Raw genomic sequence first — 115,343 nt, 5'->3', positions numbered from 1 at the left:
TTCAGGTAAATGAAGTTATCTGTAAACAATTTAGTGAATCAACCCTTGCTCTTGTAACCGGACTCAGTCCTATTTTAGGGTATGACCTGGCATCCAAAATCGGAATGGAAGCCGATGAAAAGGATGTTACGATTAAACAGGTACTGCAGGAAAAAAATATGCTGACACCGGAGATGGAGGCAGCACTTGATCCGGACAAATTTATTTAGCGGAGTTCATGCTTTGATTATTTTCACTTCCGTATAAACAGTATTCACGTTTTCCACGCTACCACCGTGACGTAATAACGTTCCTTCCTTATAATAAAAGAAAGATTTAAAGGGAGGAATAACCAAATGGCAAAATCCAAAGCTAAAAAAATACGGCAAAAACTAATGCGGGAAGGCAGACTAAACCCGGAAATCAATCGAAGCCCTATGCAAAACTTGATATGCGCACAGGAAAACCAAAACGAATAAAGACTACTTATATCGGAACAAACATAAAAAGAGTCATTGTCCAGGAAAGTGGAAAAATGATTCTTTTTTTACTTTACCGGAATTCTTTCATTGTGTACCTATGGAGGATGAAGTTATAATCTAAATGGAAATACATCTTGGTGTACGGGGGAATACATATGAATCAAGTAATAAGACAACTGTATGAACAGGACCTCCCTATCGTGGAAGGAATGCAGACGGGAATTGAAGACGATTATGTCATTCGCATATTCGAACGGCTTGCTTCTCCTCCCAATCGCCTGTTTGGCTTATTTGTGGATAACCAGCTTGTCAGTATGGCCGGTTATACTATTTACGCTAAGCATTATGCGATGGTTGGCCGTCTGAGAAGTGATATCCGGTTTAAAGGGAATGGTTACTCCACTAAACTGACTTCTCATGTTTTTAAAGAAGCGAGTAAAGAAAAGAACATAGTATGGGTGGGTGCAAACACACAAGAGCATAATATTCCTGCACAGCGAGTATTGGAAAAAAATCGATTGGATCAACATATTTATCTACATGGAGCTGTCACAGAAGACACTTCCATCATGGAAACAGGCGCTGAACCGTGGCAGCGCATTACGAGCCTGGAACGAAAAAAGAAATGGCTTGAGGAAACGTATATTAAATCGGGCCAGCCCTTCCCATTTGAATGCTATTATCCTTTCCCGGGGTCAAGATATCTTTTCCATGATAAAGACATAGCACAATGGAATTTTTATGAAAATGAGGACCGATCACGATTTCTAATTACAAAAACGGATCAAAAGAAACATCATTATTTGCATGCTGTTTATCCATGGGATGATATTACTTCCCAAAAAGGGCTGTGGGAAACCATCTCCCGAGATTACAGGGATTTTGCTGCACAAAATGAGGAAGAAACTTATATTTGGATGGACCTGACAAAAGAGGAAGCTAAACAGCTGCCAGCCGGTCATGCATTTGAGCTTCCGGATCCATGGATATTGTTCGGAACAAAAACGAAAGCCTGGGGAAATCTCCCTGTTGGTGAAATTCAGGAAAGTTTATAAAATTCATTGATAAAAAGAGATGAGAATCAGATGGGCAAACAGCACAAAACCCATATGAAACGGTAAACTTCATCGGACAACAGCCGCTTCGGGCGATTGGATTTTCTATGTGGCAGGGGCAGCTCCCTGTCATGTAGGCTTTTAAAATTAATCTATATTACTTTTCGGAGATGTGCAGTCTTTCAGGCTTCCCGTAGTATTCAGTGCGCAACGATAAGCATTAGGTATTCACTATGATCAAACCAAAATTTCACTCTGAAAGGGTTCTGATAACACTTCTATGTGACCGTTCAAACCTAAATCTCACTCATAAGGGCTCTGATAATGCTTCTATGTGACCGTTCAAACCAATATTTCACTCTGAAGGGCTCTGATAATGCTTCTATGTGACCGTTCAAACCAATATTTCACTCTGAAGGGCTCTGATAATGCTTCTATGTGACCGTTCAAACCTAAATCTCACTCATAAGGGCTCTGATAATGCTTCTATGTGACCGTTCAAACCAATATTTCACTCTGAAGGGCTCTGATAATGCTTCTATGTGACCGTTCAAACCTAAATCTCACTCTGAAGGGCTCTGATAATGCTTCTATGTGACCGATCAAAACTAAATCCCACTCATAAGGGCTCTGATAATGCTTCTATGTGACCGATCAAACAAAAACCACACTCTGAAGGGCTCTGATAACGCTTCTATGTGACCGATTAAACCTAAATCCCACTCATAAGGGCTCTGATAATGCTTCTATGTGACCGTTCAAACCAATATTTCACTCTGAAGGGTTCTGATAACACTTCTATGTGACCGATTAAACCTAAATCCCACTCATAAGGGCTCTGATAACACTTCTATGTGACCGTTCAAACCTAAATCTCACTCATAAGGGCTCTGATAATGCTTCTATGTGACCGTTCAAACCTAAATCCCACTATGAAGGGCTCTGATAATGCTTCTATGTGACCGTTCAAACCAATATTTCACTCTGAAGGGTTCTGATAACACTTCTATGTGACCGTTCAAACCTAAATCCCACTCATAAGGGCTCTGATAATGCTTCTATGTGACCGTTCAAACCAATTTTTCACTCTGAAGGGCTCTGATAACACTTCTATGTGACCGTTCAAACCAAAATCCCACTCATAAGGGTTCTGATAACACTTCTATGTGACCGTTCAAACCAATATTTCACTCTGAAGGGCTCTGATAATGCTTCTATGTGACCGTTCAAACCAATTTTTCACTCTGAAGGGCTCTGATAACGCTTCTATGTGACCGTTCAAACCTAAATCTCACTCATAAGGGCTCTGATAATGCTTCTATGTGACAGATCAAACAAAAACCACACTCTGAAGGGCTCTCATAATACTATTTTACTCCATCACAAAAAAATCGAAAAAGAGCTCAATCCACATTGGATCAAGCTCTTCCATATCATATATTAATATCCAGCAACTTTTTTCGTCGCATACACTTCCATTACATTATACAATGCACTGCGCTCTTCATCATTTAATGGGATCAGCGGCAACCGTACTCCGCCAACTGATACGCCAATCCGGTTAAGCGCTTCTTTTACTGCGGTTGGATTTGGTGCTGAAAACAGTACCTTCATCATTGGCAGCAACTGTCGGTGCAACGCTGCCGCATGAACAACATCTCCACGCTGAAATGCAGTTGTCATTTCTTTCATTTCATTACCAATAACGTGAGATGCAACGGACACGATCCCTGTTCCGCCAATAGACATGATTGGCAATGTTCCACTATCGTCTCCACTGTAAACGGTAAAATCATCGGATGTTTTACTGATGATTTCCGCTGCAGCATCAAGGTCACCACTTGCTTCTTTGACAGAAACGATATTGTCTATCTCAGATAGTCTGATAATTGTTTCCGGCTCCAGGTTCACGACACTTCTGCCGGGAATATTATAAAGCATCACAGGCAATGAAGTATTATCCGCAATTGTTTTAAAATGCTGATACATCCCTTCCTGTGAAGGTTTGTTATAGTATGGTGTAACAAGCATAACACCATCTACACCGCAAACTTCCGCTTCTCTGGTAAGTTCCGCGGATTCCTTTGTATTATTTGAACCTGTCCCTGCAATTACCGGCACGCGTTTATTGACTGCCTTGACAACAAAATTAAATAATTGCAGTTTTTCTTCATGGGTTAACGTAGGTGATTCACCGGTTGTCCCGCCAACCACGATGCCATCTGAACCATTGGCAATCAGATGATTTACCAAATTTTCCGCAGCGCTGAGATCCAATTCACCATTCCTGTCGAATGGCGTTACCATTGCTGTTAATACACTCCCGAAATTCATTAATCTCACACCCTATTCCTCATATTTTGTTGGTGTGGAGAGCCAAAATAAAAACAACAACGAAAGGCCGCTGTTGCTTAAAGAACAAATTTGTTCTCAGCATGATAGCCCTCCATATAGTCTCCTATATGACAATTCTGCATCTATTAAATAACAGAATCAGCTTCCGGATAATGAGCATCCATCCACTTCGGCAAGTCCCCCTTTCCCCATGATTCAACGGAGCTCATTCTCCTCTTCACAGGTACTGATGGTCTTTGCAACCTCTACCCTTACTTTAAAAAAATTTAAAATAAGATTTATGAACTTGTTATCTACACTGTATCAGAAATAAACAACACAAACAAGCTTTTCTTCCTATTTTCTTTACAAAGATTTCCCCCGCCTGTAAAAATCATCCATTTCCTCTTCAGGCACCAACCCACCACCTGTTGCCCATGCAATATGTGTTGCATTTCCTGTATTTATTTGATTCCTCTCCATATAATCAGAATCGGTAATCTTAAAAGGACCAAGCAATCCTGCTGCAGCAGAAGGTTCAAGGTAGGTTTTTTCACTGTCTGCCAGCATTGATAGTAATGTGAATAATATTGGATCTTCAAAAGTATAGATGCCGCTTACCAATTGTTCGCTGATGCCACTGGCGAAAGTGGAAGGTCTGCCGACAGCAAGTCCATCTGCTTCTGTTCTATTATCCAGGCCAATATCCTGTACACTTATCTTATCTTTTTCCCCGGTTACAAGCCCGGTTAATACAGACGGAGATTGAACAGGTTCTACATAAAAAGCATGGACATGATCCCCAAACACCTGCTTCAAACCAAAAGTAATGCCACCAGGCGCACCACCGACACCACAGGGCAGATAAACAAACAGCGGTTGCTCCTCATTCACTTGTATTCCTTCCCGTTCAAATTGGTGCTTTAAACGTAATGCGGCAGTACTGTAACCGAGAAACAAATGTTGAGAGCTTTCATCGTCCACAAAATATCCCTTTGCATCAGCCAATGTTTCCTTTCTCCCTGTATTGATCGCCTTACTGAAATCTCCTTCAAATTCATATACGTTTGCCCCTTTTTTACGAAGCAAATCTTTTTTCCACTGTTTGGCATCATGTGACATGTACACTGATACCGTAAACCCAAGCTTGGCACTCATGATGCCGATACTTAAGCCCAGATTCCCCGTTGATCCGACCCCAATTCTATACTGAGAAAAAAACTTTTTAAATTCAGGACTGGAAAATGCTTCATAATTTTCCTGTCTTGTAATTAAACCGGCGTCCAATGCCAATTTTTCCGCATAGTACAATACTTCATAAAAGCCGCCTCTTGCTTTAATGGAACCGGCGATGGATAATTCATTATCACATTTAAGAAATAGTCTTCCATCAAACTTTGATTTAAATTTGCTTTCCAACATTGCTTTCATTTCCGGTATTTCTTTTAAAGGTGACTCAATCACCCCGTCTGCTTCCTTCGTTTCCGGAAACTCCTTCATTAAAAAAGGCGCAAATCTTTTCCATAACTTTTCTGCTTCATGGATATCGTCCATACTGAGAGACGACTCGAGTGCATCCACTGATTTTTTGTCCTGGTTTTGCCAAAGAACTGGTGTCTTGTTCATTACAGATTGTAGAATCGGAAATTGCTCCTGATAATTCTCCAGCTTATCCTGTGAAAAAATAATAACGCCTCCCTGTCTATCATTGGCTTAATTAAGTTTACCCGCATTAGCTTTCATGTATTCTTATCGGCATGCTGCTTATTTTCCTGTTTTTGCGCTTTTAATTCTTTTACCCTCACAAATCGCTCCAATTTATCAAGTTCATAAAATAACTCAATAATGCTGCTTGCAATTGGAAATACAACCATCCATTTATCAAATTCGGAACCCTGCAGCTCATCAATCAAATTATTAATTGTGATTTGCATCGCAGCTTTTGTTTCTTTCTGAAGGTCTTTATCCAGGACGATTTTATCTTCAAATAACATTAAAATATTTTCACTGTAATTACTTATTTCATTAACCAGCTTTTTAATCAGAAAAATCTTATTCCCTGAGCTTTCCTCTATGTTTCCAAAATTTTTCTCCACTTGCCTGATCAGTTCTTTTTTCTTAATAAGCACCTGAATCATATGCTTATAAATAACAATGTTTCTGTAAAAACGGATTCGGTTGCGAATAAAAATATTGTTTCTTTCATCATAGATAATTTCAAAATAATCCTTGGCATCATCAATCATGTCTTCCATTTCTTTGTCTTCCGCTTTTACCTGAGGTACACTCATGGTGTTATTTGTACTGACACGCAGGAGAAAATTTGTTTTCTCGCTTGCTTCCTTAATCATTTTGAATAAATTCTTGTCGTGATTAGGCGGGAACACAACCACATTAATAATAAAGGCGGAAAGTACGCCAATCGCAACCAGGGATAAACGCTGGATGACATACATTAATGTGAGCCCCTCTCCCGTTCCAATCATCATGACTACTACAGTTAATGTCGTCAGGCTGACCGTTTTGGTTAACCCCAGACGCACGTTGATCGCAATAGCAAGTACAACCATTGCCCCTACGGACAACGGGTGGGACCCCAGCAGGAAGTACCCTGCCAGCGCGAACGCTAACCCGATACTGTTTGCAATAACAACTTCCTTAATATACGTATAGGACCGCATGATGGAAGGACGCAAGGCAATCACTGCAGCAATTGCCGCAACAATTTCAAGATCCAAATTCAGCATACCGGTGATAATTAATGTTAATGCGACAGCAAGACCTGTTTTTACCATACGCGGCCCAATATTAAATTCCATTTATAGCACCTCTTGGAGGAAAATTATATACCCGGTTAAATAGTATACTTTCCCCGTATTTTAAACGATATTATATATAGTTTCTGCTTCAAATATAGCATCTTTTCTTTTGAACAGATTCACAAGCAAAAAAATGCTATAATTATTTAGAAACAGGGTAGAAGTAATATGATTCATTTATTTGCTCTGCTCATCTATGTATATAATAAGACATAAAGATTAGTCAATCCATTAATACGGATATAAAAACAAAGAAAAATTAAAGCATAGAACAAATCTGCCGGGAGGAGGGGCTACTTATTTTTGAAAAAAGAATCAGGCATTTACAGCGCTACCGGGATATCATTAAAGCTTTATCACGGTACGGGTTTGGCTATTTTGCCATGGAACTGGGGCTGCATGAAATTCTCTCCTTGCCGAGAAGGATTTTTTTTAAAGAGGAAAAAGAGATTAAACAAAAAACGACGGGAGAACGTATTCGTCTATTTATGGAAGAACTCGGCCCCACCTTTGTAAAACTTGGACAGTTTGCAAGTACAAGACCCGATGTATTACCGAAGGACATCATTATCGAGCTTGAAAAGCTGCAAAGCAATGTAGGTCCCTTCCCTTCCAATGAAGCAAAAGAAATTTTGGAAGAAGAACTTGAACAACCTGTGGAAAACCTGTTCTCAGAGTTTCAGGAAGACCCGATTGCCGCTGCCTCCATCGGTCAAGTCCATTATGCCGTGTTAAAGACGGGGGAACCGGTAGCAGTTAAAATTCAACGGCCCAATATCCAGGAAAATGTCAAAACGGACCTGGAAATATTAAGGGATATTGCCGGAATTGCGGAAAGGCGTTTGGAAATTGCTGCCCGTTATAATATTGGGGAAATCATTGATGAATTTGCAAGATCACTGAAAGCAGAATTAAATTATTTAAACGAAGGCAGAAATGCCGATAAAATAAAGGAACAATTTGACAGTGACCCTTATATTCATGTGCCGGAAGTTTTTTGGGATTATACTACAGGGCATATTCTTACAACCGAATTTATTACCGGTACCAAATTGGATAACATCGAAAAGCTTAAAAGAGATGGACATGACCCGAGTCTGGTTGCAGAACATGTCGTGAAAGCCATGTTTCATCAGATATTTATGGAAGGTTTCTTCCACGGTGACCCACATCCAGGCAACATTATGGTTTTGCCAGGAGAAAGAACGGTTTTTATAGATTTCGGCTCTGTTGGAAGACTTACTTCGGAAATGAAAGACAGTCTTTCCATGTTTGTCATTGCTTTAAGAAGGCAGCATAATGACGGTATAATTAAAGCGATCAACCGGATGGGTATGATCCCTGAAGATATCAATATAAATCAATTAAACAAAGATGTGGAAAAACTGAGAGATAAATATTATGACGTTCCTTTAAGCCATGTAAGTCTCGGAGATGCCATCAATGATTTATTCACAGTTGCTTATCAGCACCAAATTCGCATTCCCGCTGACCTTACTCTCCTCGGTAAAGCGCTGCTGACAATGGAAGGTATGGTAGAAAGATTGGATCCGGAGCTAAGTATTATTAAGATGGCCGAACCTTTTGGCAAACAGCTGCTAAGGGAGAGATACCAGCCAAAAAGGATTGCAGAAAATCTTTTAAATGAGCTATTCGAATATCGTGAGCTTCTAAAGGATTTGCCAAAAGATATTCAAGATATAAAATCAGTTGTTAAAAAAGGCAAGATTCGCATGGAAGTTTCTGTACCAAAATTGGAAGAATCCCTTAAAAAAGTGGACAGAATCAGCAACCGGCTTGCCTTTAGCATTGTATTACTCGCCTTCAGCATCATCATGACAGGCTTGATTATCGGTTCCGCCATCGTAAGCCAGGTAAGCCCGATCTGGAACATACCAGTCATCGAAATCGGTTTTATTGTTGCCGCCGGAATGTTCATATGGATTCTGTACGCCATTTTCCGCTCCGGAAGATTTTGAAACAAAGGGACGGTTCTTTTATTAGAGCCGTCCCTTTTATTCTTAAAAAAACAGACTGAATGAACTTTAAAAATTCCTTTCCTCCAAGAATCCAATCATAATAATTTCATTGTTGGACAAAATAATTTTATAAGTTTGGCTCCTCAGCTGAACTTAAGGGCAAAATCCATTACTATTTCCATCATGGAAAGGAAGGTTATAGGTATGAGCAGAAACATTATAAAAATTTTCATCGGTGTTGTTATTTTTACCGGTTCCCTGATTTGGGCATGGACCCCGGGACAAGCCCAGCAGGAAGATATTCCCGAACTGGAAGATGGAGACGAATACGAGGAAAGAATACAAAACCCAGTCTCCAATGTTATTTTGCAGCAGCGGTATCCTGATATCCTTGTGCTCAGTGGAGCTGCGACGGAAAATAATGTCTCTCTTACATTTGATGATGGACCGGATCCAAGGTTTACCCCGCAGATTCTGGAACTGCTGGCAGAGCATGACATTCAAGCTACCTTCTTTGTTACCGGAGCCAGAGCGGAAGCTTACCCGGAACTATTGCAGCAGATGGTTGACGAAGGTCATATTGTGGGTAATCATACTTATGGACATCCAAATCTGGTAGAAGCTACCGAAATGGATATTTTGGAAACTGAAGTACTGCGTACAGAAGAAATTATTAATTCTGTAATAGGGTACCGGCCAAAGCTTTTCCGAGCACCATATGGATTTTTGTATGATGAATTGTTGGTAAAATTGGGTGAGATGGATTATACCGTTACAGGTTGGTCCGTGGACTCCCTTGACTGGCGGGAAGACCCTCCCGAGGATATAGCTTACAACGTCATCAGCAATATTCACCCGGGTGCCATCATTCTTATGCATGATGGAGCCGATGAAACAGGTGATAGAACAAATACAATTGAAGCTCTAAGACAAATTATCCCTTATCTGAAGGAACAGGGATTGAACTTTGAAACCGTACCGGAAATGTTGGGTATCCCGTATCAAAAATAATGCTGTGATCACTAAATGCCTTTCCAGGCAAGTGGAATACCTTCTCGACATTGCTCAATTGTTCACAATTTATCTACAGACTTCTATTTCCTTTTCCATTACAATAAAAGTGGGATTAAAAATATGGAATTGGAGTGGTCTTCCATGGCAAATACTACATTTAAAGCTACTGCAAAATTGCAAGAAGGTGTACAAGTGAAGGTAAAGGCGAGGAATTTTGAAGTGATCATTGATGAACCGAAGAATCTGGGCGGAACGGATACCGGGATGAACCCCGTCGAACTGCTTTTAAGTGCACTTGGATCCTGCCAAGCAATCGTCGCAGCTGTTTATGCCGAAAAATTCGAAATTGAATTTGACGATTTTTGGGTAGAACTGGAAGGTGATCTTGATCCTGATGGCTTCTTGGGAAATCCGGAGATTAAAAAAGGGTATAGTGAAATCCGTTATAATATTCATATCGACACCGATGCACCAAAAGAGAAGGTGGAAGAGTTTGTAGCATTTATTGAAAAGACCTGCCCCGTTGGAGATACAATTGCCAGCAATACACCAATGAAATTAAACAAAATAATTACAAGACAATAGTACAACAATCTGACAATTGTTAAAACGGGTAATTATTCTAACCGATAATAAAAATGAGATAAAGGAGCTACTCCCCCTTTATCTCATTTTATTTACTTAGGATTAATCACGATCTCCACACGGCGATTCCTTTCCTGTCCTTCTTCATTTTTATTGGTAGCAATAGGGTCCGTTTCACCGTAACCTTCTATAGTCGCATTTAGATTGGATACATCGCCATTTTCCTGTAAATATGCCCACACAGCATCCGCGCGCTCTTGTGAGAGTTCCAGATTATAATCCGGATCACCAACATTATCGGTATGACCGTTTATTTCTATTTGTGTCTCTGCTTCCAAGCTCTGCAGGTCTTCCAACAGCTCATCAAGAACCTCTATTGCATCCTCTTTAAGTTCGCTCTCGTCAAAGTCGAATAATAGATCATCAGGCATGTTTATTTTTACTTCCTCATCATCTACAGTTAATCCGACATCTTCAGGCGGCTCAAAGTCAGGTGCTTCCACTTCCATAATCAGTTCCACATATTTTTCACCTTCATCCTCGACAACAAGATCACCCTCAAACTGCTCTCCATTTTCCCCATACACATCAACTACATCATCCCAACTGTTCCTCCCGGGTTCCACACGAATTGGCATATACATTCCTTGATGCAATTTATGGTAAGGGACGCGCAGTTCAAATGTGCCGTCAGGATTTACCCTTGTAAATCCGAAAGAGAATGCATCTATAATACCCGAGGCCTTCCGTAAGTTTCCTCCAACTTGCGTACCCTCCAAAAGATTACTTTTTCCAGTAAAATACAGATATCGATGGTCACTATCCACATCAGCCTCCATCCATATTTCCGTCTCCCCGTAATCATCAGGTTTTTCACTCCAATCAGGTATCTCAATTGGTATGGTGTAAGGCATTTGCAGGTCGACATCAATATAAAACTCTGCTTTCACTGTAAATTCTCCATGCGTATCCGTCACATACACTTGAGGACCGGTTACCTTTTCCAGATTTTCACCATAATGTTCTTTTGTCTGATCATTTCCGGTGTTTAAAGATAGCTTTACAGTTGTGCTTTGACTAATGCCATCAAATATAAAGGAGAATGTGCCATCGTCTTCAATAGTTGCTGCATCTTGAAATGTAATTGAAGCAAAACCGCCATCTGTTACTCCGCTGGAAAAAATCCTGGATCCCGGAAGCAAATTACTATTTCCTTCTATTATAATCTGATCCTCATCCACCATAACTTCTCCCGTAAGCTGTACTTCCAAATCACCAAGCTCATCCAAAGGGGAATTTGTTTCTTCAACTTCCTCCTCAGCTTGCTTAGTTTTATTTTCATCTATTTCATTAATCTCTTCCGCTGAAGCCTCATCCCCATCTTCTTCAATGACAACACTTTCATCCTCCGAACAAGCAGCCAAAACAAACATAACAGCAGCAAGTACAAGTGATTTCCCCGACACAGCTTTCCCCCATCTCACTTACTCTTACCTCCTCTAGATTACCATCAAGTAATATATGATTTTACAAAATCTATGAAACTTCTGATATCTTTATAAATTTTATCCGGCTTTTCTGTGAATGCAGGTGCCTGATAGTCCGGCAGCCATTGAACACCTACAGTCATGACACCTGCTCCCCTGCCAGCTTTAATATCCGCATCACTGTCTCCAATATAAATCGATTCCTCCGGCTTCACCTGGAGTAATTCCATTGCTGTATGTATTCCTTCCGGGTGTGGTTTTGGATTTTTCACTTCATCCCCTGCAATAGTCACATCAAAATATGAAGCAAGATGAAGCATATCCAGAGATATATCCAAACTTTTTCTCCCTTTCCCTGTGACTACACCAAGCTTAAAATTGTTTTCCTGTAATAAAGCCAGTAATGCCTGCATTTCCTGGTTTTCTTTCACTAGCTCAGCGTGACTGTCTGCATACACCCGATAAAAGGTATCCAATACCTTTTCTTTATCTTTATAACGTAACCTGTCCTGAATAATCCCGACTTCCGAAGGTCCAAACATCGCCTTCACATCTTCATCCGTCAGATCCTCACCATCAAATTGCTTGAATACAGTTCGAAAAGAATGATAGATTGTCGGCAGCGTATCCGCAACGGTCCCATCAAAATCAAATATAACTGCTTTCATGCAAATTCATCCTCCTTTTATAACGATTGATTTCCCCTCTCCCATAACCTTTCTACGTGACCTGACTTCAATAGAAAAACATCCGGGTTGCTTAGTTTTTTCCATTCTGCAAAGCCAAACCGCTTATCATAATAATGTAGTAATAAAGACATGATGTTTCCATGTGTGACAATGAGGGTGTTCTCAAAGCCTGCGGCTGCATCTTCAACAGCCCTTATGATTCGTTTCATCGCTTCTTTGCTGGATTCACCCCCCGGATAGGCCAATTCAAAGTCTATGTAAGTCGCCTGCAGCTTATCCAGCCAATCAGGCATATTTCCCGTACTGAGCAGCCGTTCCGATAAACGGCTATCCTCTTCAATTACCAATTTCTTTTCCTCAGCAACCGGTTCAATTGATTGGATCGCCCGCTGAAAAGGGCTGGAAACAATCCGATCTGTTTTTATATCCCTGAAAAAACCAGCAAGCTCCTTTGCCTGCAGTAATCCTTTGTCCGTCAAGGCTGCTTCCGGAGATTGCCCTTCTGCCTGACAATGCCTGACGATATAAATATTTTTTTCCATCAACCAACCTCCTCCCGGTATAATTGATGCTCTTGTATATAATTATAACAACTTTCCGGCAGTAGGTATCTCGGCTCACCGCCACGGGAAAATTCCTCCCTAATATAAGTCGAGCTGATCTCCATGGCAAGACCTTTATCCAACAAATGGAATCTGCCGTCATCATAATTTCGAAGCAATGGAGACTTTGCAATAGTACCGAGCATATCCACTTGATCCCTTGCCATGACAATAAACTGATTGGAACGGATCAGCTGTTCTGCCAGCATCCATTTTCCCTCTGCAATATCCTGGAGGAGATCCGCTCCCATAATAAAGAAAAGTTCCGCTTCCGGCAAAACTGCTTTGAAATGCTCCATAGTATAATAGGAATAGTGCTTTCCCGGCTGTGCAGAAAACTCATACGTATCCACTAAGAATTTGGGGTTGTCCCTTATTGCCAACCGCACCATTTCCTCCCGATGTTTTTCTTCCGTTGCCAGACGCTTATCCCTTCTTTTATCAGAAGATGGCAGGAAAATAATATAATCCAGTCTTTTACGGTGAGCGACAGTAGAGGCTGTCCATAAATGTACATTTGTAATTGGATCAAAAGAAGAACCGTAAACGCCGACCTTTGCCCCTTTACGAAGCAATGAATGAAAACTTTTTCCCGGGTTTAAGTCCCGGAAATATTCCATCGTCTCCTCACTCATCACCGACCATCTCCTTCACCTTGCTTCTAACAAAGTGAATATAATCCATTTTATTATTCCACGTTTTTTCACTCAAATCCACCGGATATTCTTCCGGATTAACGGTCCGCTTGTACTCTTCCCACAATAAGTTTAATTGTTGGTTTGCATAGGTCTGCATATCTGCAAGCTCAGGACTTTCATAGACCAGCTTACCGTCCCTGTAAATGTCATGGTGCAGGTTCACTGCTTCAAAGTTGGTGACGAACTTGCTGATATACGTATGAATCGGATGGAACATTTTCAGCCTTTCTTCCTTATCCGGCTGTTCATCCTCGAGTGTAATATAATCGCCTTCCGACTTACCGTTTACCTGATTAATAATACGGTACACTTTTTTCAGCCCTGGAGTGGTTACTTTTTCCGGATTGCTGGATAGTTTAATCGTATCTTCCATTTCCCCTTTTTCATTCTCTATCGCCGCCAACTTATAGACGGCTCCGAGCGCAGGCTGATCATAAGCTGTAATGAGCTTTGTGCCGATACCCCACACATCAATTTGTGCACCTTGTGCTTTTAAACTCATGATCGTTGATTCATCCAAATCGCTCGATGCATATATTTTAGCTTCAGTAAACCCTGCTTCATCCAGCATTTTTCTCGCTTCTTTTGACAAAAATGCCAAATCCCCGCTATCCAGCCGTACACCAAGGAAATTAATTTCATCTCCAAATTCCTTTGCAACCGCAATCGCGTTGGGCATACCTGTTTTTAACGTATCATAAGTATCTACAAGAAAAACACAATCTTTATGGCTTTTCGCATATCTTCTGAATGCCTGTTTTTCCCGTCTGTACGCCTGAATCATCGAATGAGCATGGGTGCCGGCCGGTGGTATTCCAAATAACTTGGCGGCCCTTACATTACTTGTCGCATCGAAACCGCCAATATAGGCTGCCCGCGCTCCCCATAGCGCCGCGTCCATTTCCTGCGCCCGTCTTGTTCCAAATTCCATTACTGTCTGATCCTTTACGATCTGTTTAATCCTCGAAGCCTTCGTAGCAATCAATGTTTGGTAATTGACTATATTAAGAAGTGCTGTTTCCAGCAATTGCGCTTCAGCCAGGTTTGCTTCCACCCGAAGCATGGGCACGTTTTCAAAAACGATTTCTCCTTCCCGTAACGCCCGTATGTTTCCGGAAAACTCCAATGTCCGGAGATACTCAATAAATGCCTCCTCATAACCCAATTCTTCTTTTAAATAGGTTAAATCGGTTTCACTAAAACGGAGACCCTGAACATATTCAATGACTTTTTCCAATCCGGCAAACACAGCATAGCCGTTACCAAACGGTTTTTTTCTGAAATACAAATCAAAAACCGCCCGCCGGTTGTGAATCCCATCATCCCAATATGTTTTTGCCATATTAATCTGATATAAATCCGTATGTAAGGCAAAACTGTCATCATTAAAACGCATGATCAAACCTCCCTCTATATAATTAAAATATCTTCAAAATGCTCTTGTTTTCTTAGAATTTCATAAACATCCACTTTGGAATGTGTTGGAGCTAATCCTTTATAACACGGAATACAGAATATTCTTACTGGGGTATATCCATCCTATCAGCCAAATTGTGAACATTTGGTGCTTAAATGGTATGACCATGCTTCATTCTCCACGCTTCTTATGGTCGCTTACCCTCCCATGTATCACGGGATGTTATCCACACATTCCCTCGTCCTGCGTATCCACAAGGTGGAGGTCGGATATGCTCCTTAGCTGGGTCATATGCCCGAATGGTTTAAATAAGCTCCGACTCTGCATTGTTGGTGTTTGTTTAATTCCAGAATTCCAAGTGCATTTATCCATCCATTTTGTTCATAAAGCTTAAGCAGCCTGTAATGATTCTATTTGAGGTAAACCTTTTAGTAACTTGCTTCCATCAAATTCACATTGTTTCTTGCCTATGGTGAACATAACGCGTATTAATTTCCCGCATAACGCAATAAGTGATTGCTGTTTCTTTAACGGATTATTGGGGCGGGTAGTGTAATACCTGTGCAGTGCCTTAAACGTCGGGTTACTTGCCACTAGGGGGCGTACAGCCAGATACAGGGCTTTTCGCAACTTTTTTCTGCCACGTTTTGTGATTTTCGTTTGTCCTTTCAATCTCCCGGAGCTGTGTTCCCGTAACGTTAAGCCCGCCATGTTTACCAATTGTTGTGGGTGATCATACTTGGTGAGATCCCCTACTTCAGAAAAGAACGTGGCAACGGTTATGGCACCAAGCCCCTTAATATTTATCAATTCCTCAGCACCCGGTATATCTTTCAATAGCTCTGTGATTTCCTCATCCAACTCTGTTAACTGATTTTGATACAGCTCATACTGGTCTAAAAGGCTGTGTAGTTCTTTTCTTGCGAACCTGAGCCCAATTTCAATGCCAATGCTCTTCTGTGCTTTCTTGACTAATTTCCTTGCCCGTTCTATACCCATGCCGCGTTTGATAACGGTTTTCCACGCTGCCAGCACTTCTTCCGGAGTCATTTGACGGATTTCATAAGGGAACGGGAACTCGCGCAGTGTGAATAACGCTGTCTTACCGGACCAGTCTTTAAAGACGTCATCAAATTCCGGAAAGTACCGCTGAATATGATTCTGAACGCGACCTTCGATGATCATCAGCTGCTTGATGAGTTGATCTCTTAATTTGATCCCTTCCCGTAATTCGGCATAAATGCCGTCGAGAAGATTTGGTACGGAGTATCTCCCATCTTTCACAAGCTGTGCAATAACGCGCGCATCTTTGGTGTCATTTTTCGTTGGTGAGTTGTCATCAAGTTCTTTGGACTTCTTAACGTGCATTGGATTTACCACCACAAAGCGAATGTCTTTGGCTTTTAGATAGTAAGCCAAACCAAGCCAAAAGTGTCCGGTTGGTTCTGCGCCAACAATCACTTCGCTTTTGTTGTTTTTCTCCTGCAATCTGGAAATCCAGTCTAAAAGCTGTTGAAAGCCATGTATGCGATTGTCAAAGACCAATTTCTTACCCAATTCCACGCCCCGATCATCCTGGGCACGTGCCACATGTTGATCCATGGCAATATCGATTCCTACTATCAATGTGGATGGTGTGATTTGCGCTAATTTAAGATTTTGATTATAATTCATTACGAGTCCTCCTTGGTATTTATTTAATTTCGGGGTCAATACATTGACACCCTGTACTATACCAAGAGGGCTCATTTTTGTTCAAACCTCAAATTTCTTCATTACAGGAATGCTCCTTAAGACTTGTATCATCACAAATTACTGTTATTATACATTATTCCTCCCTATTGCAACACCGTTACGGTTTTGCTGCTGCATTTCCCTAAAATAATACAAACTAAGCAAAAACCTGAACGGTCTACTATCATTTCCCAAAACAATTCAAACAATATCCCAAAAGTACTCTATTTCAGGAGCTCCTTCTCTCGTACAAAATTAATAAAGCCACTGCTTAGCAAAGGGTTGATGTGCTAAGCAGTGGCTTTATGCTCTATTTTCCCATAGGAAATAATATTTTCCAATATAAATGACCGGACGTGCTTTCTGTAATAGCAAAAAGCGAGCAAGCTTTTATCTTCGAAGCGGATGACCTTAATAACACGCTGGGTCAAAACCCCATTCCCGTCCAAGTAATAGATCATAACCTTTTCTTTATTTTCTATCGATTTAATAAAAAATGTGTACATCATACCCCTCCTGATGAAGAATGTTCGATCTAATTATACAAGAACAAGTGTTCTTAATCAACTAATAATAAATTATTGAATATGGAACGTCAGCCAAACTGACACTCTACATTAAATTAAGAAGAAAAAGCCGTCACATGTGAGAGAGGTAACAAAACTGTAATACTTGTTAAATAACAACCTAATTTTACTTTTCAACCCAGGATATGCCAGTTTTTTCTTTGTGTAAAAAATTTCCTCACCTACAATAAATCCAAGTAGTTCATAGGTGTATATTCCCTTCTCCCGAATTACCATTTTTTAGTTAATGCAGGATTATATTACATTTATTAATCTATTAACTAAGAAATATTGGGGAGGTTATCAAATTGAATAAATTACTGCTGACAACAATGCTTGCATTGAGCTTAGTCATATTTCCAACAAGTGCAGATGCTGCTTCCTATACCGTACAGCAAGGTGATACTTTTCCTTCCATTGCTAAAGAACATGGTGTATCACTTAAAAATCTGCAAATTGCCAACAAACGCACAGGTAACCATTTAGAAGCAGGGGAATCCATTAATATTCCAAATTCCCTTACCCATCAGGAAAAGGAATTAATGGCAAAAATGGTGCATGCAGAAGCAAAGGGTGAACCATATGCAGGAAAAGTCGCTGTAGCTACCGTTATTTTAAATCGTGTCGACTCTCCTGATTTTCCCGATACGGTAAGTGGTGTTATTTATGAAAAAGTAGCAGGACATTATGCCTTTACACCTGTACAGAATGGAACTTTATATGAAGGTTATGCAGATGAGGATATGAAAGCTGTTGAGGAAGCGGAGGCGTTTCGAGGGCAAGGAAACGGGTCCTTGTATTTCTATAACCCGGACAAAGTAGACAGTGACTGGGTTCTTACGCGCGACACCATCTTAAAAATCGGCGGTCACCGCTTTGCAAAATAAACTAATCAGTTAAACGAGTTTCTGTACAGTAAAAGACAAACATTGAAAAGCAGGAATTCATTTCTGTTAATAAAAAAGCTGAAACCCTAATACTATGGTGGGTTTCAGCTTATTTCTATTTAATGGATATTGGTGATGGCACGCATAGGATCATAAGGCGTTAAATCAATTTGCATCTCTTTTTCCATGGCGAGAGATGCAGCCAGCGAACCTGCATAAGGTCCCATCGTGAGTCCCGACGCACCGAGCCCATTTGCGAGAATTAAATTTCTATACGGCTTTACAAAGCCGAGTAAGGGCGCCATATCCGGTCCCATCGGGCGAAAACCTACCCTGATTTCTTCTACGGTCCCATTTTTCAGATCGGGAGAAACGGTTAACGCTTCATTAATCACTTCGGCCATCCCGCCGGCTGTAATTCGGTAATCAAAACCCGAACCCTTTTCCCGCGTTGCTCCCACCACTACTCTTGAATCGTCAAAAGCAAGCATATAATGTCCTTTTTGCGGTACCAGCAATGGCCAATCAGATGTATCTGTACCCGGTAATGTGAGATGAACAATTTGTCCCCGTTGCGGCATCACTTTTAATTGCAGACCCAGCCCATGCAATAATGCTGGCGCCCAGGCACCTCCTGTCGCGATAACGGAATCGGCATAAAAGGTTTCTCCGTTCACGTTAACACCTTTTATGCTATCCCCATCTCTAATCAATTCAGCTTCTCCTTCAATGAGAGTGGCACCATTTTTTTCAGCGGCACGCTTTAAAGCATCTCTGAGCAGACGGCCATCCACCCGGGCACCACCGGAAACATATACTGCTTCAAAATCCGGATTTAACGGAGGGTATAATTCCTTTGCCTCCGGCCCGCTCAGCCTCTGAAAAGTCCCCATCTCCGGCGCTTCCTTATATTTTTCTTCCAGGTTATACATCATTCTGTCCATTTCTTCCGGATTCAAACTGACACCCAGCGCACCTACTTTTTTATACCCTGTCTCGTTTTCCCCATCTTCTTTTAACTGTGCGATCAATTCCGGATAATATTTTGCTCCCATTCTGGCCATCCGGTACCAGTCCTGATTGTTTGTTTTCGACATCCACGGACAAACAATACCTGCTCCCGCGTCTGTTGCATTTCCTTTATGATGTTTATCCACCAGCACAACGTCCATATTTTGTTTAACGAGATGATAGGCAGCACTGGCGCCAACAATCCCACTCCCAATGATCACTACTTTCATGAAGTCACATCCTTTTTCTATCTATCTATATTGTTTTTTCTGCACAATGATATATATTCTTGTATATCCCATTTAGAGGACCAAAGGTATCAACAGCTTCTCTTACGAATTCAGATAAGATCCGATTTAAAAATATGAAAGCGTCCAAACAATTACAGATAACCCGAATACAATAATTCTATAATAAGTGTCTATACTGCTACAAATGTTATGGAGGTAAAGTTATGTCTAAACAATTAATGTCAGAATTAGATAGATATAAGATCAATCATACCGCTTCAGGAATACTGTTGGTTGGTGCTATCCTGCTTCTTATTGGCTTAGGCCTTTCATTTCTCGTAACCAAAGATGAACTTGCCGAAAAATTGACGGAATTCAGTAACCAAAATATAGGACCTGCAGGGGTTCTATAGTATACAATAGTTTTACCATTAAAAGAAAAGTAATGATCATGTGTATGGAATTGGTATTGATTTTATTCGACCGGGCGATCATCGGGGCAAAATAAACATCATTCCTATTCCCAACTGCATGTGTTCTTTCTTATCTCCATCAAAAAAGGGATGGCCCCCCATCCTTTTTCCTTGTTTATTCGATAAATATGCAGGTGCCTCCTTCTTGTTTACCAAATAAGTTCGCTTGTAACTTTACATCCAAAAATCACTTTCTTCCCAGAAACCAGGAAAGGAGAGGAAAGGGAAGTAAAACAATTAAAATGCATACCATTTAATCCCCCTGCTGGCATACATATTTTCCTGATTTTGGTTCCTTTATTAATCATCTTAGCCTCATTATTGTTTGTCGTCCCTTTGTTTCAAAGAAACGAAGAATAACACACCATCTAAATGAATAAAAGAGTGTTTTCTGAATGGGACCGGCCCTGGCAGACAGATCTTGAGGGTAACAGGCAAAAGCTGAAAGCGACTCTAATTCAGCTTTATAATAATCAGCTAATGACGACTACTTCATACCCCATCTTGTTGTATTACAAAATTATCTTATAGAAGCATTACGCTTCAGGTTGATTAGTAATAAAATCAGGGGTACAGGAAATAACACGATTGTATACACGTAAACAATAATCGTATTTTCCACACGTAAATGATTTACGTTCAAATATATGACAAATACCAAAACTATGATTGTAAAAAGAGTATAAACGAACCGTTTGTATTTTTTAGAAGCGGAAGTTGTACTTAATTCATATGCCAACCGGAAGTATAGGCAGCAGCGGATATATGTACCAAAACCATTTAATATCATGCCGTAAACATCAAACCGGTCCAGAAAGCCCAAATTAATAATCCGCACAATTTCCTGAGCAGGGTATAACATATTTTCAGCTTGGCCCAGCCCGAAGATTGTAATAACACCCGTTGTTGTAGATAACATCATTAGGGCATTTATTAAGATTCCTATGGACCATAACAGAAACAGGCCTCTCTCTTTTGAATTCTCGAGAGGCAGGAATAAAAGAAAAATTAACTCCACCCATATACTGATAATGATTAACGTTCCTATTAAAACAGGACTCCAACCAAATTCCATTATGGGTTTCAAATTGGCCCATTCCTTTAGCTGGGAATCCAAAAGTGTAATCGTGTTCCCCGTCGTCATTGCTATAAAGGCCAACACACCGGCAGTTAAAGCTATTGGCTTAATCCCCTTGAGAGAACCGTATAATAAGAAAATCAAAAACCAGATAATGAGAACTACTGGAGGTGTGTCAGGGAGAAACAAAATATGGACAAAATCAATAAAAGTGGAAAAGGAGACAATCGTTATAAACAGAAAATAACATATAAATATAAATATCAATGTCTTCCCTAATTTTTTCCCGAGGATTCCTGTAAAAATTTCCTTTACATTTTTATCTTTATATTTCACTTTAATAAAATAAATGGAAAGCGCATATATGAATGCAAAAGGAAGGGACAAGAATATAGATATCCATGCATCCCTTCCGGCTACATCGATCATTAAAGGCAGAATGACAACATGCCCTAGAATAGGCAACGTCAATATTATTAAAAATAGCGTTTCCCATTTTGAAAGCATGCAAATTCTCCTTCTAGTTTAAAAATGGAAATGGATTATTTTCCGGCTTTTTACGAGGCTCGTTTATACTTTTATTTATCAACCCCTGGTGGTATATATCGGCTGTTATATGGAAATCAACGGTCGCATTTGGAAATATTTCTTCATGGTAAACGTGTTTAATCTCCCGCCATTCCTCCGGATATTTTCTATAGGTTTCCTTGCCAATATTCGTAATATCTGTTTGCAATTCCTGAAGTTTTTCCAATGTGTCACGTAATTTTCTCTCCACCTCTTCTTCCACCAGGTTTTCAGCTTCTTGTATAAAATCCTCTGTAATTTCCTTAGGATTTTCCATTATATTATCTCCTAATTCCCCAACGAGCTTCAATGTCAGGTCCACATGCAAATCTTCTCCTCTAAGCGTTGGATAAACTAGAAGATTACTGTCCTTTACTTCCATTGAAATGATTTCTCTTTCTTCTATCATGGAAATGGGGACCACTCCACCTTCTGCCTTATTCAGTAAAACAGTCAGTGCTTCCGTCTCATCAGTGGTTAAATCCCCAACCATTCTTCCATCATTAATAACAGCTGTTCCATCAATGGAAGTGATCGGACCTGAAACATTATCATTCATGCTGATTATTGGAATATAAGCTGTATTAAGCTCTTCTTCATTCAAGTTAATGAAATCGTATAATCGGACAGGAATAAACTCAGCAGTATACCTGGATTGTTCCAAGCCGGAAACAATCTCATCGGAAGAAAGATTTTCATAAAGCGTAGGTGTGCTGAAAACCTCCTCTATATCGTCCCTTGTAATAAATATATAGCTATTCAATCGATTCATTTGATCGCGCCGAATTATATCGAAAATGGGTGCAAATTTTTCTTTTGCCAAATCTTCGCCGACAAGCCACAGCCTGTTATGCCCAAAGTATAATCTTCTCTTTGCATAGCGGATTAATTCCCTGGCTCCATCCAATGGTGTTTCCGTATCTATTTGCAGCACAAGGTTCTCATTGGATTGAAATGTACCCTCTTCTTGTTTGGTAGGTTTAACAATTTCAACATACGCATCCAATAATTTGGTATCACCATTTAAATCAATCCCGGTTCCATGTACGAGTGCCCTTTCATCTATTTCCGAACTGTTCCAGCAGCCGGATAAAAATATGAAAATGAAAAGTAGTGAAAAAATGGTACATACTCTCATTAATTATCCTCCGTATCCGGTATAGATTCCATGCTTTTCGGCTTCTGATTCGGTATACTCTCCGGACGTCTTCTTAAGAGTCTTGCAGGTAGACGGATGAAAGTATCCTTCCAGTCTCTAAAGTAAAATGGAGAAAAAGGAGCCATGTAAGAAACACCAAAAGAAGTCAGGGAAACCATATGGGTTAGTATTCCTAACGAAACCATTATAATTCCAAAAGTACCAAATAAACTGGCTGCTATAATCAATATGACTCGTAACAGAGAAACCACATCAGCAATAGGCGTAATAATAAAAGAAGCTATATAGGATAAAGAAACGACTACAATGGTTGGTGCACCTATCAAACCAGCACTAACAGCCACTTCTCCAAGAATTAAAGCCCCGACAATACTTAACGCGGAGCCAACCGATTCAGGAAGTCTTACCCCCGCCTCCCGTACAATTTCATATAAAAGTATGGCAATTAACAATTCCATGACCAACGGAAACGGCACCAATTCCCGGGCTTGAATAATGGGAACGATCAAATCGGAGGGGATTAGGTTTTTTTCAAAGTTTAAAGCAGTTAAGTACAATCCAGGTGCATAGATACAAATAAAAAAAGCGATAAATCGTGTTAGTCTTAGTAAAGAACTGTAATATGGCCTTGATACATAGTCTTCATGGGTAGTGAAGCTTTCCAAAAACAAATTAGGACCAAAGAGGACGATCGGACTGCCATTTGTTAGTATAATAACCCTTCCTTCTGTCAAGAGTGCAGCTGTCCTATCCGGTCTTTCCGTATTTCCAACGGTAGGGAAAATGGAGTAAGGGTGATCTTCAATTAATTGCTCTATCTCCCCTTCATTGTGAATTGCGTCCAGTTCAATTTCCTCCAACTTATCTCTTGTTTTCTTCACTATGCCAGGGTCCGCTATTCCTTTTATATAACCCAGTTTGACGTCTGTTTTGGTTATTTTTCCGATTTCAAAACTTTCAAATCGAAGGTTCTGGTCCACCACTCTTCGCCTGATGAGCGTCACATTTACCGAGTTGTTTTCAATAAAACCTTCATGCGCCGCACGTACAGCTTTCTCATTGGCCGGCTCTTCAATTGCCCTGTTTTCAAATCCCTCAGCCTGAATTAATAAACCTTTATTATGACCATTGACCAGAATAAGGATCTTCGCTTGTAATACCTGGTCAAGTGCCTCATGCAAATCATTTGTCACCTCGATTTTTTTCACCTGCATCTCGTTCTGTAGCTGATCCAGGTTGGTATTAGGTTTTTCATTCAAGACGGTTTGCTGCAAAGGTTTTAGTATATTATCCCGTTTTACATCTTCATCAACCAGTCCGTCAACAGCCACCAGCAACGCGTCTATTTTCTGGTGTTCTTTCACTGTTAAATTAAATTTTGTATACATAATATCATCGCTGTTACCGAGCTTTGTTTTTACAGTCTGCTCATTATTCTTCACACTGGCAGAAATAGGGTGGATATTCTTTTTGGAGGCTTGTTGAACCTTTCTATTAGGTATCATCTTTTTTAGCATTTGGCTGATTTTTCTTGATGGATTCAATTTGCGTTCCTCCAGTTGGCATCTTTTAGTTTTAGTATTGCTGCTATGTTTGAGTTTATACGAATAAACAAAGTGTACAGCGTGTTAAATTAATAATTCTGACGGAACCTTTTTAAAATCATCATAATTTAAAAAAATAATTAATACGATACTAATAGTTTGTTAAATTGAAATGAGGTGAGATTTTATCAGTTATCATAAACAGTATGAAGCGTATGTAAGGACAAATTTCTAAGCGCTTACAGATGCCTTACTGCCTCCTTTAAATCACTCGGGGTACGTGACTTCTAATGGTTTAGATCAATTACAGGTACATGAATACGTAATGGAAGGATTGAATCAATACATTACCATTCAACAGCAACTAAACCAATACCCTGTTCCCCTGGCTTATCCCACCGCGGTGATGTTGGATATTGCAGCAAATCAGCTTGTTAACTCCCATCAGGTGAAACCACTTGCACAATCACTGTTCACGGGTGGAGGTATGTTCTCGCAGCTTTCCCGTGAAAACCGGCTTCGTACATTGTCCGCACTGGAAAGCCTGGAAATCGATCTATACTTATTACCTCCCCCTTTTCAGAACAATGGCGGAATGGTCAAACATGTAACAGATGCCATAAATCGATTTTCCGTATTCGGTTTTTATTCAGAGTGGCCCGGTTATGGTTTGACAAGACTTTATCCACCAAATGATCGTCAGCTTGAATTCTTTCCACCTGGATGGCAACAGGCGGGATACCCGGGTGTCGCTTTGGGATATCGTGATTTTCGCGGATTTTTATTTACAATGGCGGAGGTGAAGATATGAAAACAAATCCGGATGTAATTGTAATTGGAGCAGGTGGCGGAGGGGCAGTTATAGCAAAAGAATTGGGAGACATGGGCCTGCGTGTATTGGTCCTGGAAGCTGGGCCATGGTACGGAAATAAAAATTGGCCTGAACCAAATGAATATGGAGGTAAGGCAAAAGAAAGCTCGGATCCTAATGATTTGGATGGCAGTCTTTACAGGAGGCATCTCACAAGACTTGAAAACGATATGAATGATTTTGTAACCGGAAAACTCCGCTGGGGACCTGCAGATCGCAGGAAAAGCCCGTGGTTTAGAAATGTTCCGGACCGAGCGGTGATATGGCAGAGTTCAGGCATCGGAGGAACTACCATACATTATTATTCCAACTCACCCCGTGCATTTCCAGAAGCAATAGATAACAAATGGCCAATAAGTTACAATGAGCTCATTCCTTATTATGAGAAAGTAGAAGCAACATTACCGGTTGAATTCGCACCAACAACAACGAAGGAAGCACTGTTTTATTACGGGGCGGAAAAGGCAGGTTTTAAGCAGAATAGAACATTGGATGTAACAACTGTCGGATACCGGCCACAGCCGAATGCCATCCTGCCACCGAATGAGAATTTAATGAATCCTGATTACTCCATGGAAGAAATAAGTCATATGGAAGGATGCACCCTAAGCGGCCACTGTGGTCAAGGTTGCCCGTATGGACCTTCGTATGAAAAGATGGCAAAACGTTCCACTAATGTCAGCTATGTACCATTGGCAATGAAGACAGGGAAAGTGTCATTTAGACCGAACACATTTGTTACAAAAGTTTTGACGGAATATGATACTTATGGAAGTTTGCAAGCTACAGGGGTTCAGATCAGGGATACATGGACAGGTGAAACGGAAGAACTACGCGCCAGGGTAGTTGTCATGGCAGCCGGTTGTATCGAAACTCCCCGCCTGTGGTTAAACTCTGCACTTCCTGATAACCCATGGGTTGGACGTGGTTTAACCAATCATTATTTAAATTCGGTGACGGGAACCTTTGATGAAGAAACTCTAATGAATATTGTTGGTAGTCCATCAACTAACCCATTTGCCGGACATACTTCAGCAGCCAGGCTTGACTATCCTGGTCTCGGTATGATTGAAACTTTAGGGGAAAGTCCCGGGCTATCGGCACAATCCTTATTCGGATTCAGCCAATACGGATATAACAGCCTTCAACCATCCGATTCACATTTATGGGAGCAGCGCGGCAGGCTTGCAGGCGATGAACTGGAAGAAGCCATGAAAAATTACGGTCGAACACTTACACTTCTCATTGTTACAGATGATGAGGTAAGTTATCAGAACAGGGTTGAGTTGGATCCCCATATTAAAGATGAGCATGGTAAGGTAGCTCGGGTGCACTATAAACCAACGGAATTATCGAGAAAAAGAAGAGACCAATTAACAAAAATTGCAACATCCATTTTACGGCAGGCAGGGGCAAAAGAAGTGCACAATAGTGACAACCCGCCAAACTATTATATCCATTTGCAGAGCACAATGCGGATGGGATTTGTCGTTGATACGAATTGTGAAGCATATCAGGTGAAACGCCTTTTTATTGCCGACAGCAGCGTTGATTATAATGCGCTGGGCGGACCTAATCCTACGAATACTACACAGGCACTTGCCACGAGGACAGCGGAATTGTTGGCGGAGAAATATTTCTAAAGAATAATGGTGTTAGATTCACTAAAACATACAAAAATAGCATGTGAGACCACATGGGTTTCACATGCTATTATTTTTAATTTTATCATTGTCTATCGTTTGCAATGGTTAATTTTTATATTGCTTTTATTCACAATAGAAAACAAGACACTGTCTTGCTTTAACATGATCTCCCCACCCCAACTCCTAAATAGCACTCTTTGAGACTGGTGAAAAGGCCGGTTTTCTTTGGGCTCCTTCTCGGGATCTCATTATGACTTCTGTAGATGATGAGAGCTGACATTTTTTCTATAGTGGCAGCTTATTTCTTGTTTGCCCACCCGATGACGTACCATTCACGCTCTCTATGGTACTTCATTTTCTGTTTCGCATCAGATGACGTACCATACACGCTCTCTATGGTATGTCATTTTCTGTTTCGCACCAGATGACGTACCATTCACGCTCTCTATGGTACTTCATTTTCTGTTTCGCATCAGATGACGTACCATACACACTCTCTATGGTACTTCATTTTCTGATCCCCACCAGATGACATACCATTCACGCTATCTATGGTACTTCATTTTCTGTTTCCCACCCGATGACGTACCATTCACGCTCTCTATGGTATGTCATTTTCTGATCCCCACCAGATGACATACCATTCACGCTCTCTATGGTACTTCATTTTCTGATCCCCACCCGATGACGTACCATACACACTCTCTATGGTATGTCATTTTCTGATCCCCACCAGATGACGTACCATTCACGCTCTCTATGGTATGTCATTTTCTGATCCCCACCAGATGACGTACCATTCACGCTCTCTATGGTACTTCATTTTCTGATCCCCACCAGATGACGTACCATTCACGCTCTCTATGGTATGTCATTTTCTGATCCCCACCAGATGACATACCATTTACGCTCTCCTTTAACTAAAGTATTTCATCGCTATCTTCTCAGCAGTACGTGTCGCCAGCGCCTGGGTGGTCAAAGTCGGATTCGGTCCGCCAATACCATTATAATGCAGACTATTATCCGCAATGTATAGTCGCTTCACCTGGTAAGCTTCACAATCAGAATCCGTAACATATCCCATCCGCATGGTAGATTCAATATGGGCGAATAAGCTGGATGGCCAATCTGTACGGATGATTTTTTTTGCTCCGGCTTTACGTAAAATATCAGCAGAGATTTTCGCCAATTCATTTCTCTTATACGCATCCTGCTTGCTGGGTTTATATTGAACAGCAGGGACCGGCCCATGCTCATCTTTGATATGAGGGTCTAATGTGACACCGTTCCATTTATGTGGCTGATCATCTGCAAAAATTAAAATACTTAATGTGTTCCGGTAATTTTGCATCCACTCCTGCAATTCATTTCCTGTCACCCTTCCCTGTATATCCCAATTAACATCCGGAGGAAGTATGTTGCGGGATGCCTCTCCACTCTGACTGAACCCAAAGGTTAAAGACGAAAACAACCCTGGGCTTACTCCTGAAGGCTGTATGACTCCCAAGCCAGGATAGTCCAATCGGGCGGCGGAAATTTGACCGACAAATGGATTGACGTTCGGCTGACCAAGTATTCTCATTAGATCTTTTTCATCAAATACCCCGGTTATCCAATCCCAATAATGGTTGGTGAGACCGCGTCCGACCCAGTCATTGTAGGGAAGTTCCGAATTAAGCCACAGGCGCGGGCTTTCGATACAGCCTGCTGCCATAACAATGACATTGGCAAATAATTCCCCGGTTTCTCCTGTCCACGTATCACTGAACTGTACGCCAAACGCTTCTTCTCCATCTGTGGTATGTTTTTCCGTTAAAATTTTTGTTGTGTATGTATTGGGGCGGATTTCTACATTTCCTGTTTTCAGAGCCATTGGAACATAGCTGACAAGGGTGGAACGTTTCGCCACCTTATCCACAGATGGACCATATGGACAGCCATTGCCACAGTGACCCGCTAATACACAACCTTCCATATGGCTTACTTCTTCCATAGAATAATTCGGATCCATTAAGCTTTCATTTGGATGTAATATGGCATTTGGCTGGGGACGATAACCGGGAGTTACAGGGTTTGCCGTATCAATTAATGACCAGCCGGCTTTTTCCACGCCGTAATAAAATAACTCCTCTTTGGGGGTGGAAGGGGCAGGCCGAACAGGCAATGTCGCCTCAGCTTTTTCATAGTAAGGAAGCAGTTCTCTATAGGAAATCGGCCAAACACCATCCACCGCTTGTATATATGCCCGTGGTGAGTTTGCCCAGTAATGCTGTGTTGTCCCTCCTACACCAGTGTTTTGCCATACCAATCCATTCTCCTGGAGACTCCGGTGCCAGCCAGGTCTGCGCCGATCTGCGGGCCCCCAGCGAAATCGCCCGGAAACGACATCATTCATATTATGCTCTTCTCTTGTAAAATGCTTCCTCAACAGATTAATATCCAAGTCGTCCGGGCTTGAACTGCTGATTGGACCGCGACACTGATGCGGCTCTTCCCACTGCTTGTTGCCATACCATGGACCAGCCTCAAGAACAAGCACCTTCATGCCCAATTCTCCCAGTTCCTTGGCAGCAACTCCGCCTCCAGCACCAGCACCAATAATGATTACATCTGCATCTGTACTTATTTTATTTCACCTCTTCTGAAAATTCATCTACAAGAAAACCACGAAATGCACGATAGCCGAGTGAAACGCCGGGGTAGCCCACCAATTCCCATGTGTAAGGAAACCTTTCAAGTACCCGTTCTTCCGGAGCTGCAAATTTGGTGGAACCGTACGCATGCCATTCCGAATAATATCCGAACTTCACCATTTGAAAAACATAGGTAATAACGTATTTGATCAGTTCGGCATTATTTTGAAATGGTTGAGGCAGTATTCCTAAATCGATTTGCAGGTTCTCCAATAAACGTACAGCTTCTATTCTGCCGCTATGGGAAAGGTTTGCAAATGCCCCTCTTCCAGATGGCGTTGAGATACCTTTCATTGCCAGGAGTTGTGCAGCAGCTATATCAAGCATTACAGCTGTGGGCGTTGATAAATCAACGGTTTCCACACTAAAATTTTCCTGGAATGCAATTTGATGATCCAATATCATCATAAGATATTCATCCATTTGTAAATCCACTGCTCCCATAGCTCCTCCGACTGAAGGAATCATTGTTTCGACAATCGCAGTATAGGTGGCCTTTGTTTGAGGAGAAGGTTGCTGAATTGTTGCTGACCACCCCAATTTAAAAGGGGCTTGATAAAGGTAATTTCGATTTTCTGTTACATGATCATCCTCAGTCTGCTGGCGATGATACATATCAAGTGTTTCTTGATACAATTCATTTGCTTGTCGATGGAAGGCTAACATAGTCTCATGATTTATTGGGTAGGGCTGTTGAATGAATGCTTCCAGATCCTGAATGAGGTTATGAAAACGCTGATCCCAGTGTTCAAGTTGCCCGGCTCCATTTCCCGATGAATCCAATCTCTTTGTAAATTGCTGTTGGGTGTACCTTGCCCAATCAATCAGATGCTGCAAGTAATTCAGATGATTCATTTGGTCTTCCCTCCTTGTTGAATTTATCCACTCCATTTTAATTACACAGTGAAAAGATCAGTTTTATCCCTTATAGACTATATGTAGAAAAAACAGCTCCTATGTTTGTTAACAAGCACTCTGCTCCCTTTCTGTCATATAGTTTTTTGAAATTAAAATGCTCCACATCCTTCATTCGCAATGAAAGAGTGAAGCATTTACTTATTTTCCAAACCGTTGGTCCCTAAACTTCCCTGTTCCAAAACCGTTGCTGTGCAATAGCCGAGACAAATTCTTTATTGAAATTGGGATTATTTGCAGCAAAGACGATACCTGCCGGAACGTTCATCTCCAGTGCCTGCCAATAATTCTCCGCCCCAGCTGCGATTCCAATCGGTTTATAGTGTTGGTATGCCTCCCTGATATATGCCAAAACATCCTGGTTGAAATTTCTCTGATCCTCCGCCTTCCCTCCAACAACATAAAGTGTGTCATACAAGACAGCGTCCGTAGTGATAAATGTCTCGTCAATTTCAATTTGACTGCCATCATCACCTTTAACTTTACCGAGTTTTTCACCTATAAAATCAAAGAAGACACCATGCTGCTTAAAGGTTTCAATGACATTTCTTACCTCACTGCCATGAAAACCATGGCCTATAAGGATACCTGATTTTAATGAAAAAGGAACCCGAGTTGTGTGTTCCTGACTCAACGCTGGTGACTTTTCAGAAACAGGGACATGCGTGCCGGCTGGCGGGTTTGCCCCTATATTGCCTGCTATTTCTGTCGCCATCTCCTTATCCACATGAACAAACATATCAACGACCTGCTGTCGAACGGAACGACTATCCACGCTTCCAACCTCATAGCTGAAGGCGTCAATAATATGTTGTTTCTCAATTGAAGACATACTATTCCAAAATAATCTCGCCTGCGAAAAGAAATCCTTAAAAGACGGGCTCCGTTCCTGAATAATTTTTCCGTCCACTTTTTCCTGATAATGCTCAAATCCACCTTCTTCCGGACTAGAGGTAGCCGGGGTATTATTTGCCAGTGAATTTTCATGATAGCTGACCTGATCTATATCAATCCGGTGCCTGCTGAAGCCGTCCCGCTGGTTATTATGGAATGGACAAACAGGACGATTAATCGGTAAATCATGGAAATTCGGCCCGCCAAGGCGGATTAATTGCGTATCAAGATAGGAAAATAACCTGCCTTGCAGGAGTGGGTCATTGGTGAAATCGATCCCCGGAACCACGCTTCCCGGATGAAAGGCTGCCTGTTCCGTTTCGGCAAAAACATTATCGACATTTCGATTTAACGTCATTTTGCCAATGACTTGAACAGGGACAATTTCCTCCGGCCAAATTTTCGTCGCATCCAGAATATCAAAATCAAACATAAATTCATCTGCCTCGTCAATGATTTGTACGCCCAACTCAAAAACCGGATAAGCTCCCGCCTCAATTGAATCCCATAAATCTCTTCGATTATAGTCTGGATCTTTTCCTCCAATCTTTTGCGCTTCATCCCACACTAAAGAATGAACGCCAAGTACTGGTTTCCAGTGGAACTTTACAAAATAGGCTTTCCCTTCTTCGTTGACGAACCGGAATGTATTCACTCCAAAGCCTTCCATCATGCGCCAGCTTCTTGGTATACCCCGATCTGACATAAGCCACATAACCATGTGGGCCGATTCCTGGTTATTTGCCACCCAATCCCAAAAAGTATCATGTGCGCCAGAGGCTTGCGGCATTTCATGATGCGGTTCGGGTTTAATGGCGTGGACCAAATCCACAAACTTTACTGCATCCTGCATGAAAAAAACCGGCATATTATTTCCAACTAAATCAAAGTTTCCTTCCTCTGTGTAAAATTTAGCTGCAAAACCACGAACATCTCTGGGCGTATCCAGCGATCCTCTATTTCCAACAACGGTGGAAAAACGAACAAATACAGGTGTTTTTGAACCTGGTTCCTGCAAGAATCCGGCTTTTGTATATTTTTTCATCGAATGATACAGTTCAAATTCCCCATGGGCAGCATAACCCCTTGCATGCACAACTCTTTCCGGGATGCGTTCATGATCAAAATGCATCATTTTTTCCCAGAAATGAAAGTCATTCATAATCGTCGGTCCGCGAATTCCGGCTTTCACGGAATCTTTATCATTGGATATTTTCAGCCCCTGATTGGTTGTCATTTTCTTTCCGGTATTTTTCACCCGATAGACTTCCAGCTGCTTATGTTTACTGTCGCCATTAATCTTTTTCCTGTTTTCTGATTTATCCATGTAATCACCACTTCTCATCATTTTTAACCCAATATATACATATGCGATGTGCCTATTTTTGGGATACATTTGGTTACTGGACTAAGATTGTTTCTGAAAATGGCTTCTTTAGAGTAATGTTGAATTTTTAGATGGATTTTAATGATAAAATGTCCATATAAGCCAAATTTTTTATAACAATTCTGATGACGAAAAGACTTTCTTTAGATTATTAATGAATACAATTAGATAATCAGATATACGAAAACAAAAAGACAGGGCTCTCCTTATCGGATAAACACCCTGCTCTGTTATTTTTTCTATTTTATTATTACCGGTTACTCCCCTACATCCTTTAACCAAGCACTGCGCGGTCATCTTCAAATTGTTCGCCCCGTGCCCGTTTAAATTGATGCAATAATTTTTCTATCGTTAACTCCTGCTTTTCTTTGCCTGAAACTTCAAGGATAATTTCCCCTTTATCCATCATAATCAGCCTGTTCCCAAGATCCAATGCCTGCTGCATATTATGGGTTACCATTAACGTGGTTAAGTCATACTTTTTCACAATATCATGGGTGAGATTTGTAATTAATTCTGCCCGTGACGGATCAAGGGCTGCCGTATGTTCATCCAACAGCAATATGTCAGGCTCGGTAAAGGTGGCCATCAATAAGGATAATGCCTGGCGTTCCCCGCCGGAAAGCAAGCCAACCTTTGCATTCAATCGATCTTCCAGACCTAAATTTAACGCGGATAAATGCTCTTTGAATAATTTTCTTCGTTTTGCTGTAACACCGGGCAGCAACCTTCTTTTCTTATTGCGGGAATAAGCCATCGCAAAATTTTCTTCAATCGTCATGGAAGGGGCTGTTCCTGCCATCGGGTCCTGAAAAACACGCCCGATAAAAGCAGAGCGTTTAAATTCCGGTAAATGAACCACTTGTTTGCCATTAATGAAAACATCCCCTACATCCGGCTTTAAATAACCGGAAACGACATTCATTAATGTGGATTTCCCAGCCCCATTACTGCCGATCACAGTAACAAAATCCCCTTTTTCCAATTCCAGATCAATGGATTGCAATGCCTTCTTTTCATCGGGAGTATCTTCGTTAAACGTGATGGAAATATCTTTTAATTGCAGCATACTATAACTCCTTCACCTTCAGATTGGCCAGTTCCGCCTGTTTTCTCGCGCGCCGTTTTTTCTCTTTACGGGAATGGATGACCTTAGGTGCAACCAACGCGGCAATAACAAGAATAGCCGTGATTAATTTCATATCGCCTGTTTCCAAAAAATCAACCCGAAGTGCCATGGTTACAACGATACGATAAATAATGGCTCCGCCGATGATAGCTAATGTTGCCCTTGCAATTGTTTTTGTGCCAAACAGGGATTCCCCGATGATGACGGAAGCAAGACCAATAATGATCAAACCGATTCCCATCCCCACATCTGCAAAGCCGCCATGTTGAGCGATCAGAGCACCGGATAACGCTACAAGCGCGTTGGAAATGCCAACACCAATAATGATCAATGTATCCGTGTTTGCGGAAAGGCTGCGGATCATCCGCTGATTGTCTCCTGTTGCTCTCAATGCAAGCCCGATATCTGTTTTTAAATAGTAATCCGTAAGCAATTTTATAATGAGTGTTACCACAATCATCACGAACAGGATTGCCCAAGTGCGGGGGACACTTTCCATTCCCATGGATGTTAATATTCCATTCATAAATGAATCAATACCTGTTGCCGCCCAAAACGATCCCAGCTGGTCAAACACCGTAGTTTCACTTAATAGCGGCAGAGTGGGCTGGCCCATGATTCTTAGATTAATAGAATATAACGCAATCATCATAAGTATCCCGGCCAATAATGCATTAATTTTCCCTTTTGTGTGTAAAACCCCGGTTAAACAACCTGCGATAAAACCTGCTGCAATGGCCATCATTGTTGCTATGACAGGAGATATGCCGTTGATAATGGAAATGGCCGCTACAGCCGCTCCGGTTACAAAACTGCCATCCACGGTCAAATCCGGGAATGCCAGGATACGGAAAGTTAAATAAACACCTAACGCCATAATGGCATAAATAATTCCTGACTCAAATGCTCCAAAAAGTGAAATAAGCATATGATCCTCCTATCTTCTCCAGTTGCAAAACAGGGCAAGCTTTTGCAGCCTGCCCCGAATCAAAGAATGTTTATGAAAAATACTTGGCATCTGCCACGGAAATCGTGATTGGCTTTCTATTCTTCCGGTTCCACAAATTCAGCCAATTCATCCCATTCGTCGTTCCATTCTACGTCTTGACTTTCTGCAGCATCTCTATTTATAAACAGTTGGATTTCCTCTGGATACTCCACAGGGAAGTCCTTCGTCGTCATTTCTCCCGTCAAAATCTCAGCAGCCATTTCGCCTGAACGATAACCAATGGAATAGTAATCTATCCCGAATGTGGCAAAACCGCCACGTCCAAGGGAATCAGGCTCCCCGACTAGTAGTGGAATACCTTGGGATTCAGCAACACCAACAACACTTTCCAACGCGGAAACGACCGTGTTATCCGTTACGATAAAAAACACATCTGCTGTTCCTACCAGGGACTCCGTCGCCTGCTGTACTTCTGAAGAGTTGGAAACAGTACTTTCGGAAATACTTAAGCTTGTTCCCTCTGCCGCTAGATGTACAGCTTCTACTTGAACAACCGAGTTTTGTTCTCCTGCATTATATACCAATCCAACATTTGCTCCTTCAAAATACGCATCAATAAATTCCACTGTCTTTTCGATCGATTCCGGATGCAGATCAAGCACACCGGTAATATTTTCTCCGGCCTCATCCATGGAATCAACAAGACCGGCCTCTACCGCATCCGTTACCGAAGTAAAGACGATCGGAATCTCATTTGTATTCTGTAATGCACCCAGTGCACTTGGTGTGGAATTGGCAAAGATTAAATCCACATTATCCGCTACAAAGTTACCTGCAATCGGGCCGACGTTATTTTGATCTCCCTGGGCACTTTGAAAATCGTAATCGACATCCAATCCGGCATCTTCCAATGCTGCCTGAAACCCGTTATACGCTTCATCCAGCGAAGGGTGTTCGACAATTTGCGTTGCCCCGACAGTATATGTTTCACCACCGGCTTCAGACGCTTCTGTTTCTCCTGATGCTCCATCTGTGTTTTCCTCTGCTCCACAAGCAGCCAGTGTGATTAAACCGAAGATAAATATAGAATATAAGACTTTCTTCATGACTTTTCCTCCCAGATTAATATAAAATATATAAATTTCGTATAATTATACCAATACCATACAAGATATACAACTTCTTTTTTGGCATTTTTGGCTATTTTATATGAAAACACTTCTAAAGCCCCTTGTTTTTGCCGACTAATATATCAATATATCTATTAATTTAAGTTTTCTTATAGCACTAAGGGGAATTAGATATATTTGCTCTTTATACAATTTATGTGCATATATTTAGTTTCAATTATTTATGCAATCTTTGCTCAAAAAGTTACCAGCCAGCGGCAATATATTTCATATTTCAGGAAATACAGCAGTGGAATGCAATTACTAAAAATCCAACTATATTCATATTTATGCAATTACCTGCATTCCTGATTCACGAAAAAATCCGGGGAGTGACAATTCTTTTCGGTAAAACGGGGAGCTTCTCCACCATAGTCACCAACTCTTGTCAATGGAACGAGCATTTTTGCACTGTCCCATGCCCCCACAAAAATCAGCTGCACTTTTCATTAACTGATTCATATGGTAGTAACATACGCCTATAAGGAGGTACTTCAATTGAATTACGACAACTATATCAAACAAAGCTTATATTACCGCATGCTCCCTGTTTACGAGTCTGATATCCCCTTTATTTATCAACTGATTTGTGAGATGAATCAGACCGAAACAGCACTCGATTCATTTCCCGGTTTAAATATGGAAAGACCGATCACCATTGTAGACAAGGAGCTGATGGTATGACCGAACCACCCTTTTTAACAGCTGCAGAGCTCGCCCCCTTAATTAAGTCAAGGCAGCTCTCTCCCGTCGAATTGACAGAGCAAATATTAAACCGCATCCATCACATAGATCCAACGATTAAATCTTATATTACTCCCCTCCCTGAACTTGCCCTCCAACATGCAAGAAAAGCGGAACGTGATATTATGCGAGGTTTATATAAAGGACCACTGCATGGTATCCCCATAGGTATTAAAGATAATAAATATACAGAGGGAATACGCACTACTGTTGGCTCAAAGCTTTTTGCAGATTTTATTCCTCAGCAAACTGCCACTTCCGCTCAAAAATTGCTGGACGCCGGAGGGATTATGCTTGGAAAACTGAACATGCATGAACTGGCAGCAGGATCTACTGGCACGAATCCCTATTTTGGCACGCAAAAGAACCCATGGAATATCCATTATATGCCTGGAGGGTCAAGTGGGGGAAGCAGTGCCGCTTTAGCAGCAGGGCTTGCCACATTGGCTACCGGAACAGATACATTTGGTTCCATTCGATTACCGGCAGCCATGACTGGTACGTATGGTTTAAAAGTAACTTATGGACTGATCAGTACAGATGGGGTTTTTCCAACATCGCCTTCCCTGGATACAGTAGGCCCCATGGCAAGATCAGTGGCGGACTTAGCTCTTATGCTTCAATACATGGCAGGTTATGACCCGAAAGATCCTGCCAGTCTGAAGACATCTGTACCGGATTACATGGAAGATTTAAATAAAGGAATAAAGAAGGTGAAAATTGGAATTCCTGCTCACTATATGGAAGGATTGGACAGGGATGTGGAAATTCTTTTTCAGCACGCGATAGAAACGTTAAAGAAATTAGGGGCAGAAGTGAAAGTAATAGAGATTCCGGATTTATCCATGTCCACATTTTCCGGTTATACAATTGTTACCGGTGAGGCAGCCAATGTCCACTATAAATGGCTGCAAACAATGCCAGAGGATTATTCTGCGGATATACGAACATTTTTCTTATCCGGAGCTTTAACTGATTCACCAAAGTACATTAAAGCACAGCAGGCAAGAAGAAAGATGGTGGAAGCATTTGACAATGCGTTTCAGGAAGTGGATATTATGCTCGGACCGACCATCCCCATTGTCACTCCTGCTTACGCGGAAAATTGGGTGGAACAGAACTTGGAGGTGGTAAAACGTTGCATGCCATTTACTGTACCAATCAATTTAATGGGAGTACCAAGTTTATCCGTCCCAATCGGATTATGTTCAAACGGACTCCCTGTCGGCATGCAATTCATAGGAAATCATCTCTCCGAAAAACAGTTATTACAAGTCGGAAGTGAATGGGAAAGCACCAACCCATTACATGTTACCATTTAAATCACAAGATGCCTGTCACCCCAACAAATTTCGACAAAATCCGGGGAGTGACAGGCACCATTCAAAATAAATTAGTTGTTACGGTTATTGTTTCGATTGTTGTTGCGGTTGTTATTCCGGTTGTTATTGCGATTGTTGTTGCGGTTGTTGTCATTGTCAAAATTGTTGTCATCCAGAAACTCATTTGCAAATTCAACATTATCCGCCTGGTTGCGATTGTTGTCATTGTTACGATTTCTGTTGTTGTTGTTCCGGTTGTTATTATTGTTAGCCATCTTTAACCCTCCTTGTTAAGTAATTTCCAAGTCAATCTCCAAACACAAAAAACGGAAAAATTCCAGCATTTCTCCATTTGATGTTGACTTAAATTTATTATGTCCATAAATTAATTTTCAACTCATTTTTATGTTGAAAGTCGGATTTTTTTGCTGTTTCACTTTAGTGTTACTTCAACTAATTAAAGTTTATTGATCAAAACCATTGTCAAAATAAAGTTTTGAGTGCAATTTTGTAAATAATTTGGAAGGTTTGCCACCTAACTATATTCAGTAAGAAATTGAACGTCCTCTGGCAACTATGATAAACAAAGAGTAACAATCTGCGTTAGGTCCACTGTATAAGAATTTTCACAGCGTACATTCTATATCATGTAAGAAAACTAACCTTATTGCAGGTGATATTGTGAGAATTTTGCTGATAGCCGGGAGTATTATTCTTCCTTTAATTATGTTCTATACTCAGAAACATTGGTTACGATTAAGGAGCATTTATAATTTTGCAGCGATCATAGCCGCACTTGTATTTGGAAATATTGCTTCATTATCGGTATATAAGGTCATTAAAGATAATACAGTTTTCATGACAGCCATCCATGGGGTGTTTTTAAACCCTTTTTTCTTAATTGCAGGCGCGTACTTGGGAATTTACATTCTTTATAGGCTTTTGCTCTTAAGCTTCGAAGAACAAATGGAGTAATCCGTAATGAAGTAACATGGAAAAAGGAGTGTGGTATGTAATGGAGACGTTTATTTTCTTTGCACTGGGGATTGGTTATATATGTCTGTTCATTTGGGTTCTCTTCCTTTCCCGGACACATGGGTTATTTAGTCTGACCAACGTTCTGCTGCTCGTTATTATTGGACTGATTTATGATAACTTCATCATTGCACTTGGCAGATATATTGGTGAAGGAAATACGCTGGAAAGTTTAAGTTATGTCCGATTTTGGTTACATGCGCTATTCACCCCTACCCTCATCCTTTTTGCCTGGAGTATTTGTTTCAAGTCTGATTTATCATGGGCAAAAAAAGCCTACTGGAAAGTTCTTGCATCCCTTATCACCGTCGGATTAATTTTGTATGAACTGATTACTTCAGTAAGGGGGCTTGAACTGGAGCCAAACTGGGAAAATGGCGTATTGACATACGATAGTGCTGGACAGGCAGCCGGCCCTTTTATGGTCATAGCTATCACCCTGGTTCTCGGTATTGTGAGCGTGATTTTCATCGTGAAGTTTCACTATTATTGGCTTTTTATCGGTATATTGCTGATGGTATTGGGAAGTATTTTAGGCATATGGCTCAAGTACTCCCCATTGATGAATATATTGGAATTTGTCCTCATTCTCTCCCTGGTTTTGACTAAGCGATTTGTTGGTGGCCTGGGACTGCGCTAAAATGCTCGTCCCATCGAAAAGCATTTGTCACTCCCCGAAATAACCCAAATTTTGTCGAATCTTTTTCAAACCTTTGAGTCAAATATTACAGAAAAACATATTATAAGGTTATCCCATCTTCCAAAAATGAAATTACTTTAAGAAATTATGGCTCTTTCTATGTTATCCTTCCTTCTTTTCAAAAATCTGATTCATGTCCAGATTCTTACTTCAGCACCATAAGAACGACATCAGCAACCTAAAAACACAAGGTTATCAAACCTGCAACACTTTGTTCATTCTCTGTTCATGAACATGTTCTATCTTTTACCTGAACATAATTTTTACAGGAGGATAACATGATGAACAAACAATTAAAACAGAGTAATTCATTAATTAGAGTTGCAGCCATTTTTGGCATCATTGGAGCAGGCCTGGGAGCACATATGGCTGGTGCCGGGTCCCTGCAATTCCGGCCTATTCACGCACATATTCTCGTTGCAGGGTTTCTTACACTGCTTGCATGGGGAATCTATTACCGTATGGTCAAAATCAGAGCGCCTCGTCTTGTTTCGGCCCATATATATACAGCAATTATTGGTTCCGTCGGTTTAACGGTCGGCATGTGGCTGGAGTTCATGGACCCACTTCCATTACCGGGTATTGTAAATCTCTTAACATATATTATTGGTGGAAGTATTCTGCTTATCAGCTTTGTGTTATTTTTTGCGACTACTTTCTTTATGGTGGATGAAAATAATGAAGCATAAAAGCCTCGTATGGGGAATCATTATTTTATGGCTGTTGGCGGCAGGTGCTGCCTCATTTATAGGCCCGCCTGCCAGTGAAGTTGTAACCACACCTCCCGATTCAGGCTTGCCGGAATCAGCCCCATCTATCGAGGCGGAACAGAAGGTAAAACAGGCTTTCCCGGACGAAAATGGTATTCCGCTTCTTGCAGTAGTGGAATCAGAAAAAAAATTAAAAGCTGAAATGGTCACAGACTATGCAAAAATAGTAGAATCTTCAGCAGAAGAATTTGAGCATGAGATAAAGGAGATCTTACCGCTTTCGCAGATCCCCGAAGAACATAGAGGAGAGTTTCAATCAGAAGATGCAGCTGTTTTTTTTATCCCGATGATGTTAAAAACAGAACTGGAGAACGGAGAAATAAATGAAGTAGTGGAAAATTTACAGGAATCCATAGCAAAAAGCGGGCTCCCCACTGAAATTAGCGTTTTTTTTACGGGCCCTGCAGGAATTTTGTCGGATACCATTTCGTTATTTTCACAAGCTGATCTTGTACTGCTTTTTTCAACGATTGGATTAATTTTCATTCTGCTGATCGTTATCTATCGTTCCCCGGTTTTGGCAGTAATTCCTCTTTTGGTGGCAGCCATCACTTATCAGATTGCGGATCGCTTAATCGGATTGGGCGGGGAAAAAGGCTGGTTTGTTGTCGAGAATCAAGCTTTGTCAATCATGATGGTTTTGCTTTTTGCCGTACTGACTGATTACGCATTATTAATTGTTGCTCGTTACCGGGAGGAACTGCAGACAACCAAGGAAATTATTCCTGCTATGATTCATGCTGTTCGGGGAGTATTTGAACCTATTGTATTTAGTGGAGGCACAATCATTATAGGTGTACTGACCCTTCTGGCTGCGGTGTATGCACCATACCATAACTTTGCCATCGTATTTGCAATTGCTGTGGCGGTGATGGTGCCTGCCGGTTTAACATTGCTGCCTGCATTGATTGTTGTTACTGGAAGAGCTGCGTTTTGGCCGTTAAAACAAAATACAAGTACGAAGCCATTACCAATTTGGCCAAAAATAGCTAAAACCGTAAATACACACCCGAGACGTATCATTACAGGTGTCTTGCTTTTATTCAGTCTCGGTATTATAAGCTTTTTTAACATGACCTATAATTATGACCTATTGGATTCTTTTCCGGATGATTTGACCTCCAAAGAAGGTTACGATGTGTTGTCTGATGCCTTTTCCCCCGGAGAGCTGGCACCAAATACCGTTTTAATTGAATCAGATACACCACTGGAAGAGGAATATATTTCGGCATTTGAAGGAAGCCTTAGTGAACGGGAGCAGGTTGATGAAGCCTTTCTGTTCGATATGAATGAAGATGAGACTATTGCCAATGTTCGAGTTCTATTAAAACAAAACCCTTATTCATCCGAGTCCTTGGATGAAACAGATCGATTAAGGGAAGAGATTGAAGATTATTGGCCTGGAGACGCTAATATCTATATAGCAGGAGAAGCAGCAAAGCATGCAGATATTCGGGGCCAAAATGAAACGGATACAGCGAATGTCATGATATTAATGACGATTGGGATTACGATTATTCTTGGGTTTCTGACCCGATCCGTTATTGCACCGCTGTTCATGATGGGGACCCTCCTCATTTCTTATGCTGCCTCGCTTGGTCTTGTGCGCTGCTTATTTACAGATGTCTTTAACGGAGGAGATATTAGCTACCGTATTCCGCTGTATACGTTTGTCTTTATGATTGCTTTAGGCGTGGATTATTCCATCATGCTGATTTCCCGTATAAAACAGGAAAAGAAAAACCATTCCCTTGAATCAGCAGTAAGTATTGGAATAGAAAAGACGGGTGGCGTCATTTCAGCTGCGGGTATTATTCTCGCAGGCACATTTGCCATATTGATCACCCAGCCGGTGATGGAACTTCGTCTCTTTGGCATTGCGATGGCACTGGGAATTCTTGTTGATACCTTTATTGTCAGACCATTTTTGTTGCCGGCCATCATATTGCTTTGTGGAAAATGGAGCTTCTGGCTGCCTTTTAGTAAGCGAGAAAACTAAGGACACTAATAAAACCAGTTCATTTCACAGTAAAAATGAACTGGTTTTATATAAAGCAAAGTAAGGAGTTGAGATACAAATATCTGTTATTTGCGGATTGAGACTACGGTACAGTGGTTTCACGTCCCGCCAAAAAGACTTTTCCAACTCTAATAGCCGGCCACTGTCAAGACTGGATGTAGTATAGTTTTCTTACTTTGGCAAGTAAACATTCACCCTTGTACCTTCTGTAGGTTCACTTTCAATCTCAATTCTGCCATGGTGCAGTTCCACAATCATCCGCACAATGGTTAACCCCAATCCTGACCCTTCCACCGACTGATTTCTCGAAGAATCCGCTCGGTAAAAGCGTTCAAATATACGCTCCTTTTGCAGTGACGAGATGCCGATGCCGGTATCTGAAAAGGTAACTTGGACATATGAATCAGTATCTATAATGGAAACGTCAATGCTTCCGCCGATTTGATTATACTTAATAGCATTGCTTAAGAGATTATCCCATACTTCATTCAGTAAGCCCTCATCTCCAGTATAGCAAACATCAGGTATGGAATAGGAAATCATAATTTCATTTTCATCCAGCTTCCATTGTTTATTGCGTATGATTTTCTTTAGCTGTCCGGAAAGATTAAACGCCTCTTTATTTATAATATCATTCTTATTCTTTAAAGATGAAAGCAAGAGGAGTTGATTTGTCAAATGGGAAAGCCGCTCTGTTTCTTCTTTAATAATAGACAGATATTTCAGGTTGGTACGTTGGTCCCGGTCTGCATGATGACTAATATTATTTTCCAAAAGATCCGTATATCCCTTTATATTTGAAAGTGGTGATTGAATATCATGAGAGACATTGTTCATAAAATCTTTTCTTATTTTTTCCACCTGCTGCAGCTTATCAGTCATCTTGTTAAAACTCGCAGCCAGTTCACCGAGTTCATCGTTTCTATCAATGTCCAGGTTTACTTCCAGGTTGCCATCTGCAATTGATCTTGTTCCGTTTGTGAGCGTTGTAATAGGTTTTACCAGGAATTTGGTAATAAAAATGACAAGCAATATACTAATGAAGATGGACAGTCCCAGTAACAAGGCAAATAATACTCGCAATTCGTTAAACAGCAACTTGATGTCGGGCCTGAGAAACATTGCATACCTGTTATCATCATAATTTAACGGAACACCTATGGTATTACTCAATTCATTGGCAAAGAATCCTGTAACAAACGTTTCCCTCGGGAAATTCTTCATACCGTGATAAATTTCATTATTCAGAACGGAAGAAACCGTTTCATCGGAAATCTCACTTTCCCGGAACTCGCTGCCAAAAAATTGGCCTTCACCCTGGTCGTCAACAATATATAACTGGTAGCCAATCGACCCAATATTGGATAGATATGTTTCTAAAGTAAGCTCTTGCTGAGATGAAATATAATTGGCGATTTCCAATGCAATATGCATGTTTTTTTCATCGTTTTCAGGTTTAATTACTTGATGATAGTAGGTGTTTGATATGAAAAATGCAATGAGTCCGCTAACGATTATGATCCCTATAGTAGTTAACACCAGCTTGCCATATAAAGATTTGATCATGTTGCCGCCTCCAGGGAATATCCAATTCCCCGCACTGTGTTTATCTTCACGGAACTGGAGGCACTATCCAGCCTTTGACGTAATCGCATAATATGAACATCCACCGTCCTGTCGTCTCCCTCAAATTCCATGCCCCAAACTTTCTCAATGATATGCCCTCTGGAAAACACCTGCTTTTCATGGTTTGCCAAAAAATACAACAGTTCAAATTCTTTTAAAGGCAGCATGAACGTTTTATTGTGAATATGCACTTCGTAACTATTCTTGTTTATTTTGAGATCTCCAATGTTAAGCTCCTCTATTGATTGTCTGTTGTATCTTCTCAATAATGCTCTAATACGAAAAAATAACTCCCTGGGTTCAAATGGTTTACTCAGATAATCATCTGTACCCGATAAAAAACCTTTTTCTTTATCTTCCAGTCTGTTTTTGGCAGTTAGTAGAAGAATCGGAATGTCATATTGTTCACGGATAATGGAGGTCAGCGTATAACCATCCATTCCAGGCATCATGACGTCCACCACGGCAAGATCAAAGTATTTATCATTCAACAGTTCCAGCGCCCGCTCCCCATTCAGAGACTTTCGGACTTTGTACCCTTCCCCTTCAAGATAATCCCCAACAAGATTGCACACGTTAACATCATCATCAACAATCAGAATTGCTGCCATATCTATTCACTCTTTCTAACATATTCTTTATTTAATATATCATCCCCGCATCTTCAAAAAAATAATTGATATAGCCATTAGAGGGAATACATGTAAAATAACAAAAAAACATGAACAAAAGATGAACAAAAAACAACACAGCACTTTACCACTTTAAAGCGGTGGGGGTCTGACCCCACTATTCTGTAAATTCTAATTTACTTAAATTTAATATTTATTTACTGTGGGTTAACGTTGGTTAAACAATAGGTTTGTACAATGTGGGTGTAGTAAAAATAAATTGTCTACAGGAGGGTTTTCATGAACAAATTTAAACCAAATCGACTGGTTCTTTTTTTATGTTTGTTATCTATTATTATAGTCATGGCAGCGTGCGGGTCGGAAGTCAGTGAAGCAGATCAAGCTGCAGATAACGAAGATACGGAAAATGAAAGTGAAACTTCAACCGAAGAAACGGAGGAAAATGCTGCTGATTGGCCTGAAGAGATCGTCATGGGTGTTGTACCTTCTGAAGATCAGACTTCTGTATCGCCGAGAGTTGAGCGTTTTGGAGAGGAGCTAAGTGCAGAATTGGGAATTGATGTAGATGTGTTTATGGGAACAAATTATAACGCAATTATTGAAGGATTGAACAATGAACATGTAGACATAGCATTCTTTGGACCTTTTGCATATATTTTGGCGAATGAGCGCAGCGGTGCTGAAGTATTTTCCATTGGTGCAGAAAGCGAAGATGATATTACATATCAAAGTGCCTTTATAGTACCTGCCAGTTCGGAAGCAGAAGAACTTGCTGACCTGGAAGATAAAGATTTTCTGTTTGTCGATCCTGCGTCCACTTCCGGCCACATTTTTCCCCGGTCAGCCATTATTGATGAAATAGGGATTACTAATGAAGAAGTAGACTCCTTCTTTGGCAATGTAAGCTTTTCGGGAAGCCATGATGCATCTATTCTGTCAGTTGTCAACGAAGATGTGGATGGGGCTGCAATAGCTACAGACGTAATGGATGCAATGCTTGCCCAGGGTCAGGTTGATGAGAATGACTTTAAAATCATTTCTGCCTCTGATGATATTCCCCGGGGGCCTGATGCTTATCGTGCGGAGCTTCCGGAAGACTTAAAAGAAGCAATCAGGGAATTCTACTTTTCCTATGAGGATGAACAGTTTTTTGAAGAAAGAGGAATCAGCGGTTTCTACCCTATTGAGGATGAGGCTTATGACGTTGTGCGTCAAACGGCGGAAAATTTAGAGATGAGCCCGGAAGAATTGTTAAATTAACAACAGAGGAGAATACAGTATGACAAAAGTATTTCTGGAAACAAGGGATTTATCCAAAGTGTACCCAGATGGAACAGAAGCACTAAAGAATATATCACTTTCATTTAAAAAAGGTGAATTGGTTTCCATTATTGGTCCGAGCGGTGCTGGAAAGAGTACATTCCTGCGATCCATTAACATTTTGAATCCTCCAACTTCCGGTGATGTCATATTTCAGGATGTAAATATCACAAAGGCCAAAGGCAAAAATTTAAGATTAATGCGCCGTCAAATTGGGATGATTTTTCAAGGGTTCAATCTTATAAATCGCTCCAGCACTGTTCATAACGTACTTCATGGAAGACTGGGGTATATGTCAACTTTAAAGGGAGGATTTGGAAGGTTTTCCAAAACAGATGTATTGGAAGCCTTTCGCATTTTGGAAAGGGTTGGCATGAGAGAACACGCATTTAAATGAGCGGATGAACTGAGCGGAGGCCAACAGCAGCGTGTAGGAATCGCCAGAGCCATTGCCCAAAAACCTTCCCTTATCCTGGCAGACGAGCCTATAGCCAGCCTTGACCCTGCTTCATCCGAAAAAGTGATAAAGTATTTGAAAAAAATCAGTGAAGAGGACGGCATCACTACTATTGTAAATTTACATCAGGTGGATTTTGCTAAGCAATTTGCAGATCGCATTGTCGGAATAAAAGCTGGAGAAGTGTTATTTGACGGTCAACCAGCAGAACTTTCCAAAGCAATGATTGAACACATTTATTCTCAGGAGGGGCAAAAATATGAACACTTCCGCTTACAGAGCGGAGAGCAATACGCTTAACCCTTACGAAGTACAATATAGAAAATTTAACCACAGAAACAGGAAATTAAGCCAAAACCACTTTATCATATGGGCCATTATCGCTGTTTTAGTGGTATGGTCCTGGATTGGCACAAATTTTAATATGATGGATCTCATTTCGGGTGCTGCGAATATATCCGTTTTTATATTTCAGGATATGCTCCCCCCTGATTTCACTACGATTGGATCATTTATTGGTCCTGCATTGGATACGTTATATATGAGTTATGTCGGGTTGATTTTTTCTGTTGTTTTTTCCCTGTTTTTTGGTTTTATGGCTGCACGAACTACGACCATTCATCCTGCAATTGCCATAACAAGCAGGTCATTTATCACATTTTTACGCTCCATTCCAGCGATGGTATGGGGGATCCTTCTCGTTGCTGCGATAGGGTTAGGACCATTGGCAGGTACGATAGCTTTAGGTTTATCGGGTATCGGGATACTTGGCAGAGCGTTTGCTGATTTGCTGGAAGAAATCGATTACCAACAGGTGGAAGCTGTTAGGTCAACCGGTGCAAGTTGGTTTCAAACTATTGGTCAAGGTGTTTGGCCCCAATTTAAACCAGGCTTTGTCTCGTGGTCATTATATAAAATGGATTTAAATATAAGAGAGGCAGCAGTTTTGGGAGTCGTAGGTGCAGGTGGCATTGGTTATGCGCTGGAAGGAAGCATTAGTTTGTTTCAATATCAGGAAGCAACAGTTGGGATTTTAATGATTTTTATACTCATTCTGCTTGTTGAATTTACAACAGCTTTCATACGGGAGAAGATCTTATGAATGACATGCGGCAACATAAAAATAAACTTAATAAATGGATTTTCGGCGGGTTGGCCGTTGTCTTCTTTTTGATCAGCCTGCTTCAATTGGAAATCGTCCCGGAAAAACTGTTGAACAGCTTTGCAAGAACACAAAACCTGCTGAACAACATGTTTCCGCCTGTGCTGGATGATCCCATTAATGTATGGGGTGCTGCTGTTGAGTCATTACAAATAGCTGTATTGGGAACTTTCTGGGGAATTATATTTTCCATCATTCTCGCTTTTTTCGCAGCCAAAAATCTGACGCCACACATATCAATCAGTTATGCAGTGAAAGCCTTTGCTGCGTTTGTAAGAGCCGTTCCTGCATTAATTTGGGCACTTCTGTTTATTATTGCTGTTGGACTTGGCCCTACACCGGGAATTCTTGCATTGGCTGTAAATAGTATCGGAATGCTGGTAAAAGTATATGCTGAATCGATGGAGGAAATCGATTCGGGGGTGATTGAAGCAATTAAATCTACGGGAGGCAGTCGGTTCCAAGTCATTATGCAAGGTGTCCTCCCATCCATCATGAGTATTTTTATTTCATGGTCTGTTTTTCGGTTCGATATCAACCTCCGCTATTCTGCTGTGCTCGGTGTTGTTGGTGCAGGCGGGATTGGATGGGAACTCGTCCGGGCTTCACGTATGATTGCTTACGATGAGATGCTGAGTATAACAATCGTCATGTTCCTAATGGTGTTGAGTGCAGAATATTTTACCCGATTTTTAAAACAGCGTGCAGAATGGGCCACCTTGAAAGCAAGCAAAATGTAATTAAACTGAAATCTGTTTTTGCACGGCATAACAAAGTATCAAAATGATCTCTAAAATAGTTCCGGTAATCGCTTTATGATGATCGGAACTATTTTTTTCCAGGTAATTTTTTCTATCCAATCGCTTTTAAGTAACAACACTATATGTTTCGACAATATTCGAGCAATTTCGGGGAGTGACAGCGTATAATGGTAAATAAGTCAATAGGTAATTTTACCGAAAAAAGGGTAAGTTTAACTAAAGCCCTTCATTTTCTTTGTTTTCTGAAAAGACTCATCCATCACAGAACTTTATAATAGAGCCCCTCTAGAACGTAAAAGGGATCTTGCTTTTTTATCCTGCAGAGGATACAACCTAGTGATATAAACTTAGATTTTCACGTATTATTCGTACTTGCAGGACAAGATCCATAACGCTGTCACACGAGGTCTGGAGCCTCAGGCACGTTGTTCAATGTAATCTAACGTCCTAGAGGAGCTCCATTTTCACTTCCTATAGCTTATAAAAACAAATGGCTTTAATCAGTTCATGCTTCGTGTTCTACTTAGTGAATAAAAACATCAAATAATATCATTCATGCCATGTATCCCACCATCCTTGACCTTGTTTGTGTCCGTGGTAGTGGTTTTGATGGCGGATGGTAGAAAAACAGCCTTTAGGGCTCCATCCGCATCAGCAGCGTACCACGGACATTCACTTCTAAGTTCCGCTGGCGGGGCCCCGCCCCCTTCCAGCGATCACTAAGAAGTGGCACGGCGGTCAAGGGCAAGCAGCTAAAGCTGTGGTTAAGATAGTGCTATTTTCCAGTGAATGGATCACTTTTGTCATAACTGGCTCACTGTCTATAATTACTTAATTTCCAGTTAGGCAGACTGATAGTCTATCGTTGCGGCAAATTTTTCGAAAAACAGCTTTGTATTAGCGCTGTGCAGCTTTTTGCTTATTTGATTGAGTAAAGTATAATCTTTATGATTTGTACGGTATAACGTCTGATGCTTAATCATGGAAAAGGCTAATCGAATCATCCGGTTTCCCAAAGCAATGTAAGCCTGTGGAGCGACTTTTCCGCGTTCAATGAGCTCTTTATATTTCTGTTTCATTTCCGGGTTATTACTGGCTAAAGACCGGCCGGCCTGATAAACAACATTTCGGAAAGGCTTCCTCCCCTGTTTGGAAACAGCGTAGTAAGAAGGTCTCCTATCCCCTGACTGCTTCACGACTGGGTTTGTCCCTGCCATTTTTATTAATTGTCCCGCATGATCGAAATCAGAAATATCCTCCATTTCCGCGTATAATTCAGCTCCAGTAACGACTCCAATACCCGGCACGCTAAGAAGGACCGCCCCCTCTGTCTGTACAAATAAATCCTCAATCTCTCTTTCCAGCTTTTTAATCTGTTTATTTAATAATTCCAGTTGATCCAGACGCTGATTAAGCAGGAATTGATCCGCCTGGACACATTCCTTTGGCTGTGAAATGGATTGATTGGCAAAATCAAGCAAGCATTGAATCGTATCATCTCGCAGTTTTAGATTTTCACGTACCGAAAGAGCACGTAAGCCTTTCACTCCAAGTTCCACGATATCGCTTGGATGTGGGCAATTTCTCATGATGTAAACCGACGACTTCCCAAATAAATCGGAAAAGGGCTTTTTCTGTTCTCGCTTGCCGTTTTCCCATACACTTTTCCCTTGAAATTCGCGGAATATATGGTCTAAATGGACACGTATTTGATTTTGTACAGATGAACGCTCTGCCACTAACTCACGTCTTGCACGAGTTAGCTTTTGCAGGTTATTCATCGTATCCGAGCTTAATTCATGCGTTGTGCCATGACCGTATATTATCGCTTGTACAATCGCCATTAAATCCAGGTTGTCTGTCTTGGATGAATTTAAAAGCATCTCCCGTACTTGTGCTGTGGTCGCTGCATTTATAACCCGAACCATATAACCCTCTTTATAACTGCGCCTCACCAGATCCTCATAATAATGCCCCGTTGTTTCAATGCCAATAACAACCTCTTTCATTTTATGTTTTTTCTTTTCACTCTCAACCAAATTCCTTACCTTCTCAAATCCAGTCCCGGATGCATCAAACTCAAATGGTTTTACCAGAATATCTCCATAAAATGTACAGATTGTGGCCTTATGCGTATACTTCGCTGCATCCACCGCTACGATTAATATCTTTTCTCCTCCTGTTTTTCGAATAAATTCTGCCCATCGACTTCCATTCTTACCTTGAATATGGTTCAATAATGTATGGACCATCATTTTCATCTCCTTTGAGTGATTAGTAATTGGAAGTTCTGTGATAGGTACTTCTATTTTACATTGAAAATGATGGTCTTTCTTCATTTATGAACTATTTACTATACTAGGCACCCCAAAAGTTGGTATACTATTATTAACTTTTATTTTCCGGGATGTAGCTCAGCTTGGTAGAGCACTAGCATGGGGTGCTAGGGGCCGCAGGTTCAAATCCTGTCATCCCGATCATGGGGTCTGACCCCCCAATTCTAAATGTTCGGAATGTTCGCTATTGCAGTGCCTGTCACTTCCCGGTTTTTGTCGAGTTTAGGGATGAATGGGTTTAGTAAAACTTTTATTAAGGGTTCCCTTGTAACTGTAAAGGTGTTAGGGCATAATTAAGCTGATAGCAACGTCGTCTCTAAAGGAATGAACATGTCCATGAACACCGATCGACAGATAACCAGAAGAAAGATTTTCCTCATCATTACTTTCTTCTTCCTTATATTAACCAGCTTTCGATTTAGCTGGATGATTTATCATCAAACGCCTGACCACCCTCAAGCCGAGCAAGGTGTAATTGATTTAACAGATTGGGAGTTTAGTGACAATCAGGTGATAACGCTTGATGGTGAATGGGAGTTTATCCCCAACCAATTTATAGAACCATACGAAGATGTCAGCAACGAAGAAAAAATTTTAATTTCTGTTCCCGATGATTGGAACAGTTATCAAGAAAATGAATCTGCCTACGGTTACGGGACATATCGGCTCAACATGCATCTTCCTAATGAAGAGCAACAACTTTATGGTCTCCGGATGACTAGTGTGAGGTCAGCCGGAGCCGTATTTATAGATGGAAATTTGATGGTTGAATCCGGGGCTCCTGCAACAATAGCTGAACAATCAGAAGGTGCACGTTTTCCTTTTTCTACGTTTTTCCACACTGAAACGAATGAATTGGCATTAACGGTACATGTCTCCAATTTTGAAATACCTTTTTGGGGAGGTATTAATGAATCTGTTCAAATAGGTACAGCAAATGCAATTTCAACAGAAAATAACAGATCCATTACATTGCAAATCGTTGTTGCTGTTATTTATTTATTACATAGTATGTACGCCTTTATAGTATATTTTCTCGGAAAGGGAAGATATCAAAAAGAAATTTTATTCTTTGGATTTATGCTGTTAGCGCATGGGGTTACTATTTTAATAGATGACGACGGTGCATTACAGCTGCCAATCGATTTAATCTGGTACTATAAATTATTGCTATTTTTATTTATTAGTACGCTGCTGGCTTTAGCCACTTTTGTTAAGTATTTATTTCGGGTAAAAACCAGGTTTTATGCTCTGATATTATACTTAGCCATTTTTTCAGTAGTCATTGGCTTAATATTGCCTTTTCATTATCTGGCCTATTTAGCAGTGCTTGTTATCATACTATATATATTGGCTATAACGTTTTTATTTATGGAAACGATAAAGGCAGTTCGAAATAATGACCCGGATGCCATTTTCATATTGTTATTCGTTACAAGTTATACTTCTAATGTAATTTGGGGTGCTTTAATCATATTGGGATTCGTGGACATTCCATATTACCCGTTTGATTTTCTCATTTCCATTATTATGATCGCCCTGCTTCTTTTCAATCGCCATATACGTATGGCGCAAATAAATGAACAGCAAACAAAAGAACTACAGGAAGCGGATAAGTCGAAGGATGAATTTTTGGCAAACACATCCCATGAATTGCGAAATCCATTACACGGGGTTATTAATATTGCGCAAACCATTTTAGATGATAAAGAAGAAAAATTGTCGGAGAAAAATAGGGATAACCTGAAGCTTTTGATAAATGTAGGTCAGCGAATGACATTTACACTGAATGATCTGCTTGATGTCACTCGCCTGCAGGAACATCGTATAAAGCTGAAAAAGGACAATATAGATCTCCGAACAGTGAGCCATGGTGTTTTGGATATGGTTCGCTTTATGGCGGATGGAAAAGAACTTCAGTTTAACCTTAATATTCCGCATGCTTTTCCAAATGTACATGCAGATGAAAACCGGCTCATTCAAATCCTGTTCAATCTGCTTCATAATGCGGTTAAATATACGAATAGCGGAACTATAACAATATCTGCGGATCATAACAATAAAATGGCTAAGGTGTATGTGCAGGATACCGGAGTTGGCATGAGTAAGGAAGTGCTCAACAAAATCTTTCAGCCTTATGAGCAGGAGGATTCAAGTATAACTTCCATAGGCGGCGGGCTAGGTTTAGGTCTGAGCATATGTAAGCAATTGGTTGAATTACATGGCGGGGAGATTATTGTGGATTCAATGAGTGGTAAGGGATCTACATTTTCTTTTACACTCCCGTTGATTGGAAGCTCTGCACATGAGGCAGAAAGGAAGTCAGAGGCCGCTGCTACCATTGATTCCGTACAGGAAGTCAATGTAGTAGATGAGGCTGAACATTCTAATAACCACTTTGGAATGAGAGGAAGCAAAGCAAAAATATTAATTGTGGATGATGACCCTGTAAATTTAAGAGTGCTAGAAACGATGCTGGCTTCAGGATATGAAGTCATTACTGCCTCAAGTGGTGAGCAGGCATTAGATTTGGTTAATGATGGAAGGTTGGATTTGATTATTTCTGATGTAATGATGCCATACATGTCAGGTTATGAGTTAACGAGCATAATCCGCAATCAATTCACAATTTCTGAATTACCTGTTTTGCTGCTTACGGCACGTAATCAGCTTGAGGATATTTATACCGGCTTCCATGCAGGTGCCAATGATTATATCGTCAAGCCGGTGGATGCATTGGAATTAAAAGTACGGGTTAGAGCTTTAACGAATTTAAGACAATCCATCCAGGAACAGCTTAGACTGGAAGCGGCCTGGCTGCAATCCCAAATCCAGCCGCACTTCTTATTCAATACATTAAATACGATTGCTTCACTCAGTGAAATTGACACAGACAGAATGACTATGCTGCTGAATGAATTTGGAAATTATTTAAGAAAAAGCTTTGATGCAAATAATACAGAGTCCCATGTACCGCTTGAGAATGAGCTGGATTTGATCAAATCCTATTTGTATATTGAACAGGAACGTTTCGGGGATCGATTACAAGTGAAATGGGAAATGGAAGAAAGTCTGGAGTTTTATATTCCACCTTTGACGGTTCAACCCCTTGTGGAAAATGCAGTCAGACACGGGGTGCTTAAACAGTTAAATGGAGGAACAATTACCATACGGATTACCGATCAGTATTCTCATTTTGAAATCGTGATTGTGGATGAAGGAGTAGGAATGGAACAAGAGAAGATTAGGGAAATACTTGATGAACAGCCAAAAAATGAAAATGGAATTGGTGTCGCCAATACAAATAAACGATTAAAAAAGCTGTATGGAAAAGGTTTAAAGATTGAAAGCGAACCCGGCAAAGGAACTACAGTCAAATTTGAAGTGCCGAAATGAGGGTGCCTGTCACCCCCCGAAAAAGCTCGAATTTTGTCGAACAAGTTCTAGAAGAAGCTGCCATGTACTTTAAGTGTACATGGCAGCTTTTGTCATTCATTCTTATTGCTAAAGTTCTAAAGTTTGTTATATTGCTTTTCGCTTACGATAGATCAGCGTGAGCGTTATTCCAATGGCTAATAAAGCCACCCCAATCAGGATCATATTGTACATATTTGTTGCTGTATCGGGCATTCGATCTCCGGTACCTGCTTCATCACCTGTAGTTGAAACTTCTTTTCCGGAATCAGCTGGTTTGTCAGTTGTTCCTGGTGTTGTTGTCTCTTCTTCAGGTATAAGCGTGTTGGTAATGTCATAACCTTCTACGGTTGATTCGTAACCTTCAACTTCATCCTCTGAGATAGAGTAAACTATCTCTTCTCCAGCTTCGTATCTTGGCAAGTTTGCGAAGGTATAAGCCCAATCGTCAGCTTCTGTTACTTCAATTGATTGAACGACTTCTCCATTCGCCAAAACATTGACTGTAATGGATTCTGGTCGAGTGTTGTGCTGGTTATCAGCATCATCCCATGTCTTTGTACCAGAGATTTCTATTTCTTCCGGTGTGTAGCTGTTTGTAATGATGATATTGCCATGATTTTCATCATTTATAGTTGTTTCATATTCCGGTAGATCTGTCAGTTCAACTACGGAGTATATAATGGCTTCTCCTGCAGCTTTTTCATCCAGTTCCGTCCAAGTGTGTGTCCAGTTATTTTCCTCTGTAAGCTCTACCGGATCACCTTGATGTTCACCGTCAGCAGTTAGTTGCACTTCTATGGTTTCTGGGCGAATACCATCTTGGTTGTTTGCATCATCCCAGTGTTTCGTTACAGTTACCGCTGTTTCACCTGGTGTGTATTGATTGGTAATATTAAATCCATTAATTGTTTGTGTGTAATCTTCTACTGTGTTTTCCGTAACTGTGTACGTAATCTCTTCACCAGCTTCGAATTTCGGTAGATTTGTAAAACTATATTCCCACTCATCTGCTTCAGTTACATCAGTGGAATCAATTTGGGTCCCATTTGCTAACAGATTCACTGTAATGTTTTCTGGACGATTACCGTCTTGGTTGTCTGCATCATCCCATGTTTTTGTACCGGATACTCCTATGGTTTCTGGTGTGTAACTATTTGTAATGATGATGTTTTCGTGATTTTCATCGTTTATATCTTGCTCGTATCCTTCTGGTACATTTATCTCTTTAACGGAGTACGTTATTGGTTCTCCCTCTGCGTTTAATGGCAAACCTTCCCAAGTGTACGTCCAATCCTCTTCTGCAAGGACTTCTACCGGGTCTTCAGTTGCATCACCATTTGCTAGTAATTGAACTTCAATTATGTCTGGACGAATACCATCTTGGTTATTTTCATCTTCCCAACCTTTTGTTACGGTTACTGTTGTTTCATCCGGTGTATAAGAGTTTGTCAATACAAATCCATTTTCATTTTCTTCAATAGAAGTAGAATAATGCGGAACAATGTTTTCCGTTACACTGTAGTTAATTTCTTCTCCATTTTCATATACAGGAAGATTGGTGAATGTATGCTCCCAATTACGAGCTTCATTTAATATTGTTCCTCCTACAATTGATCCATCTGCAAGAAGAATGACCATTACGTTATTTGGACGAACACGGTCTCTATCTTCATCATCATCCCACACTTTTTTAACCGGGATATCCGTTAGTTCTGGTGTGTAGTTATTTGTAATGATGATATTGCCGTGATCATTATCATTAACTCTTACTGTATATCCTTCAGGAACATTGGTTTCTTCCACCGTGTAGTTAATTGCTTCCCCATCTTCATTTAAATCTAATTCAGTCCACTGGTGCGTCCAGTTATCGGAAGCATCGATTTCTACTGGATCACCTATTGCTGTTCCATTTCGAATAAGCTGTACTGTGATAGAATCTGGACGGTTATTATCCTGGTTGTTTCCATCCTGCCAGGATTTTGTCACAGTTACTGATGTTTCTTCCGGTGTGTAGCTATTTGTGATAACAAATCCATTTTCATTTTCTGGATCTTGGTCAATGGAATCTGTATAGTTTGGTACGTTATTCTCAGTCACTCTATAGGTGATTTCTTCCCCATTTTCATAAACAGGAAGATTCGAGAATGTGTGTCGCCAGTCATTTTCATCATCCAAGACTGTTCTCCGTACAATTTCACCATTACCTAGTAGATTTACTGTTACATTATTCGGGCGAATTCCATCTTGATCATTTTCGTCATCCCATTCTTTGCTAACAGCAATTTCCGTAATTTCTGGTTCATAACTGTTTGTAATGATGATATTTCCATGGTTATTATTATTCACTCTTACCTTATAACCCTCTGGAACTTCAACTTCTTCTACTGTATACGTGATTGGCTCACCATCTTCATTCACAGGTAAATCTGACCATGTATTAGACCAATTCGATTGGTCTATGGTTACAGATTCGCCATATGGTTCACCGTTTGCTATTAGCTGCACTTCGATTTCAGTTGGACGGTTGCCATCTCGATTATTGTCATCTTCCCAGGATTTCGTCACTGTTACACTTGTTTCATCTGGTGTGTAGCTGTTTGTGATCGTATAAACCGGATCTTCTCCTGTTCCAGCCTCTTCAACAATTGTTGAATAATTTGGAACTGTATCTTCGGTGACAGTATAAGTGATTTCATGACCGTCCTGATATACTGGAAGTTCAGTGAATGTGTACTGCCAGTCATTATCTTCATTTAAAACAGTTTGATGTTTAATCTCTCCGTCAGCTAAAAGATTTACTGTTACGTTGTTTGGACGAACTCCGTCTTGATCATCCGCATCTTCCCAATTTTTGTTAACAGCTATATCTGTTGTTTCTGGAGTATAGGAGTTTGTGATCGTAATTTCACCATCGTCTCCAACTTCATTAGTTGAAGTATACCCTTCAGGCACATCAACTTCTTCTACAGTATACTCAATGGTCTCTCCGTTAGAGTGATACGCATTTAATTCTTCCCAAGTGTATCTCCACGTATTACCTTCTGAAAGTGTTACAGGATCTCCAACTTCTTCATCATCTGCAAATAACTGAACTTCAATATCCCCCGGACGTTGACCATCCTGATCGTTTGCATCAGCCCATACTTTCGTAACGGAGATGTCTGTTTTCTCTATCGTGTTTGTAAACTCCGCTTCATAAACATGTTCTTCCGTACCATAAGCTTGAGTTACTTCAATAACTTGTTCTTCTTCATCAATGATATAACCAGTTGGTGCATCCACTTCTTGTAAATAATATGTTCTAAGTGGCAAGTTACCAATTTCAATCTGACCATTTTTATCCGTTTTGATCTCGTCTGCAAATAAAACTTGCACACCGTTTAATTCATAGTATAACTCGAAAGTCGCCGGATTATTTTCAATTGGATCTCCTGATTCATAGTCCAATTTGGTGATTTTCAGCGCACCACGATTTTCGTTAAACTCTCCATCTACCCAGCTGAATTGTTCAGCAGTCAGTTCTTCAGAAGTAATCGATTCTACTTCAATATATTCACCATCTAAATTGACTTCGTTGCTGACTGTATCTCCATCTTCTGCTGTTACAACTGTTGTATAGTTTAGATTTACCTTCTCGCTTAATGTGTTGGTAAGTGTGATTGTCAGTACAGTCTCATCATTTTCATTTTTTTCATTAGATAGACTGAAGTCTTCACCTTCAACTAATTCATTCCCACTAGCTGTTGAAATTTCAAGTGTACCTTCGATATATTCCATCCCAGCACTGATTGTATCTGTAATTACTGGATTTGGAATGATGGAGAGGCTCTCGTTCACTTGAATTTCCCAGTTAAGCTCATCCCCAATATAGACGTCAGAACCTTCATGCCCTGTTGATTTATCCAGAAATTGGTCATGATTATTGTAGTTGACTGTTCCTTCATAAGGATATTCATCATCTCCAACTATTACTGTTGCGTTGTTGACGTAGTTTGGTTGTGAAATATTTGGAACAGTTGTTGTAAATTGAACAACGTATCGTTCATCCACTGTAAAGCCATCATCAAATGTTAACGTGAATGATTTTCCATCATAATTTACATCGTAATTTTCTTCATCTAAAACTTCATCTGTGACGGTTGTGTTACCGTCAGCATCTACCTCATATACGGATACTACTACACTACCTACATCGATTGTTCCTTCATAATCGAGTGTATCTTCAATGACGACTCCAGTTCCAAGGTCTTGCTCTTGATAGTTTGTGTATAGCTGCCAGGCAATTTTTCTTTCCTCACCACTTTTCCAGCCATCTACTAAGCTCACGTCTCCACCTTCATGAACAAGCTGACCTTCTTTATATCCACTATTCCAGGAGTCTTCTCTTACTCTTGTGTTTGCATCTCTACCTGTATCAAACTCATTTTCATATTCTGTTTCTCCTGTAAACTGAGCATGATTTTCATACACTCTAACTTGATCTTCTCCACCAACATGTGGGTCTAAGGTGTGTCCTTCAATTTCACGTTGTGGATCATAAGAAGTTTGATACGTGATTTCCATTTGTGCATTCAAAGGCAACTCTTCGTTATCAAATTCGATTGTGAAGCCTTTATGATACCCAGTTTCACCATCTTCTTCATTTGATGTTACTGTGAAGCCTTCAGTCACTTCTTCTCCACCAACTGTTATTTCTACCGTGTCAGGAAGTAAGATCATTCCTTTATTCGGAAACGTATCAACGATTGTTAATTCTGTAATTGCTTCTCTGATTGGATTAACTGTTAATCTCCAATCCATAGTGCGTTCGTTATAGTCAATACCTTCAAAATCTTTAGCAAAGCTGTTGGCAGGAGGTCTGATAGTTTCATCATCTTCAGCCCTTGGCTCTCCTACACCAAGACCATCACCATCTAATGTTGCTTTGTTATCAAACTCATCAATGGTAAAATCCGTAATTGTCGTTCTGTATTCAATTGTAATTGTTTCTGTCCCAATATTTTCTAAGCTTATTTGAACACTCTGTCCATCAACTGATATGTCAACACCTTCGTATGTTTCGCCATCTTCACCTGTAACGGAAATATCATCTTCAGAAATAGTCAACCCTTCAGGAATAGCATCATTTACAACAACATCATCCAATGGATGTTTAGCATTATTTACTTCAATCGTCCAAGTAAGTGTTTTGTTGTCATAATCTACATTAGATACTCCTGATTTTTCTAAGAGTGTAGCTCTCCAGTGATCAACAATAGCTCTATCCTCACCTACTGTGATGTCACCATCTCTTAATTCCGTTTCATTAGTAAATTGATTATGATGCTGATATTCGCCATCATTTACTAACCTCCAGTCAATATCTGTACTGAATTCAATTTGATAAATTTCCTCTGCATCTACTTCACCTAAATTGATTGGGAAATCATCTGAATCAATAGAGACACTCTCTCTATTTTCCCAGTTACTGTCATATCTATAGACTTCAATAGAATCTTCTACTATAGACTGTTCCGCTGGCAACGAATCATAAACGATTGCTTTATCAATCTCTCCGCCTGATTCATTAACGGTTATTGTCCAATCAATTTGATGAGTATTCCCATTATATTCTCCATCTTTTTCTATTGGGTTACTTCGCTCGAGTGCATCAACAGTTGCTTTTGCAGGTAATTCAGTATCTCCGTATGAGAACAGAGCATCGTTTGTAAAGCTATCAATTGTGTAATCTTCAATTATGGTTGTGTACTCTACTCGATAACCATTGAATGGTGCGATTTCAGGGAAGTTAATTGTGAACGCATTCCCATCCACTTGTGCACCAAAACCAGCTTCGTCACCAACTCTTTTGTCACCACTAATACCAACAGATAGCTCATGTATGTCAAAATCTCTTGGTTCTCCCAAACCTTCAGGAACAATGTCCTCCAAGATTCCTTCTGAAATTAGCTCTTCGTTATGATTCATTACATCAATAGACCAGGTAATTTCTCTAGCATTCAAACCTCGATCAGGATGCCCTTCTTTTGTGATCGCACTAATATCGCCACTTGGTCTTGCAATTACATTGAGTGTTGTCTCATCTCTATCATTGAACTCAATCACTTGCTCTATATTTTCTTCAAATTTTTCCAAATTAAAGTCTAAATTTAATCCAACTTCGCCATTGTACACATCACCATCTTCAATTCTATCATTGAAGACAAATATCAATTCACCATCTTCAATACTGTAAGTCCCGACTTTAATACCACTTGTAACTATATCTGCTTCCGGTGTAGTGACTTGTTCAAAAGTATTCGGTAACTGCATTGAAGCAGTATCTCCACTTTGAGCACCAAGCTCTTTAGTATCCCAAGTAAATTCTATCTCGACTTCAGTGCCTTCCTCTATTTCGATGATGTTACCGTCTTCGATTTCTTCACCGTTATGAATAAGACTTTTGAATGTAAATATATTTCCTAAATCGTTCACTTGAGACGGATCTACTTCTGAAGCATCAAAAGTTGTAATACGGTCTTTCAACGAATCGTCTGCTTCAACTACTTCCTCAGAATTTAACGTTTGTTCGTCAGATGCTTCTTTTTGCTTGGGGTCATCATCTTCTTTTGCAACATCCTCAGAATCTTCTTCCTCAGGCTGTTTCACTTGTTGTTCATCAACAACAGCCTCTACAACAATCGTCCCCAACGCTTCAGGGCTTTCCATGATCGCTTCATCAAAACGAACCGTCACCGCTCCATCAAGCGCAGCCTGGTAAGTCCCAACTTCTACTTCACCATCTGTCAACGCCCCATGCTGCTCCTCTTCCACATACAATTTGTCTGAAAGGGACAGAGACGCTGTATCACCCTCTTCAATTTCAACATGCGAAACCGACCAATCAACATGCACATTTACAGCCAATCCGCCATCCAAGTCGTCTATATTTATTGCTTTTCCATCTTCATCAGTAAACGATACGCCAGTAAAAACGCTTTCCTCTGAACCTTCCGCAACCGATTGTGAAGGTAAAAACAAGCTGCTGGAAATCGTCTGAAAAACAAGCATAAATATAAACAGAATACTTAATCTTTTATTCAATTCACCCTACTCCCTTCTTTCATTTTTTCGAGCGATCAATCACCCTTTCCAGAAGAACATTATAAAAGTTGATACTCTACAAAATATCTACAAAGCTATTAAAAATAGGTAAAATGTATTGTATAATGGGGCTAAAAGATTAATTTTTTTCAAATGACGAGAAGAAATTTCATTGAAGGAGGGTCTTTGTGAAAGCCATTCTTGTTGATGATGAAGCACTTGCTTTAGATTTCCTGGAGCACCAATTGAATAAAATTGGTGGTATTAAAGTCATCGGAAAATTTAATAACATGAACATCAAGAAGAATACTTCACTCCTGCAGGAAGTTGACGTTATTTTTTTAGATATTGATATGCCCGAAATGAATGGCCTTGAGCTTGCTGAAAAAATACTTGAAATAAATGCTAACGTTTTAATTGTTTTTGTTACGGCGTTTAATGAATTTGCTGTCCAGGCCTTCGAGTTAAATGCACTGGACTATGTTCTTAAACCCATTCAATTGGAGCGTTTGAAAAAAACGCTGGAAAGAGTTGAATCAAAGTTAAGTCCTCAAATACATAAACCTGCGAAAAATAAAATGCTGAGAGTAAATGTAGCCAGAGAACTGAGTTTTGAAGCAACAAGAGACATTCCTGAATTCCTTCAATGGCGGACAACCAAATCCCAGGAATTATTTCTCTATCTACTTCACAACTACGGCAAAACGATTCGTAAATCCGAACTTGTTGAATTATTGTGGACAGATTTCGAGGAGGCTAGAGCATACTCCCAATTATATACAGCTATTTATCACATACGGAAAACACTGAAGAAGTACAGTTCGCATTTCACCATAAAAAACATGGGAGAAGGCTATACCCTGTACATAGAAAATTTGTTCATTGACCTTGTAGAATGGGAAAAGAATTTAAAGACCGCTCCCCCACTTACTGGCGAAACGATTGATGCTTATGAAGAAAATATGAAACTATATTCGGGAGCTTTTTTACAGGAATACGATTATTTGTGGGCGGAAGCAGAACGGTATCGATTAGAGCAGCTTTGGCTGAAAGCTGCTTATCAGATAGCAGGTTATTATTCTAAACATGATTATTTGGAAAATGCGCAAAACTGGTATGTGCAGATCTGTAGCACAGCACCGGAAGAAGAAGATGCCCACTTTTCATTAATGAAATTATATGAAAAGCAGGGTTATGGATTACAAATAGAAAGACAGTTTAAAGAATTAACAAATGCGCTGAAGGAACTTGGTTTAGAAGTCAGTCCAAATATAGTAAAGTGGTTTAAACAATGGAAAAGTATACAAGGCATGGAAAGCCCAACCTGATAGGAAGGGCCTATTCTTATTGCCATCTGCATCAAAGCACTGTTAATAACATCACGGCTTTCTTATTAACGCCCATACATCATTTTTTTATTTTACGATTTGCAATTTCATTTTCAAGCATATATATGAAACGATAATCAAGATTTAACTTCGCTGCTTTGGTATATGCCTCTAATAGTTGTTCGTCACTTAATGTAGGATATTGAATACTTCTTTTAAAGCAATTATCAGAATTCAAAGTAATTCATCCTTCATTTTTTATCTCAGGATACAATCTTTGCCTCTACAACTTCTAAACATATAATTGACTCCAGTATACTCAATTATAATAAAATGAGAAGTGTGCTTATCTGTTAGGCCCAGCGAACGAGCCTTACCCATGACGTAGACAGGCGGTGCAAAATGAGAAGATTACTCGTATACCTTTTCCTGAGAGCATTAATGCTATTTTTCCCTGCAAAAAATTCATGCCGATACGAATGACTTTAAAGTGAATACTGGTACGTTTCATACAGAAAAAATTCCTGTGGGAGCCGAATTTACAATTGTGCAAATCAGTGATTTACATAACAAGGTTTTTGATCAGAACAACGAAAAGCTAATTCAAGCTTTTAGAAATGTAGATCCGGACATTATTGTTATTACAGGTGATTTCATCGATAGAAATACATACAACTTCAAATCTGTATTTTCGCTGACTGAACGCATTACTGCCTTTCATCCAGAAGTTTTCTTCGTGTCCGGCAATCATGAATGGGGCAATCCGGGTTATGAGCATTTATTCCAGGGACTTCAGCAAAGAAATGTTCGGATATTAAATAATCAACACATAAAAATAATAACCAAACAGATGGAAATAAATCTTGCGGGAATTGATGATGCTTCGACGGAACATGAAGATATGGAAAAAACATTTTCTGGATTGGAAGAGGAATTATATACGATCCTGCTTTCCCATTCACCTTCCACCATAAAAAAATATCCAGACATACCGGCTGATCTTATTTTAAGTGGCCACACACATGGAGGTCAGGTCAGGCTGCCATTAATTGGTGCTGTAGTTGCTCCGGGACAAGGATTATTTCCAAAGTTTGATAAGGGAGTTTTTGAAATAGGAGAAAACAGGTATTTATATATAGACAGCGGCCTCGGCACAAGTCTTGCTCCAGTACGATTTCTCAATAAAAGCCAGTTCAGTTTGATCCGGGTCCGTAATGAAAATCAATGAACAGCTGGAAAGTCCGGTCAATATAGGTGTCTGTAGCCCTCCATCAAAGGATACAGGCCCTTCTAATATAACGATTCACAACGACTGAAGCCAACAAACTTTATCCTGTCAGGCTTACATTTACACCAAATATTCGGAACAATGTTACACTGTATATAGTTAAATGAATGGATAGCTTAACTTGGAAGGAGTCACCGCTTGTGTCAAATAACAAAAGATATAAAATTCATCCCATCATGGTAGATGTGAATTCTACTTTAAAATCAATAAATTTTTATTTAATTGAAACAAGCCGATCGCTGATGCTCGTTGATGCCGGTTTGCCTAATGAGAAAAACAGAGAAGCGTTACATACCGTTTTACAAGAAAATGGATTCTCTTTGAATGATCTTACTGAGATCATTCTAACGCATAATCACGTTGACCACGTTGGACTTGTCAATGGGATTACGGACAAACATCCGATTCCTGTTTACGCTTCCGAGGAAGCCATTCCCCGGCTAAAAAGAGATCGGGATTTTCTCGAAATGAGAGTAGATTTTTTTGCGCAACTTTATCGTGAAATGGGATGTGGAGAGGAAGGAGAAAAGCAGACAGCCCATTTAAAAGAGGCTATTGAAAAAAACAGTGCACAGTCCATTAAACCTGAGATAATCCCAATTGGAAAAGAGCATGAAGTCTTCAAAGTTATTGAAGTACCAGGACATGCGCCAGACCAGATTGCATTATTTGATAAAAATGAAAGAGAGCTTTTTTCCGGTGATTTATTAATCGAACACATCTCCAGTAATGCATTAATTGAACCGGATTATTCAGGCAAACGCCTGCCTACTGTGAGCCAGCATAAAAAGTCACTGGAGACAATCCAGGCTCTGCATCTTGCAAGAGTTTATTCAGGCCACGGTAAAGTCATAGAAGAACCAGATGAATTACTGAAGAAGCGATTGGTCGGTATTGACAGAAAAGCTGAAAAGCTAAAGAAAACTATACTGGACGGAAATGTCACCGGGAGTGAAATAGCCAAATCGTATTATGAAAAAATATATCACAACCAATTTTCCTTAGTAATGTCGGAAATAGTCGGACATTTGGATTATCTGGAAGAAAAACAACAGATTACGAAAGAGATGATCAATGGGGTTTGGCATTATGCTCTTAAACGATGAGAGAAAAGGGCACTATGAAATAAGCGGATGAAAATACCCAAGAACTGTACGATGCTTCCTGGAAGAGAAAGAAGAACTCTTCCAGGAATTATAGTATAAAACAGCAACACGGTAATAATTTATCAGGTTCATAAACCGAGAATGAAACGCGCTGCTATTGTATTGATCGGGATGTTTGAGAAGCCCCTCCAATGGAGCACATTACGTGAAATATTCAATTTCAGCCTCAGGAAAAAAGCGTCTCACATAGCCGCCTATCGTACCTTTTATTGCTTCCTGCTCTTTATCCTTGTATACATATTTGTAAATGCCATATCGTCCCCATTTTGTTTTCCGCTTAGATTCATCCAATTCCAATTTTGTCATCGGATAGTTTTCCTGGATCACCCGTTTAGCAGGCTTCGTAAAACGGTGCTGGATCATTTCAAAAGTCAAATTCTTCCTCGCATACGTGGGCAGAGAAGCTTCCAGTTTTTCAAACATTTCCAAGTACCCCTGTTCCCAGTTGTCATGCAGGTAAATGGGGGCCACAATGAAGCCCAATGGATACCCGGCTTCAGCTACTTTCGCTGCTGCTTCTATACGTTCATGTAATCTGGAGGTCCCCGGTTCAAAGTATTTGATGATATAATCGTCATTTATACTGAAACGAAAGCGGGTTTTGCCACGGTGATCTGCATCGAGCAGATGATCCACATGTGCAAACTTTGTAACGAATCTGAGCTTTCCGTGTTCAGACTTACCAAAAAATTCAATAGCATGTTTTAAATGATGCGTTAAATGATCCACACCCACAATGTCAGATGTACAGGATGCTTCAAATCTTGTACTATCCGGTGCCCGTTCATTCATATAGTTTTCAGCAGCGTCAAAAATTTCATCCACATTCACATAGGTTCGTATATATGGTTTACTGCCCATCGTCGTTTGTAAATAGCAGTAATGACAATGCCCCATACATCCTGTCGCAAGCGGGATGGCATACTCGGCCGAGGGTTTGGAAGTATCAAATTTCAATGTTTTCCGCACACCTACCACTAATGTGGACTTGGCGGTACGATATTTTTGAAAGCGATTTTCCCCTGGCAGATTGCGTATTTGATTATGTGAAGTTGTTTTGCGTATTTCTATTCCCATATCCTCAAATTTTGAAATCAGCCGCTTTCCATTTGGGTATTCCAATGCCCGAGGTTCTGCATAAACCAATTGAGGCATAAACGGCTTAACCATGGAATTCACCATCTTCTATACTGCCAAACGCTTCTTGATACGCCGCTTCAGCCTCATCTTCTGTAGGAAAAACGGCAAATTCATCTGTAAGTGGATAATAGTGTTCATGTGAAAAAAGCGCCAATTCATTAGGTTTTTCGGGATGCTGCACAATGGCTGCCTGCTGAACATGAGCAACATCCTGCGCATGCGGATTTCGAATGATGACATACACAACTTCACCCGGTTCAAATTGATGTTCCATATGATACCACCTAACTTCTTTATTTTTAGTATCACTTATTGTTTCCGCATGTTTGGCAAATTATGTTTAGGGGGTGTTAAAATAAAGAAGTTCAACATCAAGGGTATTCATCATTGCATTTTTTCTTGCCTTGACAAACAATGTATTTGAGATATAAAAACGCCACCCCTTCTCTTATGAAGGTAATGGCGTTTTAAAAGTAGTGATTCCGATTGGGCTCGAACCAACGACCTCTACCCTGTCAAGGTAGCGCTCTCCCAGCTGAGCTACGGAATCGTATGAAATTGTTGCTAGACTTAATATATTAAATATGGGCGAATATGTCAATAGATAAATCCAGAATATAGAACCGCACAATGTTTTATACTATAGCAAAACCAACCGGCTATTCTCATAAAATATAAAAGATAGTTCCGATCGTTTGATCAGCGCTCAACTCTATTTCCCCAGCCTTTATCCTTAATTTATCCACACTTCCCCGCGCTCCCTCCTGTTTCATCAGTGAATCAACCTCCCCCTCTAATCACAAACCCGCAATAAAAAAACCCTCCAATCTCCCCATAACCACTTCCCTGCCGCAAATTGATTCGAAACACGAAATAAAAGATTGGATTCTATGGACTTTTCACATTATAATGTAATAACACTTATTTTTTTAGCATGGAGAGGGTCATTTTGAAAACTGTTTTTTCTTTTCTGAAGCCGTATAAACTTCCTGCCGCCCTGGCGTTTCTGCTGATGCTGGTGGAGCTTGCCGTTGAGCTTTTGCTTCCTTTTTTCCTTGGCATGATGATTAATGACGGGGTTGTGAATCAGGACATCGGAAATATTATCATGTGGGGCAGTATCATGATTGGCCTTGCATTTATATCATTTGTTGCCGGTATTATTAATTCATTTTACGCCTCCCATGCCGCCTGGGGATTTGCCCGGGACATACGGGAAAAATTATTTAAAAAAATACAGGCGTTTTCTTTTGCCAACTTAAATATGTATCCGACATCCGGGCTGGTTACCCGATTTACCAATGATGTACGGCAAATACAAAATACGATTTTCATGGCACTGCGAATTATGTCCAAAGCACCGCTGATCGTTATTGGCGGGGTGACGATGGCATTTATCGTCAATGCCCGCTTGGCACTTATTTTTCTCGTGACTGTTCCCCTGCTTATTATGTTTCTTTTGTGGGTGCTGAAGGTTGCCGGAAACATGTTCGATAAAGTTCAAAAAAGCGTGGATAATGTCAACCGTGTCATGCAGGAAAACCTTGCCGGCATGCGACTGATAAAAGCTTTTTTTAGAAGGAACCATGAGGAAGAGCGGTTTATGGACGCCAATACGGAACTTGCCGTGCGTACCAGGCGAACGTTTCGATTTGTTGAATCTTCCATGCCTATTTTATTATTTGTCATGAATTTAAGTCTGATTTTTATTATCTGGTTTGGAAATGTGCAGGCAACCGCCGGCGAAACTTCCGTCGGGGAAGTAGTAACGATTGTAAATTATGCGATGCGTGTGGCCATGTCGATTTCCATGTTTACATTTATTATTATGGCCTTCTCCCGAATGAAAGCATCTGCCAACCGTTTAAGCGAGGTACTTACACTGGATACGGATACCCCGAATCAGAAGAGTACAAACAAGCGGGCACAGGTTTATGACGGGAAGATAGAATACCAGCAGGTTTCCTTTCAATATCCTGCTGCAGAAGATAACACATTAAAAAATGTTTCCTTTACAGTGGGGGCACGGGAAAAGCTTGCAGTGATCGGTGCTACAGGTGCAGGAAAGACTTCGTTGTTTCAACTGATCCCAAGGTTGTATGACCCGTCAGATGGTAAAATTTTTATTGATGGAAGAGATATCAGCAGCTATGAAATGGATGAACTGCGTGGGAGTATTGGTTATGTTCCGCAAAGTCCGCTCCTGTTTACCGGTTCAATTACGGATAATATTGCCTGGGGGAAAAATGGTGCTACGAAAGAGGAAATCGTAAAAGCGGCAACCGATGCGCAAATTCATGATACAATTATGGATTTGCCCAACAGCTACGAGACAAAAGTCGGGCAAAAAGGGGTAAATTTATCCGGTGGTCAAAAGCAGCGGATTTCCATTGCCAGGGCGCTCATCCGCAAACCAAAAATACTGATGCTGGATGACAGCACTAGCGCACTGGACCTCGCAACGGAATCACGTTTGCTTGAGGCCATTCAGACGTATCAATGCACAACACTTATTATTACGCAAAAAATTTCTACAGCCAAAAGCGCCGATCGCATTTTACTCATGGATGATGGAGAGATTTTGGAAATCGGCACACATGATGAGCTGCTCGCATCTTCTTCATTGTATAAACAAATTGTGGAATCCCAATTTGGAAAGGAGTATGCATATGCAGAATAACCAGTTCAAAGAGCCTTTTCAATATGAAAAGATTCCACTTGATACCATTAATATTAAAAAAGAAAGAAAAGCGAAAAATACAGCAGGAACCATTAAACGCATCTGGTCCTATTTGGCTCGGGAAAAAGCCAGACTGATACTGGTCATCTTCATGGTGCTGATCAGTTCAGCGATGGCGCTTTTAGGCCCGTTTATGATTGGAATGGCAGTGGATGACTTTATCGTAACGAGGGAAACCGCTGGTTTGCTGACAGTAATCATTTGGCTGTTTATTATTTATGTGCTTCATTCCCTGTCCATTTTCCTGCAGAACTTCTGGATGGTCGGGATTGCACAAAATACGGTGCATTCCCTGCGGAAAGATCTCTTTCATCAGTTTCACCGGCTCCCCATCTCTTATTTTGATAAGCGGCAGCACGGGGAATTGATGAGCCGGATCACCAACGACATTGATAATGTCAATAATACATTGAACCAGTCAGTGATCCAAATCTTTTCCAGTGTGCTGACATTAGTGGGTACGGTTGCTGTTATGCTTTATTTGAGTCCGCTTCTTACGGTAGTAACGATGTCGATTATTCCAGCCATGTTCTATGGCATGCGCTGGATTACGAGAAGAACCGGCCCGCTTTATAAGCTGCAGCAAAATGATTTGGGTGAGGTAAATGGATATGTTGAGGAAATTGTATCCGGTCAGCATATCGTAAAAACCTTTTCCCAGGAAGAGCGGGTCATCAATGAGTTCAAGGAGCGGAATGATAACCTGAACCGTTCCGGATTTTGGGCACTGACGATTTCCGGATTCATTCCAAAAGTGATGAACATGCTGAACTTCCTCAGTTTTGCTTTAATAGCGCTTGTTGGTGGTATTCTTGCCATTAACGGCTGGATTACTGTCGGTGTGATCGTTATTTTCACCGAATATGCTCGTCAGTTTACAAGACCGCTCAATGAACTGTCCAACCAGTTTAATATGCTGCTCTCCGCTGTAGCCGGTGCGGAACGGGTGTTTAATGTCATCGATGAAAAGCAGGAAGAAACGGATGAAGAGCATGCAAAGGAATTATCAGAAACAGCAGGACATATCTCTTTTAAAGAAGTTTCATTCGGATATGAAGATGAGGCAATTTTAAAGGATATCAGCTTTGAAGCAAAACCGGGAGAGACAGTTGCCTTTGTCGGTCATACCGGTGCAGGCAAAACAACGATTATTAATCTGATATCACGTTTTTACAACTATGATGAAGGGAACATAACATTGGATGGAACAGATTTAAAAAACATCAAGCGTTCCAGCCTTCGCCGGCACATGGCTTTTGTATTGCAGGACAGCTTTTTATTCCACGCAACCATTCGGGAGAATATCCGCTATGGCCGGCTGAATGCCAGTGATGAGAATGTAATACAGGCTGCAAAGGATGCCAATGCCCATGACTTTATTGAAAAACTTCCCCACGGTTATGACACGATGCTGGATCAGGAAGGCAGCGGCATCAGCCAGGGGCAGAAGCAGCTTCTAACCATTGCCCGGGCTTTGCTGGCGGAACCTGCCATCCTTATTCTGGATGAAGCAACAAGTAATATTGATACGATTACGGAATTAAAAATACAGGATGCCTTAAAACGTCTGATGCATGGAAGAACGAGCTTCGTTATCGCCCACCGACTGAACACCATTCAGGAGGCAGATCAGATCATCATGCTGGAAAACGGAAAAATTATTGAACAAGGTACGCATGAAGAGCTGCTGGAACAGCGCGGCAACTATTATGGCCTTTACAGAGGTCAATTATTAGATAAAGCCAATTAATTATGATTATAATAGGATAAGAACAAACGCGTGGAAGAATTTAGATTTGGAGTGTTATATTTATGGGAAGAAAAGGGACGATGACAGAGAGAGAAATAGACAGTAAGTATTTGAACGAAAAAATGACCATGAAAATATTTAAACCGGAAAAGTTCTCGGATCTTTATAAATACACGGTATGTATTATGCAGGATGGGGATGATTACTTCCAAATGGGAAGAATCGCTACGTTAAGCGACCGATTGCATGATGCAGGGGAAATTACCAATACTGTATTTGTCGGCATCCATTATCAGGATAGATACGACCGGAGGGAAAAATATCATCCTAAAGGGAAACAAAATGAAAATTATATAAAATTTTTAGTCCGTGAAGCAGTTCCTCTTCTTGATGAGGAACTTCCAACCTATAATATGGGATATACGAGAGCACTGATGGGAGATTCACTTGCCGGAACCCTTGCTCTAATGACAGCTGTCAAATATCCAAATACGTTTGGCAAAGTAATTATGCAATCACCATATGTGGATGACACCGTGCTGGATACAGTAAAGGACACAGGTCATTTATACTCCATGGATATTTATCATACAATCGGCACAAAGGAAACCGACGTTAAAATGACGGATAACAAGACTATGAACTTCCTGGAACCCAATCGGGAATTAAACAAGCTTCTCGTTGATAAAGGGGCAAGTTATACGTATCATGAACTGGAAGAAGGTAACCATACATGGAAATACTGGCAAAAAGATATGAAGCGGCTGCTGAAGACAATGTTTGGTCATTTTACTTAAAAGACCTGGTTGTCACCAAGCCTACAGGGCCACACCCATGTGCCAGGAACCATGAAGATGTTTTATAACTTCTTTACTGTCCGGGAAACCAGTTTTTAAGAGCTTCTTGCAATGAACGACAAGCTTGTGTTGCATTTTTCAGGCAAAAAAGTTATCCTTGCCAAAAATAGCTCTCATTATGGAAGATTATTTGTTATAATGGATAAACACACAAACAGATTTTTTACTTGTATGCGGAACTATATTTTATATCGAGCAAACGCAAAATTTAAAGGAGGGTTTTTATGATTAAAGTCGGAATAGCTATTTTTCCATCAAAAGAAGTACAGGATGAAGCAAATTCATATAGAAAACGTTATGATCCTCACTATGCATTAATACCACCGCATCTTACGCTGAAAGAATCGTTTTATGCAGATGAAAAGCTAATTGATGAATTGACCGTTGAACTTAAAAAAATTGCCAATGAGACAGAGCCTTTTACCATTAATGTAAATAAAGTGAGCACTTTTGCCCCTGTAACGAACACGATTTATTTTAAGGTTGAACCGATACAGGTCTTACAGGAACTGCACGATAAAATGCATGAAGGGAAGTTCCCGAAAGAAAAAGAGCATTCCTTCGTTCCGCATATTACCATTGCACAAAAGCTGTCCCATGATGAGTATTCTGATGTTTTTGGCCAGTTGGGCATGAAGAATATAAAATTCGAGGATACTGTAGATCGTTTCCAATTATTATATCAGCTGGAAAATGGTTCATGGACCGTACATGAAACGTTCGTATTTGGAGAGGAAAAAGTGTGAATATAATTGTAGCCGAAACAAAAGAAGAAATTGATCATGCTTATCAGGTACGGATGAAGGTATTTGTAGAGGAACAGAAAGTACCTACTGAAGAAGAGATTGATGAACATGACAAGACGGCTATTCATTTCGTCGGATATGAAGCCGAAACTCCAATTGCGGCCAGTCGGCTGCGATTCGCTGATAATTATGGAAAACTGGAACGTATTTGTATTCTTAAAGAACATCGCGGGAAACATTATGGACAGCAAATTATTCATGCAATGGAAGAAAAAATTATGGCAAATGGCTATAAAAAGGCGAAGCTACATGCACAGACACATGCAGAAGGCTTTTATGGAAAACTCGGATACCAAACTGTATCCGGGGAATTTATGGACGCAGGTATCCCGCATGTTGCGATGACAAAAGAATTATAAAGGTTTTGGTATGCCCCTTACTTCGTTGGAGTGAGGGGCATTTCAGCTTCAGGTTCAGTGCTCTGACTTTTACTCCTTCGGTATATGGATCACCTTTTGAATGCTACAATTTAATATGAAGCATCAACTCTCCCGGAAACTTTCTGCAGAGAAGATCACCTTTTCAATTTCTCCAATAACTTGAAATGAGTTCTGATCCATGATGCCCAATGATAATTAATTACATGCATTGCATTCTCCTTTCGCGGTTACACTAATAGCTGACTGTAAAAAGGAGATGATCGCTGTGACAGGCTATTTATCCATGCTAGCCGATACATTATTCGGTTTCGTTGCCTTATTTGCACTCACCAAAATACTTGGCAAGACGCAAATAAACCAAATCACTCCATTTGACTTTATTTCTGCATTAATTCTTGGAGAACTTGTCGGTAATGCTTTATTTGATGAAAAGGCTGGCATCCCCGAAATTGCTTTTGTGGTATCCCTTTGGGGAGGTTTATTATACTTAACGGAAATTATCACCCAAAAGTTTAAACGGACAAGGAAATTACTGGAAGGCAGTCCCGACCTGGTTATGTATAATGGGAAACTGATCCGTGACACGATGAAAAAGAACAACCTTGACGTTAATCAGCTGCAAATATTATTAAGAGCAAAAGATGTCTTTTCATTGGAAGAAGTAGAACATGCCATTTTGGAAACAAATGGAACTGTTTCGGTTCTAAAAAAAGCTCCTTACCAGGCACCCACAAGGAGTGACTTGAATGTAAAGCCGCAAAAAGTTGATTTGTCCACCACCCTGATTAATGACGGAGAAATTATTTATGATAACTTGAAAGAAAAAAATCTGACAGAAGAATGGCTGATGGAACAGCTGAAAGAACAGGACTACGAAAATGTGGAAGACGTTTTTTATGCAGAATATAATAAAGGAAAGAAGTTATTCATACTGCCATTTGTCAATCGTAACCATGAGCGTTATGATTAATAAAAAAGTTATTACAAAAAACAGCTGACTAAACAAGAAAAAGCGAACTTTAACAGAGACTATATGGAAATTCGCTTCTTGAATAATATCCACTTGTGTCTCAGCCTCTAATAATAGGCCTCATTTTATATCTCTGTATAATGGGGCCGCTATTTGTTTTGACAAGTTATATTTTTTGGCTGATGTGCCTCCCTTTCCCCATCCACCTCATATCTGCCTCCTTTTGTGTGTAAGACTTTGGCGGGGAGACCTTTCGATACGTGTTATTTATACGATCATATTCACTTGATAACTTTTGATGTTTTTCCTCAAGGATGACATGGAATGGTTTTTCAATCACATATGGGTTCTTTTTTTGTTTGATGATGCGGTTATGATAATTTTTATAAGTATGATGTTCGATCGGCAAAATATAACCCATGGCGCTCCCTCCCACCCTTGATTTTGTAAAACAACCATTCATTTAACTATACCCGGTTACAGAAAAAATAAAACCTTTTTATATATTTTAAATTTACTTTCTTTATTGTCAAGTACTTTATATACTTGAACAGTAATGTTTCAGGACTTCTGAAACGGCTTCCTGATAGAGAGAAAATAAAAAGCAGCCAGTCGAGCAGCTGCTTCAATTGAATTTAATTTATATCCATGAAAATGGTCTTCGCTCGTCATCATCTTTACCCTTTTCATCTCTGCTTTCCAAATCAAGACCGGAGCTTGATGATTCATCTTCCTCTTGCCTTCCTTCTCGTCTGTCTTCCGGAAATCCAAAAAGCGGGTGACGTGGCGGGCGGCGCCGTTGCGGTGTGTCTAATATGACATTATCTGCTTTAATAACAAGGTCTTTTACGTGAATCACCTGTTTTTTACCAGACATATAGAATCACTCCCAAATAATTTTTATCGATAATAGTCTATGTAAGATTATTTATTCCGATATGGTCATCAGCCCTGAATTTTAAAAATAATTATGCAGGTATCTTATTATGAATGCCTACACAAACATGGGGAGACGACATATTCTATTAGAGACAACTAAGTCAATACCACTTGAAAGGAGTAATTATTCATGGGTTGTGGAAAAAAAGATCGTGTCACTGACAATTGTGTATGTGACATTCTAAGAGAAATTGCTGACGCCCAACAGGATGTGGTGGAAACTTGCTGTGATACCAGCTGCGAGCAGTCCATCAGCGACTTACTGGGAGAAACTGATGTAACAAACGGATTGGATACGGTACCGGTGATCCTTTACTGCAAAGATTGTAAACCATTTAAGGGGTATGGTGCACTGCAGGACCGTATAGGAGATGTCATGGGAAGCTTTTACTTCCGTGTAAAATCAGTAGATAAAGATTGCTGTGCTGTTGTTGAATTGCTGAGAGACCCTGCAGATGAAAACAGAGATCCGAAAAGCCCTGTCGATCAGAAAACCAAAAACTTACGTGCTACTGGAATATGCATAACTGTAGACTTAGACTGCTTCTGTCACGTAACTTGCCTCCCGGCAATAAGTGCAATTAACTAATCCTTTCATCTACTGTCCTCTCACTGCTTATTAAACATGAAAGGCTTGGTGTAACACGATAGGCTAAATGTATTGTTTATAGAGAGGCTGGGACATAACTAATTTTATTGGAGAAAAAACCAAACAAACCACTTGCCCAGCTCCGGGAATATACGGAGACTCCTTGAAAATGCTATGCATTTTCTCACGAAGATGTAATGCTGCCGAAGCGTTACTTGTCCAGCAGGATAAAAGGCATCGATGAGACCCCGCAGGGCAACATTAATGAAGGCCGACTAAAAACGCCCTTTGCGGGCAACGTCGGCATACCCCTTGTCGGGGCAAGGAGGCTCATCAGCCGCCTGCGGCAAAGAAGACACTAAGAAAACGACCAACGGGAGTTTGATTAGATGTCGCACTTGTGCCCGTGGTGAAAGTGAAGTGTATTCCCGGAGCGGCCGGTGATACTCTATCACCATGATTTGTTCGGAATTTCTTCTAGACGTTATAGTTATGTCCCAGCCTCAATTTTTTTGATCAGGCTGTATGTATAATGAATTTTTTTTAATTACCGTAAACGTTACGTCTTTATTTGACCTGTCCAAAGAAGTGTGTGTGTAAATCAAGTTCATTTAAAAAAGTTGCCGATAAAATGGAAACTTTTACCGACAACCTCTTTACCAATTACGAAAAGCCAAGAAGTCTGATGCTTGTTATTTCATTTATCATAATTTTCATGGCTTTTGACCTGTTTCCCACTCGAACAAATACATGCTCTTCATCTCTGTCTGTAATAATCCCCCGATAGGTTTTATTATCCGTTTTTATCTCGCATCTTTTCTTAGGGGCATAAGTAGGAGCATCTGTGAAATAGGATATTTTTTCCTCCAAGGTCCGTTCATTGAAACTTATTCTTTTATTTTCCTCTGCGGGAGAAAAGTCTTCCCCTTCCGATTCTTCCTGCTCTCCCTTCAACTTTTCTTCCCTTTCATGCAATTCTCTTTCCTCATTAATGAAATTACGGCTTCTTATACTTCCTCCCTCAAGACTTTGACTGGAAGGTACTTTTTTCGTTCTATAACTATATTGCATGGAAGCTCGAGGGTTTTTACTTCCAGGTTGTTGAATATAAAGCATGGGGTCCCTTGCATATTTTCTATTTGCCATCCACTTTCTCTCCTTTACATGACTTCTCCATAAAGTATATGACCTACATTTATAAAATGTTAATCCCGAGACTGGCATGAAAACTGGCTTCGTCATTTTATTTTTCATTCGGCAGTTTTGCATAAAAAAAGCACCACTGTCAGTTTCATGTACTGTCAGTTGTGCTTTTTTCCAGTCTTTTAGAACGTTCCAGTCAGATTAATAGTCCCATAAAGGTGGTGGCCATACCGAAATAGATAAGGATGGAAATGATATCGTTAATTGTAGTGATAAAAGGTCCTGAGGCTACGGCCGGGTCAATATTCAGCCGGTCCATCAGCATGGGAATGATGGAGCCTGCCAGTGTAGCCACTATCAGGGTAAGCATAATGGAAACACCAACGAGCAGCCCCAAAAAGATATCTCCCTGCCATAGAAAAATAACCAGGGTGATGAGTGCACCGCATACGGTTCCGGTAATCATCCCTGTACCTGCTTCCCTGAAAAACAGCCTCATTTTTCCTTGTTTCTCGTAGTCTCCGGTTGCAATACCGCGTACTGCCACCGCCAAGGCCTGTGTCCCTGTATTTCCTGCCATTCCTGCAATAAGCGGAATAAATATCGCCAATATGGCTACTTCATTCAGGGTTTCCTCAAAACGGCCAATCAAACTGGCTGTCAATATACCTAAAAACAGTAATATGATGAGCCATGGAAGCCGTTTTCTTGCAGATATAATTGCATTATCATCTGCCCGCTCTGTATCTGTAACTGCTGCAAGTTTACTGTAATCCTCGCTCGCCTCTTCTTCCATAACATCCAAAATATCATCTACCGTAATAATTCCAAGCAAGTGATCCTGAAAATCAACAACCGGCAAGGCCAGAAAGTCATAATCCCGCATCATTTGTGCAATTTCTTCCTGATCTTTCGCCACAGAAACAGCAATAATTTTTTCACTCATAATCTCTTCAATTAAAGTGTTTTCCTCAGCAATAATTAAATCACGCAATGATAGTACCCCTACCAACCGTTTCATCTCGTCCAGCACATATAAATAATAAATTGTCTCGGCGTCCGGCGCCTCTTCCTTCAATAGCTGCATCGTTTCCTTGGCAGTCTGGCTTTTGTATATGGAAACAAATTCAGTGGTCATAATACTTCCTGCAGTTTTTTCTTCATAATGCAGCAAATGTTTAATGTCTTCTGCAGCTTCTTTATCCATAATCGTCAAAAAGCTGGCTACCTTATCTTTATCCAGTTCATTTAAAATATCGACTGCATCGTCCACGGCCATATCTGCCAATACCATGGAAGCAAATCGCGGATCCATCTCGGGTATATATTCGACCGTCTCTTCCAGATCCAGACTTTCCATTATTTCCGCCATTTCTTCCGGAGATAGATAAGTGTAAATCTGCAGCCTGTCTACTTTTTTCTGTTCTGTAAAAAATACAGCCTGGTCATACGGATGCATATCAAGAAAAACAGTGCGAAAATCACCCATATCATCCTTATCCAATGCACTGTTTAACTTTTTCCAATGTTTTTCGTACTGGACTTCATAATTTTCATCATATTTGTTTGCTGGTTGCATATTTCCTCACACCTTTACCTTTACCTAAAGGAGCAGCTTACACTTTTTTTATGGTCTCCGCTCCCAACGTCATTCTAACATTTTTCTATGCATCTTAGTATTAATAAATGTATACGTTTGGTTTCATTTGCTGTAAATGAGACAATATAAATAGTGGGGATAATCGGGCAATTCTAAAACAGGACCGAGAAAGGAGCATTATTTTTATGAAGATAGACATTATTGGAGATGTTCATGGATGTCTGGAGGAACTGCATGATCTTTTTCATAAATTGAATTATCGCCGCACTTCCTCCGGCTATGAACATGAGGAAGAAAGAATGCCAGTTTTTCTTGGAGATATTACAGATCGTGGACCCGCTTCCATTGAGGTAATCAGACTCGTTTATGAAATGGTAACCATTCACAAAAATGCTTATTATGTGCCTGGAAACCATTGCGATAAGTTATACCGCTTTTTTAAAGGAAACCCCGTTAAACTGAACAACGGTCTGGAAACTACAGCGGCCGAATACGAAGCGCTGAATACCGATGAAAAAAATACACTCCGCAATCATTTCATACAATTGTATGAAGAAGCACCACTTTACCTGGAAATCCCCGAAGCTGGAGCCATTATTGCCCATGCAGGTATTAAAGAATCACTCATCGGCCGCACAGATAAAAAGGTGAAGACCTTTGTCCTTTACGGTGATATTACAGGAGAAAAACATCCGGACGGCCGCCCTGTAAGAAGGGACTGGGCTCAATATTACAAGGGAAACCAGTGGATAGTATACGGCCACACTCCGGTAAAAAATCCAAGGGTAGTTAATAAAACGATTAATATTGATACTGGCTGTGTATTCGGAAACGCTTTAACCGCTTTTCGATTACCCGAAGAAGAAACCGTCTCGGTACCATCCAAACAGCCGTTTACCGAGGAAAAATTTCGACCGATTCCATAGTATGAATGGCCAAGTTATTACGTTTAGCATATTTACAACTATTTTATGGGGGCGGAGCGTCAGCCCTATTTCATAAGCCGTTTATTTGTTTAGCAACACTTTGCGTGACGGTTAAACTTTTTCAGTTGTCCTGGGGACAATCTGAACCATTCCAGTTGAAGTTACGCAAGCTTATTTACAGAAAACCCGGGTCACCCCGTAATCAACCCCCTCATATCAGGGGGAAGGTCTGTTGTAAACTGCATATAATCTTTTGTGGCGGGATGCGGAAAACCCAATTCCACACAGTGTAAAGCCTGCCTTTTTATTTGATCGTGCTTTCCACCATAAAGCGTATCACCAAGAAGCTGATGGCCGAGATGGGAAAAATGAACACGGATCTGATGGGTTCGCCCCGTCTCCAGTTCAATCCGGGCAAGACTGTAACCCGGAAATTCACTGATTACTTGATAATGGGATACTGCCTTTTGCCCATTTTCCATAACTGCCCGTTCAATGATAGAACCTTCTTTTCTCCCGATAGGCAAATCGATCGTTCCTTCCTTTTCCAAAAGCCTTCCTTCCACCAAAGCCTGGTAATGCCGATGGACTTCCCCGGACTTTTGCAAGCCCGAAAGAATGGAATGGCTGTACCGATGCTTGGCGATCAGCATCAGCCCGGATGTATCCCTGTCCAGCCGGGTGACAGTATGAATCGTATAAGGTATATCATTTTTTTCATAATGGCCCAAAACAGCATTTGCTATGGTTCCTGTCGGATGCTGTAAAGATGGATTAACCGGTATTCCAGGCTGCTTGTCAATCACAAGAATATCCGTATCCTCATAAACGATATGCAGCTCCAAATCCTCCGGGAGCATATAAGCCCCTTTTACCTCCGGAGGGAAAGTAATTTTTAATTTATCACCCGCTGTCAATTGATAACGGACGGTGACGGGTGATTCGTTCACAATTATTTTGCCGCCGTCAAATTTAATTCCTTTTATGATCCGACGCGAAAAACCGTGTACCGATTGAAGAAAATCCCGAATCATCATTCCCTCATGCTCTTTATCTATTTCCCATTCCATACCTGTTCCCGCTCTTTCTTTATATATCTGTATTTATGCTTTTTGATTTCCGATGAAGGAATCACGTACCCTGTCCCAAAAAGGAAATGGACGAAACCGCGCAAAGCGAATTCTTTCTTCAGCAACACGAAACTGAATGGATTTTACATTCGTGTACGTTTCCGTGAAATGATCAATGGCGACCAAAAAACTCCGATCCACTTTCGGTTTCAATAAACATGTATGATGTTTCGGCAAGATTAACGGTGAGCCAATCGTACGAAAAACCCGATTATTGATGGATGCCATCTCCGTAAGCTGAATTGCTTCAAGGGATGGATGGATAATGCCTCCACCTAACGCTTTATTATAGGCTGTACTGCCGGAAGGTGTAGAAATGCACAAACCATCACCACGGAACGTTTCAAAATGTTCACCTTTTATTTCCACATCAAATACAACCGAACCATCAGCTGTTTTGATCATCGCTTCGTTTAAAGCAAGAATCCGGTCTTCACTCCCGCCAGTCGTGGAACGTACAATAACCTCCAGCAAGGGATATTCCACTATTTGAAACGGCGTCTTGGCAATCTCTATAATTAGTTTCTCCACTTCATCCGGTGTCCAGTCTGCATAAAAGCCTAAGTGACCGGTATGTATTCCAATAAACGCAGTTTCTTCAAGCCGGTGGATATACCTGTGGAAGGCTTCCAAAAAAGTACCGTCTCCTCCGACTGAAATGACAAGATCAGGCTCTTCTCTGTCGTATTCCAGCTTAAAATCTGTTAAATATTGTTTCATCGTCGCTTCTATTTCATTTGACCGCTTGTCTCCCCTGGAAACAATCTTGAATTTCAACCATGTCATCTCCTTTTTGCCACTTATTCATTTGCGATGGAAAATTCGCTGTGCTTCCTGTACTTCATGCTTTATTTTCGACATTTCTTCGTCCAATTTAAATGCAGCTTCAGCAGCTCTTTGCAGTCTGTTTTTTATATCAGCTGGAATTTTATCCTTATACTTATAATTGAGAGAATGCTCATTCGTTGCCCAAAAATTCATTGCCAACGTGCGGATTTGTATTTCAGCAAGCAAGTTCTTCATCCCGGAAATAGTTTCCACCGGATATTCGATAATCAAATGATAAGAGCGATAACCGCTCTCTTTCTTCCGTGAAACATAATCCCTTTCATCAATAATGGTAAAATCATTTCGCTCGCGAATCATTTCCACCACTTCATATATATCATCCACAAATTGACATACAACCCGCAAGCCGGCAATATCCTGTATTTCCTGATCTAATTGATCCAGTGGTATATTTCTTTTTTCCGCCTTCTCCAGAATACTTGAAACAGGCTTTACTCTGCCGGTAATAAACTCAATCGGTGAATGTCTTGATTCGTATTCAAACTGCTTGCGTATTCCTTTTAATTTTACTTTTAATTCTTCCACGACCTGTGCATAAGGTGCCAATTTCACTTCCCAATTCACTTTCACACCACCCGTATACCAATCTCAACTTCTGTTGTACAGAAGTAATTATAATTCGCATTTTTATCCATAAATAATAACAAGGCTAAAAAATTTCCTAATAATATCATACTATAATAGCTATTCATTGCCTAATGTTATTACATTTGCCATAATCAATATTACCTTATTTTACATTGTGGAGGTACTTATGGCACAGGAAGTGGAAATAGAGTACAAAAATTTGTTGACCGAAGAGGAATATAATCAGTTATTATATCATTTACCTTTTCCCTCAGATGGTGAAACACAAATAAATTACTATTTTGAAACAGAAAATTTTTCTTTAAGGTCCCACAGGAGCGCTCTCCGTATAAGAAAGAAAAATAATACTTACCGTCTGACATTAAAGCAACCGAGGAAAATTGGTCTGTTGGAGACCCATGATACTTTAACTGAGCAGGAAGCAGAAGCAATGATCAATGGGGATTACTATCCAGAGAAAGAAGTCAGTCAACAATTGGCAAATGTAAATATATTGTTGGAAGATCTTCGCTATTTTGGCAGCTTAAAAACGAACCGAAGAGAGATAAATTACGAAGGTGTGCTGCTTGTACTCGACTACAGTTCATACAACGGTACTGAAGACTATGAACTGGAATTGGAAGCACCGTCGGAAGAAACAGGAAAACACGTATTTGAGTCACTGTTACACCAATACGATATTCCAAGAAGAGATACACCTAATAAAATTGAACGATTTTTTAAAACATTTTAAATAATAGTTCGTCTGCAATCAGATTATTTGCTACTCTACCTGTCCATTGCTACAATATATACATTACCTGTAAAAGGGGAACATCCAATGAATACAAAACCCGGTACAATATATGAAGCAATTGGGGGAGCTGAAACAATAGATCAACTGGTTACCCACTTTTATAAACGGGTTGGGAAACATCCGAAACTCACCCCCATTTTTCCTGAAGATTTAACAGAAACTGCAAGAAAACAGCGTTTATTTCTAACTCAATTTTTTGGAGGTCCACCACTTTATACCGAAGAACGGGGACATCCAATGATGAGAAGAAGACATTTGCCATTTGAAATTACCCCCGGCAGGAGAGATGCCTGGCTGGAATGCATGAAAGCAGCATTGGAAGAAACAGAAATAGAAGAACCAATGCGCACGGCTATATTTGAAAAGTTGACGATGACCGCAAACCATATGATGAACACCCCGGAATAAGAGAAAGGAGCATCGATGTGAGTTGGACTCAACAGAGCCTGAAAAAAGCTCATAACGAAAGCACGTCGGCGGATTACGGCTATTTCGATTTAGTTCAGAAACCGATTGAAATGTATGTATTCGTTGACCCTCTTTGCCCTGAATGTTGGTCTTTGGAACCTCATTTAAAAAAACTGCACATTGAATATGGACGTTTTTTTACGATACATCCCGTTGTCAGCGGCCATTTGAATTCACTAAATAATGACTTTTTTGATAGACCCAAAAGAATACGTGATATCTGGGAAAAAACAGCAAAGCGAACCGGCATGAGCTGTGATGGCGATCTATGGCTGGAAAATCCGATATCCTCCCCATGGATGGCATCCCTGGCAATTAAAGCAGCAGAGCTGCAAGGAAAAAGAGCGGGAAAGGTTTTTCTAAGAAAAGTTCAGGAAAATGCTTTTTTATATAAACAAAATATTTCCGATAAAGAAGTTTTGATCAATTGCGCGAAAGACGCAAATTTAGATGTAAATGAATTTGAGAATGATTTGTATTCCTCTTCCGCAAAAAAAGCGTTTCAATGCGACTTAAAGCTGACGCAGGAAATGGAAGTGGACTTTATTCCCTCCATTGTTTTTTTTAATCAATCCAGTGAAGATCAGGGTATTAAGGTTTCCGGCTTATATCCATATGATATTTACGTGGATGTGCTTGAGGAAATTTTAAAAAAATCAATTATTCCTTCAGAAAAGCCGCCCCTGGAAGGATTATTATATAAATACAATGTAATAGGTACAAACGAAGTAGCCACTGTCTATGACTGGACATTAGCTAAAGCGGAAAGAGAATTGAAGAAGTTGCAATTAAAACAAAAAGTAAAACGAATCCCCGTCAAATACGGGACTTTTTGGAAATATATACAATCAGATGATGAAGCCTGATCATTTTAGGCTTTTTTTGTTTTTTTAACGGAGAATTATTGTTGTTTGCTGGCGCCAGTTGGATGCTGGCCTGGTGAACAATCGTTCTGATAGCTGAATAGAGGGGTTTAATTGTGAAATTCCATGGTGCTTTATTTTTATGACAAAGCTCTTTAAGACGGATTTACTATGGAAATGTTGTTCATCCATGCTGCGACGAATTTTTGCTTGAAAATTTCTTTAAAGGTTTGGCTTTTAAATTGAGGACATTTCTTCCGTAAATCCACTATTTTATCGGTTGCAATACCATCTCACTTGCTATGACAAACTTTTCCTGCGAAACTCCTAGTAAGGGCCCCTCTCCCATAAAACAAAAAATAAAGGATGTACGGGGCAGCGTACATCCTTTAAAGAATCTCTCTTTGTATTAAACAAAGGGGGATGGGAGAAAGTTTCATGATCAAACAAAGGGGTTTTGTTTGTTTCAACTTACAATTTTAATTGTAGCAGGGAAACAAGCAGTTTTCAACAGCCATGTGCATTAGTTCACAAAAGTGTCACTTCTATTTTAAATATAAGGTACATACCCTGTATTAGAGATGAAAACTTGGCTTATCGGCAGAAATTTTATGGAAGACAGCGCATAAGAATTCGATGCAGACAGGGACAAATAACCATCTTCTTACCTGCTGAAAAAGCGGACAGGGAGTGAAAAGCCTTGCAGGAAACCTATCCATTTCTATTCCTTATTCTGGCCTTCTTTGCCTTTTTCCTTAATATCCTTGGTTTAATGTCACTTATACCACTTTACATTACGTTACCACTATTTTTCATCGCCATCTACTTAACGATGTATTCATTTGCCAATCAGAAACGCACCCCGCGCAGAATGAGGTAAAAAGGACTGGGACACAAGTGGGATTAATTGTATAAGCAACCACATTAGATCCGGCAACATACGTAGACCCCAGGAGGAGGCTTATCAAGCCTGCAGATAGAAAAGTATGTTGCCGGAGAAAGCATCGTCTACAAAAGTATTGATTGTTGAAATGTTGTCCCGGGCATTGTTTTATTTATTGCGACAGCAGCTTTTCCATTTCATCCAATTTTTCGCCAAATACATCGAGTGCATCAAGAATTGGCTGTTTGGAAGTCATATCTACGCCTGCTTTTTTCAGTACTTCTATAGGGTATTCACTGTTCCCTGCTTTCAAAAACTCCAGATACTTTTCAACAGCGCCTTCCTTTCCATCGAGTATCTGAGTCGCTAAAGCAGTTGCTGCAGCATAGCCTGTTGCATACTGATATACGTAGTAATTATAATAAAAATGAGGAATTCTTGCCCACTCCAGGCCGATTTCCTCGTCGGAAACCACATCTTCCCCGTAGTATTTCCTGTTCAGATCGTAATAAATTTCCGTGAATTTATCTGCAGTAAGCGCCTCCCCATTTTGCGCCCTTACGTGAATATCATGCTCAAACTCTGCAAACATGGTCTGTCGGAATACAGTGCCCCGAAAGCCTTCGAGAAAATGGTTCAGTATGAATAGCTTTTGCTTTTCCTCGTCCAAAGATTTCAGCATATAGTCATTTAATAACGCCTCATTTGCCGTAGAAGCGACTTCAGCTACGAAAATAGAATAATTTCCATAGCGGAACGGCTGGTTTTTCCTTGAATAATAGCTGTGGACGGAATGCCCCAATTCATGTGCCAAGGTAAACATATCATTTACATTATCCTGCCAATTCAGCAAAATATATGGATTTGTACCATATGCGCCGGAGGAATAAGCACCGCTTCTCTTTCCTTTGTTCTCTTCTACATCAATCCAGCGGTTTTCATAGCCTTCTTTTACAATATTTACATAATCGTCCCCAAGCGGAGATAAACTGTTTAAAACATATTCCTGTGCCTTCTCATAAGGTATTTTCATATCCACATCTTTTACCAATGGCGTAAACAGATCATACATATGCAGATCATCAAGCTGCAAAATCTTTTTTCTCAGCCTTGTATACTTGTGCAGGAGCGGAAGTTTTTCATTTACTGCTTCCACTAAATTATCATATACTTTTTCCGGGATGTTATTGTTATCCAGCGCCGACTGTCTTGCCGATTCATAATTACGCACCTTTGCGTAAAAATTGTCCTTCTTAATATTACCGTTTAATGTGGAAGCAAAGGTATTGATGAACTTACCGTACGTATCATACATTCCCTTAAAAGCATCTTTTCTCACCCGGCGGTCTTCTGATTCCAAAAATCCAATATAGCGCCCATGTGTGAGATCCACCTCTTCCCCCTTCTCATTTTTAATTGAAGGGAAGGTGAGATCCGCGTTATTGAGCATACTAAATGTCTGGGATGGGGTGGACATCGGTTCCGAAGCTTCTGCCAGTAAAGCTTCTTCTCTCTTGGATAAAACATGCGGTCTTTGCCGGGTAATTTCATCGAGTGTTTTTTGGTACAGCTTTAATTCCTCTTTTTCCTGCAAGAATGTTTTCAATTTCTTTTCATCGATTTCCAAAATCTCCGGTGTAATAAAACTCATTTCACTGGAAGCAACGGTTAGCAGTGTTTCAGCTCTAGCATTCAGATCCTGATAAAAGGAATTTGTTGTGTCTTCGTCATAGCGCATATGGGCGTATGTATACAGTTTTCCAAGCCTCTCGGAAAGCTCATCCTGTAGTTGCAATAATTCATACAAGGTGTCAGCAGATTCACTTAATTTTCCTTGGTATTGTGAAAATTGTTTAACATCCTCCTGTAAACTTTTTAATTCCTTTTCCCATAATTCATCCGATTCATAAATATCTTCGAGTCTCCAGGTTCTTTCTTCTGGCAGTTCGTCCCTTTTTGGTAACTGCTTTGTTTTGTTACTCATGTAAAAAATTCCTCCTTTGGAAATAGCTTATACTACTCTGTTTATTTAGTATAACGAATTAACCGCGAAACATGCTTCTAATTTGTTTTATTTAGAGTGTTTGATTTGACTTCAACCTTGGCATCATAAGGTATGCTCAAAGCCCATCCATTTATGCACAGTGGGAATTTTCACCTCTGTGTGGCCAGATCGTAAAGCAGCCTTTTATCTGCTTTTACTGCCTCCTCCATCGTTTCCGGTATATTTACAGGGTTTATCTTTATAAATTTCCCGACCTGTCCTTGTTTAATTACATTTACGTTGGATAAAAGACGAAGGTATTCATTTATTGGGCTCGTGTCAAATTGAATCAAAGGAAAATGGTTGGGTGGGTATAGATGAGAACGCAGGAAATGGTGAACCCTTTTAACGGTAAATTCGGTGCCTATGGCCATCGGATCAATCATATCCAATAACAATCTGCTTTGCCAATTCCAGGGGGGCGACTTCATTTTAAATGGATGAAGAACTGGAAGATGAATCATTGCCGGCAGCCTTTCTCTATGGAGGCCTTTAGCATACAACCATTGGTGCCATGCTAATTCCTGACCGTAAAGCTTTCTTGGGTTTTTAATTCGGAATCTGTACTTTTCTTTTTCCCACAATGTGTAGAGATCTTTAGGGTGAAAAGCATGTTCCTTGAACAAATCTTTAAATGATATGTTTCCAGACTGTTGGATAGAGAATTTTCCCATTGCTATAGTTTTACCTGTTAAATAAATATCCTGAATGGAAATAAAATGACTGGTATCGCTGGAGAAGAAAAATAATGCAGGAAGTGTCGTTGAAGAAAATTGATGAATAAATGGAAGAAGCTGATGATTCAACTTAAAATGCGTTTTGTTTATCCGTTCCACCCGATTACCGCCAAGAATCCAAATTGGTATAATCCCTGTTGATTTGTATCCTGCAGTCCGTTTTATCACTTCTTTCGTTGATATGGAAGCACATTGGTATTCCAAAGCTATTTTTCTCCTGTTAATCCGTAACAATAAATCCGGCCTTTGCCTGATTTCCGGCAGGTAAGCTTCCAACTGGGTCGGTATTCCCTGTTTTTTCAGCCACTGATAAAGAAGCAACTTCCCTCTCTCATGGTAAACCCCTTCCCCTCCCTCACCGGAAGGACATGCAGTGAGCGACCGATGAGCAAAATGGGCGATCATTTTTAAGCCGGCTTTCATAATTACTTGCTGATTACAGGAAGGACAATAAAATAAAACCCCTTTCTGTTTCAATTTATTTATCTCCTGCTTTGTGAGCGTGGAAAGGGTGACAAGTGTCCCATCCGCTGTTTTTGCCTGCAGCATAAAAAACACCTCCATTGTCTATAATTCGACAACCGAGGTGGAATTCCTGCAAAAATAACTGGAAATATGTTGGCGAAAAAGAAAAAAACACTCTTACATGAGTGTTTTACACGCGTGCTGGAAAATATGACCTGACTTGGGAAAAGGTATCATTTTCAAAAACAACTTTTCCGTATTCTTCAAGGAAATGAATGGTAACATCCGAGTCATCTGCAAATTCAAATACCTGACTGATGAGATTCTCTTGGATATGATCGTCCAAAATAGCTTGGGAGAACTCCAGATACAAGTAGTACTTGCCGCCATGAGAATATAATGTCTCACTGTTTGTTCCCTCGGATTCACGTAAATAATGGCTTAGTTGAATAACATCTTCAAAATCATTAAAGCTGACGATGATCCATAGATTTTCCTCTTCATCATCCGTTTGTTTTGTCTTATTCTTGCCAAATTTGTCTTCAAGCATATTCTCTATTTTCTTTTCCACAGGACCATCATCTGGCTGCCCGTGTTCTGAAGGAAGCTCAATGTTTTCTCCGTCTTTGGAAACCTGTGCTTTCGTTACAATAATTTCCAGGCCTTTTTCCATTGCCTGTACCTGTATCCAAAGTGGTCCCTCTACATTGAAATCCTCTTTATAGTTCACTTCATCCATCATTTGCCAGAATAATTGTTCACTTCGCTCGCGATTGTACCATATTTCTTCCCGCTCAAACCCGCGGTCTTCAATATCCATATACGAAATATAAAACTTTACTGTATTCTCATTAATTCTCTCTATTTCCATTATACATTCTCTCCCTTCATATTAAGGTTAGGTAAGAGATAAGCTTCACCCTTGATATTTATATCTATGGTTCATACATTTTCTTATAATTTAATACCCTGAATTGCAGGCCTCTAACCATTCATATAGTCAACTTTAAGTTGTTGTAATACTTTAACACCATGTGGTGTGTCCAGTATTATTAAGGCTGTATTCTCCTTCTAATGCTATTGTATGATACCATAAGCAAAATGAAAATGAATATGCCTAGAAAATATAAACTTCGTAAAGAATCCCATTTAATTTCAGTGAATATATGAAATGGTTAATAACATATTCTAAACCATTTTCCCGTTTTTGTCACTATATTTTTTTGTCGAAATGGATCTTTTATATTTTGCTCCATTTAATTTTTTTATAAATTCATGTCTTTTGTCGTGTTGTTTCTGTTTCCTGCGTGCCAATTGTAAGAAGTTTTCCGCAGTGAAAAAGAAAACGCAGACCCTCTTAAGTGATCTGCGTTTTTGGTAAATAATTTTTCCGTTTTTTGTTAAGGAAAACGAAAGCCTGACAACAAACCTGCTTTCCCGGAATCAGTTGACCATCCGCTGCGCTTCACGTAATTGGAATGTGCGTACCGTCCTTGGAAGAAAGCGTCTTATTTCATCTTCATTGTAACCGACTTGCAGGCGTTTTTCATCGAGGATAATCGGTCGTCTCAATAAACCCGGATTTTGCTGTATCAGGTGAAAAAGGTCTTTCATCGGCAGCTGTTCAATATTTACATCGAGCTTTTGAAAAACTTTTGAACGGGTGGAAATAATTTCATCTGTACCATCTTCCGTCATGCGCAGTATTTCCTTTATCTCGTCCAATGTTAGTGGTTCAGAGAAAATGTTACGCTCTTTAAAAGGTATGTCATGCTCCTCTAACCATGCTTTCGCTTTTCTGCAGGATGTACAACTTGGTGAGGTATAAAGTGTTACCATGTATAGCTTCACTCCTCAATATCTTTTATTCATTTCATAAACTTTTCATCACTTATTAGATTAAAATCACTTTAAATAGTGTCTATGTATATTATACTATGACTGTCAACTAAAAGATAGTGCACAGCCAATAAATTTAAGGTTTTTTTACAAAAGTTCATGAAATGTTTTCCTTTCGATAGTTGTAATTTACCCTAATTATTATTAATTAAACGTGTTATTTGAAAAAAATCAAAAATAATTTGAGTGATTTTTTATTCATTGTAATGAATAGTTAAACAACGAACGTGGGTTTGTATCCATAAATTAATCTGCCTTACTATAACAAAGCATGTTTTAACCATACAAATAGCCCCCCACTTTTATGGGAGGCCATAAGAAAAATTATGCCCTTTCCGTTGCACTTACACTATGGAGGATATCCTCACAATCCCGGTTTTCATCATACACTAATACTTCGTCCACCGGCTGGTAAGACTTTCCGTAAATTTCTTCATCCTTATACGTGTGTATATCTTCATACATTTTCTTCATTTGTTCATAAATCACTTCTTCTGAGTCATTGTTTGGCGACCAGTATAATATTTCCATTGGCGTTTCTTCATTTGTTGCAAGAGACCGGCGATTATACCCGATGGATTGCGCATGGGTAAACCCTTCCCTGTTATAAAAATGAAGCCGCTTTTCGGAATCGCTGTCATCATAATCAATGGGTTCCACTTCAAGAATAATTGGTTTATTTTTTGCCTTCAGCTTTTCAATCAATTGGTGGCCAATCCCCTGACCTCTTGTTTCTGAAGAGACCCATACATAATCTATAAAGATAAATGAATCGAACTCAGCATACATCATGACATGTTGAGGACTCTCATCTTTATAGTAGACGTCCCCCTTTTCTTCCAAAAGCCTTTCCATATGCTCTCTTGATTTCATTTCTTCCACAGGAAAATACTTATTCAGCTTTTCATACCAATTCATTGATCTACTCCTTATTTTTTCGTAGTCCGCTCCAGTATAACGAATAAGATACTGATTGTGAAATGCCATTATTAGGGGATGCTTTAATACTATTACCATTTTCGCTCAAAATATGATAATAACTTAAGCTCACATAAAATAACCCGGAATTCCACCCGAATAGTTAAAATAGGAGCATTTTTCCTCAAATATTTTTTATTTATATTGACAAAGAGATTTTTCTATATTCAATTTTTAAGCAAAATAAAAAAGCCTGGAACGTAACTTTAAAGTTTCGAAGTACATCCGAACAGCTCAACGGGAGCGTGAATCACCGCCCACTCCGTAGATTCCAGGAGCTGGATAAGTGGTGTTTTGGATTTTCCTCCGATACAATGAGTTATGTCCCAGTCTTTTTAATTGGTTAAGTTATGGCTCTTATTCCTCAAGGCCGACTTTATAGTCTACTCCTTCCGTGTAAACATTGCCTGCGTTCCACAATAAAAATTCATATATACCATTCTCATATAATGCACGAATTTGTGCTTCGACTTCTTCTACGCCATATTCCTGGGGAGACCCATCATATAGCCAAGGTGCTTCAAAATCCTGCAGCCATGGACGGGATACCGGCGGATCGTCCAATGCACCCAATACTTCATTTTCCACTTTGGCATATTCGTTCACAAGTTGATATGGTTCTCTGTCCGGGAATTCAATGCCAAATTGTGGTGTCCAATGACTCGGATAGATCATGGAAGAGATGATATCCACGTTTTCGGAGATTCTTGAAAAGTTTTGACCAATACCCGGTGTCTCCTCCAATGTGGCAGCATAACCGAATATATCGACGGATACATCCACATCATATTCGGAAAGTTCCTCACGTGCATAAGTGACAAAATTCGTCACTGCTTCGACTCGCATTTGTATATTATCCATATCTACGTTTTCGTAATCACCCAATGTGTATTCCAATTCTTCATCCCTGTGTTCAAAACCCTCAGGAAATCGTACATAATCAAATTGAATTTCCTGAAAACCCATTTCGGCAGCCATTTTTCCAATTTCCACATTATATTCCCAAACTTCTGTTTCAAACGGGTTTACAAAAGCTTCCTGCTTATTATTTACCCATACTTCTCCATTTTGAGTAAATGACAAATCCGGTCTTTGTTCTGCAAGGACACTATCTTTAAAAACCACTATTCTGGCTATTGGGTAAATGCCTTTTTCTTCCAACACACGCATCATTTCTTCAAGGTCACTTATATAATTTAATGCAATATCCTCATATGGTGAACCTTCTTCAGGTATGAATGTGAGGTTTCCATGATCTTCTTTGATATCGATAACCATGGAGTTTAAATCACTGTTGTCAACTAAATTAAGCAATTGCTCGAAACGGCTGCCGCCGGCAGAATTTCCGGTTACATAAATCCCTCTCACCGCATCCGGATATTCAAAATTATACCCCGAATCAAAAGTAAAACGGCCGATTGATTGTTCCATATCAATTTGCTTTATTGCAGTATGCCTTTCTTTATGTAAACTTGCAGTGGATGATTCTTCTCCGCTCATCGTAATTGGCATAAGCAATAGAAGCAGGAGGGTGCTTAATGTAATTTTCGTGAATTGTTTTATCCCCATGACTATCAATCTCCCATTTTTTATTTAAAACTAGTATAACGAATATCCTGATGTTTTGAAATTAAAAAAGTAAATTTTTGTCGATTTATTTTTGGCAAATTTTTGCTGCTTTTAAAATAATAAATAGGCTGTTCCTATTGAAATGCAGATTGCCATGTTTATTAAAGGAAGTAAAAGGAAAAGCCGGATTTGTAACAGCTGTCATGTAGCTGACTTTATAAGTAAATAAAGTGATTTGTTATTTGTACTACCCTATTTTCCTGATTTAAAATCATTATATTTCATTTTCACGAAAAAAATTCATTTGCCGCAATTATGGTCAAGCGATATATCTGTCATTCTTTACCACGATGAACACAAAAAAAGCAGGAGCATGCTTGAAAAACATCTCCTGCTTTTTTGTTTTGCTGCTATTTTTTTAGGGTTCTTTATTAAAGGCAATAAACCCTATTCTACATCATACCCCTGATCTTCCACAGCTTCTGTCATGGTATCTTTGGATACTTTATCGGCATCATATTTCACATCAACTTTTCCTGCATCCAGGTCTATTGTCACGTCGGAAACACCGTCCAAATTTTTTAGTGCTCCTTCCACAGACATAACGCAGTGGTTGCATGTCATTCCTTTTACATCCAATGTTGCTTGTTGCATAATCTATTTCCCCTTTCAAGTTTTTATTATATTTTAACCCGCTTCAAACGAAGGGAGTTAGTAACTACACTTACTGAACTGAATGCCATGGCAGCACCGGCAACCCAGGGTGCCAGTAAGCCAACAGCGGCAATTGGAATTCCTGCACTGTTATAGGCAAATGCCCAAAACAGATTTTGACGGATATTCCTGATGGTTGCATGACTCATTTTAATTGCTTTTGGTATAAGAAGCAATTCCCCGCCTAAAATAGTAACATCGGCTGCTTCAATGGCAACTTCAGTACCTGTTCCAATGGCTATACCTATATCGGCTGTAGCTAGCGCAGGTGCGTCATTAATTCCATCGCCAACCATGGCAACTTTCTTACCCTGTAATTGAATTTCTTTTATTTTGTCCGCCTTTTCTTCGGGCAGAACCTCTGCAATCACTTCATCGATTCCAACCTGCCCGGCAATAGCTCTTGCAGTTCGTTCATTATCCCCGGTCAGCATGAATACTTCCAGATTTTGTTCTTTCAATTGTTGCACAGCTTCCACAGCTGACTCCTTCACCGTATCCGCTACAGCGACCATTCCTTTGTAAACACCATCCACAGCAATAAGCATTGCCGTCTTTCCTTGCACCTCGTATTCAGCCATTTCTGCCTCAACCTCTTCGGCATCCACCTGATGGTCATGCATGAGCTTTCTTGTACCGACGAGCACTTCTTTTCCTGAAATTACAGCTTTAATACCGTGTCCAGGTATTGCAGTAAAATGGTCTGTATCCTGCATTTCTATTTCTTTTTCCGTGGCATAGGCAACAATTGCTTCAGCCAATGGATGTTCCGAACCTTTTTCTGCACTTGCCAACAATTGAAGTGTGTTATGGTCACCCGTAAAATTGGTTACTTCCGGTTTCCCTTTTGTAATCGTTCCTGTTTTGTCAAAAACAATGGCATTTAGTTTATGCGTTTGCTCTAAATGCTCCCCGCCTTTGAAAAGAATTCCGTTTTCTGCTGATTTTCCCGTACCAACCATAATGGATGTTGGGGTAGCCAAACCGAGGGCACACGGACAGGCAATAACCAGTACGGCAATGGCAGCTATTAAAGCAGGCTCCAGATTCCCTGGTGTGACTAGGGTAATCCAGATGGTAAATGTCAATATCGCAATGACCACAACAATGGGAACAAAATAACCGGAAATGACATCCGCAAGCCGCTGGATCGGTGCTTTGGACCCTTGCGCATCCTCGACTACTTTAATTATGGATGCCAAAGCGGTATCTTTTCCTACTTTGGTTGCCTTCATTTCCACTGTACCATTTTTATTTATGGTAGAACCAATCACTCCTGCATCGGGGTTTTTTTCAATGGGGATGGATTCTCCCGTAATCATGGACTCATCGACAGAAGTTCTCCCTTTTACGACAATACCGTCAACGGGTATTTTTTCACCGGGTTTTACAATTAAATGGTCTCCCGTCTGCACCTCTTCCGCCGGAATCATCAGTTCTTCACCATTTCTTATGACACGGGCCTGCTTTGCCTGTAAATTAAGCAATTTGGAGATTGCTGTTTTCGTTCTGCTTTTGGCAGTCACTTCAAGGTATTTACCAAAAAGAATCAGAGTAATGATAATGGCACTTGTTTCAAAATACAGATGTGGCATATATCCCGGATTTCCAATCGTTAATATTCCTTCATACACACTGTAAAAATAAGCAGCACTTGTACCAAGTGCAACGAGCACATCCATATTGGCTCCGCCGCTTCTTAAACTTCTGTACGCCCCGGTATAAAATTGCCATCCAACGTAAAATTGGATCGGTGTCGCCAGTGCCATTTGGAACCACGGATTCATAAATATATTAGGCAATTTCATGCCAAATAAATGATCCAGCATCGTCACAAGCAACGGCAATGACAAAATCGCAGAAAGAACAAGTTTGAATTTCATATCCTTTATCTGCTTATCTTTATGATTTTCTGTCGCCTCACCGGAATCACTTTTTTCATTTGCTGTATACCCTAGCTTTTTAATTCTGCCAATAATATCTGAAATCTCCAGGGTATTCGGATTATACTCCACTACGGCACTTTCTGTCGCCAGGTTGACACTGGCCTCTTTCACCCCGGCTTGCTTATTCAAGACTTTTTCAATCCGGGATGAACAGGCCGCACAAGTCATTCCCTGTATATCGAATTCGGTTTCTTCTGTTAGTACACCGTAGCCTAGTTTCTCAATTTTTGAGGCTATATCTTCAACCGATACGGCGTCAGGGTCGTAATTCACCACTGCTTTTTCTGTTGTCAAATTCACCTGTGCATCAACGCCGTCCATTTTGTTCAACACCTTTTCAACTCTCGAGGAACAGGCCGCACAGGTCATTCCCGTGACACCTAAAGTTATATCCTTTACTTCACTCACGATATCCACCTCCTATTTGGAAAACTGCTTCATGACTTCCAGCAGTTCTTCTATTGCTTCGTCTCCTTCTCCGGATTGAACAGCACTTGCCACACAATGTTTCGCATGCCTTTCCCCTAGAGAAAAACCTACTTTTTTCAATGCAGCATTTATGGCACTGATTTGCACTAGAATGTCTACGCAGTATCTGTCTTCCTCCACCATTTTCTGAATACCGCGCACTTGTCCCTCTATTCTCTTCAGGCGATTAACCACCGCCTGCTTTTCCCCATCTGATCTGGGCACTACCGGATGATCATGTAAATATTTATCCATACTGATCCCGCCTTTTCTATTCATCTCTTATACATATACTATACCCCACTATGGTATTTTAGGTCAACAAATTTACCCTGACAATTTTATTAATTCCCTGGTTATCACAGTTTTATCTCTATTTCGGGATACGGTTTTCATATTTTTAGAACCAATACATTAACGTATCGAAAATACCGATCAGTAAAATTAAAGCTCCTGCTGTCTTTTGTACCAATGCACCGACCTTCCTGCTTTTTTTCAGGACGGCACCGCTTGCGCCAAAATACCAGATTAAAAAAATCACAATCAATAACGGGAGGGAAGTTCCAACCCCAAACACAGAAGGCAGTACAACCCCGTAGGAAGTAGTTACTACCACAGGCATCAGCGTCATGAAAAACAGCACAAACATGGTTGGACAAAAGGCTATAGTGAAACTGACTCCGAGTAAGTAGCTTCCGAAATAGCTGTCATTCCCTTTGGTCACAGAGAAAGATCTCTTTCTTTTCCTTTTTGAAGGCCAGCTGAAACGCAGAAAACCAAGCATAAATAACCCTATAAGTATCAGCATAGGACCAATCACTTTTCGAAAGTATGGGAATGCGTAAGAAAGGTATACGTCCGCTTCTTTTCCGACCAGCCAAATAATCATACCGAGTGATGTAAAGACCGTTATTTTTCCCAGCACAAATAAACTTACATGCAGCCACGGTACTTTCTCTGTGAGTGACTTATTTCCGTATATGGTAATCGCACTTATATTGCCTGTAAGCTGGCATGGAACAACTGCTCCCACCAGCCCCAAAAAGAAAGCAAATAAAACAGGAATATGCTGAAATCCATAAGCCAGCTCATTGATTGGACCGCTTACAAGACCGCTGATTTGATTAAACAGATCATACATCTGCATCAACCCTTCCCACCATATTTGTCTGGAGTTGACACATTCAATATATCATCATTAAAAAAATATACTGTGCTTCCCATCACTCAATTGGCTTTAATTTCTCTACAATTTCCTGACGTTTATTTTCCAGGAAAGGTGGCAAATCCAGCTTGCTTCCCAGCTCCTCTATACTGGAATCAACTGTAAAACCAGGTTCATCTGTCGCAATTTCAAACATGATTCTGTTGGCATCGCGAAAATAGAGGCTCTGGAAATAAAATCTGTCAACCACTCCCGTGGAGGCAAACCCTTTTTCTTTTATTTTTTTATCCCACATACGGAGTTCTTCTTCATTTTTTGCGCGAATGGCCAGATGATGAATACTTCCTCTTCCGGGCCTTTCCGCTTCACCTGGTTTTTCTTTTAATACGATCTCGCCAAAAACTTCATCTTTCACGGATTGCAGGATGGAGCCCTCTTCTTTATTCTCTACTTCAGTATACCCAAAAATATCCTGTAAGGTGTTTTTCGTGCTATTTATGTCGCGAACAGTTAATTCCACTGGCCCCATTCCTAGTATACGGTAACCTTCAGGGATGTCTGATTTTCCCCAAGGCTGCCAAAAGTCAGGTATTACTGAGTCACTTTTATTCAGCAGGGTCAGGCGCAGCCCGTCCGGGTCTTCAAAAGGAAGTGCTTCCCGATTGGCATAAGTTGTAATATCCCCGTGCTTTATATCAAGAGAGTTAAACCTGTTCTTCCAGTAGTTCAAACTATCTGCTGAAGGAACGAGCAACCCAATCTGGGTAATCGCATTGGTTCCACGGTGCGTCCTCCCCACTGCCGGCATTTCGAAAAAAGTAAGCTCAGTTCCGGGACTGCCTATAAGGTCGCCATAAAACAAATGGTACATGGTTGGGTCATCCTGGTTGACGGATATCTATACCCGTCGCAAGCCCAGTACTTCTTTATAAAATTTATTAGTTATTGCAGCATCTTTAATTACCATGGATATATGGTGATGGCCCAGAATGGTATTCATTATCCTTCTCCCCTTTTGCCCTTGTTTTTGGTCTGTTGTCTTTATCTCGAACCAGCATGCAGCAGATCATAACTTTTCTATTTGAAAGGTAAAATCTTTATACTGACAGTAACAATTATTACTTCCAGGGCATCGTAACCCACGATAAAATTACCGCCCCGGGGTAAACGTTGATGTAATTATATTTTACCATGTGTTCATCCAATAACACACAGATGTGAACTGCTGATTTTAGGGCAACGTAAATTTTTGATAAAACATTTAATATAAGATGATGGCAGAAATAATGACTATATTGTGTCCATTGCAGGGGTTGCATATATTAATCGTGTACAATCCAGTATAATTTAAAGCAGGCAAATGAAATAGGAGTGATTTAGTATGAAATTAAAATTTACCGTGACCTTTTTGCTCATATTCGTTTTCTTGGCTGGTTGCACCGGTGGTAATACTGCTGACAAAGATGGATCGATAGTTGAGGATAAGACTGATATTAAAGAATTAGTCAATGAATATAGCTTGGGAAATATATTGGAGGCAGAAGAAGCCAGCATAACATCAACGGAATTGATTGTTACTTCCGAAGAAGATGGCAATGAAACCATCTATGACTTGCCAGAGGAAGAATTTTTCGTTTCCATCGCACCTTTTATTAGTGAGACCCACCCTTGTACGAATCATAGTTTGACCGGTTGTCAGGGAGAGATGGTTAATCAAAACTTCGAAATTTATATTGAAGATATGGATGGTAATGTAATTGTGGACGATACGGTCAATGCAGAGGCAAATGGCTTTATCGATTTATGGCTTCCTCGTGATGAATCCTTCCATGTGGAAATTACACATGACGAAAAACTGTCGGAAGCGGAAATATCCACTTTTGAAGATGATAAAACATGTATTACTACAATGCAATTGAGCTAATTAAATAGATTAGGATGAGACAAAAGACTGGCATATACTTTATGGAAGGTCAATAATGTGCAGTGTGTCAAAGCCTCATTCTTGTGCAATTTTATTTTTCTTTATAGAATTGCCACAGTTTTTATACATTTTTTACACATTTGCAGAAATCCTTTGCTGAAACAGCTTTATCATAGCTTTTTAAGCGTGTAATTTTTGTAAAATGTGGAATATCTATTTATGTAATGGTTTGATATCTTTCCTCATTCTGTTACAATAGCCACTACCAGATTGGAAAGGAGAACGTTGATGAGGAAAAAATGGTTACTAAGTTTAGGGTTAATTTTGCTTGTAATTTTCATGGCCGCATGTAATGGAGATGAAGAGGACACAGCTGAAGATAGCAATGAAGGTGAAGAGCAGGAACAGGAGCAGGAAGCCACGGATGACCCGATGGGTTTGGATGACCTTGATGTAGATGATGTACCCGAAGTGATAGCAGAAGTGAATGGAGATGAAATCTCCAGGGATGAATTCATGAACACGTATGTTGGCCAATATCAGCAAGCGATGATGCAATCGCAAATGACAGGAGAAGAAGTGGATCAGGAACAGTTGAAACAAGAGGTTGCTGATGCGTTGATCGGCCAGCAGTTAGTCATTCAGGAAGCTGAAAGACAAGGCTTTGAAGCTTCAGAGGAAGAAATAGAAGAAACAATTGATGAGCTATTGGCCCAAAGTGGTGCTGAATCACGGGAAGAGCTTTTTGCAGCGTTGGAAGAACAGGGAATGACAGAGGATGAAATCATTTCCCAGGTAGAAACGCAAATAAAAGTGGACGAGCTTATTGCCAATGAAGCTGGTGACCTGGAGCCGACAGAGGAAGAGCTCGAGGAACTGTATGAAAATTATGTTGTGCAAATGGAAGAAATGCAGGGAGAAGACGCGGAAATTCCAACTTATGAAGAATTAGAACCACAGCTTACACAGCAGGCAGTAGGTGACAAAGAAACAGAAGCCTACCTGGCACTCGTTGAACAGCTGGAAGCTGATGCGGAAATTACGAATCATCTATAATAAAAGTCAGGTTTATTGCCTGGCTTTTATTATGCACTAAAATATATATTGGAAGTGTTTTTGAGTATCCCACGCCAACCTTTTGTGGGGATTTATAATACAGTTGGCTTCAGTTGAAACCTTTCTTTATATACAAATGATGGACATTTCTAACACATCCATTATAATAGTCTTAACATTATTATAAAGGATGGGGACCACAATGATTTAAAACCCCGCTCAAAACCCCGTGACTTAATCATTCTCGAATTACTGAACCGTCGGATGAATTTAACCGAGAAAGACAAAATCCGCAAATTTGGACGTTTACCGCTTATGAAGGACTTTTCAACCGGAGTACCGTGCACATTTCACCGTCATTCCAACTATTTGCATTTCCTTGCATTAATATATATAATAATTAAAAACTCAATATAATCAGCAACGATAAAGAAGCTAGTACAATAACCCACTGATTTCCAGAGAGCTTGTGGCCGGTGAAAACAAGCATCAAGGTGTATTGGAATTGGACTTTGGAGCTGATATGTAATGAAGTGATCTTACTTAGGTTAAGATAATAAGGGTGGCAACGCGGTTCATTCGTCCCTTCTCCAGGGGATTAATGAGCTTTTTTTATGCCTTCTATTGCTTTTTCCCAAACCAACATTAAAAATCAATTGGAGTGAAGTAAAATGAAAACAATTTTTTCCGGTATTCAGCCAAGTGGTACTTTGACGCTTGGAAATTATTTAGGCGCGCTTCAGCAGTTTGTTCAGCTGCAGGATGATTATCAGTGCTATTTCTGTGTAGTGGACGAACATGCCATTACCGTACCGCAGGACCGCCTGGAACTGCGAAATAATATCCGTTCCCTTGCAGCTTTATATTTGGCATCAGGAATTGATCCGAAAAAATCCACCCTGTTTATTCAATCGGAAGTACATGCACATAGCCAATTAGGCTGGATGCTGCAATCAATCAGCTATATCGGGGAGCTGGAACGCATGACCCAGTTCAAAGACAAATCGGATGGAAAAGAGGGAGTCTCTTCCGCATTATTGACGTATCCGGCCCTTATGGCTGCAGACATTCTGCTGTATAATACAGACGTCGTTCCTGTCGGCGAGGATCAAAAACAGCATCTTGAACTGACAAGAGACCTTGCACATCGTTTCAATAATCGTTTCAATGATATTTTTACCATACCCGAGGTACGTATTCCTAAAGTTGGCGCACGAATTATGTCTTTGCAGGATCCAACAAAGAAAATGAGCAAATCTGACACAAATGAAAAAGGATTTATTTCCATGTTGGATACGCCGAAGAAAATTGAAAAGAAGATTAAGAGTGCTGTTACAGATTCTGAAGGCATCGTAAAATACGACAAGGAGAATAAGCCCGGGGTATCCAATCTGCTTACAATATATTCAAGTTGTACCGGCGAATCGATAGAAACATTGGAAGAAAAGTACGCAGGAAAAGGATACGGTGATTTTAAACAGGATGTTGCCGAAGCCGTCATTAATATATTAAAACCGATTCAGGAAGAATATGATGCGCTGATGGAATCCGATGAACTGGATGATATTTTGGATAATGGAAGAGAAAAAGCATCCATCACGGCAAATAAAACGTTAGCAAAAGCGAAAAAAGCAATGGGACTGGGAAGAGTGAAAAAGAAAAAGTAATCAACGAATGAGGCTGGGACTTAAATTTAACCTCTCAAAGAAATCCGAACAAATCATGATAGAATACCGCCGGCCGCTCCGGGAATACACTAAGCTTTCACTACGGGCAAAAGTGCTGCATCCGATCAAACTCCCTTTGGTCGTTTTCTCAGTGTCTTTTTTGCCGCAGGCGGCTGATGAGCTTCCTTGGGCGTGTGGCGCCCTGCTGGGTGCTGGGGCTAATCGATATCTATTCTCCTGCTATAGCATCCGTATAATTCCGGAGCTGGGCAAGTGGTTTGTTTGGATTTATTTCCATTAAAATTAGTTCTGTCCCAGCCTCTTATTCCTATAAAAATAAATGTTCAATTTTGTTTTGAAGCATTTTCTTCTTTTTCATTTTCATGTTCCCACATTTTTTCCAGGAATGGCTGCCCCTTGATTAGTTTTGCACATAAATCTTCATGAGCAGGACTCCACCCTTGCCTTACTCCGTTATATAAGGCGTCCCACACCTTTTCCTCATCCATAAAGCGGATAAACGGATAATTTTTCGGGTCCCATTCTGTCAGCCAATACCTCAGCTCCTCCAGATTATTCGTAGTACGAAGCTGGTCCAATCCCATCATGAGCAGTTGCTTCAGCTGGCGTTCTCTTCTCGTTAAACCAAAGATTACCGCCGGCTCGGGAGAGAGCAGATGATATTCCTTTTTATATTCTGTACCATCAAATTCAAATGACTGCTGCTTGGTATTTTTGATCATGTCAAAAACAAGCTGTTCCTGCCTTGGAATTAACCTGCTTTTGCGGACCGGGATCTCATAACCAATAGTGTCAAAGGCGAGAATATCCTCCCCATCTGTAACAATACAGGCATAATCCAAGACCGTCCTATCATGTCCTTTACGTATGTACGCACGTCTATAAACCGTATCCAGCAATGCTCCAGGCAAATCATGCATATCGTTTTCAATATACTTGTACAAATCTTTTGTTATGTACAATAAGGGAACCTGGTCCAGAAGCTCTATTCCGTCCTGTTTGCGCCATTCGTGAAAATAACAGACATTATAACCGTTTTCCTCACCTTCAAACCAATTCACCCATACATCGTGCATATATAACATAAACAACCCTCTCTTTAAAACGTAACTTAAAATACATTATGACCATCATTTAGAAAAATATTCTAAGCTCGTTAAGATTAGGATCCATTTGGAAAACGATAAATGACCAGAGCCATGAGGATAAAACCTATCGGAAGAAAATAACTTTCAAGCCGGCCTGATATAAAAATAAAATAATCAGCCCAGGTAAGTCCTGCAGGGAGAAAATTCATATAGGCAATTAACGTTACTCCTCCTGTAACTGCCAGCCCAAAACCAATTAAAAAAATTAATATATATCCCATCCATTCTACACCCGCCCATGATATCTTTATGAAGTCCACTTTAATTTGTGTACAAGCTTAATAGAATCATATGCTTGTACACTATTTTTCATGAGTGGTTCCTATTTTTATGTTTTCTGATGTTGTTTTAATTGGGCTTATGATCATGCCATTACCGCGGAAACGGAAACAGAGTCAGCTATAGCAAGTTCTGTAGTGCATGATTTTTTATATTTATTACAATGACATACCATTGCGGAGGTCTATGGTACATCTTTTCTTGAATTCTTCACAATGACGTACCATTGTGGAGGTCTATGGGGCCCCTTTTCAGGAATTCTTCACAATGACGTACCATTGCAGGAGTCTATGGGGCCCCTTTTCGGAATTTCTTCACAATGACGTACCATTGCCGACGTCTATGGTACGGCTTTTCAGGAATTCTTCACAATGACGTACCATTGCAGGAGTCTATGGTACGGCTTTTCGTGGAGTCTTCATAATGACGTACCATTGTGGAGGTCTATGGGGCCCCTTTTCAGGAATTCTTCACAATGACGTACCATTGCAGGAGTCTATGGTACATCTTTTCGTGGATTCTTCACAATGACGTACCATTGCAGGAGTCTTTGGTACATCTTTTCGTGGATTCTTCACAATGACATACCATTGAACGGAAAAACATCTCTCTGCTGACGTCAGAAGTCAATTCGAAAGGAGTATTCAAGTGTTTCCATATTAAATTAAACGAAAACAAAAAAGCCAATCAGCATACACCAATCGGCTTTTGAAATATCTGCACTGCAGCCATTTCACTTATTCATATTTTTTAAAAACAAGGGACACATTATGGCCGCCAAAACCAAATGAGTTACTTACAACCACATTTACATCCTGTTTTCTCGCTTCGTTCGGTACATAATCCAAATCACAATCCGGATCGGGATTTTCATAGTTTACTGTCGGAGGCACAACGCCACCTTCAATTGCCTTCATGGAAATAACTGCTTCCACCCCACCGGCAGCTCCCAATAAATGCCCCATCATAGATTTGGTAGAAGAAATGGAAACATTATGTGCATGATCACCGAGTATCGTTTTAATCGCCTCTGTTTCATATTTATCGTTCAGCGCTGTACTTGTGCCATGGGCATTAATATAATCCACGTTGTTTGGATCAAGTCCTGCGTCATCAAGTGCATGTTGCATGGCACGGGCCGCTCCTTCCCCATGCTCGGCTGGAGCTGTAATATGATAGGCGTCTCCTGTTGCTCCGTATCCAACTATTTCTCCATATATACGGGCGCCACGTTCAAGCGCAGTTTCCAATGTCTCCAGTACCATAATGCCGGAGCCTTCCCCCATCACAAAACCATCGCGCTCTTTATCAAAAGGACGACTTGCTTTTTTCGGGTCTTCCGACGTAGATAGGGCTTTTGCCGAGGAGAATCCTGCAAATGCCATATTAGAAATGGGTGCTTCTGTACCGCCGGCAATAATGTAATCCACATCACCTCGCTGGACGGACTTAAATGCATCCCCAATGGAATTGGCACCTGATGCACAGGCGGTTACTGTACAGGAATTAATCCCTTTTGCTCCAAGTTGAATGGACACTTGTCCTGCCGCCATATCAGGGATCATCATTGGTACAAAAAATGGACTTACCCGTCTGGCTCCCTTATTAAGGTATTTCGTATGCTGATCTTCCCATGTCTTCATGCCGCCAATGCCGGAGCCAACCCAGACACCAACCCGGTGTGCATTGGAATCATCAATAGTGAGGCCAGCATCTTCCACCGCCATTTTCGAAGCTGCAACTGCATATTGGGTAAAAGGATCCATTTTCCTGGCGTCTTTTTTATCCATATAATTATTCGGATCAAAGTCTTTTACCTCAGCAGCAATTTTTGTAGGGAATTCCTCTTTATCCACTTTGGTTACAAAATCTATTCCCGATTCCCCTGCAACCACATTCTTCCATAATGTTTCCACATCATTGCCCAATGGCGTCACAGCACCAAGGCCAGTAATGACTACTCTTCTTTTTTCCATACCGTTCTTCCTCCTATTACGTTTACACGATATGCTCCCTGCTTGCCAATCAGAAGTGGCTTTTACATTTGCAGGGGAATGGATCATCCGTGCATAGAAAATCACATTCTATTTTAATATGAAAATGAAAACTCTTCGTTATCTTCCCCAGCGCATGGAAACTGCACCCCATGTCAAGCCGCCTCCGAATCCAACTAATACAATATAATCATTATCTTTTATTTTACCATCTTTTACAGACTGCGATAAAGCCATAGGTATAGAAGCAGAAGAATTATTTCCATATTTATTAATGGTCACTGCCATTCTGTCTTTGGAAATGCCAAGTCGCTCTCTGGCTGCTTCCATAATTCGTATATTGGCCTGGTGCGGAACAAGAAAATCAACATCTTCTTTGGAATAGCCTGCCTTTTCTATCACATGGACGGTTGACTCCGGCATTTGCCTTACCGCAAATTTGAATACTTCACGACCGTTCATCTCAAAATATCCTTCTTTATTTTGAAATAAGTCTTTGCCTCCGGACCCTTTTGCGCCCAGTTCAAAGGATAATATGCCTCTATCCTCCGAAACTTCACTCATTACAACGGCACCTGCACCATCTCCCAAGAGCACACAAGTGGATCGGTCTTCCCAGTTTAAAATTGGAGACAGTTTTTCTGCCCCTACTACCAGCACATGCTTGTAAGCCTTTGTTTCAATAAACTGCTTGGCGGTAACCATGGCATACATAAATCCGGCACAAGCAGCACCAACATCCATGGCTGCAGCATTATTTGCTCCCAGTCTATCCTGTATGATACAAGCTACAGATGGAAATGCAGTATCAGGTGTCACAGTGGCAACCAGTATTAAATCAATATCCTCTGCAGCAATAGCCGAATCTTCCAATGCCTGCCGGGCAGCATGAAACGCCATATCCGAAGTAGTTACCTCGTCATCGGCAAACCTTCTCTCTTCAATCCCGGTTCTTGTCCTGATCCATTCATCGGTGGTATCAACTATTTTTTCCAAGTCTTTATTGGTCACTACCTTCGATGGGACATAATGGCCAGTACCTAATACACCTACTTGCATATTTCCATCTCCTCTTAATCACGTAATGTTATTATCAATTATTATGACTTGGTACTAATTTTAATGTATCTTTCTCCTCTTTTCAAGGCTTTGCTGAAATCTTATCCCCGTCCGTATCAATTCGATTTCTTTCACCTTTCATTTGGAAGCAGTCCGGTCTCCATGTAATCAGCCACCGCTTCTTCCATCATATCCTGAAAATCACCCGGGACATTCGGACTGAACTCACCCATAGAAATAATATCATCCTGAAAATCAAATGTTTTAATTGTGCCGTTTAAATCTCCGTTATTGAACTCTTCCGCGGTTATTTCATAGAGCTTGTCCACATGTTGGATTGTACTTGTTAAAACCTTGTCTCCTCCAATAGCTGATTGATCCTCGACATATCCAACGGAATATAGATTGTCTTTACTGGCCTGCTGAATGATCGTCCTGCTGAATATATCTCCAGTCGGAAAAAATACATCCACTTGTTCATTTTTCATGTTTTCATAAATATCCACAGCTGATTGGGCATCATTCCAGTCATTAATGATTTCCATGTTTATTTCTGCGGAAGGGTTTTGATAGATAACGCCTTCATAGAAACCCTCAATTTCTGGCTGCCATTCAAATGCAGCAACAATTCCAACCTGATCGGTTGACGTCATTTCACCTGCGGTCATACCTGCGAAAAACCCCATCGCATGAGAGTTAAAATTTAAGCTGGTTACGTTCTCTGCAAAATAACCGCCATTAAAATAGACAAAATGTACTTCAGGATAATCCTCGGCAATTTCAGCAAAATGCCGGCCATATATACTGCTGTGCCCAAAAATTAAGTTTACACCATCGTATACAAATTCATCCACTGCACGAATGATTTCCTGCTTTGTCAAAACGTTTTCTTCATAAAATACATTTACATTGTAGGTTTCACCGATTGCAGTCAGTCCGGCATATCCTTTTTCCCCCCATGGCAGATCCTCGATGGTGCTATCGATAAGCATCCCTACATTCTGAATGTCATTTTGACGTTCCGTACAGCCTGTCATTGTAATTATAAAAATGCTTACTCCAATAATTGTTAAAATGCTTTTCACTATAGCACCTCCACACCAATCATGTTGTTATGTTTTATTTTATACCGAGATCAAAGTAAAGTTAAATGGAATTATTGTTACATTTTACCTGCAATTGTACATTTCTTTATATATGGTATAATGCTCAATTACTTGTGCTATTTGTTTCTTCACAGCATCATTGTCACGAAGATGGATGAAACTTTCAAGTCTTAACCTTTGATTTTCCGCTTTTTTTGCTATTTCCCCCTGTTTTAAGCTTTTGTTTTCCGAGTCGATCCATTCGATCATTGCTTTTGTAAAATCTTTTATATACATGGCATTTGCTAAAAAACTTTCCGAATCAAAAGAGATAAACGTCTCGTCAACATACATCCCTTGTTTATTCATCGGCATCCATTCCCCGAACAACAGCGGGACCTTGATATAGGATATACCGTCTGCTTTTTCATGATCATCGGGATTAATTACAAGCACGTGCTCTGCCTTTATTCCCGACAACGGGGAATTTAGAGAGATCACACGCTGGTATTTTTTTGTTTTATAATCCTCTGCAATGGAAAAATTACTGTTCCTGCCAAAATACAGGAGTAAATGGTCATTTTTCTCCCCATTTTTTAAACCTTCTACTTTTTGCCCATTATTTAAAAGCGCATCAATCATATGATAGCTGATCCAATGATTACAATTATTTACTAAATAAGTCATTGCAAAATTCCCCCATTTACAGATTTCCCTGCTGGTTGTCTTCCTTTCTCCAAAGCGTTCCTATAAGAATATGAAGTTTCGGCCGAGCCGGCCACTTCTAGAGATAAAAAAGGTTGATTCTCATTCAAACAGGAAATAAATGCTTTTCTTTTTACCTTCAGTTTGATAAACTGGTTTATGTGTGATTAATGGATTTTTTGATAAAAATAGAGGTGTAAATGTATGCGTTATGTAATGACAATCATTTGGGCATTATTATTAGGCGTTGTACTGTCTTATGTACTATCAAGTATGGCCGCAGAACCGTTCAATGTCTCTGCTACAATTGCATTTATCATCATTATCAGCCTGTCGGTATTCTGGCTTGGCGACGGTGTGTTAGGGGACGAGAAAGAGAATTAATAGAAAAGATAATTTTGATATGCAATCAACCCTTGCCTTTAAGGATTTAAACGGGCAAGGGTTTTGTTCTAACCAAGGAAAAATCTCGAAATAAGATGCCGTACAATCTGACCAGGACAAGTAATCATAAATGATGCTTGACTTTAATACCATGGTAAAGCAGTGAGTGCAATAAGTGCAGCCAATGGAAGCACCATCCTGCGAAAGCGGAGCGGCGGATAGCCGTAACCGAATCCTGGCCCGGGTGCAAAGCCTGGTCCATATCCCGGGAAACCATATCGCTGTCCGGATGAATTTTCATATGGATCGACCTGGTTGCGGTGCTGCTCATGATGTTCCAATGGTATTGCCATATATACATATTCATCATCGAGTCCTGTAATGATTCCATCTACTTTCGTACCATCCACCAATTCGGCAAGAACATATCCATGCATATGTTCTTTGCATAGTTGATACATTTTACTATAATTGGCATTCAATATTATCAACTCCCTCACCAACTAGACTATTCATTTATAAATGGGTTGGTGACTTAATTTACTGTTCATAACTTGAAGAAGGTGAGAAATTCATGGAAATGATGAATGAATTATGGACGTTGCTTAGATACTTAGTATTGGGGCTCTTTCAGGGTTTTACGGAACCAATTCCTATTTCCTCCAGCGGGCATTTGGTTATTCTCCAGGATCTTTTTGGATTGGTGGCTGATGGTTTGTCTTTTGAAATATTGGTAAACTTCGGCTCCCTCATTGCTGTTTTGATCATTTATAGAAAAGATATTATCCGGCTTATTCAAAACGGCCTGTTATACATAGTAAAAAAAGAAGATTCCACTAAGGATGATTTTCAATTTGTCGTATTTTTGGTGGTCGCCACCATCCCAACAGGAATACTTGGCTTGCTTTTTGAGGATGTCATCAGTGATAATCTGAGCGGTGTGGCAACAGTCGGGTATACCCTGCTTATTACCGGCGCAGCATTATGGATGATCCGCAACCTGCGCGGAAGGAAAAATGATGGGGATTTAACAGTGAAGGATGCCGTCATTATTGGGTTTGCACAGTCAGTTGCTTTAATCCCCGGAATCAGTCGTTCCGGTGCAACCATTGTGGCAGCCATGCTTCTGGGCATGAAACAGGAAACCGCATTGCGATTTTCCTTCCTGCTTTATATACCGGTAAGTTTGGGGATCACCGTACTCTCTGTCACTGACATCATTCGGGATCCTGACTTTGATACATTGATGATTCCCTACGCCATCGCATTCATCGCGTCCATTATTGCATCCTATTTTGCTTTAAAATGGTTTATTAACGTGATGAAGAGAGGTGATCTGAAATATTTTGCTTTCTATTGTTTCATCGTCGGTTTTCTTGTTATTTTATTTATGTAAATGCTATTTTCTATGTCCCCTCATCGTTGGATGGGGGATTTTTTGTTTTAATGCAGCAGGATAGCTATCAGGGACATTTACCAAATTTTGTTTCCTATACCTCCTATTGTCGGTATTTCGGCAGCAAATCCAAATGCCGGCAGGATCCGCCTGTACAATTTGGATGAATCAAACTTTCTATCCGTCTCCACGATAAAAACAGCGTGGCAATTTAATGTAAAATGCCACGCTGTATATATAGGTCGAACTATGCTTTTGCCGATTTCTTCTTCTGCCTCATCGCTCTGGGTATATACACGCAATACGGTTCACTCTCCATATAATCACCGGTTACGTTATAGGCCCGTGATCGGGAACCTCCGCATACATGTCTGAATTCACAAATACCGCATTTTCCTTTATATTTATCCGGGTTTCTAAGATTTTGAAACACCTCGGATTCACGATAAATCGTTGCCAACGGTGTTTGTCTTACATTTCCTGCTTTAATCGGCAACAGGCCACTTGGATATACATCACCGGTATGGGAGATAAATACAAAACCGTTCCCGTCATTTACCCCTTTTGGTGCGCGGCCCAGTCCGTCAATTTTACCTGTATCGCCTTTCATGAGGGCATCTTCGTAGAAAATCTCATCCTTATTGCTTTTACCTTTATTCTCCCGTATCTTATTTTGAATAACGACACGGCGGTAATGCTGTGCAGCGGTTGTTTTAATGTCAAATGGAACTCTTTTTGAAAGCTTATACAGCCAGCGCAGTACTTTTTCATGTTCAGCCGGAGAAATCATATCCGATTCTTTCCCCCGACCTGTAGGAACAAGGAAAAAGACACTCCATAATACAACACCGAGTTTTTCCACCATTTCCGCCATCTCATCCAGGTATTCATAGTTATAACGGGAGATAACCGTATTTACCTGTAACGGCATTTCCAGTTCATGCAAATAATTAATTGCATTCATTGTTAAATCAAAAGAACCGGAAGTTCCACGGAAGTGATCATGAACTTCTGCACAATGTCCATCTATACTGAAAGCCCATCTGGACAGACCAACATCTTTTGCTTTTTCCATCGCTTCTTTCGTGACGTTCGGAGTTGCAGAAGGGGTCATCGACACACGAACACCTTTTTTCACTGCATATTCCGCTATATCAAAAACGTCCGGACGCATTAATGGATCACCGCCTGTAAACACAAGCATTGGATTATCCATTTCATAAATATCATCAATCAATTTCTTTCCTTCTTCAAATGAAAGCTCCAGCGGGTGTCGGTGGTATTGCGCCTCCGCCCGGCAATGCAGACATTTCAACTCACACGCTCGAGTGAGTTCCCAAATAACGATAAAAGGATTTTCATTATAATCCTTAGGAAACATGTTACCACTCCTTTTCAAGCTTATACGCTATAACCCAACTTTACGCCTAATCAATTAATAAAGGTGTGATGTTTCTCACAGTTTGTACATATTTCAAAAATTCGACACATAAATACAGATTAGCTTTCTATATGTACTTATGGGCGGCATTTTCAAAGCCACTTCCCGCACAGATATAAAAATAAAGGTTCTGACCCTCATAAATCAGAACCTTCTTAGTTTTTTATTTACTTTTTTCCGATGATAACTTTCCAAAGATCTGGACCTTCTTCTACATATTCCCAGGAAAATGTATCTTCACCGCGCTCCATCATAAACTGGTACTGAAGCGGCTTTGGATCATGGTCATTGGTCAGCTGCATATACTCACCGGCATCCAACCCGTCAAATACTTCAAAGATTCTCGGGTGTCTGATTCTCGGTTCTATGTCAGGTGCATGAACTTTCGCAGCAAATTGCATTTCGCTCATTATGAACCCTCCTCATGACGTATTTTCATTTACACTACCATCATAAGATGATTTAATGAGAAACTCAGTGATAAAGAGCACCATTAATGTATGATTTTTATCACTTAACATAACCTTTTACTAAAATTATTCCTGGGAAAATGATAAACTAAAATAGAGTTAGCGATTCAATACAACTATAAGAAAAAAGGATTTATTTATGAACCAGCCATTCATTATAAAGCCTTTATCGGAAAGGAGCTTTAAAATGAACTTGCATATGCAATCGACCCAGGAATTATTGCAGTCCTTTCCTTTGTTTAAAGGATTGAGTGATTTTGAAATGGAACCGATTCTTGAAATTGCAAAAAATCGTACTTATCGTTCCGGCTCCCATATTTTTATGCAGGGAGACCCGTTAGACAGAGTTTACTTTATATATAAAGGCAAAGTAAAAATATATAAAACCGATATACATGGAAAAGAACAGATCGTAAATATTCTGCAGGCCGGGGATATGTTTCCGCATCAGGGTTTTTTCAGACAGGATGATTATCCTGCCCACTCACAGGTAACAGAGGATTCTGAGCTCATATTTATTCCTATTCAGTCATTTGAAAACTTTCTCATCACCCATCCTGAAATATGTATAAAGCTTTTCCGTGTGCTTGGTGACAAAATCGTTGATCTGCAAAGCAGGCTGCAGGAAAAAATCCTGCATAACACATATGAACAAATTATTATGCTGCTTTTGCGGCTTGCAAAAAATTATGGTGAAGAAGCAGATGATTTTAAAACGGTGATTAAGTCCCAGTTCACAAACAGGGAGCTGGCAAACATGATTGGTTCCAGCCGTGAAACTGTCAGCAGAACGTTAACACAGCTGAAAAAGAAGAAATTAATTGAAACAAATAAACAAGGTTTTATTGTATTGGATAACGATGCATTGGAAGATGAATTATTCTAAAGAACAACTTGTGGAGTGGCCATCATTTGGTCACTTTTTTTGTTTTTTTTTTAAAACAACCTCTTCTCTCCTCACTTGCACAGTTACGCAAACCACCCTGTTTCTCTTCACTTTTTTAAAATATTTGTGACATTGGTCACTTACTCTGTTCCCGAAAATGATTATCATATAATTAATCTTTATTTTTAGGAGGGAATGGAATGAATGACCAATCGTTTGTGGAATTGGATGTACGAGAAGATTTACGCTTAAAAAAAGAGCCTTTTGATAAGATTATGGGCACTGTTAAAGATTTAAAAGAAGGACAGGCGTTTATTTTACATGCTCCGTTTAATCCTGTTCCCTTGCATAAAGTTTTAAAACGAAGAGGTTTTCAAAATGAGGCAGTTAAAGTAGAAAAAAAGCACTGGAAAGTGACCTATACGAAAAAGGAGGAAAAAGAATAATGATTATTGATAACCGTGGGCTGGAACCTCCTCAGCCAATGATGCGCACATTAAAGGCACTGGAAAAAATGAATTCAGGGGAATCCCTTTCCATCATAAATGATCGAAGACCGATGTTTTTATATGAAGAGCTGGATGCATTGGGCTACCATCATGAAACGGAGCCACAGGATGATGGAAGCTACAAAATAAATATTACCAAAACCGGTGAGTAAAAATGTTAGGAGCAGGTTTTAAAACAGAAACAAACATTAAGCTGCCGCTTGGATTCATATTATATGCTCTTTTAGCTCTTACGGCATCCCAATGGATTCTCTTTTTAAACAGTGATTTATTAACGGCAGGACAATTTCGCTTTCCGGAAATATGGATGGGAGCTCACTTTCTTCTGCTTGGTTATGCGGCAATGATTGCTATGGGAGCGATGTACCAGCTTGTACCTGTTGCCTTTTTAACCCCCATCTGGAGCCAGAAATTAGGCTTTGTACAGCTCATTATTACCATTATAGGAGTTACATTATTTTCCATATTATTAGGAACAACGCCGCAATATGCTATATATGGCGGAATTCTGGCTATCCTTGGTATTCTGCTGTTCATCCTGCAAATGGGAAAAACAATCCTTAAACAGGAAAAGAAAACTGTAATGACTTATTTCGTGCTTGCGGCGATTTCAAGCTTCTTTCTTACCATTGCAGCAGGGTTCTTTCTGGCGTGGAACATTGCCTATGGAGGGATTGCCAATCACGAGTTAATTCTCCACTCCCACATTGTATTGGGAGTTGCTGGATGGTTCAGTTTATTGATTTTTGGTTTTTCTTATAAACTTGTACCCATGTTCAGCCTTTCACATGGATATTCCATGAAATGGGCAAAGCCTGCTTTTATTACGTATATTGGTGGGTTAATTGTATTAATTATTTCCTTTTGGATCACTTTTCCATACGTTGATACGATCGGATGGCTTCTTTTATTTTTGGGATTTGGATTTTTCGTGCTTGATATAAAGGAAATTCTTGAAAAAAGAGTGAAGAAAAAATTGGACAAGCCATTTACCTTTTCCCTATTCGCGATCGGAAACGGACTCGTTATTCACTTTCTGGCACTCTTCATGAATTTAATGGACATCAGCAATGAAAATGTATGGAGCTGGTTAATCTTTCTTTATATAATGGGATGGATTGTCTTCAGTATTCTTGGTTACTTATATAAAATAGTACCGTTTTTATGGTGGACTCATAAATATTCGGAACGGATCGGTAAAGAAAAAGTTCCAACCCTGAAAGATATGATTAACGAAACATTAAGTGTTTATCTTTTTATCGGTTTTATTGTCAGTGTCCTTGGACTCACTGCAGGAGCACTGTGGCAAATCGGCTACATGGTGTATATTTTCCAGGGTTTCCTGGCAATCACAACCCTTGCTTATGTCTTGTCCATTATAAGGGTTTTAGTAAAATAGAGAGGTGTTAAAATGTCATTGGAAACAAAGGTTGGAGCAGCTTTGTTTGAAGTCATTGATCCCGAGCTGGGAATTAATATTATGGATTTGGGGCTTATATATGGTATAGGTGTCTATGAAGATAACGATGTACTGATAAAAATGACGCTTACGACACCGGGTTGTCCCATGCATGACAGTATTATAAACGGTGTAAAATACCGTGTTTCCCAAGTGGAAGAGGTCGGTGAGGTCATTGTGGATCTCGTATGGGAGCCTGCATGGAATCCGGGGAAAATGAGTGATAAAGCAAAAGAAATGCTTGGGTTTGGCTGATCGGATGCAAAGGCATATAATTTGATATGTCCGCCCCGGCAGCATACTGCACTTTCACTTCGGGTACAATTCCGTCATCCGGCTGGAAAGGGAACTACGTATGTCGCCGGGGCCTATATGGTTCCGAACATTGAAACTATACAATACGGAAGCTTCTTTATTTTAACCCCCGCTGACAGGTGGGATAAATGCTACGACATCCCCGCTTTCCAAAACAGTTTCCTCTCCCGCATATTCTTCATTCACCGCAATCATTGCCTTATCCAGATTCTCAGATTGATACTTCTCCAGCCAGGTAGACTTCAATTCATTTACTGTAATGTTTTCCACATCCAATGAAAGCTTATCCTTTCCAACTGCTTCCTGCAATTCTGCAAAGAACAAGACATCAATCATCCAACATCTCCTCCTCCCTGGGCAATTTTTCTTTATATGATGTTTTTTCCAACTGATCCCCGATCCATAATTCTCCGTCTTCCCAATGTTCTTTTTTCCATATCGGCACGATTTCCTTAATGCGTTCAATCGCATAGCTGCTTGCTTCAAATGCATTTTTACGATGAGGGGTCGAGACGGCGATTACTACCGCGGTATCCGAAATATCCAGCCTGCCGACCCGATGGGCAATCGCACAGGCTGTGTTCCCCCATTTTCTTTCTATTTCTTCTCCGATCTGTGCCAGTTTTTTTTCTGCCATCGGTTTATACGCCTGATATTCCAAATACAACGTCTTTTTTCCATGAGTGAATTCACGCACCGTTCCAATAAACGTACTTATGGCTCCCGCTTCTCTTCTCGTTACTTTTTCCACCACATCATTCATTTCTATCGGTGCTTCTGTAATCCAAAAATTTTTGGTCATGCGCTATGTATCCCCCTTATTTCCCTTCCATCCCTAAAATAAAAGCGGAGATTTCCGGCAGCTTTTCATCCAACTCATTCATCAGGAAAATTTTTTTATCGGCAGGCAGCGGAATGTTTTCATCCCAGGAAA

Annotated in this window: 99 protein-coding genes, 2 tRNA genes, 3 pseudogenes, 1 riboswitch and 1 other annotated feature (2 of these 106 only partly in view); of the genes and pseudogenes, 46 read left to right on the top strand and 58 right to left on the bottom strand. The window is 40.2% G+C overall.

Annotation, left to right across the window (positions count from 1 at the left end):
* The 3 genes and pseudogenes from ACZ42C_RS01860 to ACZ42C_RS01850 all read left to right on the top strand — a co-directional run.
* On the top strand, positions 1-209 hold the final stretch of the coding sequence (locus ACZ42C_RS01860) for a class II fumarate hydratase (protein ID WP_461180981.1). The gene continues 1,171 nt to the left of window position 1, outside the view; the window shows 209 of its 1,380 coding nt (coding positions 1,172-1,380); its start codon lies off the left edge, out of view; its stop codon occupies positions 207-209.
* Positions 210-335: 126 nt separating this feature from the next.
* A pseudogene (locus tag ACZ42C_RS01855) lies at positions 336-582 on the top strand (hypothetical protein).
* A gap of 34 nt (positions 583-616) precedes the next feature.
* The gene (locus ACZ42C_RS01850; RefSeq protein ID WP_461180982.1) at positions 617-1,516 is read left to right on the top strand and encodes a GNAT family N-acetyltransferase; all 900 of its coding nucleotides are present in this window, start codon (positions 617-619) and stop codon (positions 1,514-1,516) included.
* A gap of 1,440 nt (positions 1,517-2,956) precedes the next feature.
* Here the strand turns inward: ACZ42C_RS01850 and dapA are convergent.
* From dapA to ACZ42C_RS01835, 3 genes are all read right to left on the bottom strand, one after another.
* Positions 2,957-3,850 (bottom strand): 4-hydroxy-tetrahydrodipicolinate synthase, encoded by an 894-nt coding sequence (dapA, locus tag ACZ42C_RS01845; RefSeq protein ID WP_461180983.1) that lies wholly within the window; start codon positions 3,848-3,850, stop codon positions 2,957-2,959.
* 97 nt (positions 3,851-3,947) lie between these two features.
* Positions 3,948-4,127, bottom strand: a riboswitch (Lysine riboswitch).
* Between the two features lie 89 nt (positions 4,128-4,216).
* Positions 4,217-5,539 carry a D-serine ammonia-lyase gene (locus ACZ42C_RS01840; protein WP_461180995.1) on the bottom strand — a complete coding sequence of 441 codons (1,323 nt, stop codon included), beginning with the start codon at positions 5,537-5,539 and terminating at the stop codon, positions 4,217-4,219.
* Between the two features lie 50 nt (positions 5,540-5,589).
* Complete coding sequence (locus tag ACZ42C_RS01835; RefSeq protein WP_461180984.1) at positions 5,590-6,669, bottom strand: FUSC family protein; 1,080 nt, start codon at positions 6,667-6,669, stop codon at positions 5,590-5,592.
* A gap of 383 nt (positions 6,670-7,052) precedes the next feature.
* Here ACZ42C_RS01835 and ACZ42C_RS01830 point away from each other — a divergent pair, with 383 nt between their 5' ends.
* From ACZ42C_RS01830 to ACZ42C_RS01820, 3 genes are all read left to right on the top strand, one after another.
* Positions 7,053-8,648 (top strand): ABC1 kinase family protein, encoded by a 1,596-nt coding sequence (locus ACZ42C_RS01830; protein ID WP_461180985.1) that lies wholly within the window; start codon positions 7,053-7,055, stop codon positions 8,646-8,648.
* A gap of 204 nt (positions 8,649-8,852) precedes the next feature.
* A complete protein-coding gene (locus tag ACZ42C_RS01825) occupies positions 8,853-9,659 on the top strand; it encodes a polysaccharide deacetylase family protein (protein WP_461180986.1) in 807 nt (268 codons plus the stop codon).
* A 144-nt stretch (positions 9,660-9,803) separates the two neighbouring features.
* A complete protein-coding gene (locus tag ACZ42C_RS01820; protein WP_461180987.1) occupies positions 9,804-10,247 on the top strand; it encodes an OsmC family protein in 444 nt (147 codons plus the stop codon).
* Positions 10,248-10,339: 92 nt separating this feature from the next.
* Here ACZ42C_RS01820 and ACZ42C_RS01815 read toward each other — a convergent pair whose 3' ends face one another.
* The 7 genes from ACZ42C_RS01815 to ACZ42C_RS01785 form a co-directional block, all read right to left on the bottom strand.
* A complete protein-coding gene (locus ACZ42C_RS01815; RefSeq protein ID WP_461180988.1) occupies positions 10,340-11,731 on the bottom strand; it encodes an OmpA family protein in 1,392 nt (463 codons plus the stop codon).
* Between the two features lie 26 nt (positions 11,732-11,757).
* Positions 11,758-12,402 carry an HAD family hydrolase gene (locus tag ACZ42C_RS01810; protein WP_461180989.1) on the bottom strand — a complete coding sequence of 215 codons (645 nt, stop codon included), beginning with the start codon at positions 12,400-12,402 and terminating at the stop codon, positions 11,758-11,760.
* Between the two features lie 17 nt (positions 12,403-12,419).
* A complete protein-coding gene (locus ACZ42C_RS01805; RefSeq protein ID WP_461180990.1) occupies positions 12,420-12,965 on the bottom strand; it encodes a histidine phosphatase family protein in 546 nt (181 codons plus the stop codon).
* Positions 12,965-13,660 (bottom strand): nicotinate (nicotinamide) nucleotide adenylyltransferase, encoded by a 696-nt coding sequence (gene nadD / locus ACZ42C_RS01800; RefSeq protein ID WP_461180991.1) that lies wholly within the window; start codon positions 13,658-13,660, stop codon positions 12,965-12,967. Before nadD ends, ACZ42C_RS01805 begins: the two co-directional genes overlap by 1 nt.
* Positions 13,653-15,119 carry a nicotinate phosphoribosyltransferase gene (locus ACZ42C_RS01795; RefSeq protein ID WP_461180992.1) on the bottom strand — a complete coding sequence of 489 codons (1,467 nt, stop codon included), beginning with the start codon at positions 15,117-15,119 and terminating at the stop codon, positions 13,653-13,655. The genes nadD and ACZ42C_RS01795 overlap by 8 nt, the downstream gene beginning before the upstream one ends.
* Positions 15,120-15,530: 411 nt before the next feature.
* A complete protein-coding gene (locus ACZ42C_RS01790; RefSeq protein ID WP_464891317.1) occupies positions 15,531-16,814 on the bottom strand; it encodes an IS110 family RNA-guided transposase in 1,284 nt (427 codons plus the stop codon).
* A 350-nt stretch (positions 16,815-17,164) separates the two neighbouring features.
* The gene (locus ACZ42C_RS01785; RefSeq protein WP_464891316.1) at positions 17,165-17,383 is read right to left on the bottom strand and encodes a hypothetical protein; all 219 of its coding nucleotides are present in this window, start codon (positions 17,381-17,383) and stop codon (positions 17,165-17,167) included.
* 359 nt (positions 17,384-17,742) lie between these two features.
* On the opposite strand from ACZ42C_RS01785, the gene ACZ42C_RS01780 reads away from it, so the two are divergent.
* Complete coding sequence (locus ACZ42C_RS01780; protein WP_461183226.1) at positions 17,743-18,327, top strand: cell wall hydrolase; 585 nt, start codon at positions 17,743-17,745, stop codon at positions 18,325-18,327.
* Between the two features lie 119 nt (positions 18,328-18,446).
* Here ACZ42C_RS01780 and ACZ42C_RS01775 read toward each other — a convergent pair whose 3' ends face one another.
* A complete protein-coding gene (locus ACZ42C_RS01775) occupies positions 18,447-19,568 on the bottom strand; it encodes an NAD(P)/FAD-dependent oxidoreductase (protein WP_461183203.1) in 1,122 nt (373 codons plus the stop codon).
* A 224-nt stretch (positions 19,569-19,792) separates the two neighbouring features.
* Between ACZ42C_RS01775 and ACZ42C_RS01770 the strand changes: the two genes are divergently transcribed.
* The gene (locus ACZ42C_RS01770) at positions 19,793-19,981 is read left to right on the top strand and encodes a hypothetical protein (protein ID WP_461183204.1); all 189 of its coding nucleotides are present in this window, start codon (positions 19,793-19,795) and stop codon (positions 19,979-19,981) included.
* A 580-nt stretch (positions 19,982-20,561) separates the two neighbouring features.
* Here ACZ42C_RS01770 and ACZ42C_RS01765 read toward each other — a convergent pair.
* Genes ACZ42C_RS01765 through ACZ42C_RS01755 form a run of 3 tightly spaced genes read right to left on the bottom strand, consistent with a single transcriptional unit; the run spans position 20,562 to position 24,389 of the window.
* Positions 20,562-21,626, bottom strand: a complete 1,065-nt coding sequence (locus tag ACZ42C_RS01765; protein ID WP_461183205.1) for a GerAB/ArcD/ProY family transporter — start codon at positions 21,624-21,626, stop codon at positions 20,562-20,564.
* A 13-nt stretch (positions 21,627-21,639) separates the two neighbouring features.
* Positions 21,640-22,824 carry a Ger(x)C family spore germination protein gene (locus tag ACZ42C_RS01760; RefSeq protein WP_461183206.1) on the bottom strand — a complete coding sequence of 395 codons (1,185 nt, stop codon included), beginning with the start codon at positions 22,822-22,824 and terminating at the stop codon, positions 21,640-21,642.
* The gene (locus ACZ42C_RS01755) at positions 22,824-24,389 is read right to left on the bottom strand and encodes a spore germination protein (RefSeq protein ID WP_461183207.1); all 1,566 of its coding nucleotides are present in this window, start codon (positions 24,387-24,389) and stop codon (positions 22,824-22,826) included. The genes ACZ42C_RS01760 and ACZ42C_RS01755 overlap by 1 nt, the downstream gene beginning before the upstream one ends.
* Positions 24,390-24,669: 280 nt before the next feature.
* Between ACZ42C_RS01755 and ACZ42C_RS01750 the strand changes: the two genes are divergently transcribed.
* Entirely contained in the window at positions 24,670-25,200 is a 531-nt protein-coding gene (locus ACZ42C_RS01750; protein WP_461183208.1) for a hypothetical protein, read from the top strand.
* The gene (locus ACZ42C_RS01745) at positions 25,197-26,903 is read left to right on the top strand and encodes a GMC family oxidoreductase N-terminal domain-containing protein (RefSeq protein WP_461183209.1); all 1,707 of its coding nucleotides are present in this window, start codon (positions 25,197-25,199) and stop codon (positions 26,901-26,903) included. The genes ACZ42C_RS01750 and ACZ42C_RS01745 overlap by 4 nt, the downstream gene beginning before the upstream one ends.
* 919 nt (positions 26,904-27,822) lie before the next feature.
* Here ACZ42C_RS01745 and ACZ42C_RS01740 read toward each other — a convergent pair.
* The 6 genes from ACZ42C_RS01740 to ACZ42C_RS01715 form a co-directional block, all read right to left on the bottom strand.
* The gene (locus tag ACZ42C_RS01740) at positions 27,823-29,532 is read right to left on the bottom strand and encodes a GMC family oxidoreductase N-terminal domain-containing protein (protein ID WP_461183227.1); all 1,710 of its coding nucleotides are present in this window, start codon (positions 29,530-29,532) and stop codon (positions 27,823-27,825) included.
* 1 nt (position 29,533) lies between these two features.
* Positions 29,534-30,454, bottom strand: coding sequence for a hypothetical protein (locus ACZ42C_RS01735; protein WP_461183210.1), 921 nt, complete (start codon positions 30,452-30,454; stop codon positions 29,534-29,536).
* A 223-nt stretch (positions 30,455-30,677) separates the two neighbouring features.
* The gene (locus ACZ42C_RS01730) at positions 30,678-32,735 is read right to left on the bottom strand and encodes a catalase (RefSeq protein ID WP_461183211.1); all 2,058 of its coding nucleotides are present in this window, start codon (positions 32,733-32,735) and stop codon (positions 30,678-30,680) included.
* 334 nt (positions 32,736-33,069) lie between these two features.
* Positions 33,070-33,864, bottom strand: a complete 795-nt coding sequence (locus ACZ42C_RS01725) for an ABC transporter ATP-binding protein (RefSeq protein WP_461183212.1) — start codon at positions 33,862-33,864, stop codon at positions 33,070-33,072.
* A gap of 1 nt (position 33,865) precedes the next feature.
* A complete protein-coding gene (locus ACZ42C_RS01720) occupies positions 33,866-34,852 on the bottom strand; it encodes an ABC transporter permease (RefSeq protein ID WP_461183213.1) in 987 nt (328 codons plus the stop codon).
* Between the two features lie 116 nt (positions 34,853-34,968).
* On the bottom strand, positions 34,969-35,979 hold the full coding sequence (locus tag ACZ42C_RS01715; RefSeq protein WP_461183214.1) for an ABC transporter substrate-binding protein: 1,011 nt from the start codon (positions 35,977-35,979) through the stop codon (positions 34,969-34,971).
* A gap of 561 nt (positions 35,980-36,540) precedes the next feature.
* Here ACZ42C_RS01715 and ACZ42C_RS01710 point away from each other — a divergent pair.
* From ACZ42C_RS01710 to ACZ42C_RS01685, 6 genes are all read left to right on the top strand, one after another.
* Entirely contained in the window at positions 36,541-36,726 is a 186-nt protein-coding gene (locus ACZ42C_RS01710) for a hypothetical protein (RefSeq protein ID WP_461183215.1), read from the top strand.
* Positions 36,723-38,108 (top strand): amidase, encoded by a 1,386-nt coding sequence (locus tag ACZ42C_RS01705; RefSeq protein ID WP_461183216.1) that lies wholly within the window; start codon positions 36,723-36,725, stop codon positions 38,106-38,108. Before ACZ42C_RS01710 ends, ACZ42C_RS01705 begins: the two co-directional genes overlap by 4 nt.
* Before the next feature lie 47 nt (positions 38,109-38,155).
* Complete coding sequence (locus ACZ42C_RS01700) at positions 38,156-38,389, top strand: hypothetical protein (protein ID WP_461183217.1); 234 nt, start codon at positions 38,156-38,158, stop codon at positions 38,387-38,389.
* 734 nt (positions 38,390-39,123) lie between these two features.
* Positions 39,124-39,783, top strand: coding sequence for a hypothetical protein (locus ACZ42C_RS01695; RefSeq protein ID WP_461183218.1), 660 nt, complete (start codon positions 39,124-39,126; stop codon positions 39,781-39,783).
* Between the two features lie 338 nt (positions 39,784-40,121).
* Complete coding sequence (locus ACZ42C_RS01690; RefSeq protein WP_464891315.1) at positions 40,122-40,532, top strand: hypothetical protein; 411 nt, start codon at positions 40,122-40,124, stop codon at positions 40,530-40,532.
* Positions 40,522-42,612 carry an MMPL family transporter gene (locus ACZ42C_RS01685; RefSeq protein WP_461183220.1) on the top strand — a complete coding sequence of 697 codons (2,091 nt, stop codon included), beginning with the start codon at positions 40,522-40,524 and terminating at the stop codon, positions 42,610-42,612. The genes ACZ42C_RS01690 and ACZ42C_RS01685 overlap by 11 nt, the downstream gene beginning before the upstream one ends.
* A 192-nt stretch (positions 42,613-42,804) precedes the next feature.
* Here the strand turns inward: ACZ42C_RS01685 and ACZ42C_RS01680 are convergent, their stop codons facing one another.
* Both ACZ42C_RS01680 and ACZ42C_RS01675 read right to left on the bottom strand, forming a co-directional pair.
* A complete protein-coding gene (locus tag ACZ42C_RS01680; RefSeq protein WP_461183221.1) occupies positions 42,805-44,199 on the bottom strand; it encodes a sensor histidine kinase in 1,395 nt (464 codons plus the stop codon).
* A complete protein-coding gene (locus ACZ42C_RS01675; RefSeq protein WP_461183222.1) occupies positions 44,196-44,870 on the bottom strand; it encodes a response regulator transcription factor in 675 nt (224 codons plus the stop codon). The genes ACZ42C_RS01680 and ACZ42C_RS01675 overlap by 4 nt, the downstream gene beginning before the upstream one ends.
* Before the next feature lie 300 nt (positions 44,871-45,170).
* Here ACZ42C_RS01675 and ACZ42C_RS01670 point away from each other — a divergent pair, with 300 nt between their 5' ends.
* The 4 genes and pseudogenes from ACZ42C_RS01670 (at position 45,171) to phnE (ACZ42C_RS01655) (ending at position 48,570) form a co-directional block, all read left to right on the top strand.
* Positions 45,171-46,151 (top strand): phosphate/phosphite/phosphonate ABC transporter substrate-binding protein, encoded by a 981-nt coding sequence (locus tag ACZ42C_RS01670; protein ID WP_461183223.1) that lies wholly within the window; start codon positions 45,171-45,173, stop codon positions 46,149-46,151.
* A 19-nt stretch (positions 46,152-46,170) separates the two neighbouring features.
* Positions 46,171-46,968 (top strand): annotated as a pseudogene (gene phnC, locus ACZ42C_RS01665) (phosphonate ABC transporter ATP-binding protein).
* Positions 46,928-47,770, top strand: coding sequence for a phosphonate ABC transporter, permease protein PhnE (phnE, locus tag ACZ42C_RS01660; protein ID WP_461183224.1), 843 nt, complete (start codon positions 46,928-46,930; stop codon positions 47,768-47,770). Before phnC ends, phnE (ACZ42C_RS01660) begins: the two are co-directional and overlap by 41 nt.
* On the top strand, positions 47,767-48,570 hold the full coding sequence (gene phnE, locus ACZ42C_RS01655; protein ID WP_461183225.1) for a phosphonate ABC transporter, permease protein PhnE: 804 nt from the start codon (positions 47,767-47,769) through the stop codon (positions 48,568-48,570). Before phnE (ACZ42C_RS01660) ends, phnE (ACZ42C_RS01655) begins: the two co-directional genes overlap by 4 nt.
* An 863-nt stretch (positions 48,571-49,433) precedes the next feature.
* Here the strand turns inward: phnE (ACZ42C_RS01655) and ACZ42C_RS01650 are convergent.
* Positions 49,434-50,846, bottom strand: coding sequence for an IS110 family RNA-guided transposase (locus ACZ42C_RS01650; protein WP_464891251.1), 1,413 nt, complete (start codon positions 50,844-50,846; stop codon positions 49,434-49,436).
* A gap of 148 nt (positions 50,847-50,994) precedes the next feature.
* Between ACZ42C_RS01650 and ACZ42C_RS01645 the strand changes: the two genes are divergently transcribed.
* Positions 50,995-51,068, top strand: a tRNA-Pro gene (locus ACZ42C_RS01645).
* A gap of 195 nt (positions 51,069-51,263) precedes the next feature.
* On the top strand, positions 51,264-54,323 hold the full coding sequence (locus tag ACZ42C_RS01640) for a hybrid sensor histidine kinase/response regulator (protein WP_461180171.1): 3,060 nt from the start codon (positions 51,264-51,266) through the stop codon (positions 54,321-54,323).
* 126 nt (positions 54,324-54,449) lie between these two features.
* Here the strand turns inward: ACZ42C_RS01640 and ACZ42C_RS01635 are convergent, their stop codons facing one another.
* Positions 54,450-61,427: a Cna B-type domain-containing protein gene (locus tag ACZ42C_RS01635; RefSeq protein ID WP_461180172.1), complete on the bottom strand. Its 6,978-nt coding sequence runs from the start codon at positions 61,425-61,427 to the stop codon at positions 54,450-54,452.
* A gap of 188 nt (positions 61,428-61,615) precedes the next feature.
* Between ACZ42C_RS01635 and ACZ42C_RS01630 the strand changes: the two genes are divergently transcribed.
* The gene (locus ACZ42C_RS01630; protein ID WP_461180173.1) at positions 61,616-62,755 is read left to right on the top strand and encodes a response regulator; all 1,140 of its coding nucleotides are present in this window, start codon (positions 61,616-61,618) and stop codon (positions 62,753-62,755) included.
* 79 nt (positions 62,756-62,834) lie between these two features.
* Here the strand turns inward: ACZ42C_RS01630 and sda are convergent, their stop codons facing one another.
* A complete protein-coding gene (sda, locus tag ACZ42C_RS01625; protein WP_461180174.1) occupies positions 62,835-62,993 on the bottom strand; it encodes a sporulation histidine kinase inhibitor Sda in 159 nt (52 codons plus the stop codon).
* Positions 62,994-63,245: 252 nt separating this feature from the next.
* Between sda and ACZ42C_RS01620 the strand changes: the two genes are divergently transcribed.
* The gene (locus ACZ42C_RS01620; RefSeq protein ID WP_461180175.1) at positions 63,246-63,983 is read left to right on the top strand and encodes a metallophosphoesterase; all 738 of its coding nucleotides are present in this window, start codon (positions 63,246-63,248) and stop codon (positions 63,981-63,983) included.
* Positions 63,984-64,183: 200 nt separating this feature from the next.
* Complete coding sequence (locus ACZ42C_RS01615) at positions 64,184-65,149, top strand: MBL fold metallo-hydrolase (protein WP_461180176.1); 966 nt, start codon at positions 64,184-64,186, stop codon at positions 65,147-65,149.
* A 201-nt stretch (positions 65,150-65,350) separates the two neighbouring features.
* On the opposite strand, the gene splB is transcribed toward ACZ42C_RS01615, so the two are convergent.
* The 3 genes from splB to ACZ42C_RS01600 all read right to left on the bottom strand — a co-directional run bounded on the left by splB (position 65,351) and on the right by ACZ42C_RS01600 (position 66,899).
* Entirely contained in the window at positions 65,351-66,379 is a 1,029-nt protein-coding gene (gene splB / locus ACZ42C_RS01610; protein WP_461180177.1) for a spore photoproduct lyase, read from the bottom strand.
* Positions 66,372-66,623 (bottom strand): transcriptional regulator SplA domain-containing protein, encoded by a 252-nt coding sequence (locus ACZ42C_RS01605; protein ID WP_461180178.1) that lies wholly within the window; start codon positions 66,621-66,623, stop codon positions 66,372-66,374. The genes splB and ACZ42C_RS01605 overlap by 8 nt, the downstream gene beginning before the upstream one ends.
* Positions 66,624-66,826: 203 nt before the next feature.
* Positions 66,827-66,899: transfer RNA gene (locus ACZ42C_RS01600), tRNA-Val, on the bottom strand.
* Between the two features lie 399 nt (positions 66,900-67,298).
* On the opposite strand from ACZ42C_RS01600, the gene ACZ42C_RS01595 reads away from it, so the two are divergent.
* From ACZ42C_RS01595 to ACZ42C_RS01570, 6 genes are all read left to right on the top strand, one after another.
* Entirely contained in the window at positions 67,299-69,029 is a 1,731-nt protein-coding gene (locus ACZ42C_RS01595; RefSeq protein WP_461180179.1) for an ABC transporter ATP-binding protein, read from the top strand.
* Positions 69,019-70,839 (top strand): ABC transporter ATP-binding protein, encoded by a 1,821-nt coding sequence (locus ACZ42C_RS01590; RefSeq protein WP_461180180.1) that lies wholly within the window; start codon positions 69,019-69,021, stop codon positions 70,837-70,839. Before ACZ42C_RS01595 ends, ACZ42C_RS01590 begins: the two co-directional genes overlap by 11 nt.
* A 62-nt stretch (positions 70,840-70,901) precedes the next feature.
* Positions 70,902-71,636, top strand: a complete 735-nt coding sequence (locus ACZ42C_RS01585; protein WP_461180181.1) for an alpha/beta hydrolase — start codon at positions 70,902-70,904, stop codon at positions 71,634-71,636.
* Positions 71,637-71,923: 287 nt separating this feature from the next.
* Positions 71,924-72,442, top strand: coding sequence for a YjcG family protein (locus ACZ42C_RS01580; RefSeq protein ID WP_461180292.1), 519 nt, complete (start codon positions 71,924-71,926; stop codon positions 72,440-72,442).
* Positions 72,439-72,861 (top strand): GNAT family N-acetyltransferase, encoded by a 423-nt coding sequence (locus ACZ42C_RS01575; RefSeq protein WP_461180182.1) that lies wholly within the window; start codon positions 72,439-72,441, stop codon positions 72,859-72,861. The genes ACZ42C_RS01580 and ACZ42C_RS01575 overlap by 4 nt, the downstream gene beginning before the upstream one ends.
* Before the next feature lie 286 nt (positions 72,862-73,147).
* Positions 73,148-73,852: a DUF421 domain-containing protein gene (locus tag ACZ42C_RS01570; RefSeq protein WP_461180183.1), complete on the top strand. Its 705-nt coding sequence runs from the start codon at positions 73,148-73,150 to the stop codon at positions 73,850-73,852.
* A 166-nt stretch (positions 73,853-74,018) separates the two neighbouring features.
* On the opposite strand, the gene ACZ42C_RS01565 is transcribed toward ACZ42C_RS01570, so the two are convergent.
* Both ACZ42C_RS01565 and ACZ42C_RS01560 read right to left on the bottom strand, forming a co-directional pair.
* Positions 74,019-74,273 carry a hypothetical protein gene (locus tag ACZ42C_RS01565; RefSeq protein WP_461180184.1) on the bottom strand — a complete coding sequence of 85 codons (255 nt, stop codon included), beginning with the start codon at positions 74,271-74,273 and terminating at the stop codon, positions 74,019-74,021.
* Positions 74,274-74,492: 219 nt separating this feature from the next.
* Positions 74,493-74,729 carry a hypothetical protein gene (locus ACZ42C_RS01560; RefSeq protein ID WP_461180185.1) on the bottom strand — a complete coding sequence of 79 codons (237 nt, stop codon included), beginning with the start codon at positions 74,727-74,729 and terminating at the stop codon, positions 74,493-74,495.
* Positions 74,730-74,921: 192 nt separating this feature from the next.
* On the opposite strand from ACZ42C_RS01560, the gene ACZ42C_RS01555 reads away from it, so the two are divergent.
* The gene (locus tag ACZ42C_RS01555) at positions 74,922-75,380 is read left to right on the top strand and encodes a CotY/CotZ family spore coat protein (protein WP_461180186.1); all 459 of its coding nucleotides are present in this window, start codon (positions 74,922-74,924) and stop codon (positions 75,378-75,380) included.
* A gap of 663 nt (positions 75,381-76,043) precedes the next feature.
* Here ACZ42C_RS01555 and ACZ42C_RS01550 read toward each other — a convergent pair.
* Positions 76,044-76,526: a CotO family spore coat protein gene (locus ACZ42C_RS01550; protein ID WP_461180187.1), complete on the bottom strand. Its 483-nt coding sequence runs from the start codon at positions 76,524-76,526 to the stop codon at positions 76,044-76,046.
* A 193-nt stretch (positions 76,527-76,719) separates the two neighbouring features.
* On the bottom strand, positions 76,720-78,102 hold the full coding sequence (mgtE, locus tag ACZ42C_RS01545; protein ID WP_461180188.1) for a magnesium transporter: 1,383 nt from the start codon (positions 78,100-78,102) through the stop codon (positions 76,720-76,722).
* 206 nt (positions 78,103-78,308) lie between these two features.
* On the opposite strand from mgtE, the gene prpE reads away from it, so the two are divergent.
* Positions 78,309-79,049 (top strand): bis(5'-nucleosyl)-tetraphosphatase PrpE, encoded by a 741-nt coding sequence (gene prpE / locus ACZ42C_RS01540; RefSeq protein ID WP_461180189.1) that lies wholly within the window; start codon positions 78,309-78,311, stop codon positions 79,047-79,049.
* 191 nt (positions 79,050-79,240) lie between these two features.
* Here prpE and ACZ42C_RS01535 read toward each other — a convergent pair whose 3' ends face one another.
* From ACZ42C_RS01535 to yjbM, 3 genes are read right to left on the bottom strand one after another with little or no spacing between them, the layout of a single operon-like run.
* A complete protein-coding gene (locus ACZ42C_RS01535) occupies positions 79,241-80,119 on the bottom strand; it encodes an RluA family pseudouridine synthase (RefSeq protein ID WP_461180190.1) in 879 nt (292 codons plus the stop codon).
* A gap of 33 nt (positions 80,120-80,152) precedes the next feature.
* Positions 80,153-80,956 (bottom strand): NAD kinase, encoded by an 804-nt coding sequence (locus ACZ42C_RS01530; RefSeq protein WP_461180191.1) that lies wholly within the window; start codon positions 80,954-80,956, stop codon positions 80,153-80,155.
* A 27-nt stretch (positions 80,957-80,983) separates the two neighbouring features.
* Complete coding sequence (yjbM, locus tag ACZ42C_RS01525) at positions 80,984-81,592, bottom strand: GTP diphosphokinase (protein ID WP_461180192.1); 609 nt, start codon at positions 81,590-81,592, stop codon at positions 80,984-80,986.
* A 190-nt stretch (positions 81,593-81,782) separates the two neighbouring features.
* Here yjbM and ACZ42C_RS01520 point away from each other — a divergent pair, with 190 nt between their 5' ends.
* The 3 genes from ACZ42C_RS01520 to ACZ42C_RS01510 all read left to right on the top strand — a co-directional run bounded on the left by ACZ42C_RS01520 (position 81,783) and on the right by ACZ42C_RS01510 (position 83,746).
* A complete protein-coding gene (locus ACZ42C_RS01520) occupies positions 81,783-82,349 on the top strand; it encodes a CYTH domain-containing protein (RefSeq protein ID WP_461180193.1) in 567 nt (188 codons plus the stop codon).
* Between the two features lie 87 nt (positions 82,350-82,436).
* On the top strand, positions 82,437-82,820 hold the full coding sequence (locus ACZ42C_RS01515) for a globin domain-containing protein (RefSeq protein WP_461180194.1): 384 nt from the start codon (positions 82,437-82,439) through the stop codon (positions 82,818-82,820).
* 17 nt (positions 82,821-82,837) lie between these two features.
* A complete protein-coding gene (locus ACZ42C_RS01510) occupies positions 82,838-83,746 on the top strand; it encodes a ClpXP adapter SpxH family protein (protein ID WP_461180195.1) in 909 nt (302 codons plus the stop codon).
* A gap of 1,052 nt (positions 83,747-84,798) precedes the next feature.
* Here ACZ42C_RS01510 and pepF read toward each other — a convergent pair.
* The 11 genes and pseudogenes from pepF to ACZ42C_RS01455 form a co-directional block, all read right to left on the bottom strand.
* Positions 84,799-86,610 carry an oligoendopeptidase F gene (gene pepF / locus ACZ42C_RS01505; protein ID WP_461180196.1) on the bottom strand — a complete coding sequence of 604 codons (1,812 nt, stop codon included), beginning with the start codon at positions 86,608-86,610 and terminating at the stop codon, positions 84,799-84,801.
* 170 nt (positions 86,611-86,780) lie between these two features.
* Complete coding sequence (locus ACZ42C_RS01500) at positions 86,781-87,956, bottom strand: competence protein CoiA (protein WP_461180197.1); 1,176 nt, start codon at positions 87,954-87,956, stop codon at positions 86,781-86,783.
* 106 nt (positions 87,957-88,062) lie between these two features.
* Positions 88,063-88,743: an adaptor protein MecA gene (mecA, locus tag ACZ42C_RS01495; RefSeq protein WP_461180198.1), complete on the bottom strand. Its 681-nt coding sequence runs from the start codon at positions 88,741-88,743 to the stop codon at positions 88,063-88,065.
* Between the two features lie 572 nt (positions 88,744-89,315).
* On the bottom strand, positions 89,316-89,711 hold the full coding sequence (gene spxA, locus ACZ42C_RS01490; RefSeq protein ID WP_164214992.1) for a transcriptional regulator SpxA: 396 nt from the start codon (positions 89,709-89,711) through the stop codon (positions 89,316-89,318).
* A 384-nt stretch (positions 89,712-90,095) separates the two neighbouring features.
* Positions 90,096-90,689, bottom strand: coding sequence for a GNAT family N-acetyltransferase (locus ACZ42C_RS01485; protein WP_461180199.1), 594 nt, complete (start codon positions 90,687-90,689; stop codon positions 90,096-90,098).
* Between the two features lie 417 nt (positions 90,690-91,106).
* Positions 91,107-92,318 (bottom strand): putative glycoside hydrolase, encoded by a 1,212-nt coding sequence (locus ACZ42C_RS01480; protein ID WP_461180200.1) that lies wholly within the window; start codon positions 92,316-92,318, stop codon positions 91,107-91,109.
* Between the two features lie 447 nt (positions 92,319-92,765).
* The gene (copZ, locus tag ACZ42C_RS01475; RefSeq protein ID WP_461180201.1) at positions 92,766-92,972 is read right to left on the bottom strand and encodes a copper chaperone CopZ; all 207 of its coding nucleotides are present in this window, start codon (positions 92,970-92,972) and stop codon (positions 92,766-92,768) included.
* Between the two features lie 26 nt (positions 92,973-92,998).
* The gene (locus tag ACZ42C_RS01470) at positions 92,999-95,389 is read right to left on the bottom strand and encodes a heavy metal translocating P-type ATPase (protein WP_461180293.1); all 2,391 of its coding nucleotides are present in this window, start codon (positions 95,387-95,389) and stop codon (positions 92,999-93,001) included.
* A 9-nt stretch (positions 95,390-95,398) separates the two neighbouring features.
* On the bottom strand, positions 95,399-95,701 hold the full coding sequence (locus ACZ42C_RS01465) for a metal-sensing transcriptional repressor (protein ID WP_461180202.1): 303 nt from the start codon (positions 95,699-95,701) through the stop codon (positions 95,399-95,401).
* A 145-nt stretch (positions 95,702-95,846) separates the two neighbouring features.
* Positions 95,847-96,593 carry an urease accessory protein UreH domain-containing protein gene (locus ACZ42C_RS01460; protein WP_461180203.1) on the bottom strand — a complete coding sequence of 249 codons (747 nt, stop codon included), beginning with the start codon at positions 96,591-96,593 and terminating at the stop codon, positions 95,847-95,849.
* Between the two features lie 76 nt (positions 96,594-96,669).
* Positions 96,670-97,611, bottom strand: a pseudogene (locus tag ACZ42C_RS01455) (ring-cleaving dioxygenase).
* A gap of 381 nt (positions 97,612-97,992) precedes the next feature.
* On the opposite strand from ACZ42C_RS01455, the gene ACZ42C_RS01450 reads away from it, so the two are divergent.
* The 3 genes from ACZ42C_RS01450 to trpS all read left to right on the top strand — a co-directional run bounded on the left by ACZ42C_RS01450 (position 97,993) and on the right by trpS (position 101,258).
* Entirely contained in the window at positions 97,993-98,535 is a 543-nt protein-coding gene (locus ACZ42C_RS01450) for a CueP family metal-binding protein (RefSeq protein ID WP_461180204.1), read from the top strand.
* Between the two features lie 288 nt (positions 98,536-98,823).
* Entirely contained in the window at positions 98,824-99,591 is a 768-nt protein-coding gene (locus tag ACZ42C_RS01445) for a SurA N-terminal domain-containing protein (protein WP_461180205.1), read from the top strand.
* 414 nt (positions 99,592-100,005) lie between these two features.
* Positions 100,006-100,181, top strand: a binding site (T-box leader).
* Positions 100,182-100,262: 81 nt separating this feature from the next.
* Entirely contained in the window at positions 100,263-101,258 is a 996-nt protein-coding gene (gene trpS / locus ACZ42C_RS01440) for a tryptophan--tRNA ligase (RefSeq protein ID WP_461180206.1), read from the top strand.
* Between the two features lie 344 nt (positions 101,259-101,602).
* On the opposite strand, the gene ACZ42C_RS01435 is transcribed toward trpS, so the two are convergent.
* The 6 genes from ACZ42C_RS01435 to ACZ42C_RS01410 form a co-directional block, all read right to left on the bottom strand.
* The gene (locus ACZ42C_RS01435) at positions 101,603-102,364 is read right to left on the bottom strand and encodes a YjbA family protein (protein WP_461180207.1); all 762 of its coding nucleotides are present in this window, start codon (positions 102,362-102,364) and stop codon (positions 101,603-101,605) included.
* Between the two features lie 77 nt (positions 102,365-102,441).
* Positions 102,442-102,648: a hypothetical protein gene (locus ACZ42C_RS01430; RefSeq protein ID WP_461180208.1), complete on the bottom strand. Its 207-nt coding sequence runs from the start codon at positions 102,646-102,648 to the stop codon at positions 102,442-102,444.
* A 795-nt stretch (positions 102,649-103,443) separates the two neighbouring features.
* On the bottom strand, positions 103,444-104,682 hold the full coding sequence (gene fabF / locus ACZ42C_RS01425; protein WP_461180209.1) for a beta-ketoacyl-ACP synthase II: 1,239 nt from the start codon (positions 104,680-104,682) through the stop codon (positions 103,444-103,446).
* Positions 104,683-104,820: 138 nt separating this feature from the next.
* Positions 104,821-105,759 (bottom strand): beta-ketoacyl-ACP synthase III, encoded by a 939-nt coding sequence (locus tag ACZ42C_RS01420; RefSeq protein ID WP_461180210.1) that lies wholly within the window; start codon positions 105,757-105,759, stop codon positions 104,821-104,823.
* Positions 105,760-105,890: 131 nt separating this feature from the next.
* Entirely contained in the window at positions 105,891-106,844 is a 954-nt protein-coding gene (locus tag ACZ42C_RS01415; RefSeq protein WP_461180211.1) for a BMP family ABC transporter substrate-binding protein, read from the bottom strand.
* A gap of 84 nt (positions 106,845-106,928) precedes the next feature.
* The gene (locus ACZ42C_RS01410; RefSeq protein ID WP_461180212.1) at positions 106,929-107,531 is read right to left on the bottom strand and encodes a hypothetical protein; all 603 of its coding nucleotides are present in this window, start codon (positions 107,529-107,531) and stop codon (positions 106,929-106,931) included.
* A gap of 222 nt (positions 107,532-107,753) precedes the next feature.
* Here ACZ42C_RS01410 and ACZ42C_RS01405 point away from each other — a divergent pair, with 222 nt between their 5' ends.
* Complete coding sequence (locus tag ACZ42C_RS01405) at positions 107,754-107,933, top strand: DUF2929 family protein (RefSeq protein WP_461180213.1); 180 nt, start codon at positions 107,754-107,756, stop codon at positions 107,931-107,933.
* A 143-nt stretch (positions 107,934-108,076) separates the two neighbouring features.
* On the opposite strand, the gene ACZ42C_RS01400 is transcribed toward ACZ42C_RS01405, so the two are convergent.
* Positions 108,077-108,415, bottom strand: a complete 339-nt coding sequence (locus tag ACZ42C_RS01400) for a hypothetical protein (RefSeq protein ID WP_461180214.1) — start codon at positions 108,413-108,415, stop codon at positions 108,077-108,079.
* 101 nt (positions 108,416-108,516) lie between these two features.
* Between ACZ42C_RS01400 and ACZ42C_RS01395 the strand changes: the two genes are divergently transcribed.
* Positions 108,517-109,329 carry an undecaprenyl-diphosphate phosphatase gene (locus ACZ42C_RS01395; RefSeq protein WP_461180294.1) on the top strand — a complete coding sequence of 271 codons (813 nt, stop codon included), beginning with the start codon at positions 108,517-108,519 and terminating at the stop codon, positions 109,327-109,329.
* A 247-nt stretch (positions 109,330-109,576) separates the two neighbouring features.
* Here ACZ42C_RS01395 and ACZ42C_RS01390 read toward each other — a convergent pair whose 3' ends face one another.
* Together ACZ42C_RS01390 and ACZ42C_RS01385 are read right to left on the bottom strand one after the other, a co-directional pair.
* Positions 109,577-110,710 carry a TIGR04053 family radical SAM/SPASM domain-containing protein gene (locus ACZ42C_RS01390; protein ID WP_461180215.1) on the bottom strand — a complete coding sequence of 378 codons (1,134 nt, stop codon included), beginning with the start codon at positions 110,708-110,710 and terminating at the stop codon, positions 109,577-109,579.
* 227 nt (positions 110,711-110,937) lie between these two features.
* Positions 110,938-111,171 (bottom strand): DUF2249 domain-containing protein, encoded by a 234-nt coding sequence (locus ACZ42C_RS01385; RefSeq protein WP_461180295.1) that lies wholly within the window; start codon positions 111,169-111,171, stop codon positions 110,938-110,940.
* Between the two features lie 256 nt (positions 111,172-111,427).
* On the opposite strand from ACZ42C_RS01385, the gene ACZ42C_RS01380 reads away from it, so the two are divergent.
* From ACZ42C_RS01380 to ACZ42C_RS01360, 5 genes are all read left to right on the top strand, one after another.
* On the top strand, positions 111,428-112,126 hold the full coding sequence (locus ACZ42C_RS01380) for a Crp/Fnr family transcriptional regulator (protein ID WP_461180216.1): 699 nt from the start codon (positions 111,428-111,430) through the stop codon (positions 112,124-112,126).
* A gap of 200 nt (positions 112,127-112,326) precedes the next feature.
* Complete coding sequence (locus tag ACZ42C_RS01375; protein WP_461180217.1) at positions 112,327-112,572, top strand: DUF2249 domain-containing protein; 246 nt, start codon at positions 112,327-112,329, stop codon at positions 112,570-112,572.
* Complete coding sequence (locus tag ACZ42C_RS01370; protein WP_461180218.1) at positions 112,572-112,787, top strand: DUF2249 domain-containing protein; 216 nt, start codon at positions 112,572-112,574, stop codon at positions 112,785-112,787. Before ACZ42C_RS01375 ends, ACZ42C_RS01370 begins: the two co-directional genes overlap by 1 nt.
* A 2-nt stretch (positions 112,788-112,789) precedes the next feature.
* Positions 112,790-114,034, top strand: coding sequence for a hypothetical protein (locus tag ACZ42C_RS01365; RefSeq protein WP_461180219.1), 1,245 nt, complete (start codon positions 112,790-112,792; stop codon positions 114,032-114,034).
* A gap of 12 nt (positions 114,035-114,046) precedes the next feature.
* Positions 114,047-114,349 carry a metal-sulfur cluster assembly factor gene (locus ACZ42C_RS01360; RefSeq protein WP_461180220.1) on the top strand — a complete coding sequence of 101 codons (303 nt, stop codon included), beginning with the start codon at positions 114,047-114,049 and terminating at the stop codon, positions 114,347-114,349.
* 162 nt (positions 114,350-114,511) lie between these two features.
* Here the strand turns inward: ACZ42C_RS01360 and moaD are convergent, their stop codons facing one another.
* The 3 genes in view from moaD to mobB are tightly spaced (at most 16 nt apart) and all read right to left on the bottom strand, a layout consistent with a single transcriptional unit that may run on beyond the window.
* A complete protein-coding gene (moaD, locus tag ACZ42C_RS01355) occupies positions 114,512-114,745 on the bottom strand; it encodes a molybdopterin converting factor subunit 1 (RefSeq protein WP_461180221.1) in 234 nt (77 codons plus the stop codon).
* Entirely contained in the window at positions 114,738-115,211 is a 474-nt protein-coding gene (locus tag ACZ42C_RS01350) for a molybdenum cofactor biosynthesis protein MoaE (RefSeq protein WP_461180222.1), read from the bottom strand. The genes moaD and ACZ42C_RS01350 overlap by 8 nt, the downstream gene beginning before the upstream one ends.
* 16 nt (positions 115,212-115,227) lie before the next feature.
* Positions 115,228-115,343, bottom strand: the 3' end of a protein-coding gene (gene mobB / locus ACZ42C_RS01345) for a molybdopterin-guanine dinucleotide biosynthesis protein B (RefSeq protein WP_461180223.1). The gene runs 412 nt beyond the window's last position; 116 of the gene's 528 nt are visible here — the last part of the coding sequence; its start codon lies beyond the right edge, outside the window; its stop codon occupies positions 115,228-115,230.

The organism is Virgibacillus kimchii (assembly GCF_055379185.1).
Note: the sequence above shows the minus strand (reverse complement) of the source record. Positions and strands in the feature narration are given on the sequence as shown.

What these genes read in the sequence shown, in the direction of transcription:
- ACZ42C_RS01850 (WP_461180982.1), top strand. Translation starts at nt 617, where the DNA reads ATGAATCAAGTAATAAGACAACTGTATGAACAGGACCTCCCTATCGTG.
- dapA (WP_461180983.1), bottom strand. Translation starts at nt 3,850, where the DNA reads ATGAATTTCGGGAGTGTATTAACAGCAATGGTAACGCCATTCGACAGG.
- ACZ42C_RS01835 (WP_461180984.1), bottom strand. Translation starts at nt 6,669, where the DNA reads ATGGAATTTAATATTGGGCCGCGTATGGTAAAAACAGGTCTTGCTGTC.
- ACZ42C_RS01830 (WP_461180985.1), top strand. Translation starts at nt 7,053, where the DNA reads ATGGAACTGGGGCTGCATGAAATTCTCTCCTTGCCGAGAAGGATTTTT.
- ACZ42C_RS01825 (WP_461180986.1), top strand. Translation starts at nt 8,853, where the DNA reads ATGAGCAGAAACATTATAAAAATTTTCATCGGTGTTGTTATTTTTACC.
- ACZ42C_RS01820 (WP_461180987.1), top strand. Translation starts at nt 9,804, where the DNA reads ATGGCAAATACTACATTTAAAGCTACTGCAAAATTGCAAGAAGGTGTA.
- ACZ42C_RS01810 (WP_461180989.1), bottom strand. Translation starts at nt 12,402, where the DNA reads ATGAAAGCAGTTATATTTGATTTTGATGGGACCGTTGCGGATACGCTG.
- ACZ42C_RS01805 (WP_461180990.1), bottom strand. Translation starts at nt 12,965, where the DNA reads ATGGAAAAAAATATTTATATCGTCAGGCATTGTCAGGCAGAAGGGCAA.
- nadD (WP_461180991.1), bottom strand. Translation starts at nt 13,660, where the DNA reads ATGAGTGAGGAGACGATGGAATATTTCCGGGACTTAAACCCGGGAAAA.
- ACZ42C_RS01795 (WP_461180992.1), bottom strand. Translation starts at nt 15,119, where the DNA reads ATGCGTTTTAATGATGACAGTTTTGCCTTACATACGGATTTATATCAG.
- ACZ42C_RS01790 (WP_464891317.1), bottom strand. Translation starts at nt 16,814, where the DNA reads ATGAATTATAATCAAAATCTTAAATTAGCGCAAATCACACCATCCACA.
- ACZ42C_RS01785 (WP_464891316.1), bottom strand. Translation starts at nt 17,383, where the DNA reads ATGATGTACACATTTTTTATTAAATCGATAGAAAATAAAGAAAAGGTT.
- ACZ42C_RS01775 (WP_461183203.1), bottom strand. Translation starts at nt 19,568, where the DNA reads ATGAAAGTAGTGATCATTGGGAGTGGGATTGTTGGCGCCAGTGCTGCC.
- ACZ42C_RS01770 (WP_461183204.1), top strand. Translation starts at nt 19,793, where the DNA reads ATGTCTAAACAATTAATGTCAGAATTAGATAGATATAAGATCAATCAT.
- ACZ42C_RS01765 (WP_461183205.1), bottom strand. Translation starts at nt 21,626, where the DNA reads ATGCTTTCAAAATGGGAAACGCTATTTTTAATAATATTGACGTTGCCT.
- ACZ42C_RS01760 (WP_461183206.1), bottom strand. Translation starts at nt 22,824, where the DNA reads ATGAGAGTATGTACCATTTTTTCACTACTTTTCATTTTCATATTTTTA.
- ACZ42C_RS01745 (WP_461183209.1), top strand. Translation starts at nt 25,197, where the DNA reads ATGAAAACAAATCCGGATGTAATTGTAATTGGAGCAGGTGGCGGAGGG.
- ACZ42C_RS01735 (WP_461183210.1), bottom strand. Translation starts at nt 30,454, where the DNA reads ATGAATCATCTGAATTACTTGCAGCATCTGATTGATTGGGCAAGGTAC.
- ACZ42C_RS01730 (WP_461183211.1), bottom strand. Translation starts at nt 32,735, where the DNA reads ATGGATAAATCAGAAAACAGGAAAAAGATTAATGGCGACAGTAAACAT.
- ACZ42C_RS01725 (WP_461183212.1), bottom strand. Translation starts at nt 33,864, where the DNA reads ATGCTGCAATTAAAAGATATTTCCATCACGTTTAACGAAGATACTCCC.
- ACZ42C_RS01720 (WP_461183213.1), bottom strand. Translation starts at nt 34,852, where the DNA reads ATGCTTATTTCACTTTTTGGAGCATTTGAGTCAGGAATTATTTATGCC.
- ACZ42C_RS01715 (WP_461183214.1), bottom strand. Translation starts at nt 35,979, where the DNA reads ATGAAGAAAGTCTTATATTCTATATTTATCTTCGGTTTAATCACACTG.
- ACZ42C_RS01705 (WP_461183216.1), top strand. Translation starts at nt 36,723, where the DNA reads ATGACCGAACCACCCTTTTTAACAGCTGCAGAGCTCGCCCCCTTAATT.
- ACZ42C_RS01695 (WP_461183218.1), top strand. Translation starts at nt 39,124, where the DNA reads ATGGAGACGTTTATTTTCTTTGCACTGGGGATTGGTTATATATGTCTG.
- ACZ42C_RS01690 (WP_464891315.1), top strand. Translation starts at nt 40,122, where the DNA reads ATGATGAACAAACAATTAAAACAGAGTAATTCATTAATTAGAGTTGCA.
- ACZ42C_RS01685 (WP_461183220.1), top strand. Translation starts at nt 40,522, where the DNA reads ATGAAGCATAAAAGCCTCGTATGGGGAATCATTATTTTATGGCTGTTG.
- ACZ42C_RS01680 (WP_461183221.1), bottom strand. Translation starts at nt 44,199, where the DNA reads ATGATCAAATCTTTATATGGCAAGCTGGTGTTAACTACTATAGGGATC.
- ACZ42C_RS01675 (WP_461183222.1), bottom strand. Translation starts at nt 44,870, where the DNA reads ATGGCAGCAATTCTGATTGTTGATGATGATGTTAACGTGTGCAATCTT.
- ACZ42C_RS01670 (WP_461183223.1), top strand. Translation starts at nt 45,171, where the DNA reads ATGAACAAATTTAAACCAAATCGACTGGTTCTTTTTTTATGTTTGTTA.
- phnE (WP_461183224.1), top strand. Translation starts at nt 46,928, where the DNA reads ATGAACACTTCCGCTTACAGAGCGGAGAGCAATACGCTTAACCCTTAC.
- phnE (WP_461183225.1), top strand. Translation starts at nt 47,767, where the DNA reads ATGAATGACATGCGGCAACATAAAAATAAACTTAATAAATGGATTTTC.
- ACZ42C_RS01650 (WP_464891251.1), bottom strand. Translation starts at nt 50,846, where the DNA reads ATGATGGTCCATACATTATTGAACCATATTCAAGGTAAGAATGGAAGT.
- ACZ42C_RS01640 (WP_461180171.1), top strand. Translation starts at nt 51,264, where the DNA reads ATGAACACCGATCGACAGATAACCAGAAGAAAGATTTTCCTCATCATT.
- splB (WP_461180177.1), bottom strand. Translation starts at nt 66,379, where the DNA reads ATGGTTAAGCCGTTTATGCCTCAATTGGTTTATGCAGAACCTCGGGCA.
- ACZ42C_RS01605 (WP_461180178.1), bottom strand. Translation starts at nt 66,623, where the DNA reads ATGGAACATCAATTTGAACCGGGTGAAGTTGTGTATGTCATCATTCGA.
- ACZ42C_RS01590 (WP_461180180.1), top strand. Translation starts at nt 69,019, where the DNA reads ATGCAGAATAACCAGTTCAAAGAGCCTTTTCAATATGAAAAGATTCCA.
- ACZ42C_RS01585 (WP_461180181.1), top strand. Translation starts at nt 70,902, where the DNA reads ATGGGAAGAAAAGGGACGATGACAGAGAGAGAAATAGACAGTAAGTAT.
- ACZ42C_RS01565 (WP_461180184.1), bottom strand. Translation starts at nt 74,273, where the DNA reads ATGGGTTATATTTTGCCGATCGAACATCATACTTATAAAAATTATCAT.
- ACZ42C_RS01560 (WP_461180185.1), bottom strand. Translation starts at nt 74,729, where the DNA reads ATGTCTGGTAAAAAACAGGTGATTCACGTAAAAGACCTTGTTATTAAA.
- ACZ42C_RS01555 (WP_461180186.1), top strand. Translation starts at nt 74,922, where the DNA reads ATGGGTTGTGGAAAAAAAGATCGTGTCACTGACAATTGTGTATGTGAC.
- ACZ42C_RS01550 (WP_461180187.1), bottom strand. Translation starts at nt 76,526, where the DNA reads ATGGCAAATAGAAAATATGCAAGGGACCCCATGCTTTATATTCAACAA.
- mgtE (WP_461180188.1), bottom strand. Translation starts at nt 78,102, where the DNA reads ATGCAACCAGCAAACAAATATGATGAAAATTATGAAGTCCAGTACGAA.
- prpE (WP_461180189.1), top strand. Translation starts at nt 78,309, where the DNA reads ATGAAGATAGACATTATTGGAGATGTTCATGGATGTCTGGAGGAACTG.
- ACZ42C_RS01535 (WP_461180190.1), bottom strand. Translation starts at nt 80,119, where the DNA reads ATGGAATGGGAAATAGATAAAGAGCATGAGGGAATGATGATTCGGGAT.
- ACZ42C_RS01520 (WP_461180193.1), top strand. Translation starts at nt 81,783, where the DNA reads ATGGCACAGGAAGTGGAAATAGAGTACAAAAATTTGTTGACCGAAGAG.
- ACZ42C_RS01515 (WP_461180194.1), top strand. Translation starts at nt 82,437, where the DNA reads ATGAATACAAAACCCGGTACAATATATGAAGCAATTGGGGGAGCTGAA.
- pepF (WP_461180196.1), bottom strand. Translation starts at nt 86,610, where the DNA reads ATGAGTAACAAAACAAAGCAGTTACCAAAAAGGGACGAACTGCCAGAA.
- ACZ42C_RS01500 (WP_461180197.1), bottom strand. Translation starts at nt 87,956, where the DNA reads ATGCTGCAGGCAAAAACAGCGGATGGGACACTTGTCACCCTTTCCACG.
- mecA (WP_461180198.1), bottom strand. Translation starts at nt 88,743, where the DNA reads ATGGAAATAGAGAGAATTAATGAGAATACAGTAAAGTTTTATATTTCG.
- spxA (WP_164214992.1), bottom strand. Translation starts at nt 89,711, where the DNA reads ATGGTAACACTTTATACCTCACCAAGTTGTACATCCTGCAGAAAAGCG.
- ACZ42C_RS01485 (WP_461180199.1), bottom strand. Translation starts at nt 90,689, where the DNA reads ATGAATTGGTATGAAAAGCTGAATAAGTATTTTCCTGTGGAAGAAATG.
- ACZ42C_RS01480 (WP_461180200.1), bottom strand. Translation starts at nt 92,318, where the DNA reads ATGGGGATAAAACAATTCACGAAAATTACATTAAGCACCCTCCTGCTT.
- copZ (WP_461180201.1), bottom strand. Translation starts at nt 92,972, where the DNA reads ATGCAACAAGCAACATTGGATGTAAAAGGAATGACATGCAACCACTGC.
- ACZ42C_RS01465 (WP_461180202.1), bottom strand. Translation starts at nt 95,701, where the DNA reads ATGGATAAATATTTACATGATCATCCGGTAGTGCCCAGATCAGATGGG.
- ACZ42C_RS01460 (WP_461180203.1), bottom strand. Translation starts at nt 96,593, where the DNA reads ATGCAGATGTATGATCTGTTTAATCAAATCAGCGGTCTTGTAAGCGGT.
- ACZ42C_RS01450 (WP_461180204.1), top strand. Translation starts at nt 97,993, where the DNA reads ATGAAATTAAAATTTACCGTGACCTTTTTGCTCATATTCGTTTTCTTG.
- ACZ42C_RS01445 (WP_461180205.1), top strand. Translation starts at nt 98,824, where the DNA reads ATGAGGAAAAAATGGTTACTAAGTTTAGGGTTAATTTTGCTTGTAATT.
- trpS (WP_461180206.1), top strand. Translation starts at nt 100,263, where the DNA reads ATGAAAACAATTTTTTCCGGTATTCAGCCAAGTGGTACTTTGACGCTT.
- ACZ42C_RS01435 (WP_461180207.1), bottom strand. Translation starts at nt 102,364, where the DNA reads ATGTTATATATGCACGATGTATGGGTGAATTGGTTTGAAGGTGAGGAA.
- ACZ42C_RS01430 (WP_461180208.1), bottom strand. Translation starts at nt 102,648, where the DNA reads ATGGGATATATATTAATTTTTTTAATTGGTTTTGGGCTGGCAGTTACA.
- fabF (WP_461180209.1), bottom strand. Translation starts at nt 104,682, where the DNA reads ATGGAAAAAAGAAGAGTAGTCATTACTGGCCTTGGTGCTGTGACGCCA.
- ACZ42C_RS01420 (WP_461180210.1), bottom strand. Translation starts at nt 105,759, where the DNA reads ATGCAAGTAGGTGTATTAGGTACTGGCCATTATGTCCCATCGAAGGTA.
- ACZ42C_RS01410 (WP_461180212.1), bottom strand. Translation starts at nt 107,531, where the DNA reads ATGACTTATTTAGTAAATAATTGTAATCATTGGATCAGCTATCATATG.
- ACZ42C_RS01405 (WP_461180213.1), top strand. Translation starts at nt 107,754, where the DNA reads ATGCGTTATGTAATGACAATCATTTGGGCATTATTATTAGGCGTTGTA.
- ACZ42C_RS01395 (WP_461180294.1), top strand. Translation starts at nt 108,517, where the DNA reads ATGAATGAATTATGGACGTTGCTTAGATACTTAGTATTGGGGCTCTTT.
- ACZ42C_RS01390 (WP_461180215.1), bottom strand. Translation starts at nt 110,710, where the DNA reads ATGTTTCCTAAGGATTATAATGAAAATCCTTTTATCGTTATTTGGGAA.
- ACZ42C_RS01385 (WP_461180295.1), bottom strand. Translation starts at nt 111,171, where the DNA reads ATGCAATTTGCTGCGAAAGTTCATGCACCTGACATAGAACCGAGAATC.
- ACZ42C_RS01380 (WP_461180216.1), top strand. Translation starts at nt 111,428, where the DNA reads ATGAACTTGCATATGCAATCGACCCAGGAATTATTGCAGTCCTTTCCT.
- ACZ42C_RS01375 (WP_461180217.1), top strand. Translation starts at nt 112,327, where the DNA reads ATGAATGACCAATCGTTTGTGGAATTGGATGTACGAGAAGATTTACGC.
- ACZ42C_RS01370 (WP_461180218.1), top strand. Translation starts at nt 112,572, where the DNA reads ATGATTATTGATAACCGTGGGCTGGAACCTCCTCAGCCAATGATGCGC.
- ACZ42C_RS01365 (WP_461180219.1), top strand. Translation starts at nt 112,790, where the DNA reads ATGTTAGGAGCAGGTTTTAAAACAGAAACAAACATTAAGCTGCCGCTT.
- ACZ42C_RS01360 (WP_461180220.1), top strand. Translation starts at nt 114,047, where the DNA reads ATGTCATTGGAAACAAAGGTTGGAGCAGCTTTGTTTGAAGTCATTGAT.
- moaD (WP_461180221.1), bottom strand. Translation starts at nt 114,745, where the DNA reads ATGATTGATGTCTTGTTCTTTGCAGAATTGCAGGAAGCAGTTGGAAAG.
- ACZ42C_RS01350 (WP_461180222.1), bottom strand. Translation starts at nt 115,211, where the DNA reads ATGACCAAAAATTTTTGGATTACAGAAGCACCGATAGAAATGAATGAT.